Here is a 114838-nt window from a genome sequence, read left to right as displayed (position 1 = left end):
AAGGCCACGCCCACCGGCACCGAAGCGGCCAGCAGGATCGACATGTTCAGCGCCTCGCGCTCGATTTGCCGATCGGCTGTGGTGATGCGCAGATCACCGCGGGCCAGGGTGAAGCTGCGCCACGGCGCACCGTCAATCATCTGATCGTGAAAGCCCATTTTCTCGGCTTCCAGGGTTTGTTGCGGGTCGGTGTGACTGCGGGCGAGGATTTCGCCGCGCAACGAACTGACCTGGCAGGCCATGCCACCGGGGATATTCAGTTGTTCAGCGCTGAAATGCGTGCCCTCGCCCTTGCTCGGCAACGCCGGCAACTGCTCCATCAGGCCGGCGACCATGCGCGCCGATGCCACCAGCCGCTGGTCGAGGGAAAACATCATTTGGTTGCGCAGATCGCTGAGCATCCAGGCCGCCGCCAGGGCCCAGATCAGCGCAAAGGCGGCGCCGAGCGTCAGGCTCAGGCGCAAACGCAGGCTCATCACTTTTTCAATTCCTCTCCACCATCGGCCGGCCCCAGGCGATAACCCAGACCGCGCACGGTCTCGACAATGCCATTGCCGAGTTTGCGCCGCAGGTGATGGATATGCACGTTGAGGGCGTTGCTTTCCAGCTCATCGTTAAAACCATAAACGCTGTCTTTCAGTTGTTCGGTGGACAGTACCCGGCCACGGTTATGCAACAAGGCCTGCAACAGCGACTGTTCACGGCGCGAAAGGTCGACGGACTGACCGCCGAGCATGGTTTCGCGGCTGCTCGGGTCGTAGGTCAGACGGCCGTGTTCGATCAGATTGACGCTGCGCCCCGCCACTCGTCGCAACAAAGTGTGCAGGCGTGCGGCGAGTTCACGCAGGTCGAACGGCTTGAGCAGGTAATCGTCGGCGCCGGCCTGTAACCCGTCAACGCGGTCAGTGACCGCGTCCCGCGCCGTGAGAATCAGCACCGGAATCTCCAGGCCGCCGTGGCGCAACTGCTGCAACAGCTTCAGGCCGTCCTCATCGGGTAAGCCAAGGTCGAGCACCATAACGTCGAACTCAGCCACCTTGAGCATCGCCCGGGCCGCCGACGCGGTAGCGACGTGCTCCACCGTCAGGCCTTGGGCCGTGAGGCCGGCGACTATGCCGCTGGCGATCAGCTCATCGTCTTCGCAAACCAGTACGTGCATGGGCGCTCCAGGAATAAAAACGCGATTCAAGCAGTTGAGGATTAAGGCGCAATTATGGCAACTGCGGCGCCTGACGAACAGCGCAGCTTTCTGTCATCTTGATTACACGAGCCTGCTCGAACAACTTAGTTGCACAGCGAAACAAACAACTTTAAAAATTTTTATTATAAAAAGACTTACTACGATAAGCTTACTCCCGCAGAAAAACACGCAACACAAAAACTAACGATATAAAGACATGAAGACTTCATCCGACAAAAGAAAGAGTCCTCACTCAGCTGAAAGGAGTCAGCCCATGCCAAACTTCAACAACTTTGTCGCCACCGATTGGCGCGCCGGCAAAGACCGCATTTACTTTTTCTTTAAAGACACAAACACCTACACAAGATTTGATCTGGGGGATCATCGAGTCCCTGAGAGTTACCCTAGAGAAACCACGCAAGACTCATGGCCTGGCTTTCACCAATACGCCAAACACCTGCGATTCGGCTTCACCACCACAGACTTGAACAACAGTGACGGCTCCGACGATTTTACCTGGTTGTTTTATTACCACGGCGAAACCCCGATGGTCTGTAAATACGACCAGGATCAAGACAAGGCAGTAAACCACTATCGCGTTGAACGTTCGATATGGGCACCAATATTCCCTTATTTCGACCGCATTGTAGCGGGGACCTGGTGGCAACTTGGGGGCAAAAAGTTCCTGTTTCGTTTCCTTCTGAACGACGGACACTACCTCTCTTTTGACTATCTAAAAAATCGATTGATCCACGAAAAAATTACCGCCACCTCCATGCCAGGATTAGAGCCATTTAAACACCGCATCGTTACAGCCGCACAAAACGATAGAACGTTTGCCGACAGTTACTACTATATTTTTTTGGATAGAGGCCAATTTCTCATCTACAACATCCAGCAAAACTATCTGCATTCCGGCCCGCACGGGATGAATGACGAGGCTTGGCCAGGTTTGTTCCGCGACTGAGTCCCCGTGGAGGCGCGGTTAATCATCGGTTAATCGCCGCCTCCCATTGTGCACCTCACTTGCACAGGGATAAGGCTTACCCATGCGTCGACTGTTTCTGTTTTTTGTTCTCTTGATCTCGGGTGTGGCCCAGGCAGGGACCAATCCGTTCGATACCAAACCTGAATTCCTGCCGGTGGAAAAGGCCTTCGTCTTTACCTCCGAACGCCTTGAATCGGGTGAAACACAGCTTTATTGGCAGATTACCGATGGTTACTACCTTTATCAGAAACGCCTGAAATTCGAGGGTTTGCCCCCGGAGCAGCATCCGCCATTACCTGAAGGCGAAGCGCACAGTGATGAGTTCTTCGGCGAACAACAGGTTTATCGCCAAGGCCTGGAGCTGAAGATTCCGGCGGGTGCCACCGGTCAGATCAAGGTGGGATTCCAGGGGTGTGCCGATGCCGGTTTGTGTTATCCACCGCAAACCCAGGTCGTGGATCTGGGCGGCAGCGTCGCGGCCGCCGCAAACGAAGCACCGGACCAGGCCCTGGCCAGCGGCCTGCAACAACGGGCGCTGGGCTGGAGCTTGCTGGTGTTCTTTGGTCTGGGCCTGTTGCTGGCCTTCACCCCTTGCTCGTTGCCGATGCTGCCAATCCTGGCCGGGTTGATCGTCGGCAGTGGGGCCACGCCCAAACGCGGTTTCGCATTGGCCACCAGTTACGTGGTGAGCATGGCGCTGGTGTATGCGGCGATGGGCGTGCTGGCCGCGCTGCTTGGTGCGAACCTTCAGGCCCTGTTGCAGAACCCGTGGCTGCTGGGCAGCTTCGCGGCGATATTTGTCCTGCTGGCGTTGCCGATGTTCGGTTTCTTTGAGCTGCAATTGCCGGTGGCCGTGCGTGATCGGCTGGAAAATGTCTCGCGCAATCAACGCGGCGGCAGCCTGATCGGTGCCGGCGTGCTGGGGGCGTTGTCGGGGTTGCTGGTCGGCCCGTGCATGACCGCGCCATTGGCCGGCGCCCTGCTCTACATTGCGCAAAGCGGCAATGCGCTGCATGGCGGCCTGATTCTGTTCGCCATGGGGATCGGCATTGGTGTGCCGCTGTTGTTGCTGGTGACCGTCGGCAATCGATTTCTGCCCAAACCCGGCGCGTGGATGAACCTGCTTAAAGGCGTGTTCGGTTTCCTGTTCCTCGCCACTGCGCTGCTGATGTTGCGCCCGGTGCTGGATCAATCGCTGTGGATCGGTTTGTGCGGTGCCTTGCTGCTGATTGCCGCCTACAGCGCCTGGAAACAGTCGGAAGGGTTCGGCCGGGTCGCCCATCTGTTCGGCGCCAGTTCGCTGTTGCTCGGGATTTGGGGTGGTCTGCTGATGATCGGCGCCGCCGGTGGCGGTGATGATTTGCTCAAACCGTTGCAGGTCTACAGCGCCTCCGCTTCCGGCAACGCTGCTCGTCCGACCGGTCATGAGGCGTTCACGACCATCAATGACCCCGCCGCGCTGCAACGGGAACTGGACGCCGCCCAGGCCCAGGGCCAATGGGTGCTGCTGGACTACTACGCCGACTGGTGTGTGTCGTGCAAGGTCATGGAAAAACAGGTCTTCGGCAAAGCCAATGTGATGGAAGCGCTAAGTGATGTGCGCTTGCTACGGCTGGACGTGACCGCCGACAATGCCGCCAGCCGCGAACTGCTCGGCCGTTATAAAGTGCCGGGGCCACCGAGTTTTCTGTGGATCGGCGCAGACGGCCAGGAGCGCCGCAGCCAGCGCATCACCGGCGAGGTCGATGCCGACACCTTCCTGCAACGCTGGACCACCACCCGAGACGCCCGTTAATGCTGACCTTTACCCTCGGCACCTTTGCCATCGCGCTTAACCATTTGCTGCTGATCAGTGCCCTGGCGCTGGCGACGTTTGTCGGCTGGCGGGTGGCCAAGCGCGGCGGCGAAAACCCGGAATCAGCGCTGTTCAGCCTGTTTTTGCTGGGTATGCTGGCGGCGCGGGTCGGTTTCGTGGTCGCCTACTGGGCGCACTATCGCAACGATCCGTGGCAGATCATCGACCTGCGCGATGGCGGTTTTCTCGCCTGGCCCGGGGTGATTGTGCTGTTGCTCACCGCGCTGTTTCGCGGTTGGCGTCGACCGGGTTTGCGCCGCCCGCTGGGCTTCGGCGTGGCCAGCGGTCTGGCGTTCTGGCTGCTGGCGACCTTCTCCCTGAGTATTTACGAACAAGGCACGCGCCTGCCGGAAATCGCCCTGCGCAATGCCGCCGGCGAAACCGTGCAACTGGCGGACTACAAGGGTGGGCCGTTGGTCATCAATCTCTGGGCCACCTGGTGCCCGCCGTGCCGCCGGGAAATGCCGGTGCTGGAAAACGCCCAGCAACAGCGTCCGGACCTGACCTTCCTGTTCGTCAATCAGGCCGAAAGCATGCAAAGCGTCAGCACCTTCCTCGAAACCCAGGGCCTGAGCCTGACCAACGTGCTGTTCGACGGCAGCGGCCGATTGGGTCAGGCCGTGGGTTCCATGGCATTGCCGACTACGCTGTTCTATAGCCCCGACGGTCGATTGCTGGGCAGCCATTTGGGCGAACTCTCGGACGCCAGCCTGGCCCGCGCCCTGGAAAACTTCGACACACCCTCTCCTGCCGTACCGGCCACCTCTTCAAGGAAACTGCCATGCCCCGCCTCCGCCACCTGCTGACGCTGACCCTGGGCGCAGCGTTGCTGCACCTGCCGTCGGTGCAGGCCGCCGAAGAATTGCCTGAGGCGATCAAGAAGATCGAAGCCAAGGGCGCAAAAATCGTCGGTCAGTTCGACGCACCCGACGGTCTGCGCGGTTATGCCGCGCAATACCAGAGCCGCGGCATGGCGCTGTACCTGACTCCGGACGGCAAGCACGTGTTGCTCGGTAATTTGTACGACGCCGACGGCAATGACCTGAGCAGCGCGCCATTGCAGAAACTGGTTTATGCACCGATGGCCAAGGAAGTCTGGGGCAAGATGGAGGCCAGCAACTGGATCGGTGACGGCAAAAAGGATGCGCCGCGCGTCGTCTATCTGTTCAGCGATCCGAACTGCCCTTACTGCAACATGTTCTGGGAACAGGCGCGGCCATGGGTCAAGGCTGGCAAGGTACAGCTGCGGCACATCATGGTCGGGATCATTCGCGAAGACAGCCCGGGCAAATCCGCCGCGCTGCTGGCCGCCAAGGACCCGAGCAAGGCGCTGGAAGATCACGAAAAGTCAGGAAAGAGCAGCTCGCTGAAAGCCTTGAAAGACGTGCCGCCAGCGATTCAGGCGAAACTGGCGGCAAACATGCAACTGATGGAAGACCTGGAGCTGCAGGCCACCCCAGCGATTTTCTACATGGATGACAAGGGCGAGCTGCAACAACAGCAAGGCGCGCCTTCGCCGGACAAGTTGGTGAAGATTCTAGGGCCGAAGTGATCTCACCGGCCCCTTCGCGGGCAAGCCTCGCTCCTACAGGATCGTGTCGTTCGCGATTCTGTGATCGACACAATCCTGTAGGAGCGAGGCTTGCCCGCGAAGGCGTCCGAAAGATCGACTAATTTCTTTCAGCCAGAAACTTCAACAACGCCTCGGTCACAAACTGCGGATTCTCCAGATTGGAGATATGCCCCGCCTCCGGCACCAGCACGTACGAGCAACCGATCAACGCAGCCATTTCCTTCGTTTCCGACGGCGGCCGCGGTTTGTCCTGATCGCCACACATCACCAACGTCGTTTCAGGATTCAGCTCGCCCAGACGCGGCAACAGATCATCCCGACCAAACGTAATCCGCCCCATCGGCACAATGCTTTGACGCAGACGTTCGGACGGCAACGCAGCCAGTTTGGCGCGGAAATCCTGATACAGCGCCAACTGCGGATCGACCCCCGGACGGAAGAAAATCGGCACCACAATGTCGAGCAGCTGCGGCGCGATCACGCCAGTGTCTTCGATCTGCTTGAACAGCGAGAAATAGTATTGGCGAGTCGGTTCCGGCTCGACGCCGACGTAGGTGTCCATCAGCACCAGGCCGTTGATCCGCTGTGGCGCGGCCAGCGCCAGTCGCCCGCCCCACATGCCACCCACCGACAGACCGACCAGCGTGACACGATCAACGTCCAGATGATCGAGCAGCGCCAAGACCTGACGGGCGATGTCATCCAGCGATTGCGTGCCTTCGGGAAGTGGCCCGGATTCACCGTGACCCCACAGGTCCAGGGCAATAACTCGGTGGTGTTGCGACAACGCAGCAATCTGCGGCGCCCACATGGCCTGGTCCCACAGGTAGCTGCCAGCCAGCAGCACTGCCGGGCCGGTGCCTTGATCGATGTAGTGAAGGGCTTGTCCGTCAATCGTTACGAAGGGCATTGACTGTCTCCTTGGTGAAAACTGGAGTCGGGAGACTGTGCCGCCGGCGATCCGCAGTCAACCTTGTGGTACTTGCGGCGGCCCCTTCGCGGGCAAGCCTCGCTCCTACAGGGATGCGTGAAAACCTGTAGGAGCGAGGCTTGCCCGCGAAGGGGCCCGCGCAGACGCTAGAGAATTACAGCCCCTCCAACTCCGCCATCAGGTCATTCAGGCGATCCACCTTCTCCTCGGTGATGTCACTCGCCGCCAACCCGTCGATGTACTCAGCCAACTCCGCCACCGTGCTGCACTCGAACATCGCCCGCAACGGCACATCGCGCTGCAGGGCTTTTTGCACCCGCGAAGCGATTTGCGTTGCCAGCAACGAATGCCCGCCCAGCTCGAAGAAGTTGTCGCGCACGCCCACCTGTTCGACTTTCAGCACCTCAGCCCAGATATCCGCCAACGTCTGCTCCAGCTCATTGCGCGGCGCCTGATAGTCCTGGCTTTGCAACCGCCCGATCTCCAGCGCCGGCAGCGCCTTGCGATCGAGTTTGCCGTTGGCATTGAGCGGCATCCGGTCCAGCCACAACCAATGCAGTGGCACCATGTATTCCGGCAGTTCGGCGCGCAGGCGTTGCTTGATGCGCTCCAGGCATTCGGACGGGTTCAGCGCCGAGTCAGCCGCCACCAGATAGCCAACCAGATGCTTGCCGTTCACGCCTTCTTGCACGCCGACCGCCGCTTCACGCACTTGCGGTTGCTCATGCAGACGCGCTTCGATTTCACCCAGTTCGATGCGGTAACCGCGGATCTTCACTTGATGGTCGATACGCCCGACGTATTCCAGCACACCGTCACTGCGTCGACGGGCCAGGTCGCCGGTGCGATACAGACGATCCCCCGGCGCGCCGAACGGGTTCGGTACAAACACCTGAGCGGTGCGCAAAGGATCGCTGACATAACCGCGCCCGACCCCGGTGCCGGCGACACACAACTCGCCCACCGCACCCAACGGCACCAATTCCAGCGCGCCATCGAGCAGGTACAAACGGTTGTTGTCGGTTGGCGTACCGATCGGCAGGTAGCTGCCACGGGTCGAGGCCATGTCAACGCGGAAGAACGCCACATCGTCCGAGCATTCCGCCGGACCATAAGCGTTCACCAGCCCGATATCCGGATAACGCAGCAGCCACTGATGCGCCAGCTCCGGCGGCATTGCTTCGCCGGTCGGCAACATCCAGCGCAGGCCGTCGAGGCTCATGCGTTCATGGGCGAGCATGCCCTGAATCAGCGACGGCACGCTTTCCAGCACGGTAATGCCTTGGGTCGACACGTGCGCCAGCAACCCTTGCGGATCATGGGCGATGGTGTTCGGCACGATGTCCACCCGCGCCCCGAACAGCGGCGCGGCGAGGAACTGCCAGACCGAAATGTCGAAGCTTTGCGAAGCCGTCTGGGCGATCACGTCGGCATCGCTCAAATTCAAGTACGGCGCTTTGCTCAATTGGTTGTTGAGCATGCCGCGCTGCTCGACCATCACGCCTTTCGGCAAACCGGTGGAACCCGAGGTGTAGATCACGTAAGCGAGGTTGTCCGGGCCACTGTAAATACCCGGATTCGCCACCGAGACATCGCTCGCCTGCACCTCTTCCCAGACCAGCAACTTCGGCCGAATGGCGCAACTGAACTCTTCCAGCAGTGCGATGGCTTGCTCGCGGCAGGCCTGCGTGCAGACCAGCAACGGTGTGCGGCTCAGGTCGATGATCCGGCTCAGGCGCTGACTCGGCAGCCCCGGATCCAGCGGCAGATAACCCGCCCCCGCCTTAAAGCTGCCGATGATCATGCCGAGCAAATCGAGGTTACGTTCAGCCAACAACGCCACCGGTTGATCCAGCCCGACCCCGGCCGCGATCAACGCATGACCGAGACGGTTGCTGCGCTGGTTCAGCTCAACGTAACTGTGTTGCTGGTCCTGGCAACTGGCGGCAATGCGCTGCGGATGCTGAGCGACCTGCGCTTCGAACAACGCGGCATAACTTTGCTCCAGCGGGTAATCGTGCTCGCTCTGGTTGCAGCCATGGATCAGGAAATCCTGTTCTTCGGCGCCCAGCAGCGGCAGATCGGCCATGTCGCCATGGAAACCGTCGACCAGCGCCAGCAGCAACCGCTTGAACTCACCGAGCATGCGCTCGACGGTCGATTCATCGAAATAACGCTGGTCGTAAGACAGGTGCAACCCCAGGTCATCGCCCGGATAGCAGACCGCCGTCAGCGGGAAGTTGGTGTGGGTACGGCCCGAATCCGAGGTCGCGTTGAGGCTTTGCGCACGGTCCAGCACGGAGATTTCCACCGGTGCGTTTTCGAACACAAACAGGCTGTCGAACAGCGGCTGGCCTTTAGGTAGTTCGCTGTTTTCCTGGATGCTCACCAGCGGCAGGTATTCGTACTCGCGCAGTTGCATGTTGCTGTCGAGCAAACCGCTCAGCCACTGGCGCACGCTGCAACGTTGATCGTCTTCGGGCATTTTCACCCGCAGCGCAATGCTGTTGATGAACAGCCCGACGGTGCGCTGCATTTCCGGCATTTCCACCGGACGCCCGGCCACCGTGACGCCGAACAGCACATCACGATCACCGCTCAAACGCCGCAGCACCAAGGCCCACGCCGCTTGGGCGAAGGTGTTGATGGTCAGTTGATGCGCCTGCGCCAGTTCGCGCAGTTGCTCACCGTCACGGGCATCGAGGCGGGTGTAGCGGTCACCGACGACCATGCCGCCGCTTTCACCGGCATGTTCGCGCAGGAACGGTCGGTCGCTCGGGATCGGCGTGGTCCGCTCGAAACCTTGCAGGTTGGATTTCCACCACTGCCGCGCCTCAGCCAGGCTCTGGCGTTGCAGCCAGCCGATGTAGTCGCGATAACGCGGCGGTACGGCCAGTTGTGCCTCTCGACCTTCGCCGAGGGCGGTATAGATTTCGAAGAAATCGTTCATCAACAGCGAGCGGCACCAGGCATCGATGAGGATGTGGTGGTTGCTCATCATAAACCAGTAACGCGCCGCGCCGACCTTGATCAGGCGCAGGTGGAACGGTGCCTGATTGAGCAGATCGAACCCGGCTTCGCGCTCGCTTTTGAGCAGTGCTTGCAGTTTTGGCTCCTGCTCAGCTTCGGCAATCGCGGTCCAGTCGAGGACTTCAATCGGCGTGCTGCCGGGTTTGTGGATCACTTGCAGCATGTCTTCGCCGACGTTCCAGCAGAACGATGCGCGCAGGGCTTCGTGGCGGGCGATCACCGCTTGCCAGGCCTGGGCGAAACGCTGCGGATCGAGTTCGCTGTTGATGCGGTAGCGATCCTGCATGTAGTAGAGGCCGGTGCCCGGTTCCAGCAAGGTGTGCAGCAGCATGCCTTCCTGCATCGGGGTCAGCGGGTAGACGTCTTCGATGACCGCGGGCGGAATCGGCAGCGCGTCAAGCTGTGGCTGAGTCAGTTTGGCCAGCGGGAAGTCGGACGGCGTCAGGCCGCCGGCATCGTCCTGCAAGCAATGCTCGATCAGGCTTTGCAGTTCGCCCAGGAAAGCGTTCGCCAGGTCGGTGATGGCTTGCGGATCGTGGCGTTCGGCGCTGAACGTCCAGCGCAGCACCAGTTCACCGCCATAAACCTGGCTGTCGACGCTCAGCTCATTGGGCAGCGGCGCGTGCGGATCGTGGGCCGCGCCGACGGGCTCGTCCAGTGGACGGAACAACGCGTCCGCGCCGAAGCTCTGGTCGAATTGACCGAGGTAGTTGAAGGTGATCGGCGCCACCGGCAACGCGGCCAGGGTCTGACGACTCAGGTCATCAGCCAGATAACGCAGCACGCCATAACCCAGACCTTTGTGCGGCACGGCGCGCAGTTGTTCCTTGATCGCCTTGATCGAAGCGCCCTGCTCCGTCGTTGGAACCAACCGCAGCGGATAAGCGCTGGTGAACCAGCCGACGGTGCGGGTCAGGTCGATCTCGTCGAACAGGGTTTCGCGGCCATGGCCTTCGAGTTGAATCAACGCCGATTCCTGTCCGCTCCAGTTGCACAGCACCCGAGCCAACGCGGTCAGCAGCAGATCGTTGACCTGGGTGCGATAGGCGCTCGGGGCCTGTTGCAGCAACTGGCGGGTACGCTCGGCATCCAACCGCACGCTGACGGTTTGTGCATGACGATTCTGCTGGCCACCTTGCGGACGATCACACGGCAACTCAACGCTCGGCCCGGCCAGTTGCGACTGCCACCAGCTCAGTTCTTCACGCAGGGATTCGCTACCGGCATAGGCCTGCAAGCGTGCGGCCCAATCCTTGAACGCACTGGTTTTCGCCGGCAGTTTGACCGACTGCTGGGCGTCCAGTTGACGGTAAACGGTTTGCAGATCGTCCAGCAAAACACGCCACGAAACGCCGTCCACCACCAGGTGGTGAATGGCGATGAACAACCGTTGTTGGCCTTTGGGACCATCGACCAGCAGCACGCGCATCACCGGCCCGTGTTCGAGGTCGAGGCTGCGTTGGGCATCGGCAAACAGTGCGGTGCATTTGTCCATGGACGAGACCCGCACTTGCCACAGCACCGGCACGTCGGAAATCGCTTGATGCTCGGCGTGCCATTGCGCGTCGGTTTGGGTGAAGCGCAGACGCAACGCATCGTGCTGTTCGATCACCGCCAGCAGCGCTTGCTCTAGGCGATGGGGTTCCAGCACGACGGTCGGTTCCAGCATCAACGCCTGGTTCCAGTGCTGACGCTGGGGAATGTCGGTGTCGAAGAACCAGTGCTGAATCGGCGTCAGACGCGATTCGCCGGCGAGTAAGCCCTGCTCGGCAGCGACCTGCTCCGTGCGGGTCGCCACGGCAGCCAGGGTCTGCACGGTCTGGTGCTGGAACAGGTCACGCGGACTGAAATGAATGCCCTGCTGCCGCGCACGGCTGACCACCTGGATCGACAGGATCGAATCGCCGCCCAGTTCGAAGAAGTTGTCGTTGAGGCCCACTTGCTCAACGTTCAACACTTCGCACCAGATGCCGGCCAAGGTCAGTTCCAGCTCGTTGCTCGGCGCCACGTAGTGCTGACGGTTCAGTTCCGGGTCCGGTGCCGGCAACGCGCGGCGGTCGAGTTTGCCGTTGGCGGTCAGCGGCATGCTGGCCAGCAGGATCAGGTGCGTCGGCACCATGTAATCCGGCAACTGCGATTTGAGGTGAGTCTTCAGCGCTTCGCGCAGCGCCGCTTGTTGCGTCTCGTCCTGCTCGGCGACGTCGGTCACCAGATAGCCGACCAGTTGTTTGCCGCTCGGTGCGTCGAGGGCCAGCACCACGGCTTCGCGGATCGACTCATGCTCCAGCAGGCGGGTTTCGATTTCACCGAGTTCGATGCGGAAGCCGCGAATCTTCACTTGATGGTCGATGCGCCCGAGGTACTCCACCAGACCATCGGCACGCTGGCGCACAAGGTCGCCCGTGCGGTACAGACGCCCGCCATTGGCTGCGAACGGATCCGCCACAAACCGCTCGGCGGTCATGCCCGGACGCTGGTGATAACCCTGCGCCAGGCCGGCACCGCCGACGTACAACTCGCCGGTCGCGCCTTGCGGCACCAAGGCCAGGTCAGCGTCGAGAATGTACGCCACCCTCGCGCCGATCACGCTGCCGATCGGCACGCTGCCCAAGCCTTCTTCCAGTTGCTCAGGTGCCAGGCTCGCCAGCGGCATGACCACGGTTTCGGTCGGGCCATAGGCGTTGAAAAACAGGCTCGGTTTGAACGCCGCGCGAATTCGCGCCAGGTGTTCGCCGGTCAGAGCTTCGCCACCCGTGATGCACATGCGCACCGGCAGGGTTTCGCCCTGGGTCACCAACCACTGCGCCAATTGGCTGCCGTAGCTTGGGGTGAAGCCAAGGATGTTGATGGGGTGGCGACGGATCAGGCCGCAGATTTCTTCCGCGTCCCACTGACCCTGGGCGCGCAGAACAACCTGGGCACCACTCAACAACGGCACCAGCAAACGCTCGGTCGCGGCGTCGAAGTTGATTGAGTAGAAATGCAATTCGCAATCGTCCGGGCGCATGCCGAAACGCTCGATCACGGCGCGGCAATGCATGGCGATTTCGCCGTGGGACACCACCACGCCTTTCGGCTTGCCGGTTGAGCCCGAGGTGTAAATCAGGTACGCCTGATGCTGCGGCAGGCTGATAAATGGCAGTTCGGTGGCCGGGTAATTCGCCAGTGCGGCGGCGTCCTCTTCGAGGCACCAGCGAGCGACGGTTGCCGGCAAATCGCCGAGCGCGTCAAACATGGCCGCATCGCTGAGCAGCAGACCGATGCCGCTGTCTTCGATCATGTAATGCAGACGATCCAGCGGGTACTCCGGGTCCAGCGGCACATAGGCGCCGCCGGCCTTGAGGATCGCCAACAGGCCGATGACCATTTCCAGCGAACGCTCAAGCGCCAGGCCGACGCGAACCTGCGGGCCAACGCCGCGCTCACGGAGCATCCAGGCCAGGCGATTGGCGCGGCTGTCGAGTTCGGCGTAGCTCAGGGTTTGACCCGCAAACGTCAACGCCGGAGCCTCCTTGCGGACCAGTGCCTGCTCGCTGAACAGGTGATGAATGCACTGGTCGAGGCGATGCTCGCCCGGCTCGACGCCAAGGCTGTCCAGCAGCGTTTGCTGTTCCGTGGCTTCCAGCAACGGCAGTTCGCTGAGGCGCTGTTGCGGATCGCTCAGCAGCGCTTCCAGCAGATTGCGCCAGTGCCCGGCCATGCGCGCAATGCGTGGCTCATCGAACAAATCGGTGCTGTAAGTCAGGCAGCAACCCAGTCGGTGATCGAGGTCGGTGACTTCCAGGTTGAGGTCGAACTTGGTCGCGCGGGCATCGTTGGCCAGGTACTCGACGGTCATGCCGGCCAGGGTGCGGCTCTGCTGGAATTCCCAGCGCTGCACGTTGCACATCACCTGGAACAGCGGGTTGTAAGCGGCGCTGCGCGGTGGCTGCAACGCCTCCACCAGATGATCGAACGGCAGGTCTTGATGGGACTGGCCTTCGATCACGGTGTAGCGCACCTGCTCGAACAACTCGCCGACGGACATCTGCCCGTGGAGCTGGCAACGCAACACCTGGGTGTTGAGAAACGCACCGATCAGCCCTTCGCTTTCCGGGCGAATCCGGTTGGCCACCGGCGCACCGATGCGCAGGTCGGTCTGGCCGCTGTAGCGGTAAAGCAGCACGGCTAGCGCAGCGGTCATGGTCATGAACAGGGTCAGACCGTTTTGCGCATTGAAGGCGCGGACCCGTGCGGCGAGGTCATCGCTCAGGTCGAAACGGAACAGTTCGCCCTGATGGCTTTGCACCGGCGGACGCGGACGATCGGCAGGCAATTCCAGCAGCGGATGTTCGCGACCCAGTTGTGCGGTCCAGTAGTCGAGCTGGCGTTGACGCTCGCCGGACTCCAGCCACTGACGCTGCCAGACGCTGTAATCCAGGTACTGCACCGGCAGCGGTGCCAACGGCGATTCGCGGTCATCGACGAACGCTTCGTAAAGCGCGCTCAATTCACGGGCGAAAATGTCCATCGCCCAGCCTTCGGTGACGATGTGGTGCAGGGTCAGCACCAGGTAGTGTTCGTGCGTGGCGGTCTTGACCAGGCAGGCGCGCAGCAGCGGACCGGTTTCCAGATCGAACGGTTTATGCGCCTCGTCGTCAGCCAGTTGTTGCACGCACTGTTCACGACTGTCGGCGTCCAGCGCCGAGAAATCTTTCCAGTCCATGCGCATGCCGGTTTGCGCATGCACCCGTTGCTGGGCCACACCGTCGATGCTCGGGAACGTGGTGCGCAGGGTTTCGTGACGCATGATCAGCGCTTGCAGCGCCGCTTCGAAACGCCCGACATCCAGCACACCGCGCAGCCGCGCCATGCCGCCGACGTTGTAGGCCGGGCTGTCCGGCTCCATCTGCCAGAGGAACCACATGCGCTGCTGGGAATAGGACAGCGGCACCGGTTGGCTACGGTCGACTTTTTCTATCGGCGGTTGCTGGTTGGTGTTGCCGCTGGCCTGGATCAATTGCACCTGTTCGGCGAACGCCCCCAGTTCGCTGTTTTCGAACAGCGCTCGCAGCGGCAACTCGACGTCGCAGGCCTGACGGGTACGGGAGATGATTTGCGTGGCCAACAACGAATGACCGCCGAGGGCGAAGAAATCGTCGCGCAAGCCGATCTGTTTTTGGCCTAGCACTTCACGCCAGATGCCGGCGATTTGTTGCTCCAGTGCAGTGATTGGTTCGACGTGTTCGCGCACTTGCCACTGTGGTTCGGGCAAGGCGCGACGGTCGAGTTTGCCACTCGGACTCAGGGGCATTTCGTCCAGACGCATCAACTGCGCCGGGACCATGTATTCCGGCAACTCAGCCGCCAGTGCGGTTTTAAGGCGTGCGGTTTGCGTGTCTTCGGATTCGGTTGAGTCGGTGGCGGTGTAGTAACCGATCAACTGCCCACCGGCCGATGTCTCACGCACCAGCACCACGGCTTGGGCGACGCCATTCTGGGTCAGCAAACGGGCTTCGATTTCTTCCGGTTCAACGCGAAAGCCGCGCAGTTTGACCTGCTGATCGAGGCGACCGAGGTATTCGATCACGCCGTCAGCGGTCCAGCGTGCACGGTCGCCGGTGCGGTACAGACGCGCGCCCTGCTCGCCCAGTGGATCGACGACAAAGCGTTCGGCAGTCAGGGACGGACGACCGAGGTAACCCCGAGCCAGGCCAATACCGCTGATGCACAGTTCACCCGGCACACCGGCCGGCACCGGGTTGAGGTCGCTGTCGAGCACGCGACACACCACGTTGCCCAACGGACGGCCAATCGGTGAGCGCTCGCCATCGGCGGCGGTGCAGTGCCAATGGGTGACGTTGATTGCGGTTTCGGTCGGGCCGTAGCGGTTGTGCAGTTGTACGGCTGGCAGGTGTTCCAGCACGCGGTTGCGCAGTTCGGCGGGCAAGGCTTCGCCACCGGAGAAGACCCGGCGCAGGCTGGTGCATTCGGCTGTCAGCGGCTCATCAATGAACAATGAAAGCAGCGGCGGTACGAAGTGCAGCGTGGTCACGCCGTATTGCTGGACCAACTGCGCGATGCGATGCGGATCGCGATGCTCGCCGGGGCCGGCGATCAGCAAGCGTGCGCCAGTGATCAGCGGCCAGAAGCACTCCCACACCGACACGTCGAAACTGATCGGGGCTTTTTGCATCAGCACGTCGGTGTCGTTCAAACCGTAGGTGTTCTGCATCCATTCCAGCCGCTCGGCCAGCGCCGCATGGGTGATGCCGACGCCTTTCGGTTGACCGGTCGAACCCGAGGTGTAAATCACGTAGGCCAGGTTGTCGCCGTGCAGGTGCAGGCCCGGTGCCTGGCTTGGCCAGTTCTCCAGATGCAAGGCGTCCATGGCGATCACGCTGACGCCGTCGGTGGCCGGCAAGCGTTCGAGTAATCCGGTTTGGGTCAGCAGCAATTCGACGCCGCTGTCACTGAGCATGTAGGCCAGGCGCTCGGCCGGGTAATCCGGGTCCAGCGGCACGTAGGCGCCACCGGCCTTGATGATCGCCAGCAGGCCGATCAGCAACTGCGGCGAACGCTCCGCGGCGATGGCCACGCAAACGTCCGGACCGACGCCTTTGTCGCGCAGGTAATGGGCCAGGCGGTTGGCCTGGGTGTGCAGTTCAGCGAAATCGAGGCTGCCGCCGTCCCACTTCAGCGCGGTGCGTTCCGGGGTCAGGCGCGCTTGTTCGTTGAGCAGCTCCGGCAGCCATTGGCTGGCCGGTGTGCAGGGTGCGGCGCTCCAGGAAGTGTGTTGGCCGTTTTCGTCTGGGGTCAGCAGTTGCAGGTCGCCGATGGCGGTTGACGGCTGTACGCAAATGGCCCGCAGCAGGTTGCTGAAGTGCTCGGCAAGACGCTCGATGGTCGTCGCGTCGAACCTTTCGCTGGCATAGTCGAAGGACAGGCTCAGGCGACCTTTCTGGTCTTCTTCGCTGTGCAGTTGCAGGTCGAACTTGGCTTCGCGGCTGTGCCACGGCAGTTCTTCGGCGAGCAATCCAGGCAGACGGCGCAGTGCGCTCAAATCCCGTTGCTGGTGGTTGAACATCACCTGGAACAGGCCTTGCTCGCGAGCCTGCGGGAACGCTTCCAGCAATTGTTCGAAGGGCAGATCCTGATGCGCTTGTGCGCCGAGCGCGGCGTGACGGGTTTGCACCAGCAGCTCAACGAATGGCAGACGCGGGTCCACCTCGGCGCGCAGCACTTGGGTGTTGATGAAGAAGCCGATCAGCCCCTGGGTTTCCAGGCGCGGGCGGTTGGCATTCGGCACGCCGATGCGGATGTCGCGCTGGCCGCTGTAGCGGTGCAGCAGGCTTTGGAACGCGGCGAGCAACAGCATAAACGGCGTCGATTCCTGCGCCTGGGCGGTCTGGCGAATGGCGTCGCTCAAGGTCGCGTCCAGCTTTATGGAATGACGAGCAGCGCTGTAAATGTGCTGGGCCGAGCGTGGGTGATCGGTGGCCAGGTTCAGAGTTGGATGTTCCTCACCCAGCTGCGCTTTCCAGTAGGCCAGTTGGCGCTCGCCCTCCCCTTGCGCCAGCCATTGACGCTGCCAGCTGCCGTAGTCGGCGTAGTGCGTGAGCAATGCCGGCAGTGTCGCTGTTTGCCCTTGGGACGCCGCGGCGTACAGGCGCGAGAACTCGTCGATCAGTACGTTCAGCGACCAGCCATCGGCGATGATGTGGTGCATCGTCACCAACAGCTGATGGTCCTCATCGTCGAGGCGCACCAGCGTCACCCACAGCAGCGGGCCTTTCTCCAGATCGAACTGGGTACGGGCTTCGTCCTCACGGATTTGCAGTGCGCAAGTTTCACGCTCGGCGGTGGGCAGGTCGCTGATGTCGATCAATTGCAGGTTGAATTCGCTCGCCGCATCGACCTGTTGCAGTGCCACGCCGTCACGTTCGAAGAACCGCGTACGCAGGGATTCATGACGTTCGATCAATTGCTGGAAGCTGGCGCGCAAGGCGTCTTCGTCCAGCTCGCCGCGCAGGCGCAAGGCGCCGGGAATGTTGTAGGCGCTGCTCTGCGGGTCGAGCTGCCAAGTGATCCAGAGACGGTTTTGCGCCAGGGATTGCGGCATCGGTTCGTTGCGAGGCAGTGTGGTGATCGCGCCTTGGGCCAGGCCGCCGTCCTGTTGCAACTGAGCGACAGCGGCGGTGAACGCGCCAAGGGTTGGCGCTTCGAACAGCAGGCGCAGATTCAGCTCCAGACCGAGTGCTTCACGCAGGCGCGCGACCACTTGCGTGGCGGCGATGGAGTTGCCACCGAGCAGGAAGAAGTGATCGTCGGCGTTGACCTGTTTGACCTGCAGTTGCTCGCACCAGATCTGGCCGATCAGGGTTTGCAGCTCGGAACCTGATTCGGTTTGGGATTCGCCCTGAACGTCCGCCGACGGAAACAGCGCAAAGCTGTCGAGGCTACCGTCCGCCAGTCGATTTCGGCAGGCCGAGCGTTGCAGTTTGCCGCTGGAGGTCTTGGGTAACGCGCCCGGATTGAGCAACACCACCACGCTCGGCGCTTCCTGATACGCCTCGGCCACGGCTTGGCGAATGGCTTTGATCAGGGCGTCGGGAGGGAGGATTTTCTGCACGCTGCGGCTGATTTCCGCAGCGATGCCGATGCCTTCCTGACCGTCGATGTTGACGGCGAAAGCGGCGACGCGACCTTTGCGCACCACTTCCACTTCGCGTTCGACGGTCTGCTCGATGTCCTGCGGGTAAAGGTTGTGACCGCGCACGATCAGCATGTCTTTCAGGCGTCCGGTGATGAACAATTCACCGTCACGCATGAAACCCAGGTCTCCAGTGCGCAACCAGGTCCGGTCGTTGTGCTGGACGAAGGTCTTGGCGCTGGCCTCGGGGTTGCGCCAGTAGCCATGGGCGATGCTCGGCCCGGCGGCCCAGACTTCGCCGACCACGTTGTCGGCGAGTTCATTGAGCGCGACCGGATCGACAATCAGCACCGCGTGATCCGGCTGACTGATGCCGCAACTCATGATCGCGCTGCCAACGCCTGCCTCCGCACGGTTCTGGGCCAAGGCTTGATCGTCCACGCGCAGGTTGCCGATGCCCTGACCGCGCGGGGTTCCGGCGACGAACAAAGTGGCTTCGGCCAACCCGTAAGACGCCATGAAGCTGTCGGTGGTGAAACCGCACGCCGCGAATTTCTCGCCAAAGCGATCGAGGGTGTCGAGACGAATCGGTTCGGAGCCGGAATACGCCACGCGCCAGCCACTCAGGTCGAGGCGCTCCAGCGCTGATTCGCTGACGCGTTCGCTGCACAGGCGGTAGGCGAAATCCGGTCCGCCGCTGATGGTGCCGCCGTATTCGCTGATCGCTTCCAGCCAGCGCAACGGCCGACCAAGGAAATAGGCCGGCGACATCAACACGCACGGCACGCCGCTGAAAATCGGCTGCAACAGACCACCGATCAGGCCCATGTCGTGGTACAGCGGCAGCCAGCTGACGATCACATCATCCGGGTTCAGATCGATGCCGAAACCATGACGAATCAGCAGTTCGTTGGCCACCAGATTTCCGTGGCTGACTTGCACACCTTTGGGTAGCGCGGTGGAACCTGAGGTGTATTGCAGGAACGCGATGTGGTCGTCTGCCAGGTTCGGCTCGATCCAGCTGTCGGCCAAGGCACCGTCGAGGGTGTCGACGCAAAGCAGCGGCGGCGCACCTTCAATCTGCTGCAAGGCGTCGCGCAGGCCGGCGCTGGTCAGCAACAAGCGCGGCTCGGCGTCGCTGATGATCGACAGCAGACGTTCCTGGTGATGACGTTTAGCCGACTCGGGTGGATAGGCCGGCACCGCGATCACACCGGCATACAGGCAGCCAAAAAACGCCGCGACGTAATCCGGGCCACTGGGAAACAGCAGCACGGCGCGATCGCCGAATTCAGCCTCGGCCTGCAACGCACCAGCAATGGTTCGCGCCCGCAGATCCAGGTCGCGATAACTGAGGACCACAGCCTGATCCGGGGTTTCGGCGAGAAAACGCAAGGCCACCCGATCCGGCGTCAGGGCCGCGCGGCGCTGGAGGGCTTGGACCAGATTGCTTGGGAGTTCGAACGCGTCGGTCATGAGGTTTCCTGCCTGAATTCGGCTTGCAAATGGAATCGGTTTTCTTACGTCACGCCCATAGAAGGGCATGCAGGACGCGGTCTTCGCCGACTGCGCAAGGCATTGGGAATGCTGTTTTGGCCGGGATTTACCCGGCACCTTTCACCAATGAGAACGGATGACGTCTTGAAATAATTAGTCGGCAGGCTTGACCGCCAAGGGGTTTGGATGCCGCAAGCAGGTGCGGCAGCGTGTCGCAGTTCTCACTCCGCACCATCGCGATGCATTAATTCTCTTTCTCAATTGACAATCATTATCATTAAGAATAATTTGTCGCTCGATGTGTAGGCCGGCCCCCCTCGCCGTCCCACCAACCTATTGGCAGCAAGGTGATTTCCATGACGGAACAAGTATCCACAAGCAGGTGCGATTCACCGCTACTTCAGGCCTTTGTCGACAACCGACTGATTCTGGTCAAAATTGCAGCCCGCATTACCGGCTGCCGGTCGCGTGCTGAAGACGTGGTCCAGGATGCGTTTTTCCGACTGCAATCGGCGCCGCAAATCACGTCGTCCTTCAAGGCTCAGCTCAGTTATCTGTTCCAGATCGTGCGCAACCTGGCGATCGACCACTATCGCAAACAGGCGCTGGAGCAGAAGTATTCAGGGCCGGAAGAGGAAGGTCTGAACGTGGTGATTCAGGGCGCTTCGCCGGAAACCTCGCACATCAATTTCTCGACCCTGGAAAACATTGCCGATGCGCTGACGGAGCTGCCGAGCCGCACCCGTTACGCCTTCGAGATGTACCGCCTGCACGGTGTGCCGCAAAAGGACATCGCCAAGGAACTCGGCGTCTCACCGACCCTGGTCAACTTCATGATTCGCGATGCGCTGGTGCACTGCCGCAAGGTGTCTGGCAATCGTGCGGATACCTTTGCCCGCCGCTAAAAGCTTCGCGGGCAAGCCTCGCTCCTACTGGTTTGTCGCTGAATCACATTCAACCGCAAATCCTGTAGGAGCGAGGCTTGCCCGCGAAGACTGACTCAAGGTCGGTGCAAACCTTGAGCTGTCCCCATCAAGCCAACGCACACCGATCAAAAAACCGCTCACGCCCCAGCATCATCAACGCCGCGCGCTTGTGTGGGAAGTCGAACTCTTTCTCGCAGTGGTAACCCTGGTTTTGCATGTACCCGATCATCTTCGCGTTGTCGGCGCGAGGCTCGGCGACCACGCGCTGAGTGCGCGGGTCGTCGAGAAACAGGTAATGCGTCAGCGCCGATAACCAGCTCGCCACCTTGTGCGGGCCGCGGTGATTTTCTTCACCCACCAGCATGTGGATACCGCGGTCGTAATCGCCGGCGTCATAGAACGGCGCGATGCGATCTTCCTTGGCCCAATAGGCTTCGAAATAGGCAAACGGCTGATCATCGAAACAACCGATCAGCGTCACCGTGTGCGGGTCCGCCTCAAGCTTGCTCAGGTATTCACGGTGCTGTTCGAGGCTGCCCTCCTCCTGCCAGAAACTCGCCACCCGCGGGCTGTTCTGCCAGCGATTGAAACGCGCCAGGTCCAGGTCGATGTCCACCGTACGCAGGGAAATCCAGGCGCCAAGCCGCGCATCGAAGCGCCGATAGACTTCACCCCGTGGTTTTATCGGGCGCAGTGGATGACGCTTGCCGCCACTGATGACCATACGCGGGGGATAACTGGCGGCCAGCGACTCGCCCTGCCAAGGCTGAGGCAATTGCCAGAACATCGTGCGTTCGCAGCGGTATTGGCCAACGGTTTCAGTGGGAATTAGCAAACCGCTCGACAAGGCGTCGGTGGGCGATTGCTGAAGTTGGAAAATCACCTGCTGACACGCCGGATCACGGGCGAACAGCCAATAACAGGTCGCCCAGAGTGCCTGCCCTTCAAAGGTGTCGAAGCGCTTTTCTATCTGCACCTGCAACTCGGGTTTACGGGTCAGGCGTAGCTCGATCAGTGGCTGCCCTTCCAGGCTGAGGTGCAGGCGAGTCTGGGTTTCATCAGCTACAAGACGGCTTCCGTTGGGCAGGGCCAGGGCAGTCAGGTCATTCAGATTGGGCATGGGTCGGGCTCACGATAATCGTCGACAGTTCAACGATGTGACGTGAGCTGGGGCAAAAAATTTAAGCGAAGTCGCGAATGACGCGACCTGCGGTGCCCATCAGGGTTTGGGCACCGGCACCACCGCGATCTTGTACGGATCGAAAATCTTCAGCATCTGGCCATTGTCCCGCAACCCTTGCAGCAACTTGCCGAACGCTTCGCCACCGATGGGCGCGGCCGGACGCAGGATCGCGTAGTGGTGATAGACCTGATCGATGCTCTGGGACACCAGCAACTGATCAGCCACTTGCTCGTTGCGCAGCAGGTATTCGCTCAGGTAGGAGCGCGTCACCAGGGCAACGTCGGCCCGCCCGCGCAGCACCATCAGCAAGTTGCTGTCATGGGAATAGGTCAGCGTGGCGTTGTAGTTCTGCGCGAGGAATTTCGGGTCGGCATTGAAGTTGGCGAACTCATAGTGATAGCCGCTGAACAGGGCCAGACGCTTGCCGGTGAGGTCGGCAAAATAGCTTTGCTGGCGATCGGGCTCACGTTGCGCGACGAAAATCTCGGCGTCTTCAAGGCCCATGTCGACGCTGGTGTGGGGAATGTCCTTCCAGCCCCAGTCCGGGTTCTCGAAAATGGCCATATCGACCCGACCTTGCTTGAAATCACCGAACCTGCGGGGAATCGAAGTCGGCACCAGAACGAACTGATAGTCACTCTGCAATTGATTCAAGGCTTCGACCAATTGCGGCAACAGGCCCGTGTCGGCACCGGACTCGGGGCGCACGGTATAAGGCGGGAAATGTGCGGCACCGACCCGCACCAGTTGCGCAGCCTGGGATGGCAACACCCAGACTGCCACGAGCGACGCCAGCAAAAGCTGCGAGGCCGTCCTAATTGGCGAAGACATCAAAACAACCCACTCCCCAAAAAATACCCATCAATGCATTCAAGCTAGGCGGTTTCGGCCACTTAGCCAGTTTCCTGCAGACACATGACAACTTATTGCTTCTCTTCGAGCACAAGTATCAATGCCTCATCGGCCAGTTGATCGAGGCTCATGCTGCCGCCGGCACGAAACCAGGTGGTGGTCCAGGACAACGCGCCCGTGAGAAAACGGCGCGTGATGAACACATCGCCGCGGATAAAACCGGCCTCCTTGGCTTCACCCAGCACCTGCAGCCAAAGCGCTTCATAAATATCGCGCAGCGCCAGCACCTGCACCTGCCCGTCTTCGGACAGCGAACGCCATTCATACACCAACACCGCCATGGCCTCGCCGCTGCCGCCCATGATCGACTGCAATTCGCAGCGAATCAGCGCCAGCACCCGCTCGCGTACGTTGACGGCCTCGGCCAGAGCGGCGTGCATCAACGCCGTGTTGTAGCGAATGGTCTCCTCCATCACCGCCCGCAGGATCTCGTCCTTGCTTTTGAAGTGATGAAAGATGCTGCCCGACTGAATGCCCACGGCACCGGCCAGATCGCGCACGGTGGTGCGTTCATAACCTTTGTTGCGGAACAGGTGAGCCGCCACTTGCAGCAGTTTGCCGCGGGCGCTGTCAGGGTCGGTCAATTGGCCGTTGTCGACCAATTCGCGCATGACCCCCAGGGCTTTTTGCTCGTCCACCCGTTCTCTCCTACAGTCGATCAATCAGATGCGCCGCCCGCCGCTAAAACAGCGGGGTTGCGCGGGCAATTTAAGCTGGCGACGGCAACCAAGCAAGCGCTTGGGCAGAAGATATTTCAGCCGTTTACAAACCAAGCGCTTGCTTGGTAGTCTCGATGCACTTCTGTCGGAGGTGGTTATGGAATTGGCTGCGCCTAAAACAATTCGCATCGGATGCGCCAGCGCGTTCTGGGGCGACACCTCGACCGCCGCCGCGCAACTGGTGGAAGGTGGACGCCTGGACTACCTGGTCTTCGACTATTTGGCCGAGATCACGATGTCGATCATGGCCGGCGCACGGATGAAAGATCCGCAGGCGGGCTATGCGGGCGACTTCATCGAAGTCCTCAGCCCACTGCTGGGGCAACTCGCCGAACAAAAAATCCGCGTCATCAGCAACGCCGGCGGGGTCAATCCACAGGCCTGCGCCGCCGCGCTGCAAGCGGCCTGCGACAAGGCCGGGGTGGCGCTGAAGATCGCCGTGCTGCTGGGCGACGACCTGCAACCGCAGTTCAAACAGCTGAGCAGCCGCGGCCTCCATGAAATGTTCAGCGGCGCGCCGTTGCCACCGATGTGCGTCTCGACCAATGCCTACCTTGGCGCACCGGGCATTGTCGAAGCCCTTCGATTGGGTGCCGACATCGTCATTACCGGACGCGTCGTGGACAGCGCGGTGGTGAGTGCCGCGCTGGTGCATGAATTCGGCTGGCGGTGGCACGACTACGACAAACTGGCCCAGGCGGCATTGGCCGGGCACATCATCGAATGTGGAGCGCAGTGCACCGGCGGCAATTTCACCGATTGGCGCGACGTGCCTGATTACGAACACATTGGCTTCCCCATCGTTGAAGTCAGCGCCGACAGCCAGTTCATCGTCAGCAAACCCGAGGGCTCCGGCGGCCTGGTCACGCCACTGACCGTCGGCGAACAGATGCTCTATGAAATCGGCAACCCACAGGCCTATATGCTGCCTGACGTGGTCTGCGATTTCACCCAGGTCAAACTCGTGCAACAGGGTAAAAACGCGGTTCAGGTGCATGGCGCAAAAGGCCTGCCGCCGACCGATCAATACAAGGTCAGCGCCACGTATCCGGACGGTTTGCGCTGCACCGCCAGTTGCCTGATCGCGGGGATCGATGCGGTCGACAAGGCGCGTCGAGTCAGCGAGGCCATCATCAACAAGACCTCGGACATCTTCAGCCAGCGCGGCTGGGCGTCCTACAGCGAAGTGAACATCGAACTTCTGGGCAGCGAGGCCACGTACGGCCCCCACGGCCAACGTCAGGACAGCCGTGAAGTGGTGATCAAACTCGCGGTGCGTCATCCGAACAAACAGGCATTGATCGTGTTCTCCCGGGAAATCGCCCAGGCCGCCACCGGCATGGCGCCGGGGCTGACCGGGATTGTCGGGGGACGGCCGACGGTGTATCCGCTGATCCGGCTGTTCTCGTTCCTCATCGACAAAACCGCCTGCACGCTGGAAATTGAACTCCAGGGTCAGCGCCACCCGTGCGCCCTGCCCGCCGTCGATGTGCTCGACCCGGATGACTTGCCCGTACCGTTCGACCCGCCGCACCCCACAGGCCGCGCCGATGCCAGCGTGGCCCTGATCAAACTCGCCGTGGCCCGCTCCGGCGACAAGGGTAATCACAGCAACATCGGCGTCATGGCCCGTGAGCCCGAGTATCTGCCATGGATCGCCGAGGCCTTGACGCCCGAGGTGATGGTCGACTGGATGAGCCACGTCCTCGACCCGGTACACGGACGTGTCGAGCGTTGGTATTTGCCCGGCACTCACAGTTTCAATTTTCTCCTGGAGAACGCCCTCGGCGGCGGTGGCGTGGCCAGCCTGCGAATCGATCCGCAAGGCAAGGCCTTCGCCCAGCAGTTGCTGGACATCCAGATTCCGGTGCCCCAGCGCATCGCCGACCAGGTCAATTAGAGGACTGTCGCCATGGCGTACGATTCGATTTTCAAAGCCGATCTGTTTGCAGGCCAAAACATCATCGTCCCCGGTGGCGGCAGCGGCATCGGCCGCTGCACCGCCCATGAGCTGGCGGCGCTCGGTGCCCATGTGCTGCTGGTCGGGCGCAAGGCTGACAAGTTGAAAAGCGTGGCCGCCGAGATTGCCGAGGACGGAGGCAAGGCGGATTGGGCCACCTGCGATATTCGTGAAGAAGAAGCGGTCAAGCAGCTGGTCAGCGAGTTGATCCGCAAGCACGGCCCGATTCACGGGCTGGTCAACAATGCCGGCGGGCAATACCCGTCGCCGCTGGCCTCGATCACTCAGAAGGGTTTCGAAACCGTGATGCGCACCAACCTGGTGGGCGGTTTCCTGATAGCCCGGGAAGTGTTCAATCAGTCGATGAGCCAACACGGCGGCGCCATCGTCAACATGCTCGCCGACATGTGGGGCGGGATGCCCGGCATGGGTCACTCGGGCGCGGCGCGCTCGGGCATGGATAACCTCACGAAAACCGCTGCCTTCGAATGGGGCTATGCCGGGGTGCGGGTTAACGCGGTGGCGCCGGGCTGGGTGGCATCGAGCGGCATGGACACCTACGAAGGTGCGTTCAAAGCAGTGATTCCAACCTTGCGCGAACACGTGCCGCTCAAGCGCATCGGCACTGAATCCGAAGTCAGCGCGGCGATTGTTTTCCTGCTCAGTCCGGCAGCGGGGTTCGTCAGCGGCAGCACGTTGCGCATCGACGGTGCGGCGAGCCTTGGCGGTCGGGCGTGGCCGATTCACAAGGCGCAGAACAGCGAGTCGTACAACGGTTTCCATCGGGCGTATTTGCCCGACGTACTCAAGGACAAGGAGTAAGCCATGCCGGTGATCCAGTCACACGTGGACCCGTTCAGCGAACAGTTCGCCCAGAACCGCACGGCAATGCTGGTCGGCATCGAGCAAGTCCGTCAGCTCGAACAAAACCTGCTGAACAAGGCAGCCGAGGCCAAGCCCAGGTTCGACAAGCGCGGCCAGTTACTGCCCCGTGAACGCCTCAATCTACTGCTCGACCCCGGCGCGCCGTTCCTCGAACTGGCGAGCTTGGCCGGCTACAAACTGCACGACGACAAGGACGGCAGCTCGGCCGGTGGCGGTTTGATCGCCGGGATCGGCTACGTGTCCGGCGTGCGGGTGCTGGTGGTGGCGAACAACAGCGCGATCAAGGGCGGGACCATTTCCCCCAGCGGCCTGAAAAAGTCCCTGCGCCTGCAACAGATCGCCATGGAGAACAAACTGCCGGTGATCACCCTCGCCGAGAGCGGCGGCGCGAACCTCAATTACGCGGCAGAGATATTCGTCGAAGGCGCCCGCAGCTTTGCCAATCAGGCGCGGATGTCGGCCATGGGGCTGCCGCAGATCACCGTGGTTCACGGCTCGGCCACGGCGGGTGGGGCTTATCAGCCGGGGCTCTCGGATTACGTGGTGGTGGTTCGCGGCAAGGCTAAGCTGTTTCTGGCCGGCCCGCCGCTGCTCAAAGCCGCCACCGGTGAAGTCGCCACCGATGAAGAACTGGGCGGCGCCGAGATGCACGCGCAAACCGCCGGCACCGCCGAATACCTGGCCGAGAATGATGCCGATGGCGTGCGTCAGGTGCGCGAGATCATCAGCCTGCTGTCGTGGAATGCGCGGTTACCCGTAGCCCCCGCAAGGTATTGGGAAGAGCCGCTCTACCCGATCGACGAGTTGCTCGGGCTGATTCCCGACGATCCGAAAAAGCCCTATGACGTGCGCGAAATCATCGCGCGGATTGCCGACGGTTCGAGCTTCCTCGAATTCAAGGGTGAGTTCGATCAGCAGACCATTTGCGGCCACTTGCACATTCAGGGTCGCACCTGCGGATTCATCGGCAACAACGGCCCGATCACACCCAAGGGCGCGAGCAAAGCCGCGCAATTCATCCAACTATGTGACCAGAGCCGGACACCGCTGCTGTTTTTTCACAACACCACGGGGTTCATGGTCGGCACCGAATCGGAACAGCAAGGCGTGATCAAACACGGCGCGAAGATGATTCAAGCGGTGGCCAACGCCCGGGTGCCTAAACTGACCATCGTCGTCGGCGGCTCCTATGGCGCCGGCAACTACGCGATGTGCGGCCGCGGCCTCGACCCGCGTTTCATCTTCGCCTGGCCCAACAGCCGAACCGCTGTCATGGGGGGCGCCCAGGCCGGCAAGGTGCTGCGAATCGTCACCGAGGCCAAACAGCTCAAGGACGGTTTGGTGCCTGACCCGAAAATGCTCGACATGCTGGAACAGGTCACGGCGCAGAAACTCGACAGCCAGTCCACCGCGCTGTATGGCAGCGCCAGCCTGTGGGACGACGGGCTGATCGACCCCCGGGATACCCGGACCTTGCTCGGCTACTTGCTGGACATCTGTCACGAGGCCGACGTGCGGCCATTGCAAACCAATAGTTTTGGCGTCGCGAGATTTTGATTGATCGTTCCCACGCTCTGCGTGGGAATGCAGCCCGGGACGCTCCGCGTCCCAAAAGCGGACGCAGAGCGTCCAAAGAGGCGTTACCACGCAGAGCGTGGGAACGATCGGGTCCGTCAGGAGAACAATAAAAATGATCTTCACCCAGGAACACGAAGCACTGCGTCGCACGGTCCGCCAATTCGTCGATCACGAGATCAATCCTCATGTCGAGGAATGGGAAAAGGCCGGACGCTTCCCGATTCACGAGATCTTCCGCAAGGCCGGCGACCTCGGCCTGCTGGGGATTTCCAAACCGGAACAGTTTGGCGGCATGGGGCTCGATTACAGCTATTCGATCGTCGCCGCCGAAGAGTTCGGCACGACTCACTGCGGCGGGATCCCGATGTCCATCGGCGTGCAGACCGACATGTGCACGCCTGCTCTCGCCCGCTTCGGCTCCGATGAATTGCGCGAAGAATTCCTCCGTCCGGCGATTACCGGCGAACAGGTCGGCTGCATCGGCGTCTCCGAAGTCGGTGCCGGTTCCGACGTGGCCGGATTGAAAACCACCGCCCGCAAGGACGGCGACGACTACGTGATCAACGGCAGCAAAATGTGGATCACCAACTCGCCGAGCGCCGACTTCATCTGCCTGCTGGCCAACACCTCGGACGACAAACCGCACATCAACAAGTCGTTGATCATGGTGCCGATGAACACCCCGGGCATCAGCCTCAGTTCGCACCTGGACAAGCTCGGCATGCGCAGTTCGGAAACCGCCCAAGTGTTTTTCGACAACGTGCGCGTGCCGCAACGCAACCGCATCGGCCATGAAGGTGCGGGCTTCATGATGCAGATGCTGCAATTCCAGGAAGAACGTTTGTTCGGCGCGGCGAACATGATCAAGGGCCTGGAATATTGCGTCGACAGCACCATCGAGTACTGCAAGGAGCGCAAAACCTTTGGCAGCGCGCTGATCGACAACCAGGTCATTCACTTCCGCCTGGCCGAACTGCAAACCGAAATCGAATGCCTGCGGGCGCTGGTCTATCAGGCCACCGAGCAATACATCAAAGGTCAGGACGTCACGCGCCTGGCGTCGATGGCCAAACTCAAGGCCGGGCGCCTGGGCCGCGAAGTCAGCGACAGCTGCCTGCAATATTGGGGCGGCATGGGCTTCATGTGGGATAACCCGGTGGCCCGCGCTTACCGTGACGTGCGCCTGGTGTCGATCGGCGGCGGGGCCGACGAAATCATGCTGGGGATCATCTGCAAACTCATGGGCATCCTGCCGGGGAAAAAGAAATGAGCGCCCTGCCGATTTGCCAAACCTTGTTGTTGGAGTCGCATAACGGCGTGCTGCACATCACCCTCAATCGCCCGGAAAGCCGCAACGCCATGAGCTTGCAGATGGTCGCCGAACTACGCGCGGTGCTGGCAGCGGTGCGTGATGATCGAGCCATTCGGGCGCTGGTGATCGGCGGGGGCGGCGGGCATTTTTGTGCCGGCGGCGACATCAAGGACATGGCCAATGCCCGGGCTCAAGGCTCGCAGGCCTATCGCGACTTGAACCGAGCGTTCGGCGCACTGCTGCAAGAGGTGCAACACGCGCCACAAGTGGTGATCACGGTGCTGCAAGGCGCGGTGCTCGGCGGTGGATTGGGGCTGGCCTGCGTCAGCGATGTTGCGCTGGCTGATCACCTGGCGCAGTTCGGTCTGCCGGAAACCAGCCTCGGTCTGCTGCCCGCGCAGATCGCGCCGTTCGTGGTCCAGCGCATCGGCCTGACCCAGGCGCGCCGACTGGCACTGACGGCGGCGCGTTTCGATGGCACCCAGGCGCGGCGCATGGGGTTGGTGCATTTCGTCGAGCATGACGCGCAAGCCTTGGCCGAGCGCCTCGATGAAATCCTCGCCCATGTGTTGTGCTGCGCGCCGGGGGCGAATGCCACGACCAAAAAACTGTTGCTGGCGAGTGCGGGACAGCCGTCGGACGCCTTGCTGGATGAGGCGGCCGAATGGTTCAGCGAAGCGGTGACCGGGTCTGAAGGGGTCGAGGGGACGATGGCATTCGTGCAAAAGCGTAAACCGGGCTGGGCCCTTTAAAAGCTTCGCGGGCAAGCCTCGCTCCTACAGATATCACCGACTGTAGGAGCGAGGCTTGCCCGCGAAGAGGCCATCACTTTCACCGCATAACTTGAGAGAAGACCCAATGCCCGGACTCAGCAAAATCCTGATCGCCAACCGCGGCGAAATCGCCTGCCGCATCCAGCGCACTGCCCACGCCCTGGGCTACCGCACCGTTGCCGTATTCAGCGATGCCGACGCCGACGCCTTGCACGTCCAAATGGCCGATGAAGCCGTGAGCATCGGCCCGGCCCCGGTGCAGCAGTCCTACCTGAACATCCCGGCGATCATCGACGCCGCCCGGCGCAGCGGTGCCGACGCGATTCACCCCGGCTACGGATTCCTCTCGGAAAACGCCGAATTCGCCCTCGCCTGCCAAACAGCCGGCATCACTTTCATTGGCCCGAGCCCCGAAGCGATCGAGTTGATGGGCAGCAAACGGCTGTCGAAACTCGCCATGCTCGCGGCCGGCGTGCCGTGCATCAAAGGCTATCAAGGCGCCGAACAGGACGACGCGACCCTGAGCCGCGAAGCCGAGCGCATCGGCTACCCGCTGATGATCAAGGCCAGCGCCGGCGGTGGCGGACGGGGCATGCGTCTGGTGCACAGCGCTGGCGATTTGCTGGAACAGCTGCGAACCGCGCGCTCCGAAGCGCTGCACGGATTTGGCAGCGACGAACTGATCCTCGAACAAGCGCTGATCGATCCGCGCCATGTCGAGGTCCAGGTATTTGGTGACCAGCATGGCAACCTGATCTACCTCGGCGAACGCGACTGTTCGATCCAGCGCCGCCACCAGAAAGTCATCGAAGAAGCGCCCTGCCCGGTGATGACCACCGAGTTGCGTCAGGCCATGGGTGAAGCGGCGCTCAAGGCCGGTCGTGCGGTGAATTACGTGGGCGCTGGCACCGTGGAATTCCTGCTGGATACACGCGGGCAGTTCTACTTCCTCGAGATGAACACCCGCCTGCAAGTGGAACACCCGGTAACAGAACTGATCACCGGCCTCGATCTGGTGGCCTGGCAACTGCACGTCGCCGAGGGCCTGCCGCTGCCTTTAAAACAGGAAGAGGTGCAGCTCAACGGGCATGCCATGGAAGTGCGTTTGTACGCCGAAGATCCGGCTCAGGGCTTTTTGCCGCAAACCGGTCGAATCGAGGCGTGGGAACTTGCGTTGCAAGACGGTGTGCGGATCGATCATGGCTTGATCGAAGGCCAAAACATCAGTCCGTTCTACGATCCGCTGCTGGGCAAATTCATCGCCCATGGCGCGACCCGTGAAGAAGCCCGGCGCAAACTGTTGCGGGCAGTGCAGGACAACGTGCTGCTGGGCGTGCAAAGCAATCAGCGCTTGCTCGCCAGCCTGCTGCAACACCCGCAGTTCATCAGCGGCGAATTCAGCACAGGGTTCATCCCGAACTGTTTTGCCGACCATCCCTGCCTGCATCCATCAGTACCGAGCGACGAAGAACTGGCCATTGCAGCTGCGCTGTTCTATCACGCTTCGGCGCACGTTCATCCCGCCCCGCTGGCCGGTTGGCGAAACAACGCCAGCGTGCCCCTGCACTTTCAAATAGGCCTGGGGGATCAGGACTGGGGGGTGGAATTGAACGCAGCGCCTGACGCACCGTACCGGTTGTACGTCGGCAGCCGAACCCTCGAATTGAAGGTCATCCAGTGCGACGGGCACTGGGCAACACTGATGATTGACGGCATCCGCCAACGCCATGCCTACCGCCTCACGGCCGGGCAACTCTGGCTGTTCACCCGTCCCGGCAGCCTGCGACTGGTCGATCGCACCCAAGCGTTGGTCAGCAGCCAGGCCAGCGTCAGCTCCGGCACCCTCAAGGCACCCATGGACGGGGCGATCGTCGACGTGCTGGTCAGCGAGGGCAGCCCGGTCAGTAAAGGTCAGCTGCTGCTGGTGCTCGAAGCGATGAAAATGGAACACCCGCTCAAATCAGGAATCGACGGGGTGCTTAAACGCTTGCAGGTCCGGGTCGGCGATCAGGTGAAAAATCGTCAGATTTTGTTGGAGGTCGAATAAGCCGCTAGGCGGATCCGTCGGCTTTGGCTACGCTCAAGCCCTATCAGGACGCGGATACCAGGAACCCTGCGATGCCTCACTGGCTGGTGATCGATCTGGAAGCCACCACCGATGACGGTGGCTGGCCAGTAACGGAAATGGAAATCATCGAAATCGGTGCCACTCTGGTGGACCGAAAAGGACGCGAAGTGGATTATTTCCAGTGCTTCGTACGGCCATTGCTGCGGCCGCTGCTGACGCCGTTTTGCCGGGAACTGACGCACATCACACAAGCTAACGTCGACGCAGCGCAAACGCTGAGCGAGGTCTGGCCGTCATTCGAGCAATGGCTCGGGCGCCATCAATCGGTTCTGGAGGGCTGGGCCAGTTGGGGCGATTACGATCGCAAGCAACTGCTTCAGGAATGGCAGCGACTGCAACTGGACAGCGTTCTTGGTCGCGTGCCGCACATGAATCTCAAACAGCGCTTTGCCAAGGCCCTACGCCTGGAGCGCCCGCTGGGACTCAATGGGGCCCTGCAACTGGTGGGCATGCAGTTCAATGGCCAACAACATCGGGCACTGGAGGACGCGCGCAATACGGCGCGTTTGTTGCCACAGGTTTTCCCCCAGGAGAGGTGACGGCATTCGAGGCCTTGTGCATACTGGCCGGCCCTTTTTAGCCCTTTTCGAGGAATCGCCCATGTTTAAAGTCAACGAGTACTTCGACGGCACCGTCAAGTCGATCGCCTTTGGCACCGCTGAAGGTCCTGCGACCATTGGCGTCATGGCTCCGGGCGAATACGAATTCGGCACCAGCCAGCGCGAAATCATGCACGTGGTGACCGGCGCCCTGACCGTCAAACTGCCTGACAGCAGCGACTGGGAAACCTTCGCCGCCGGCAGCCAGTTCAACGTGCCGGCCAACAGCAAGTTCCAGCTGAAAGTGGCCGTCGACACCGCTTACCTGTGCGAATACCGCGGCTAAAACCCCGGGGTTTCACAGCGACAAAAAAATGCCCGCGTCCTTTTGGGACGCGGGCATTTTTCATTCAGTCTGTTTATTCCAGGATCGTCACCGGCATACCGACTTCAAGTTGGCCGTTGCTGTCATTGACCAGGTTCTGCCCGAACATCGCGCCGTCGGCCTCGGAACGGTACTTCTGCAACGTGGCCAGAGGTTCGCGATCATCGCTGCGCTGACCGGTTTGCGGGTCGATGGTGGTCAGGATGCAGCGCGAACAGGACTTGACCACGCGGAACTCGACATCGCCGATGCGAATGCGCTTCCAGCTGTCTTCGGCATACGCCTCGCTGCCCTCGATCACCAGGTTTGGTCGAAAGCGCAGCATTTCCAGCGGGCGTCCGACCTTTTGCGAGAGGTCCTCCAAGGATGCCTGCCCGATCAGCAGCAGCGGGAAGCCATCGGCGAAGGCCACCTGATCGTCGTCCTTGCCGTAGCCCGCTTGCGTGGTGCGCGCGCGATCCAGAGGAATTTGCACCAGTCGCGTCGGCTTTCCGATGAACTCACTGACCCAGGCGCCGGCCTCATCACCGGCATCGGGCACCCGCAGACTGTCTTTGAAGATCGTCACGCCGCGCAGTTCAGCGTCGCTGGCCGGCAAGGCAATATCGATCACTGAGCGCCCGGGAGCACTGAGGGTCAGGCCACCACCGGCATTCCACAGCGCCGACAACTGACTCATCTGCCCCACTGCGCGCTGGGTCAGGAAGCGCCCGCTGGCCTTGTCCACGAGCATCCAGCGTCGATCACCGTCCAGCCCCAGCTTGTCGAGGCTGACCTGTTGCAGGGTCTCGCCCATGCCGGATTTCAACGGATAACGGTAAAGCGCGCTCAGACGCAACATGGCCAGCTCCCTGGTGGGCAAAAAAAGCCACCCTATACGAGCTTGATCGCCGAATCAAAGGCTGAAAACCGATCTCTGCATGCCCGGTGGGAGCGGGCCTGTGTGGCGAGGGGATTTAGCGAAACGTCGCACCGCCCCGTTCGGCTGCGAAGCAGACGCAAAACCTGCACATGATTTCCAACTGATGCGCCGCGTAAACACACTTGGGGGCAGCTGTGCCGCCCAACGGGGATAAATCCCCTCGCCACACAAACCCGCTCCCACAAGGACTGCGTCGTTATCAGGCAGGCACTTCATCGAGCATCAGGCGCTGGCGCACCACGTCGACGAGTTTGTCCGGCTGGAACTTGGAGAGGAAGTTGTCGCAGCCGACCTTCTTGACCATCGAGTCGTTGAAGCTGCCCGACAGCGACGTGTGCAGCACCACGTACAAGCCGCGCAGACGCGGGTCATTACGGATTTCGGTGGTCAGGCGATAGCCGTCCATTTCCGGCATTTCCGCGTCGGTAAAGACCATCAGCAGTTTGTCGGTCATCGACACGCCCGTATCAGCCCAGGCCTTGAGCATGTTCAGCGCCTTCAAGCCGTCGCTGGCGATGTGCATCTTCACGCCCAACTGGCCCAGGGTGTCGCGCAATTGCGACAGGGCTACGTTGGAGTCGTCCACCAGCAGCACTTCACGACCGCGAGCGCGTTCCAGCACCGGGTCATCGAGTTTCTCGCGCGAGACCTTGGCGTTGTACGGCACGATTTCGGCCAGGACTTTTTCGACGTCGATGATTTCCACCAACTGATCGTCGACCTTGCTGATGGCGGTCAGGTAATGCTGGCGGCCGGCGCTGGTGGGCGGCGGCAGAATGGCTTCCCAGTTCATGTTGACGATGCGGTCCACGCCGCCCACCAGGAACGCCTGCACCGAACGGTTGTACTCGGTGACGATGATCGTACTGGTAGGGCTCGGCACCAGCGGACGCATGCCGATGGCTTGGGACAGGTCGATCACCGGCAACGTCTGCCCACGCAGGTTGACCACGCCGCAGACAAACGGATGGCGCTGAGGCATCAGGGTCAGCTTCGGCAGTTGCAACACTTCCTGCACTTTAAAGACGTTGATTGCGAACAATTGCCGACCGGCCAGCCGGAACATGAGAATTTCCAGGCGATTCTCACCCACCAGTTGTGTGCGTTGGTCTACCGTGTCGAGAATGCCGGCCATTAATGACTCCTGAGCTTGTACTGATGAATTCACTAAAGTGGGTTATCGGCTGTTTTTGCCAGATCTTGACCCTGAGACAAAATGCCACGATCGGGCATTGATGTCACATTAACATCATGCTTTACTGGCGCAGTAATTTCATCTGCTCCATCCCCTGCGGCGCGACCTCGGTTTGCACGTTAGGTTCCCCTGTGTAAGGGATTCCCCTAGTAACAATCAGGCCCAACCTGATATTCGCAATATCCAATAGCCATTAATGTGACGCCATTCTCATTGCATGAACGGAGTCAGGCTTTTGTGTGCGATCGCAGGTAAGTGGCCATCCACCCTCTCGAGTTCCCCAGCCTGCACCCAGGCCTGCCGGAGCGCGATCTCATGCCGGCACGGCAGCGTCGGGTCGCAGGACGTCTTCGTCGACACACACGACATCCCCTCATTTGACATGACGTTGTGGAGATAAGCATGCCGAACGACCCTAAACAGTGGGCTCAGCGCTTTCCGGAGTTCCTCGTCGAGGCAGAAACACTCCTGGCCAAATCGGAGGAGTGCCTTAGCCATCTGCAGTTGATCAGCAATGACAAGGACGCAATCGATTGCATGCTCAGCAGCCTCCTCAAATTGGCCAGCAAGGCCGATGCTCTGGCACTGGAAGCGGTATCCGAATTTTCGCTGCACATACACGGCTTGCTGAACCACGCCCAAAGTCACATGGAACTGCACGACCAGGCTCTGGGTGCGCTGAAGGACTGCTTCACGCTGATGGCCTGGCAACTCGAACTCATCGATCAAACCACCGGCCAACTCAGTCTGGATGACAGTGAACAGACTTCCCTGATCGAAGCTTTTGCTTTTCAGGTAGGACAAAGCCATTTTCAGTTACCGGTTAATTCCAAACCGTTCACGCTCGTTACCTATTCGGAGCGACAGGCTTAATTAGCCAGATAACAATGCCGTGTTGCGTATTCTTATTGCCATGATGCCGCTCATTAACTTGAGTGCGCTCATGTCGCAATTGAATATTTCATATCTGTCAACGACAGCTCGATACAAATAAACTACCCCTCCTTCGTAAACTTTTTCCATTGTGGAACTATCGTCCAGAGCTTTTAATTCCTGACCGAATAGACATATATAGCAGACGCGACCGACGGTATCTTAAGTGGTATTATGCCGACCATTAGTTGACGCCAATTAATGGCAAAGTGATTCCAGATGAGAGCGGCCCGAAAAGTTAAAGGCTGTAGTTTCAACCCTGGACTGCACTGCTTGAGACGAGTCACTACAGATTTTCAGACAGAGACCCGTCAACCACGATGGCCGGTCTGCCCGCAGCGAACATCCATTGGCTCCATCCGCTATGTACGCCAGTCTCAAGTCAATCACCCTATGGCCACCCTCCCAAAAAAACGCGCGGCGGTTCACGCTATTGCTGTGCACCAGTTCGGTACTTGGCAGCCTGCTGGTCTTCAGCCTGTCCGTTCCACTGCCGTTGAGCCTGCTGGTACTCAGTATTGCGGCGCTCGCCTGCGTCTGGGTGCAACATTTCCTGTCGCGCAAGTCGATAAAATTTCAGCCGCAAGAGCTGGCCGACCGCCTGCTGGAAGTACAGGAAAATGAACGCCATCGGCTCAGCCGAGAACTGCATGACGACATCGGCCAGTTGCTGACCGCTGCAAAACTTCAAAGTGAATGGCTCAAACGCCGGATGCCTGAAGACATGCAGGGCCAGTGCTCGGTGCTCTGCGACACACTGGACGAAACCCTGGCCAAAGTTCGTGATGTCTCTGCCATTCTCCATCCCAGGCAGTTGGCCAGTCTCGGGCTGGAAGCCAGTTTGCGTGCGCATCTGCTCAAGACCCTGGCCAATACCTCAGTGCACTGGAGCCTTGAATGCCATCAACGTTTGACCGGCATACCCGAAGAAATGGCGGTGGCCGCCTTTCGGATCACCCAGGAAGCGGTGACCAATATCCTGCGTCACGCCGAAGCGAACAACCTGTTGATCCGCCTGCAACGCATGCCCCAGGGTCTGGCGCTGTTAATCAGCGATGATGGCCTGGGGTTCGCGCCAGCAGCAGATCCCGGTCGAGAGGGACAGCGCGGGATGGCCGGGATGGTGGAACGGATCGATCAACTGGGCGGTACCCTGGCCGTGATCAGCGAGCCGGGCAAAGGCACTCAAATCGAAGCACTCTTTCCCTGGGCGCCCCGTGCGCTCGAACGGGCCAGTACGAATAAGGTTATGCATTGACTTGTAACTTACTTCTGGTGGATGACCACTCGCTTATCAGGGCAGGCGTGCGCGCTCTGGTGCTGGATATTCCTGGCTACGCGGTTATTGGTGAGGCCAATGACGGCTCGCAGTTACTCGAGATGGTCGAGAAGCTGTCGCCGGACATTGTGCTGCTGGATATCTCCATGAAGGAGACCGGTGGCCTTGAAGCCTTGCAACGACTCAAGCGGGTACGCCCGCAAAGCAAGGTGCTGATCCTGTCGATGCACACCGACCCCGCCCTCATCATGCAGGCGCTTGAGTCCGGTGCTCATGGCTATTTGCTCAAAGACACCACGGCCACCGAGCTGGAACATGCCCTGGATGCCTTGCGCAATAACGAACGCTACCTGAGCCCGGCCATTGCCCACACGGTCATCAACCAGGCGCTTATACGCAACCAGAAACTTCAGCCCGAGCCTGCGGACTCGCACAATCTGACGGCCCGTCAGCTGGAAATCCTGCGACTGATTGTTCGCGGCAAATCCACCCGGGAAATCGCCAATGGCCTGGGCCTCAGTATCAAAACCGTCGAGACCCACCGCTCGCAGATCATGAAGCGCTTGCAGATCTACGACGTGGCCGGCCTGGTACTGTTTGCCGTGCGCGAGCAAATCATCAGCCTGGACGACTAGCCGTATTCGAAGCACTCAGCAGCGGCGAGTTCTCCGGCAGATGCACGCGCAATGCCGCTGGACGCGCCGAAAACCTCAGGCTCTCGCCCTCAATGGGTTCGCCATCCAGATTAATGTAAAGGCCTTCCGAGACCTTGATCTCGACCCACGGCAGGCGAGCTCGCACAAACATGTTGTCGATGCCGAAGCCATCGGCCAGCAGCGTTTTCAACGTACCGACCAACTCCTGCGGCGCAGGCAAAATGCTGATATCCAGCAAACCATCGTCAGCCAGTGCCTCCGGGCACAGCACGTGACCGCCGCCAGCCTGCCGACCATTGCCGATCCCCAACGCCAATAGCTCACCGCTCCAATGAAAGTCCGGCCCCTGCAACTCGCCGTAGGCGGCATGCAACTCGCTGAAGCGCGATAAGCCGGTGAACAGATAGGCGGCGCCCCCGAGGACTTTTTTCAAGTCCTCCGACGTATTCGCCGTGACCTGGCTACCAAAACCGCCGGTGGCCATGTTCAGGAAGACCTGACCGCCAACCTCCCCCAGATCGATCGCGTGCGGGGCAGCGTCCAAAAGGTCCAGCGCCAGAGCGGGTTCCAGGGGCACACCGGCGGCGCGAGCAAAATCGTTCGCGGTGCCCAGCGGCATCAGCACCAGACTGGCCTGCGTCGAATGCGCTGCCATGGCATCGGCGATATCACGCAACGTGCCATCACCGCCTCCGGCAATCAGTTGCGTATAGCCTGCGTTCAGGGCTTCTTCCACCAGCCGCTGCGCATCACCCGCCTCCCAGGTCAGTCGGACCGCCAACTCCCAGCCCTGCTCGCGTTTAACGTCGACGGCGGTGCGGACCTCTTCGTTGAGTGCCTGCTTGCCGTGCAAAATCAACAGCGCCTTGCGCTCACTCATTGTTGTCGCTCCCATAATTGGAATCCGTATGGGAGATGTTGACCTCGCCAACCCCTATAAAAGTTGCAAGGAATTGAATTTTTTTGACGCGCGCAGTCTCTCGGTCCTACAGGGGGGGATATTTTCTTACAAGATGTGAGGAATCGGCTCAATTGACCTACCTTGGCGATTGGTACACCTTGGTGTCCGAGGTATCAGTCATCAACAGTAAATACACAGGGATGTGCAAGCAATGAGTAGACCCTCTTCAAGGGCCGCACGAAGCGCAATCATCGATAGTGTCGGCCAGCCAAAGGGCTTTAAAGCGAGGAGCGTTTTAGTCCATGCAAAGTCATGACATCAGGTTACCCCTCAGTCAGGTCGCGCCATTGCCAGAAAGTCGCGCCAATCATCAGGCTGAATTCAATAACAGCGCAAAGCCCGCCGGAGGAATTGATATGGAACCTCGCGTCATTGAACTCGAGACACACCTCAAATACATCCGAAGAGACATGGAAGAGGTCCGTGGCGATGTAAAATCCATCAAACACAGGTTGGCCTATTCAGCGGGAGGAACAGCCGTTGTCCTGGGGCTGCTGGGCTGGGTCGCCAACAGCCGCTTCGATCAGGTCGTGTCACTTCTGGCGCGTTAAACGCTAGCCCTGCACGCAAGTCCCGGAGCGATCAACCGGGCTTGCGTGGCAAGACTGTGGTCGTGATCAGCCCAGGACTTCGCTAAGCGGAATGAAGTTAACGTGATCGCCTTCGATCAACGTGCGGTCTTCCAGCACTTCAACCAGGCCATCAGCCCAGGCGGCACTGCGAAGCACCCCAGAGCTCTGGTTTTTGTAGATGATTGCCCGACCATTCTCCAGGCGCCCACGCAAATACTCTCGGCGATTTCCAGCCTTGGGCCAGTCGAACCCTGCCGGCACCTGAAACTTCAATGGTTCAACCTCTTTTACACCTTGGCGGCGCAAGAGATAGGGCCTGGCCAACAGGGCAAACGTAACCAGTGTCGACGCAGGGTTGCCGGGCAAACCAATCACAGGCACGCCGCGAAAATGACCGAACGTCAGCGGCTTGCCTGGTTTGATGGCGAGTTTCCACAGGGTCAACTCGCCCTCTTCGCGCAAGGCGATGCCCAGAAAATCGGCCTCCCCCACAGACACACCGCCGGTAGAAAGGATCAGGTCGACATCCTTCAACTCGCCAAGGCGGGCACGCGTGGTCGCTAAATCATCAGGAAGAATACCGGCATCGATCACCTCACAGCCCAAGCGCTGCAACCAACTGCACAGCAATACGCGATTGCTGTTGTAAATCTGTCCCGGCCCGAGGGTCTGCCCCGGCTCTATCAATTCATCCCCGGTGGACAGGACGGCAACACGAACCTTACGCACCACGTCCAGCTCAGCACATCCCAGCGAGGCGGACAGGCCTTGCTCGATAGGCCCAAGGCGCGTGCCCGCCGGCAAAACAAGCTCACCAACGGTGGTTTCCTGGCCTTGTGGCCGAATGTTTTGACCCGCAGCCATCGTCTCGTTAAAACGGACGAGCTCATCCTCCTGGACCTCGGTGTTCTCCTGCATCTCGACGCAATCGGCACCTGCCGGCACAGGCGCGCCGGTAAAGATCCGGGCACAGGTACCAGGCCTCAACGCTTCGGGTGCCTGACCGGCAAAAATCTTCTGACTGACCACCAACGGTTCTCCCGTCCAGTCAGCGATGCGCAAGGCATAGCCGTCCATGGCACTGTTCGGCCAGGGCGGCAGATCAAGCGTCGAGACGAGGTCGTCGGCCAGTATGCGACCTTGAACCTGCGCCAACGGCAAGCGCTCACGCTCACGTATCCTTGATGACTCAGCCATTTCCAGTAAACGCGCCAATGCCACCTCGACAGCCATCAGGCTGCCGGTTTTGCCGGGCTTACCCACGGGATTCACAAGGCTCGGCCTGTTTCAGGTGAGCGACGAAATTGCAGGGACGGTGCCGCGAATCCAGCTGTTCGGCGAGGATGCCATCCCAGCCAGTGCGCACAGCGTTGGTCGATCCCGGCAAACAGCAGACCAGCGTGCCATTGGCCAACCCCGCCAAGGCGCGAGACTGGACAGTCGAAGTGCCGATGTCCGCGACCGAAATCTGCCGGAACAGCTCTCCAAAACCGTCGACCTGCTTGTCCAGCAGGCAACTCACCGCTTCCGGCGTGCTATCGCGCCCCGTGAATCCTGTACCGCCGGTGATCAACACCACCTGCACGACATCATCGGCAATCCAGGTGGCGACTTGCGCGCGAATTTTGTAGAGGTCATCTTTAAGCAAAACCCGAGCGGCCAGGTAATGACCGGCATCGCTCAAGCGGTCGACGAAGACCTGTCCTGACGTATCGGTTTCCAGGGTGCGAGTATCGCTGACAGTCAACACCGCGATGTTGAGCGGCGCGAAAGGTACATCAGCCTTGGCTTTCATAGGCTCGTCCAGTTGTAGGATAAACAGCCCGGTGTTATATCACAGCGCCCCGTTTTTTCGCCGCCCCCATGGAGACTTGCCATGACCTCGACTACACATTTGCCGCCCTGCTCCATTCTGCTCCTGGCTGGAGGCCGAGGCCAACGCATGGGCGGTCAGGACAAGGGTTTGCTGGAATGGCATGGCGAGCCGCTGATTGCGCATCTGCATCGCAAGACCCGTGCGCTGAGCGACGACCTGATTATCTCCTGCAACAGGAACCTGGAAAAATACGCGCCTTACGCCGACCAGTTGGTCCATGACGACGAAGGTGACTTCCCGGGCCCCATGGCCGGCATTCGCGCTGGCCTCAAGGCCGCCCGCCATCCCTATCTGCTGGTGTTGCCGTGCGATGTGCCGCGCATCGACGCAGCCCTGCTTCACAGCATGCGCGACACCGCCCGCCAGCATCCGGCCAAACCGCTGATGCTGCGCCACAACGAACACTGGGAACCGCTGCTGTGCGTTATCCCCACGGCACTCTCGGCAGCGTTCGAAAGTGCCTGGAAAGACGGCGAACGCAGTCCGGGTCGCCTCATGCGCAAAATGGGTGCTACCGCCCTGCAATGCCCCGACAACGACCCTCGCTTGGCCAACCTCAACACGCCAGAGCTGTTAAGTGCACCCAACACTGTGTCAGACTGACACGAGAAGGAACTTGCGCGCGTTGTATACGTCTCAAGCTCAGTTACCAAAAGAATTCATTTTCGGAGACACACTCATGACTCAACGGACCCTCGCCACTTTCATGCTCGCACTGGGCCTCGCGACCCTCGCCGGTTGCGCCTCGCCTACAGTGATCACCTTGAATGACGGTCGCGAAATCCAGGCCGTCGACGCGCCAAAATACGATGAAGAATCGGGTTTCTACGAGTTCGAACAGCTGGACGGCAAACAAACCCGCATTAACAAGGATCAGGTTCGTACCGTTAAAGAGTTGTAATCTTTACGGCACCACCGGATACAGAAAAGCCCGCTTATCGCGGGCTTTTTCATGCCTGAAGCATTGTGATCACCATTGCAGGGTGATGGTGCTCTCGAATTCACGTTGCTGGCCAGTGACCGGGTCGACAAACCGCAAGCCCTGAGCCAGCAGCTTCAAGGGATTGGCATAGTCATCCTCGACATCCTTAAGCACCTGCGGGTAGAACGGGTCGTTGCAGATACTGGCGCCCAAAGCAGTCATGTGTACCCGCAGCTGATGTTTTTTGCCGGTCACCGGGTAAAGTCCATACCGCCAGAGATCGCCATTCTTCTCACGAACCTCGACTGCCGTCTCGGTGTTACTGACGCCCGGACCTTCCTGCATGCGAAAGAACGGCTCGCCATCGACCAGCCGACTTTTATGAACCAATGGAAAGGTCAGCTCAGGCAATGCACGGGCGATTGCTTCGTAGCGTTTTTCGATATTCCGTGTAGGAAATAATGATTGGTAAGCCGAGCGACTCTCGGGGTTCGCTGAAAACAACACCAGTCCCGCCGTATGCCTGTCAATGCGATGTAAAGGCACCAGATGCGGGTTATCCAGTCGACGGATAAGCCGTCGCAACAACGTCTGCTCTACGTATTCGCCAGCAGGCGTCACTGGCAGAAAATGCGGCTTGTCCGCCACCACCAGGTGTTCGTCGGCGTACAGGATCGACTCGACCACCGGGATCGGTTTTTCGTCCGGTACCTCACGGAAGTAATGAATCCGCAGGCCTTCCTTGTAACGCAGATCAAGAGCAATCGGTTGACCGTGCCCGTCAAGCACGCGACCGCGAGCAATTCTGTCCAGCCATTGTTCACGACCGATAGCGCTGAAGTGTTCGCACAGGCAATCGAGCACGGTCTGCCACGGCCCCGACGGCAAGTAGAGCGTGCTGGCCTGGTTGTGCGCAGCAGAAAAAGATGAAGTGGACATACGAACGCTCTGACCCTCAATACAGGGCAGCATTATCCAGCAGTGGCCGGAACGGACCTAGAGAAGAATCCTCACGCCGGTATCTGCGTGCGCGCCGCCGCCTCGGTGAACTCCTTGAGCCAGCGCAACACATCGACCGCTTCCCAGCGACCGGGATCATAAAGCGCATACAACAACCCCTGATAACCCACGACATCCAGCTGCCGGTGATAACCCGCGCGCTGGAACAACGCTTCGATTTCGGCAAAACAGGTATTGAAGTGCAATTTGTTGAAGGGTGTTTTTCCTTCCAGGACCAAACCATCTAGACGCAATTCGAGGACAGCTTCGCGCACCACATCCGCCGACATCCGGTTCACGCTGTTCTTCAATTGTTCGACATTGACCAAGGCTCATCCCTCTGACTTCCGGGATCGCTTGCCCAAACCCGAAACAGGTAAAAGCACGGCAGGCGATCAGAATAACTGTACAGGCATACAGTAACTCAATAATCAGCCTTTCGCCAATGCATGAAACGTGGCGCGCGACGGACGGGAGCGATGCCGACAGCGCAAGGGATCAGCGTAAGAACCCTACAACCTGATCGGCATCGAATGGCCAATCAAGCTCTGCGCCGTTATCAAAACGCTTCAGTACCGGAATACGTAAACCGTATTTTTCGACCCAGTCTTCGTTTTCTGCAATATCGACCAGTTCTACCAGCAAACCGTGCTCGACAAACTCCATCAGCATGGCTTCAGCGACTTCACAGAGATGGCAACCAAGGGTGCCCAAAAGCTGACATTCAGGAGGCATGACAACAAGACCAGACAAGTTAGGCGTTCATTCTAGGCCCGCCAGCAACCGCAGTCGAGCCAGTGCACCAGACGTTTGGGCAGCGGCCGATTTCAAAAGATTTCGGCAAACCCCTGACTCAAATCATTCATGCGCAATCTCATTTACGCGATGCTCGCGGCTATTTTGCCTCTACGCTTGAGTAGCCAGCCCCATCACCGGAGTTTTTAGTGTTTGCCAACCTCTTGATCATCCTCGCCTCCTCCCTGGTGGTGATTGCACTGTTCCAGCGCCTGCGTCTGCCACCGGTGCTGGGCTATCTGTGCGTAGGGCTGATGATCGGGCCGACGGCGTTCAACTGGGTGAATGAAAGCGAAGAGTTGCCAGACCTTGCAGAACTGGGTGTGGTGTTCCTGCTGTTCTCCCTTGGGCTGGAGTTTTCCCTGTCGAAAATGGTCGCGCTGCGTCGAGTGGTGTTTGGCCTTGGCAGCCTGCAAGTGTTGGTGTCCGGGCTATTGATGGGGGCATTGCTGATCCTGTTCGGCATGTCGACGACGCCTGCTCTGTTACTCGGAGCCGGCCTGTCGCTGTCGTCCACCGCCATTGTCAGCAAGGAGCTGGGCAGCCTCGGCGAGATCTTCAGCAGTCACGGTCAGAACGCCATTGCCGTGCTGCTGTTCCAGGATGTGGTGGCGGTGTTGCTGTTGACCCTGGTGCCAGTGTTCGCCGGCAACAGCGATCAGGCCTGGTATTGGGCATTGCCGATAACGTTGGGCAAAACCTTGGTGCTGTTCGTCGGTCTGCTAATGGCCAGTCGCTGGGGGCTGCCGCGGCTGTTCCACGAGGTCGCTGCCGCCCGCTCTGCGGAGCTGTTCGTGCTGCTGGCGCTGGTCATCGTATTATTGACAGCGTGGCTGACTCACCTACTCGGCCTCTCCCCTGCCTTGGGCGCATTTCTCGCCGGCATGCTGCTGGGGGAAAGTCACTATCGGCATCAGATCGAGGCGGACATCCGCCCGTTCCGCGACATCTTGCTCGGGTTGTTTTTCGTCAGCATCGGCATGCTGATCGACTTGCAGCTGTTTGCCAGCCACGGCCTGCTGATCCTCGGCCTGACGCTTGGGTTACTGCTAATCAAGGGCGCAGTGGTCGCGTTGTTGGTCAAATGGCGCGGCAGCGACGGCGAAACCGCCTGGCGCAGCGGCCTGGCATTGGCTCAGGGTGGCGAGTTCTGCTTTGCGCTGATGGCACTGATGCAGCAAAACAAAATGATGCCCGCCGACTTCGGAGGCCTTCTACTGGCCGCGACATTCTGCTCAATGCTGGTTACCCCCTTGCTGCTACGCGCGGCGCCCCACCTTGCGACACGCCTGCATCGCAACCCCAACGAAGAAGTCAAACTGGCAGAAATCAGCGCGCTCAACGCCGATTTGCACAACCACGTCGTGATCTGTGGCTACGGTCGCGTGGGGCAGTCCATCGGCCGAGCGCTGCGTAATGCGCTGCAACCTTACCTTGCACTGGACACCGATCCGGTGCGTGTCCAGGAAGCCGCCGTCGGTGAAACCTGTGTGCATTACGGCGACTCGCGGCGCGGTGAACTGCTGCTGGCGGTAGGGCTGGCGCGCGCCAGGCTGCTGGTGATTGCGGTCGACCAGACCGACATCGCACTACAGATTCTCCAGCAGGCGCGCCGATTGAACTCAACCGTTCCGATTCTGGTACGCACCCGGGACGACAGCCAGTTGGCCGAGTTGAAAGCGGCCGGCGCCAGCGAAGTCGTTCCCGAACTGCTGGAGTCGAGCCTGATGCTCGCCTCCCACGCACTGATCATGCTGGGCCTGCCCGCGCATCAGGTACAGGAGCGGGCCGACCAGATACGGCATGACCGCTATCGTCTGCTGCACGGCTTTTATCCTGGGAGCGACGATGAAGAAAAGTGAGTCAGTCCTGGCTCACGGCGCCGATCTTGTGCACCGACAAGTCAGCGCCGTAATACTCCTCTTCCTGGCTCAGGCGCAGACCATGCAACGCCTTGATCACGCCATACACCACAAAACCGCCGAGCAGCGCCACGATCACCCCCAACGAGGTGCCGATCAATTGGCTGATCAGGCTCACCCCGCCCAAACCACCCAATGCGCTCTGGCCGAAGATGCCGCAGGCGATCCCCCCCCAGACACCGCACAAACCATGCAACGGCCAGACACCCAGCACATCGTCGATGCGCCATTTGACCTGAGCCGCGGTGAAGCACCAGACAAACAATGTCCCGGCGATCACACCCGTGATCAGCGCGCCCACCGGGTGCATCAGGTCGGAACCGGCACAGATTGCCACCAACCCGGCCAGTGGGCCGTTATGCAGAAACCCCGGGTCATTGCGCCCGACAATCAGCGCCGCCACGGTGCCGCCGACCATGGCCATCAGCGAGTTCACCGCCACCAATCCGCTGACGCCTTGCAGCGTTTGTGCGCTCATGACGTTGAAGCCGAACCAGCCAACGATCAGGATCCACGAACCCAATGCCAGGAAGGGAATGCTTGATGGTGCGAACGCCACCAGTCGCCCTTCGCGATAGCGCCCTTGCCTTGGCCCGAGCAACAACACCGCCGCGAGCGCCAGCCATCCGCCCATGGCGTGCACCACGACGGAGCCCGCGAAGTCATGGAAGCTGGCGCCAAAACGCTCCAGCAACCAGGCTTGCAGTCCGAAGTTGCCGTTCCAGATCATGCCTTCAAAGAAAGGGTAAATGAACGCGACGATCAGCGCCGTCGCACACAACTGCGGGACGAATCTGGCGCGCTCGGCAATGCCTCCGGATATGATCGCGGGAATCGCCGCAGCAAAGGTCAGCAGAAAGAAAAACTTCACCAGCCCGTAGCCGTGATCGGCGTTGATTACCGCCGCCGGTTGCATGAAGGTGACCCCGTAGGAAATCCAATAGCCTATAAAGAAGTAGGCCAGGGTCGAAATCGCGAAGTCGCTGAGGATCTTCGACAAGGCGTTGACCTGGTTCTTTTGTCGAACCGTACCGACTTCAAGAAAGGCGAAACCGGCGTGCATGGCCAGAACCATGACTGCACCGATAAGGATGAACAACGTATTGGAGCTATGGACCAGACTGTCCACAGCGCTTTGCAGATTTTCCATGGAGTTGGCAGACCTGAAGGCTAAAAAAAGCACCAAAGAGGTTCGCGTATCCCGTTTACGCACCAAGTTGCGGCCCATCAGGATCAACGCGTTGATACCGATGAACCGCTTTGGCGCACAAAGCCGGAACCTTCACGCGAGTTATGATTGTTTGAATCAGGATTTTCCTGAAATCATGCCCGGCAACAGCGCAACGGCGCGGGCTGATGCACCATGACATAGCAAAAGTTGTACCAGTCATTTGTACTGAACCTTCACACACGGCTCATACTCGAACGCTTCAGAAGCCACTTACGGAGATCACCAATGGCCAGCATCAAAGCAAAGACTGCTCAAGAAATCCTGATGAACGATTTTCAGACATTGGTCAGCGACACTGAACGGTTGCTGGAACACACCGCGACCTTGGCTGGCGATCAGGCCGATGAGCTGCGCAGCCAGATTCACGAAAGTCTGCTGCGCGCCCGCGAAACCTTGAAGCTGACCGAAGATTCACTGCGCGAACGCGGCCAGGCCGCCGTGACCGCTGCGGAAGATTATGTTCAGACCAATCCGTGGCAATCGGTCGGGATCGCGGCGGGCGTCGGCTTTCTGATTGGCCTGCTGGCTACTCGGCGCTGATATGTCTATCGGTGAATCCAGCTCGTCCGCGACGGGCACAAGCTCTTCATCGCGGCGCCTGGGTGCCGCTTTTCTTGGACTGTTGCACAGCCATGTCGAACTGTTCGGCATCGAGTTGCAGGAACAAAAAGCGCGCACTGTAAGCCTGTTGCTGTTTGCAGGCCTGGCGCTGGTCTTTGCCTTGCTGTTGCTGGTGGGATTGTCGACGCTGGTGCTGATCCTGTTTTGGGACACCTATCGTCTGCCAGCGATTATCGGGCTCTGCGTGTTCTACACCCTGGCTGCAATATTCTGTGCCATGCGCCTGAAGGCGGCGATTTTCGATGAGTCCTCGCCCTTCCACGGCACCCTGGAAGAATTGGCCAACGATAGGGAGCGCCTGCTGCCATGAGCCTGCCTGTACTGCCCCATAACAGCTCGCGCACCGAAATGCGCAAGGCACTGATACGCCTGCGCATGGAAATGCATCGCCAGGAAATTCGTCACGAATCCGCGCAACTGTTGCAACCCTTGCAGCGGGTACGCGGGATGACGCAAAACCTGCACGATGGCTTCGGCATCAAGCACGCCCCGCTCTGGGGCATGGCGGCCGTGACGCTGCTCGGTTTTCTGACCGGAAAAGGCGCCAAGAGCGGCGGTCCCAGCAGCCTGACTCGGCTGGTTCGCCTGGGTACAACGCTGGGGCCTTTGATCAAACTGGTCATGCAGGGTTCTTCGCGCAAAGACTGAAGAGCCTCTATCTGGCTGCATTCTTGCAATACCACCGGGATTAACCTCTTTATCGAGAGGTTCAATCCTGTGTGCCTACCCGGTGAGCAGGTTAATCCAAAAACAAGACCTTACTAAGGAGGCCTCGTGATCGACGGGCAACCGCTCGCCTGCTTTCAGCCATTTATCGATACTGCCACGGGTCGTATCGCGGGGGTAGAAGCGCTGGGTCGACTGCGTCAGGCAGACGGTCAACTGGCCTCGGTGGGGCCGCTGTTCGCCGACCCGCGAACGCCCGCCGTCGCCCTTCGTCGTCTTGATCGCCAGATTCGCGACAACGCCCTGAGCCGTCTGCATGAAGTGCCTTCGGACTGGTTTCTGAGCCTGAACATATCGCCACGCTGGATCAACCGCTTACGGCCGGACCAAGCGCTGCCGAGCCTCAAGCAATTGAGCCGGCACAACGTCGACCCGCAACGCATCGTTTTCGAGATCACCGAACTGAGAGGCAACATCCAGCGTCTGGCCGACGTCGCCGCACGCTATCGACAGGCTGGGGCACGGATCGCCATCGATGATTTCGGTGCCGGTTACTCGCAACTTGATCGTGTGCTGGCCCTGCAACCTGACATCCTCAAGCTCGATATGCGACTGTTCCAGGCCGCGGCATTGGGCGGCCCCAGTAGCGACGTGGTGAAGGCTCTGGCGCAAATGGCCGAGAAAACCGGTTGCTGGATCATCGCCGAAGGGGTGGAAACCGACGCTCAACTCAATTTCGCCCTGGAGTGCGGCTCACGTTACGTACAGGGATTTCTGTTCGCTCGGGCGCAGGTGGACTTCTTTGCCACCGACGCCTTTGTCGAGCGTTTCGCGCAACTGCGCCAGCGTTATGTTCAGCAGAAACTCGGCGAACGCGGTCGACTGATGACCATGCGCCAGCAACTCTGCGAACTGATGATCATCCTGCAAGCCTGGGCCCTGGCCCGTGCGCCGCTAAGCGCCTTGCCACACCTGCAGGCGTTTCCCTGGCTGTTGCGTTTCTATCAGTGCGACCGTCACGGCACCCAGTTGACGCCCAATCTGGAATGGCGCAACAACGGCTGGGAGGCCGATAACCGCTACCTGGGCCATAACTGGTCGTGGCGACCGTACTTTTATCACTTGCTGGCCGAGGGCTGGGAAGAGCGGCGCCTGACACTGTCCACGACCTACCGCGATGCCACCAGCAATCAGTATTGCCTCACCGCAGGGCAATTTTTCGACAACGGCGAGCGACTGCTGCTCATCGACATCGATGCCGCCGGGCTCTAGTTCCGCTTGCAGGCGCAGGCACGAACCCGGAAGCTAGAGGCTCAGTCACCTGACGGAGAGTCCAGCCTTGGATTGGCAAACCCTGCTTACCCGCGAACGCCTCGGAAAGCCTCTGCACAGCCCGGAAGAACTCGGCCGCAGCCCTTTTCACAAAGACCACGACCGCATCATTTTCTCGGGTGCTTTCCGCCGCCTCGGGCGCAAGACTCAGGTTCATCCGGTGTCCAGCAATGATCACATCCATACGCGCCTGACCCACTCGCTGGAAGTCAGCTGCGTGGGTCGGTCGTTGGGCATGCGCGTCGGTGAGACCATTCGTAGCGCCCTGCCCGATTGGTGCGAACCGAGCGACCTGGGGATGGTGGTGCAATCGGCTTGCCTGGCCCATGACATCGGCAACCCACCCTTCGGGCATTCCGGCGAAGACGCGATCCGTCACTGGTTCCAGCAAGCCGCCGGCCGTGGCTGGCTGGACGCCATGATCGAAGTCGAACGCAATGACTTCCTGAATTTCGAAGGCAACGCCCAAGGCTTCCGGGTGCTCACACAGCTTGAGTACCATCAGTTCGACGGCGGCACCCGACTGACCTACGCCACGCTGGGCACCTATTTGAAATACCCGTGGACGGCAAAGCACGCCGATTCATTGGGCTACAAGAAACACAAGTTCGGCTGCTATCAGAGCGAACTCCCGCTACTGGAGCAGATCGCTCTTAAACTCGGCCTGCCGCAACTGGAGGACCAGCGCTGGGCGCGCCATCCGCTGGTGTACCTGATGGAGGCCGCGGACGATATCTGTTACGCGCTGATCGATCTGGAAGACGGCCTGGAAATGGAGTTGCTGGAGTACGCCGAAGTCGAGTCTTTGCTGCTTGATCTTGTGGGCGATGATCTTCCGGAAACCTATCGCCAACTAGGCCCACTGGATTCGCGCCGGCGCAAACTGGCGATCCTCCGGGGCAAGGCCATCGAACACCTGACTAATGCCGCCGCCCGGGCTTTCGTCGAGCAACAGGACTCGCTGCTGGCTGGCACACTGCCAGGCGATCTGGTGGAGCACATGCATGGTCCGGCCAAACGCTGTGTCCTGAATGCCAAAGACATGGCGCGCAAAAAGATCTTCCAGGACAAGCGCAAGACGCTGCACGAAATCGGTGCTTACACCACTCTCGAGATCCTGCTCAATGCGTTCTGCGGCGCGGCACTGGAACAACACAATGGTCGAACACCGTCCTTCAAGAGCCGCCGCATTCTCGACCTGCTGGGCAACAATGCACCCGACCCTCACGGTCCTTTGCACACCTCGTTCCTGAGAATGATCGACTTCATCGCCGGCATGACCGACAGCTACGCCAGTCAAATGGCACTGGAAATGACCGGTCGTTCAAGCCACGGATGAGCATCTATCGATCAGCCGCATCGGGGACTCTCGAACGGCTGATCGATTTTTTGCGCATTTTTCATTCAATCGCAGCGTCAACAGAATCGCCCTACACCTTGTGCAGAGCCGACTGATCGATTGAACGGTCTGATCGCGAAATAATCACGCTCCCTCTGCACCACAGATGAAGCATGAAAAACTCTATGTTGAAAAACGATTGGCGCATCTTGCTGGTGGAAGACCATCCCTTTCAGCTCAGGGCGACTCAATACCTGCTGGAGAGTTACGGCTTCACCCAACTCACCGCAACAGACAGCGCCGAAGCCGCCTTGCAACAAATGCTCAAGGCGTCGCAGCCCTTCGACATCCTTCTGTGCGATCAATGCCTGCCAGACCTTCCCGGACTTGATTTGATCGAATTCGCCAGCCAGCGGGGAATGATCAGGCAGGCAATACTGCTGAGCAGCCTGACGTCCATTGAACTGGACGGTCTTGAAAGAATGGCCGGCGAACACGGATTGCCTTTGTTGGGCTACTTGATCAAACCCCTGAAACAATCAGACTTTAGAAACTTATTGACCTTGGCCTCATTATAAAAACACAGCAACAATCACACACTAAAAACACACATTTAAAACACAAGTAAAACACTATAAACCAACCTCTCCGACGAGCCGGACACACATACAACACTTTCACCGTTCCTCATGCAAAACCTAGTTGATCCGTAGTCCGATTCTTCTTCCCCTGTAGGAATTGTCCTAGTTTGCCACTACAGGCCCGTCAGTTCATGCCCCTCTCAACTATCTGAGCTAAGGTGCCCGCTTTATTTGAGCGCGTATGGGATTTGATTATGAACTCCGTTTTTATTGTCGACGATCACCCTGTCATCCGTCTTGCCGTCCGAATGTTGCTCGAACATGAGGGTTACAAAGTCGTCGGCGAAACTGATAATGGGGTCGACGCCATGCAGATGGTTCGTGAATGCATGCCCGACCTGGTCATTCTCGACATCAGCATCCCCAAACTGGATGGCCTGGAAGTTCTCTCCCGTTTCAACGCAATGAGTACCCCCCTCAAAACACTGGTGTTGACTGCCCAGTGCCCGACACTTTTCGGTATTCGCTGCATGCAATCTGGCGCATCAGGTTATGTATGCAAACAGGAAGACCTGAGTGAACTGGTGAGCGCAATCAAGGCAGTACTTTCAGGTTACAACTATTTCCCCAGCCAGGCCTTGAATCCTGTTCGTGCCGATGATGAGCGATACGCCGATCTGGAGTTATTCAAGTCAGTCAACGACCGGGAGTTGATGGTATTGCAACTTTTCGCCCAGGGCCGGACTAACAAGGAAATTGCCAAGGGCATGTTTCTGAGCAACAAGACTGTCAGCACCTATAAAAAACGCCTCATGCAAAAACTCAAAGCCAAGTCACTCGTTGAACTCATTGATATGGCAAAACGCAACGCGTTAGTGTGAGAGACAGGATGCCCAGTCGTATAAAGGATTATCTGATACTGCTGACCGCGGGTTTATGCCTGAGCACCTCAGTGCACGCGGCACAGACTGCGAGTGAGCATTACACCCTGCTCAGTCGTTCAATGACCGGACACATGGAAGTCCAGCTGGATAAATCGCAACAACAATGGCTTAACAACAAGCGTGAACTGATTCTGGGCACCTCTGCCCCCGACTATCCTCCTTTCGACCTGACCATCAGTGGCCACGACTATGAAGGCTTCACCGCTGATTACGCGGGCATCCTGGGCAAGGCCACCGGTTTGCCAGTCAAGGTCCAGCGCTACCCTTCCCGGGGAGACGCGATCGAGGCATTGGAAAAAGGCGAGGTCGACATGCTCGGTAGCGCCAATGGTTTTGAAGCCCGCAATGCCGACATTGTACTGTCCACACCCTATGCCGTGGATCAACCGGTTCTGGTGACGCGAGAAGGAGAAACCAGATCCCTGAGCGATGGCCTCGCCGGGCTGCGGCTGAGCATGGTGTATCACTATTTACCGCTGGACGAAGTCAAGGCCCTGTACCCGAAAGCGATCATCACTTCCTACCCCTCCTACCAGAATGCAATCAATGCGGTGGCTTTCGACCAGGCCGATGTTTTTCTTGGCGACACCATTTCCACCCATTACATGATCAACAAGGGGTATCTGAACAACATCCGCATGGCCAACTTCGGTAAACACGAAGCCCACGGTTTTAGCTTTGCCGTGCATAGGGACAACCCGGATCTGCTCGGGATCATAAACGCAATCCTCAAAGCGACCCCTGGCAGTGAGCGAGAAAACATTGCCAAACGCTGGAGTGCGGGCAGTGACATGCTTCTCACCGATCAAAAACTGCAACTCACCGACCGCGAAGAACGCTGGCTGGCGCAACATCCAGTCGTCCGGGTCGTGGTCAACGAGGCATTGGCACCGCTGACTTTTTTCGACAGCAACGGCAACTTTCGGGGCGTCTCCGCCGACTTGCTCGAGCTGATCAGATTGCGCACCGGTTTGCGCTTCGAAATCCATCGCAGCCGCAACGATGACGAGATGATCGAGCAGGTCAACAGCCATCAGGCGGACCTGATCGCCGCTCTGCTCCCAAGCGCGCAACGTGAAACGATGCTGAGTTTCAGCCGCCCTTATCTGGAAAACTCCGTTGTCCTGCTGACGCGCAAAGCGGCTGGCAGCCCGTCAAACCTGACGCAGCTTAAGGACCAGCGCCTGGCCATCGCCCAAGGCAATCCGATAGTGGATTACCTGCGCCGCGAGTTCCCGCGAATCCATCTGATCGAAACGCCGGACACCTTCAGTGCCGTGGAACTGCTCGCCGAAGGTCAGGCTGAAGGTGCAGTGAGCTCATTGGTGATCGCCAACTATTTCATCTCATCGCGAATTTTCGAGCACACACTCCAAATCAGCACCACCATCGGCACCCGGCAAGCCGCGTTCTCCCTGGCAACCGGACGCGACGCCAAAGAGCTGGGCTCGATCCTCGACAAGGCACTGCTGAGCATCGCGCCGGAAGAGCTGGGCATTATCAACAGCCGCTGGCGCGGCTACTCGTCCGCCTCGCAAAGTACCTGGCGCAACTATCACCGGGTGTTCTATCAGATCGTGCTCGGTATCGGCGTGCTGCTGCTAATTTCCGTGACCTGGAATGCTTACATGCGTCGCCAAATCAATCAGCGGCTGGCCGCCGAACTCGCCCTGAACGACCAACTCGAATTCATGCGATCGCTGGTCAACGGAACACCTCATCCCATCTACGTGCGTGATCGCCAGGGTTTGCTGCAAAGCTGCAACGACAGTTACCTGGAGACCTTCTGCGCCAGACGCGAAGACGTGATGGGCAAAAACGTCATGCAGGGCAGCATGAGCAACTCATTTGAAGCGCACAAATATCAGGCCGATTACCAACGCGTCGTGGCCGAAGGGACGCCGTTGATTCTCGACCGGCCATTGCATATCGGAGACCGCACGCTGACGATTTATCACTGGATACTTCCCTACCGGGACTCCAGCGGTGAAGTACAAGGCATTATTGGCGGCTGGATCGACATCAGCGAGCGCCGACAACTGCTCGATGACCTGCGTGCCGCGAAAGAGCGTGCTGATGAAGCCAACCGCGCCAAAAGCACCTTCCTGGCGACGATGAGTCATGAAATCCGCACCCCGATGAACGCAATCATCGGCATGCTCGAACTGACCCTCAAGCGTATCGATCACAGCCATCCGGATCGCCCGGCCATTGACGTGGCCTACCACTCGGCGAAAGACCTGCTGAACCTGATCGGGGACATTCTTGATATTGCGCGAATTGAATCCGGGCGCCTGAGTCTAAGCCCGGAACGTGTCAACCTGAGAGAAACCGTGGCATCAGTGGTGCGGATCTTCGACGGACTGGCCCGCCAGAAAAATCTTGGCCTGCGGCTGGACTTCAACCCTGCCGAACCACCCACCGATGTAATGCTGGACCCGATGCGCTTCAAGCAGGTGCTGTCCAACCTGGTGAGCAACGCCATCAAGTTCACCGAACAGGGTCAGGTCCGGATTGTGGTCGAGCTGCATCCGACCGACGAACCCGAGCGGATGTTGCTGCAGCTGCAGGTTCAGGACAGCGGGATCGGGATCAGTGAACAGGATCAACAGCGTTTGTTCGAGCCTTTTGCCCAGGCCGACAATGCCGGGCACTCCGTCAGAGGCGGCGCGGGACTGGGACTGGTGATCAGCCGCAGTCTGTGCGAGATGATGGGCGGCAACCTGCAATTGAGCAGCCAGGCCGGTAGCGGCACTCAGGTTCAGGTCTCGCTGAACCTTGCAACGCTGCCACCCGAGCGGGTGACGAAAACTGCCGAACCGCCTATCCATACAACCGTGGCTGTGCTGAACGTCCTGGTGGTCGACGACCATCCCGCCAATCGCTTGCTCATGTGCCAGCAACTGGAGTTCCTGGGGCATCGCTCCAGCGTCGCAACGGATGGCGAAGCAGGGTTGAAAGCCTGGAAGGACGAGGTGTTCGATCTGGTGATTGTCGATTGCAACATGCCGATCATGGATGGATACGAGCTGGCTCGCACCATTCGCCAACACGAACAGCAAACCCAGTGCCGGCCTTGTACCGTGCTGGGGTTCACCGCCAATGCACAGCCGGAAGAAATCCAACGCTGCAAAGACGCGGGAATGGACGACTGCCTGTTCAAACCCCTCAGCCTGACTTCCTTGAGTCAATGGGTTGGAGGCGTTGCGCCAATGGTCCGCGCCCCGGCTTTCAGCCTTGCAGGGCTGCATCTGTTAACGGGTGGCAGCCCGACACTGGACCAGCGATTGTTGTCCGAACTGCTGAACAGCAATCGTCTGGACCGGCAAGAATTACTGGCGTTGTCCCCCTCGGAGGACCGGCAGTCATTCATCGATGTTGCCCACAAAATCAAGGGTGCTGCGCGAATCGTCCAGGCCTGCCGATTGATCGACAGCTGTGAGGCGCTCGAAAATGCCTGTCACGAAGTGTTCCACCCTGACGAAGTCGCCAATTGCACCAAGGCCATGGAGCGCGCCATGCTCGAACTGGAGCAGGCATTGCAACAACAAATAGGCCACAACGACAAAAGCAGAATAATGGAGCCTTAACTATGCTTGGACGCTGAGCAGTGTGTTAACCATCATGGAGAGACCCGCAATGCCCAGCCCACTGCGCCCGGATCAACGCCGGTTCCCCCTGCACATCCATATCAGTGTGATGTTCACCTTCCTGTTATTGCTGACCGGCGTGGTGCTGGGCATTTTCAATTACGGCCAAACCACGCAGATCATTCTGTCCAGCAGTGAAAAGCTCTTCAACCGCATCGAGCAGGATGTCCGCCTGGACCTGCAAGGCACCTACGAACCGATTCGCCATCTGCTCAGCCTCCTAGCAGACTACCCGGCGACCCGGGCACCGAATCTGGAGCAGCGACTGGCGTTGCTTCAACCCTTCAGTCAATCGCTCAAGGACAACCCCAACCTGGCATCGTTGTACCTGGGCTACGGCAACGGCGACTTTTTCATGGTTCGCCCCCTGCGGACCACAGCCCTGAGAACCGCAATGAAAGCCCCGGACACGGCGGCGTTTCAAGTCTGGAGCATCGAGCACAACGGCAGCAGTGGTCAGATCCGCTCCCAATCCCTGTTTTTTGATCAGTCCCTGACACTCATCCGCCGTCAGGACAATCCCGACGAAACCTACGATCCCCGTACCCGCGCCTGGTTCACCAGTGCGCGGGTTGACGTGGACCAGATCACCACCGAGCCCTATGTTTTTTTCTCCACTCACAACGTCGGTACCACCCTGGCCCGGCGCAGTGGTGAGAATGCGGTAATCGGCGCCGACCTGACACTGGCGGAATTGTCGGCCACCTTGGCCAAACATGTGGTGACGCCCCATACCGAAATCGTGCTGTTCGATGCCCAAGGCAACGCGATCGCCTACCCCGACAGCAGCAAGCTGATCATCGACGACCAGACCGCTCGCCTGAACAAGGCGGCCGACCTGAGCCCCGGCCTCGGCGCCCTGCTCACCCATCCTCCCGCCGGCAATCGTCTGGACGCTGCCGGTCGTCAATGGATCGTGGCGCGCAGCAGCATGACGGAGGGCGGACCCCAGGGCCTGCATTTGGCGTTGCTGGTGCCAGAGGACGAATTGCTCGCCGATGCCTACCGCATGCGTTGGCAAGGCGCGCTGATTACCCTGGCGACATTGCTGCTGTGCCTGCCCGTGGGATGGTTGACCTCAAGAGTCCTGGTCAAGCCGCTGCGCACGCTGGTGCAGGAAGCTGACGCGATTCGCAGTTTCAACTTCAACTTTCCGCTCAGTCGGCGCTCGCCGGTGCTCGAAGTTGATCAACTGAGCGTGTCGATGGCGCGGATGAAGGACACCCTGGGCAGTTTTTTCCAGATCACCGATAGCCTGAGCGCCGAGACGCGCTTCGCGCCGTTGCTGCAGCGGGTGTTGTTTGAAACCGTGAAGATCGGCCAGGCCCAGGCCGGTCTGATTTACCTGCGCGAACGTGACAGCGATCGCATGGAGCCCCAAGGCCTGGTCATCAATGGCACGTCACAGGCATTGCCGTCGTTCGGTGTTCAAGGACACGAACTCCAGGACCCGCAGAGTCCTCAGTGGTTGCAGCAGTTGTCGAACGCCGACAATGTCGTCACCAATCTGGGTTTCGAACAGGCGGGGGATTTGCAGAAAGTAATGCTCGCGCTGGAATGCCCCAGGGTTCATCTGATCGGTATCCGGTTACACAATCGGCACAACGAAACCGTGGGCCTGCTGATCCTGCTATTGGCCGACAGTGGCACACAAAGCGACCTGGAAAAACTTCGCCCGGACCGCATCGCGTTTCTCCAGGCTGTTTCCGGCGCGGCCGCCGTGAGCATTGAGAGCCAGCGCCTGCAAGCCAGGCAGAAACAACTGCTGGACGCCTTCATTCAACTGCTGGCCGGTGCGATCGATGCCAAGAGCCCCTACACCGGCGGTCACTGCCAGCGAGTGCCGGAGCTGACCCTGATGCTTGCCCAGGCCGCTGCCGCCAGTCAGGCTCCGGCCTTCAGCGACTACCAACCCACCGAAGACGAGTGGGAAGCACTGCACATTGCGGCCTGGCTGCACGACTGCGGAAAGGTCACGACGCCTGAATACGTGGTCGATAAAGCCACCAAGCTTGAGACCCTGAACGACCGCATACATGAAATCCGCACCCGTTTCGAAGTCCTCAAGCGCGATGCCTGGATCAACTATTGGCAGGCCATCGCCCTGGGCGGTGACGAGCAGCACCTGGCCGAATTGCGCAATGCCAACCTGGCCGGGCTGGATGATGATTTCGCCTTCGTCGCCCGCTGCAATCTGGGCGCAGAGGCCATGGCCGAGGCCGATCTGCAACGTCTGCGCAGCATTGCCATGCGCAACTGGACCCGAACCCTGGACGATCGACTCGGCGTGTCCTGGGAAGAAAACCGCCGCCAGGCACAAACCCCGGCGCCGACCTTGCCAGTCAGCGAGCCGCTGTTGGCGGATAAGCCCGAGCACTTGTTCGAACGCGCCGAAAGCGAGCTGATCCCGGAAGACAACCCCTGGGGTTTCAAGCTCGATGTACCACACTACAAGTACAACCGGGGCGAACTCTACAACCTGAGCATCGCCCGTGGCACGCTGACCCGCGAGGAGCGTTACATCATCAATCACCACATGGTGCAGACGATCCTGATGCTCAGCCACCTGCCCTTCCCTGGCCACCTCAACAACGTCGCGGAAATCGCCGGCGGCCATCACGAGAAAATGGACGGCACCGGTTATCCCAAACAGTTGAAACGCGAAGAAATGAGCCTGCCGGCAAGGATGATGGCGATTGCCGATATTTTCGAGGCGCTGACCGCCGCCGATCGCCCCTACAAGAAGGCTAAAACCTTGAGTGAAGCGCTGGGCATCATGGCCACCATGTGCCGTGACGCCCATATCGATCCGGAGTTGTTCAGCCTGTTCATCAACGCCGGAATCTATTTGCAGTACGCCGACCGATTCCTTGATCCACGACAGATCGATGCAGTAGACCCGTCAAGCCTGCTGGCCAAGGCCGGCTTGAGGACGTGATCAGCAATCGGTCAGACGCAGGAAAATCGCCGCCAGTTGCTCGATACCGGCCTGATCGTCAGCGGTAAACCGCGCCAGGCTCGGACTGTCGAGGTCCAGCACGCCGATCAGGCGGCCGTCCTTGACCAGCGGCACAACCAGCTCACTGTTCGATGCGCTGTCGCAAGCAATGTGCCCGGGGAACGCGTGAACGTCTTCGACAAGCTGGGTCTGCAAGGTTGCCGCCGCCGTCCCACACACGCCGCGACCGAACGGAATGCGTACGCAGGCGATTTGCCCCTGAAACGGGCCGAGCACCAGTTCTTCGTTGCGATTGAGGTAGAAACCGGCCCAGTTCAGGTCGTCGAGCTGGCTGTACAGGAACGCCGAAAACTGTGCGGCGTTGGCAATGAAGTCACGCTCGTCCGCCAGTAACGACTCCAACTGAGCCCATAACATGCCGTAACCGTCCAGGCCTTGGCCGCTCTTCTGTAAATCGATCATGCTTTGTTCTCCAACAGCTTCAGCCCCACCCAATAGCGGGCAAATTGATACGCGCAGCGTCCATTGCGATTGCCTCGGCCGGTAGCCCAGCGCACGGCGAGGATGTCCAGCTCTTCATTACGCTGCCACTCAAGGCCGGATTTTTCGGCCAATTGACCGATCCAGTGCTCGACGACGTCAAGGAAGTGCTCTTGAGTAAACGGATAGAACGACAGCCACAACCCAAAACGGTCCGACAGCGCGATCTTGTCTTCCACCGCCTCGCTGGGATGCAGTTCGCCGTCGACCCTTTTCCAGTTTTCGTTATCGCTTTCCTTCTCCGGCACCAAGTGGCGACGGTTGGAGGTGGCGTAGAGCAAAACGTTATCCGGCGCCTGTTCCAGAGAACCGTCGAGCACGCTCTTGAGCACGCGATAGTCGCCTTCGCCCGATTCAAACGACAGGTCATCGCAGAACAGCACGAAACGCTGAGGCAGCCTGGCGATCTGTTCGACCACGCGCGGCAGGTCCGCCAAGTGATCGCGCTCGATCTCGATCAGCCGCAGGCCGGCCTTGCCATGCTCGGACAGCAAGGCGCGCACCAGCGACGACTTGCCGGTGCCGCGCGAGCCCCAGAGCAGTGCGTGGTTGGCGGGCATGCCATCGAGGAACTGCTGGGTATTGCGCCCCAGTTGCTCCACTTGTCGGTCGACCCCGATCAGGTCGGTCAACCGCGTGTCGAGGCTGACATGCAGCGGCAGCAGAAAACCGCTGCGGCCCTCGCGTTGCCAGCGCGCAGCCAGGCATTGCGTCCAGTCGATGGCTTGCCGATGTGCAGGCAAGAGCGGCTCGATACGGGCCAAGACGGCATCGGCGCGTTCAAGAAAAGCATTCAATCGGGAATCCACGTCTTCTCCTCGGGCACGTTCACAGTGATGATGGCATTACAGCGACGAAACACAGCGTTCGGTATCCGGTTCATCCCTTGTTGCACAAGGGCTCGCGAGAACATCGGTATCCATGCATGATCGACTATGCTTGAGCAGCGAAGGGAAACGGAAGTGGTTCAACACCCCATGGATATCAAATTCACCCACCGGCTGTCATACAAGCAAGCCAGGTTGACTGTGCTGGTCGGTTTTATTCTGGGCACGCTGCTCAGTCTGCTGCAAATCGGCATCGATTATGCCAGCGAAGATGCCTCCATCAACCGCGAAATACTGTCTTTGCTGGAAATCAGCCATAACCCTGCATCCCGCATCGCCTACAACATCGACGCCGAACTCGCTCAGGAACTGACGATGGGCCTGTTGCGCTCACCGGCGATCGTCGGCGGGCAACTGACTGACAACAACGGTACCGTTCTGGCCAGCGTCAAACGTCCGACCCAGCAAAACAATTACCGGATGATCAGCGACTTCCTGTTCGGCGCAAACCGCCAGTTTGAAGACCGCCTCTACCTCGACCACTTGCCGGACGAATCCCTCGGGACCTTGCGACTGGAGGTCGATACCTACGCCTACGGCAGCCGCTTCCTGCGCCGGGCCGAGGTGACGCTGCTCAACGGCTTCGCTCGCAGCCTGCTCCTGACCGGCATCCTGTTGGCGCTTTTCTACGTGATGCTGACGAAACCGCTGGTACGGGTTATCCGCGAACTCAGCGGACGCGATCCGCGCAGCGCGGAACCGACCTGGCTGGAATACCCGAACGGGCATAAAAACGATGAAATCGGTGTACTGGTCAAAGTTGCCAACCAGCAATTCGAGAACATCGCCACCGAAATCCAGCAGCGACGCAACGCCGAAAACCGCCTGACCGACTACCTCGGGCAACTGGAAAATATCGTCTCGGCGCGCACCGCGGAGCTCAAGGCGATCAACGCCCGACTCAGCCAATCCAACCAGGAACTGGAAGTCGCGCGCAGCACCGCCCTCGATATGGCCGAAGCACGCTCGGTGTTCCTGGCCAATATGAGCCATGAAATCCGCACGCCGCTCAACGGCCTGCTGGGCATGATCGCGCTCTCGCTGGACGGCCCGCTCAATGCCGAACAACAGCAACAGCTGTCTATCGCCCACGACTCGGGCAAAGTGCTGGTGGAGCTGCTCAACGATATTCTCGACCTGTCGAAATTCGATGCCGGCCAGCTTGAACTCGAACACATTCCGTTCGACCTTGGGTCGCTGATCGAGGACACCGCCAACCTGCTGTCGCAGAACGCCGCTCCCAGCGTCGAGTTGACTTGCCTGATCGATCCGCACTTTCCTGCGCTGGTGCTGGGGGACCCGACCCGCGTCCGGCAGATCGTCAGCAACCTGTTGTCCAACGCCCTCAAGTTCACCCGTTTCGGTCGGGTCGACGTGCGTCTTTCAACGTTTGAAGATGGCGTCAGAATCGAAGTCTGCGACACCGGTATCGGGATTGCCCAGGATGCTCAGGTCAAAATCTTCCAGCCCTTCACACAGGCCGGTGCCGGCATTACCCGACAATTTGGCGGCACCGGGTTGGGTCTGGCGCTGACCTATAACCTCTGCGAAGCCATGCAGGGGCGCCTGACCATCAGCTCGGAAGCAGGTTTCGGCAGCCAGTTCTGCGCCGACCTGCCGTTACCCTCCCACACCCGGGCCATGCCCCCGCAGCCTTTACCGGGCAAGGTTATCGCGATCACTGCGGCGAACAGTGGCTTGGCGGAGCTATTGAAAAACCTGTTGCCCGGCTGGGGCCTGGACTACCAACAACGCTCCATCGATGACTCGTTTATCGGCCTCGACCCGGATGTGCTGATCACTGACTGTCCCGAATGCCTGTTTGGCCTGCGCCCGACCCTCGACGCCCCTATTCTGCTGGTGACCGCCTACGGCAGCTTCATGCCCAGCGCAGAAGCGAGTGCTCTGGCGCCCCTGCAACAACAGGCACGACCTCTGGCGCGCAATGCGCTTTACCAGACATTGCGTCGGGTGCTGCAACCAGAAAGCAACTTGATCAACGGTGCCCGGGTCGAAGCCCTTACCCCCCAACGGCGCGGACGCGTCCTGCTGGTCGAGGACAACCCGGTCAATCAGTTGGTGGCCAAGGGCATGCTCGGTAAACTCGGTTGCGAGGTGATCGTCGCCGCTCACGGTGCCGAAGCCCTGGATCAGCTCGAGCACAGCGAATTCGATCTGGTGCTGATGGATTGCAATATGCCGGTGATGGATGGCTATGAAGCCAGTCGGCAAATCCGCCGCAGCGGGCGTTGGCCCCAATTGCCCATCGTTGCCTTGACCGCCAACGCCATGTCCGAGGAACGCGAACGCTGCCGTGTGGCGGGCATGAGCGACTACCTGGCCAAGCCCTTTCGTCGTGAAGAACTGGCCGCCTTGCTCGACCTGTGGATACCGACTACGACAGCGCTTTGATTTGCCCCAACAGGTGATCCAGACCGTCGCGCAGATCATTCAGGCGATCCAGATCGACGCCGCTGTCGCACAACAACCGGGCCTTGAGCGGCCCGACCTGATCACGCAAAACCTTGCCGGTGGGCGAAAGACTCAGGTGCACTTCTCGCTCGTCGCGCGCCGATCGCTGGCGCTGCACCAGTTGCAACTGCTCAAGACGCTTGAGCAACGGCGTCAGGGTGCCGGAATCCAGCGCCAGGCGTTCACCCAGTGCCTTGACCGTCGGCTGTTCCGGCGCCGCCTCCTGCCATTCCCACAACACCAGCATCGCCAGGTATTGCGGATAGGTCAGGCCAAGTTGATCCAGCATCGGCTTGTAGGCGCGGATCACCGCCCGAGAAGCGGCGTACAGCTTAAAGCACAGCTGGCTGTCGAGCTTCAGGGAATCGACTGACAAGGTGTTCATTTGAGCAGGGCTTCGATCTCGCGGCTCAGGTCCTGCGGCTTGGTCGCCGGAGCGAAACGCTTGACCAACTGGCCGTCCTTGCCGATCAGGAACTTGGTGAAGTTCCATTTGATGCCTTGGGAACCCAGCACGCCCGGTGCACGTTTTTTCAACTGCACGAACAGCGGATGCGCGCCGGCACCGTTGACATCAATCTTCTTGAACAGCGGGAAGCTGACACCGAAGTTCAACTCGCAGAACTCGGAAATCGCCCCTTCGTTACCCGGCTCCTGCTTGCCGAACTGATTGCAGGGAAAGCCTAGCACCACCAGGCCTTGATCCTTGTAGGTCTGCCACAACGCTTCGAGGCCTTTGTACTGCGGGGTGAAACCGCATTTGCTGGCGGTGTTGACCACCAGCACGGCTTTACCGGCGAAATCGGCGAGAGTCTTTTGTTCACCTTTGATGGTGGTCACCGGGATGGTCAGCAGGTTGTCGCTCATGGCTTGGGCTCGATATATAGGAACAAGCACCAAACATAGCGAGCAATTGAATTGTGTGCAATTTAAATTATTAAACGCTGAACATCTGTAGGAGCGAAGCTTGCTCGCGAAGGCGTCTTAACATTCAACACTCCTGTTGACTGACCCGACGCCTTCGCTCCTACAGGGCTCGCGTCAGGCGCGTGGCACCAGGTCCAGGCACACCGAGTTGATGCAATAGCGCAGACCGGTCGGCGGCGGGCCATCCGGGAACACGTGACCGAGATGCGCCTCGCACTTGGCGCAGACCACTTCGGTGCGGATCATGCCATGGCTGACGTCACGGATCTCGACCATCGCACTGTCGCCAATCGGCGCGTAGAAGCTCGGCCAGCCGCAGCCAGAGTCGAACTTGGTCTTGGAGTCGAACAGCGGCTCGCTGCAGCAGATGCAGTGGTAAACGCCGTCAGTCTTGGTGTCGTTGTATTTGCCGGAGAACGGCCGTTCGGTGCCCTTGAGACGGCAAACGTTGTACTGCTCTGGATCGAGCATCGCCTTCCATTCTTCCAGGGTTTTTTCCAACTTTTCCATCGTCACACCTCAGCAGCTGAAAAAGCCCGATCTGTACCTTTTCCACGGATCGGGCGGCACGTATGATTGCGCCTCGTCAAACGCCAGTCTGGCAGCCAGACCACGCGCATTCAAACGGATTTATGGGTGCTGCCTCTCAAGGCGTCAGGCCTGTGTGAATACGCAGGATTCCCAGTACGGTAGTTCATACGCCGCCTGGATCGTTCATTTTCGGGAACACATCGCCATGCAGGTCAGCAAATCGAACAAGCTCGCCAACGTCTGCTACGACATTCGCGGCCCAGTGCTCAAGCACGCCAAGCGCCTGGAAGAGGAAGGTCATCGCATCCTCAAGCTGAACATCGGCAACCCGGCGCCTTTTGGTTTCGAAGCACCGGACGAAATCCTTCAGGATGTGATCCGCAACCTGCCGACCGCTCAGGGCTATAGCGACTCCAAAGGCCTGTTCAGTGCGCGCAAGGCCGTCATGCAGTACTACCAGCAAAAGCAGGTGGAAGGCGTCGGTATTGAAGACATCTACCTGGGCAACGGCGTTTCCGAGCTGATCGTGATGTCGATGCAGGCATTGCTGAACAATGGTGACGAAGTGCTGGTGCCAGCCCCTGACTATCCGCTGTGGACCGCTGCCGTGAGCCTGTCCGGCGGCAACCCGGTGCATTACCTGTGCGACGAGCAGGCCAACTGGTGGCCGGATCTGGCCGACATCAAGGCCAAGATCACCCCGAACACCAAGGCCCTGGTGATCATCAACCCGAACAACCCGACCGGCGCGGTGTACTCGAAAGAGGTGCTGCTGGGCATGCTGGAACTGGCTCGCCAGCACAATCTGGTGGTGTTCTCCGACGAGATCTACGACAAGATCCTGTACGACGACGCGGTGCACATCTGCACCGCGTCCCTGGCGCCGGACCTGCTGTGCCTGACCTTCAACGGTTTGTCCAAGTCCTATCGCGTTGCCGGTTTCCGTTCCGGCTGGATCGCCATTTCCGGCCCGAAACACCACGCCCAGAGCTATATTGAAGGCATCGACATGCTGGCCAACATGCGCCTGTGTGCCAACGTTCCGAGCCAACACGCGATCCAGACCGCACTCGGCGGTTATCAAAGCATCAATGACCTGGTGTTGCCGCAAGGTCGCTTGCTCGAACAGCGCAATCGCACTTGGGAATTGCTCAACGATATTCCGGGCGTGAGCTGCGTCAAGCCGATGGGCGCGCTGTATGCGTTCCCGCGGATCGACCCGAAAGTCTGCCCGATCCACAACGACGAGAAGTTCGTGCTCGACCTGCTGCTCTCCGAGAAGCTGCTGGTGGTACAAGGCACGGCCTTCAACTGGCCTTGGCCGGATCACTTCCGCGTCGTGACATTGCCACGGGTGGATGACCTGGACATGGCCATCGGCCGGATCGGCAACTTCCTCAAATCCTACCGCCAGTAACTGAACTTCACCGTGCGACGCGTGCATTTGTCGCACGGTGATTAATTCAGCAACATATCTTTGCGCCCCGCCAGACATCACTGCGCCTATCGCTGATTGATGCCCTACTTCGTGGCCGCGCCTAACAACCACGGGGCCTGCGACGCGAATTGACTGTCAAACGCTTCCGGCATCCCCGTCGGAAATGCCCTTCAAGCAGCTAGACTGTTGCCGTAGGACACAGTTTGAAATAGTCACTCGGTTGAATAGCCCGGTGCAGCACCTTATATACCCCGCAGTACGCTACATCTTTAGCATGAGGAGATTTGTACAACCATGATGCGCATCCTGCTGTTTTTGGCCACTAACCTGGCGGTCGTGCTGATTGCCAGCATCACCCTGAGCCTTTTCGGCTTCAACGGGTTCATGGCGGCCAACGGGGTTGATCTCAACCTCAATCAGCTGCTGATTTTCTGTGCGGTCTTTGGTTTCGCCGGTTCGCTGTTCTCGCTGTTCATCTCCAAGTGGATGGCGAAGATGAGCACCAGCACCCAAATCATCAGCCAGCCGCGCACACGTCACGAGCAGTGGCTGCTGCAAACCGTTGAGCAACTGTCCCGCGAAGCCGGGATCAAGATGCCCGAAGTCGGGATTTTCCCCGCCTACGAGGCCAACGCGTTCGCCACGGGCTGGAACAAGAACGACGCACTGGTCGCGGTCAGCCAGGGCTTGCTCGAGCGTTTCTCGCCGGATGAAGTGAAAGCCGTTCTTGCCCACGAAATCGGCCACGTGGCCAATGGCGACATGGTCACCCTGGCATTGATCCAAGGCGTGGTGAACACCTTCGTGATGTTCTTCGCGCGGATCATCGGCAACTTTGTCGACAAGGTGATCTTCAAGAACGAAGAAGGCCAGGGCATCGCCTACTACGTGGCGACCATCTTCGCTGAACTGGTCCTGGGTATCCTGGCCAGCTCCATCGTCATGTGGTTCTCGCGCAAACGTGAGTTCCGCGCAGACGAAGCCGGTGCACGCCTGGCAGGTACCAGTGCAATGATTGGCGCCTTGCAACGCCTTCGTGCCGAACAGGGCCTGCCGGTGCACATGCCGGATACGCTGAATGCCTTTGGCATCAACGGTGGCATCAAACAAGGGTTCGCTCGCATGTTCATGAGCCACCCGCCACTGGAAGAGCGTATTGACGCATTGCGTCGTCGGGGCTGAGAGGTTCCGCACTAAAAGAAAAGGCCCGCAGTGAATGCGGGCCTTTTTTTGTGGCCTGATTGATGCGGTGTTCTTTCGGCCCTCATCGCGAGCAAGCTCCCACAGGTCACCGAGTGATCCGAATGGACTGGGCATACTGTGGGAGCGAGCCTGCTCGCGATGGGGCCAGCAAAATCAACACACCTTAATGGCTGGAAACCCGATAAACCCGCTCTTCAAGCCGCGTGACACCACTCTCGACAAACTTCCAGCTATCGCCCAGCACGTCCTGGTCTTCCAGAACCTTCAGTTCCCAGGTCGCCCCGAACAGCCGTTGCACTTCGTCATCCAGCACGGCAAACGGCGGGCCGTCCTTCTGCGCCTGCTCGTAATCCAGGGTAATCAAAAGCCCCAGCGAATCCTTCGGCAGAATCCGCTTCAGATGCTCAGCGTATTGCTCACGCATCGTCGGCGGCAAGGCGATCAACGCCGCGCGGTCGTACAGCGCGCTGCAATCGGCGACATCGCCGGCAGTCAACGCGAAGAAATCACCACACCAGACCTCAATCGAACCCGCCCGGTAGACCGTGAAAGGGCCCTGGTCGCTGACATCCGGGTCAAATTGATGCTCGTGGAAAAAGTCTTCCACCGCCTTTTCCGACAATTCGACGCCCAATACCTCATGACCGCATTTCGCCAGCCACAGCAGGTCCAGGCTTTTCCCACATAGCGGCACCAGTACGCGCGCGCCCTCCTCCAGGCCCAGCTGCGGCCAGTACCGTTGCAGATATGGATTCACTTCCGGCAGGTGAAAGCCGATCTGATTCGACGTCCACCGCTTGTGCCAAAACTCCGGCTGCATAATTAATCCCGAAAATTCGATCAAAAGACCCTAAAACTTATATTAGATTTAGATCAATGATCTGACTGAAGATGCTGCCATCTTACCCCTCAGGAGCTCATTCATGTTCCCCAGCCTGTACATATCCCACGGTTCGCCCATGTTGGCACTGGAACCGGGCGCCAGCGGACCCGCCCTGGCTCGCCTGGCCGCAGAATTGCCGAAACCGAAAGCCATTGTGATTGTGTCTGCGCACTGGGAAAGTAACGAGCTGCTGGTCAGCGGCAATCCCCGGCCTGAAACCTGGCATGACTTCGGCGGCTTTCCCAAGGCCCTGTTCGAGGTGCAATACCCGGCGCCGGGCGATCCACTGCTGGCGGCAGAGGTCGTGGAGTTGTTGAAGGCCGATGGCCTGCCTTCGCGCATTGATGCCAAGCGGCCGTTCGATCATGGGGTCTGGGTGCCATTGTCATTGATGTATCCGCAGGCCGACATCCCGGTGGTGCAAGTCTCGCTGCCCACCCGTGGCGGCCCCGCCCTGCAAACCCGGGTCGGCCATGCTCTGGCCAGCCTGCGCGAACACAGCGTGTTGTTGATCGGTTCTGGCAGCATCACCCACAACCTGCGAGAACTGGACTGGCACGCCGGTCCGGAAAGCGTTGAACCGTGGGCCAGGACGTTTCGCGACTGGATGATTGAAAAACTCGCGGCCAACGATGAAGCCGCGCTGCACGATTATCGTCAGCAGGCGCCGAACGCTGTGCGCAACCATCCCAGCGATGAGCATTTGCTGCCGTTGTACTTTGCTCGCGGGGCTGGGGGTGAGTTCAGCGTTGCCCATCAAGGGTTCACCATGGGGGCGCTGGGGATGGACATCTACCGTTTCGGCTGACCGGTAGACCGAGTCGCTCCCATCGTCGGAACGCCGACCGGAGCCGGCTCGCTCCCACAGTAGATCGTCAGTGAACACAATATCTGTGTATTACAGAGATCCCCTGTGGGAGCGAGCCGGCTCCGGGCGGCGTTCCGACGATGGGGCCCACTAGGTCTCCAGCCCATGCACAAACAGCAGGCCAAAAAAATCCCCGAACCAGTCGGGGATTTTTTATGTTCGATCAATCAGCCCGAGAGCGGATCAATCTTCGCGATAGCGACGCAGCTTCAACTGCTTACCAGCAACGCGAGTGTCCTTCAGCTTGGTCAGCAGACGCTCCAGACCATCTTCCGGCAGCTCAACGAGGCTGAAGCTGTCACGCACCTGGATGCGACCGATTGCTTCGCGAGCCAGACCACCCTCGTTGAGGATAGCGCCCAGCAGGTTCTTGGCAGCGATACCATCACGCGCACCCAGCGCGGTACGGCAACGAGCACGACCTTCGGCCAATGCAACCGGAGCACGACGCTCGCGATCACCACGGTCCGGACGATCACCGGTACGCTCTGGACGATCGCCACGCGGTGCGTTGTTCGGCACCAGTGGACGTTCTTTCTCGATCGCGGCCAGGGTCAGCGCCTGAGCGTTGGTCGCCTTGCGCAGCAGAGCAGCGGCCAGTGCACGCGGGGTGCAACCGATGTCGGCAGTCAGGCGATCCAGCAGATCACCGTGAGTCGATTCAGCATCAGCCACCAGCGGCGACAGGCTGTTGGTCAGTTTCTTGATGCGGGCATCGAGAACAGCCTGAGCGTCCGGCAGGCGAACTTCGGCAACTTTCTGACCGGTTACACGCTCGATCACTTGCAGCATGCGGCGCTCACGCGGAGTCACCAGCAACAGCGCACGACCTTCGCGACCGGCACGGCCAGTACGGCCGATACGGTGAACGTAGGACTCTGGATCGTACGGCATGTCAACGTTGAACACGTGAGTGATACGCGGAACGTCCAGACCACGAGCAGCAACGTCGGTCGCCACAACGATGTCCAGACGGCCATCCTTGAGGGATTCGATCACGCGCTCACGTTGGTTCTGAGCAATGTCACCGTTCAGCGCAGCGGCTTTGTAGCCTTTAGCTTCCAGGGCACTGGCCAGGTCCAGGGTCGCTTGCTTGGTGCGCACGAACATGATCAGGGCATCGAAGTCTTCAACTTCCAGCAGGCTCAATACAGCCGAGGTCTTCTGGTCAGCGTGAACCAACAGGTGAGCCTGTTCGATCGCGGTAACGGTCTGAGTCTTGGTCTGGATCTTCACGTGTTGCGGATCGCGCAGATGGCGTTCGGCAATGGCACGGATCGACTGCGGCAAGGTAGCCGAGAACAATACGGTCTGACGGGTTGGAGGCAGAGCCTTGAAGATAACTTCGAGGTCGTCCATGAAACCCAGCTTGAGCATTTCGTCCGCTTCGTCGAGAACCAGGTGGTTCACGGTCGACAGGACTTTTTCGTCACGACGCAGGTGGTCGCACAGACGGCCCGGCGTGGCGACAACGATCTGTGCGCCATTACGGATTGCTTTCAGTTGTGGACCCATAGGGGCGCCGCCGTAAACGGCCACAACGGTAACGCCCGGCATTTGCTTGGCGTAGGTTTCGAAAGCGGTTGCTACTTGCAGCGCCAACTCACGGGTTGGCGCCAGGATCAGGGCTTGCGGCTCGCGCTTAGCAGGATCGATGCGATGCAGGATCGGCAGGGCGAACGCGGCGGTTTTACCCGTACCGGTTTGCGCCTGACCAATCATGTCGTGACCGGCCATGATGATCGGGATCGATTGATGCTGAATAGCCGAAGGCTCTTCGTAGCCAGTCGCGATGACGGCTGCAAGAATATTCGGATTAAGATTAAAAGCGGCGAAGCCGCCGGTTTCCTGGGTCATGGGTCTGCCTCTAAGTGCATCCGCAAAGACCCATGCTCCAAAGCTGCGCATGCCGTGTAAGACTCAAGAGTCGCCCTGGCTGCTTTGTCGGCGGGGATTTGCGAAAACGAATGAATGAAAAAGATTCGTCAAGGGAGAGTCCGCTGTGCGGACGTGCAGCCGAAGCTGACTTCGGGAAATTGCGCTACCTAAACGCGGCCCGGTTAAAGGCCGGCGCGCACTATACCGGAATTCGCCCAAAAAGGGAGCATTATTTGTCGGAAAACTGACGTATACACCGTTGTGTCACAGGCTTTGCGGATAATCGTGCAACAGTCTATTTTTCAAAGGCCCGGCCCTGCTGGCGATGGCGCTAAAACGGTTCATCCTTGTGACGCAGACCTTCGGTCTGGCACACCCTTCCCGCCCGAGGAAATGCTCCATGAATCAGCCCGGCTCCACTCGTGTCACCCGTGAAAAACACGGCCATGTCCTGATGATCGGCCTGGATCGGGTGGCCAAGCGCAACGCCTTCGATCTCGACCTGCTCAACGAGCTGAGCCTGGCCTACGGCGAGTTCGAGGCCGACAGCGAGGCGCGGGTGGCGGTGGTGTTTGCACATGGTGAACATTTCACCGCCGGGCTCGACCTGATCAATGCCAGCGCGGCCCTGGCCGAAGGCTGGCAGGCACCGCCCGGCGGTTGCGATCCGTGGGGCGTGTTTGCCGGCCCCCGGGTGAGCAAACCGGTGATTGTCGCCGCGCAAGGCTACTGCCTGACCATCGGCATCGAGCTGATGCTGGCCGCCGACATCAACCTCTGCGCCAGCAACACCCGGTTTGCCCAGAAGGAAGTGCAGCGCGGGATCTTCCCCTTCGGTGGCGCGACGTTGCGTCTGCATCAAGTCGCCGGCTGGGGCAACGCCATGCGCTGGCTGCTGACCGGCGATGAATTCGATGCTCACGAAGCCTTGCACTTGGGGTTGGTGCAGGAGGTCATGGCCAGCGAGGATCTGCTGCCACGGGCCATTGAGTTGGCTGAGCGGATTGCCCGGCAGGCGCCGCTGGGGGTTCAAGCGACGTTGATGTCTGCGAGGCAGGCACGTTATGAAGGGGAAACAGCCGCGGCGCTGGGGTTGCCGCCGCTGGTGAAGAAGTTGCTGGCGAGTGAGGATGCCAGGGAGGGTGTGCGGTCGATGATCGAGAAGCGGCCGGGAATCTTCAAAGGGATCTAAGTGATGTATCGGCTGTAAGGGCCTCTTCGCGGGCAAGCCTCGCTCCTACGGGATCACGCAAGCCCTGTAGGAGCGAGGCTTGCCCGCGAAGAGGCCCGAAAGAGCAACGACTTATGTCGCCGGGCGGATGGCCTTGATCAACGACTGCAACGAATACCCCAAACGTGGCGCCAGCCCTTCGGCCCGGGCGTTCAAGCCATCCATGTCCAGCTCCTGATCCAGCTCCGAAGGCACGATCAGAATCACATTGCCCTCCTTCACCGGCAGTTCCCAGTAGTGCCGGTGATAGAGCCCGCGAAACAACGCCGCGCCCAACGGCTTGCCGTCGTCGGTGGCCCATTGATTGATCACCAGCCAGCCGCCCGGATTCAGGCGTTTCTGACAGTCTTCCAGAAAACGCCAGGCCAGATGCCCGACACCCGGACCGACATCGGTGTAGAGGTCGACGAAAATCAGGTCCGCCGGTTCAGCGGTATCGAGCAACTCCAGCGCATCGCCAACGCGGATATACAGCCGCGGATCGTCATCCAGCCCAAGGTATTCGATGGCCAGACGCGGTACGTCGGGGCGCAGCTCGATGGCTTCGACATCTTCAAGCGGCAGAAACTTGAGGCACGCCTGGGTCAGCGTCCCGGCGCCGAGGCCGAGAAACAGAGCGCTTTCCGGCTGTTCGTGGCACAGCGCGCCAATCAGCATCGCCCGGGTGTAATCGTACTCGAGCCAGCTCGGGTCAGCGGTGAACACGCAGCTCTGCTCGATGGCATCACCGAATTCGAGAAAACGGTAATCGGCCACCTCCAGCACGCGAATCACGCCGAACTCATCCTGTACCTCGGCGAGCAGATGCTCGACGCGCTCCTCAGTCATTTCGTCTCCTGATCGTCGCCCAGCCCGGCAACGCAACAAACCGCAACATGAAGCGGCAAAGGCGCGATTGTCCGCGAAGCAACGGGAACAGGTCACGCACTAATTTGCTGATAACATGAACGTCCGAGCGTAAAACAACCGAGACCGTGATGAGCCAACCCTGGAGCCCTGACAGCTGGCGCGCCCTGCCGATCCAGCAACAACCCCACTACCCCGACGCGGCGCATTTGCTGCAGGTCGAGCAAACCCTGGCGAGCTATCCGCCCCTGGTGTTTGCCGGTGAGGCCCGGGAGTTGCGCCGTCAGTTTGCCCAGGTCACCCAGGGCCGCGCGTTTCTGTTGCAAGGGGGCGACTGCGCCGAAAGCTTCGCCGAGTTCTCCGCCGCAAAAATTCGCGACACCTTTAAAGTCTTGCTGCAAATGGCAATCGTCATGACCTTCGCCGCAGGCTGCCCGGTGGTCAAGGTCGGGCGCATGGCCGGCCAGTTCGCCAAGCCTCGCTCGGCCAACGATGAAACCATCGATGGCGTGACCCTGCCCGCCTACCGTGGGGACATCGTCAACGGTATCGGCTTCGACGAAAAAAGCCGCGTGCCGGACCCGGAACGTCTGCTGCAGTCCTATCACCAGTCCACCGCCACCCTGAACCTGCTGCGTGCTTTCGCCCAAGGCGGTTTTGCCGACCTGCATCAGGTGCACAAGTGGAACCTGGATTTCATCGCCAACTCGGCACTGGCCGAGAAATACAGCCACCTGGCCGATCGCATCGATGAAACCCTGGCCTTCATGCGCGCCTGCGGCATGGACACTTCGCCACAACTGCGCGAAACCAGTTTCTTCACCGCCCACGAAGCGTTGCTGCTCAATTACGAAGAAGCCTTCGTGCGCCGCGACAGCCTGACCAACGATTACTACGATTGCTCGGCGCACATGCTGTGGATCGGCGACCGCACCCGTCAGCTCGACGGCGCTCACGTCGAATTCCTGCGCGGCGTGAATAACCCGATCGGGGTCAAGGTCGGCCCGAGCATGAACCCCGAAGACCTGATTCGCCTGATCGACGTGCTCAACCCGGACAACGACCCGGGCCGCTTGAACCTGATTGCGCGGATGGGTGCGAACAAAGTCGGCGATCACTTGCCGGCGTTGATCCGCGCAGTGCAGCGTGAAGGCAAGCAGGTGCTCTGGAGTTCGGACCCGATGCACGGCAACACCATCAAGGCCAGCAGCGGTTACAAGACCCGCGACTTCGCGCAGATCCTCGGTGAGGTGAAGCAGTTCTTCCAGGTTCACGAAGCGGAAGGCAGTTACGCTGGCGGTATCCACATCGAGATGACCGGGCAGAACGTGACCGAATGCATTGGTGGCGCGCGGCCGATTACTGAAGACGGGTTGTCGGATCGATATCACACCCATTGCGACCCGCGGATGAATGCTGATCAGTCGCTGGAATTGGCGTTTCTAATTGCCGAGACGTTGAAGCAAGTCCGCCGTTAAATCGCGTTAAGCCCTTCGCGGGCAAGCCTCGCTCCTACAGGATCTTTGTCGCTCATAAAAACTGTAGGAGCGAGGCTTGCCCGCGAAGGCGTCAGGTTAATCACCACCGATCTGTGCCAATGCCACCCGCAACCGCGCCGCACTCGCCCGCGGGCAGTTCAACTGAACCTGCCCCAGCCCCAGCCAATTGGCCATCTGCCGCAGGTTGACCGCCAACGCCAGCATCCCCGCCTCGTCCAGACCCGGTTCCTCTTCATGCACGGCGTGCACCGCCAACCGGCCCAACGCTCGCTCGGCGCGCAGATCAACTCGTGCAGCAATCCGTTCATTGTGCAAAAACGGCAGCACGTAATAGCCGTAGACCCGCTTGTCCTGCGGCGTGTAGATCTCCAGTCGGTAACGGAAATCGAACAGCCGCTCGGTGCGGCTGCGCTCCCAGATCAACGAATCAAACGGGGATAGCAAGGCACTGGCCTCGACCTTGCGCGGCACTTTCGGCTCGGGCAAGCAATAGGCCGGTTGCCGCCAGCTCTGAACCTCGCAGGCCAGCAACTCACCCGCCTCTACCAGCTCCGCAAGACGCGGCCGACTGTCTGCCGGACTCAGGCGAAAATAATCACGCAGATCCTTTTCCGTGCCGACACCCAATGCCGTCGCGGCATGCAGCAACAGCCCGCGCTGGGCCTCGGCCTCATTGAGCAAAGGTTGTTGCAGAACCGCTGAAGGAATTACCCGTTCCGGCAGATCGTAAAGCCGTTCGAATCCACGGCGGCCGGCGACCGTCACTTCACCGGCGGCGAACAACCATTCCAGCGCATGTTTTTCAGCGCTCCAGTCCCACCATGGCCCTGCCCGTTCCTGACGGGTCGACAAGCTTCCGGCCCCCAGTGCGCCGAGTTCCTGAACCGAGGCCAGCACCCGGCGAATCGTGTCCTGCTGCTCGCGACCAAAACGCGCCAGTTGCTGATAGATGTCTTCGCCGCGAGTCGCACGCAGCATGCGCCAACGCATCAAGGGGTACATCGACATGGGGAGTAACGAAGCTTCATGGCCCCAGTATTCGAACAACGTGCGTCGTCGGCCCTGACTCCAGGCAGCCTGATCGAGCAAATCGGAGGAGTAATTGCCGAGGCGGGAAAACAAGGGAAGGTAGTGCGAACGCACCAACGCATTGACCGAATCGATCTGCAGAATGCCCAGCCGTTCGATCAGCCGGTTGAGCTGAACCGGTTTGATCGCCGCTGGCGGTTGCCGCCCGTTGAACCCTTGGGCGGCCAGCGCCAGACGTCGAGCCTGTTTGAGGGTAAAGGACACTGTTGCGGGCATGAGCATCTCCTTGTCTGCTCGCAACCTACCTCACCATAGAGGGGTTTGTGTAGCAATGGCCTCATCATTTATGCATCGGATCGTCCCAGAACGGCCTGACCGATTCATGTTCCACATCGGCACGACTTACGCCGATGTCTTTCAGTGCTTCGTCGCTCAAGCTTGCCAGCAACTCACGTTCACGGTGAAGTTCGTACCAGCGACTAAACTTGTGCAGCAGATCGGATACCGCGTGGATTGAGAATTTTTCTTCCGCTATATGTTCGTTATGACCTTTCATCTTGTTGCCCTCCTTTAGGGATGGCTCAAGTCTCGCCTCAGAGCTAAGATCAATCCAACGAATGTTTCTGATGGTAACCATCTCGGAGATTGATGGATGTCGGCGTACCCAAGTATCGATACTGATGTGCTGCGCACCTTCGTCGCCATTGCCGACCAGGGCGGGTTTACCCGTGCCGGTGAAATGGTCAATCGCACGCAGTCAGCGGTGAGCATGCAGATGAAGCGTCTGGAAGAAGACGTGTTGCAGCGCCAGCTGTTCGAGCGTGATGGACGCCAGGTCAAGTTGACCGCCGAAGGCCAGGTATTGCTGGGTTACGCGCGTCGCATCCTCAAACTCCACAGCGAAGTCTTCAATACACTGCGCGAGCCGCACATGGTCGGCACCGTGCGCATCGGCACGCCCGATGATTACGTCATGCGTTTCCTGCCGGGGATCCTGTCGCGCTTCGCCAAGTTCTACCCGCTGATCCAGATCGAGGTTCATTGCGAATCAACCAAGCAACTGTTGCAGCGCCAGGACCTGGACTTGTCCATCGTCACACGTGAACCCGGCACTGAAATCGGTCAGTTGCTGCGCAAGGAGCGCTTCGTCTGGGCCGAAGCACAATGCTACAGCGCCCACGAGCAGACGCCGTTGCCACTGGCGATGTTCAACAGTGACTGTTTCTGCCGGCTGTGGGCATGCAATGCGCTGGACGCCATGGGTCGCGATTACCGCATTGCCTACAACAGTTCGAGCCTGTCGGCGCTGATGGCCGTGGTCAGTGCAGGCCTCGCGGTGACCGCGCAACTGGAAAGTCTGATCACACCGGACATGCGCATCCTCGGCGCCGCCGAAGACCTGCCGCTATTGCCGGAAGCCAGCATCATGCTGGTGCGCAACCTGCACAACCCGTCACCGATTACCGAGTGCCTGGCCGAGCACATCGTCGAAGGCTTCAAACTTTAAACGCGAGCATCACCGCACACAGCACCAGGAAACCGCAGAACAACCCGCGCAATAGCCGCTCCGGCATGGCGTGGGCAATCTTCACGCCCCAGCTGATGCTCATCAATCCGCCGACGGCCAACGGCAACCCGATCATCCAGTCCACCTGATGATGCACCGCGTAAGTCACCAGCGTGACACCGGTGCTGGGCAGCGCCAGCGCCAGGGATAAACCCTGGGCCACGACCTGGGTGGTGCCGAACACGCTGGTCAACACCGGCGTCGCCACCACCGCACCGCCAACCCCAAACAGCCCGCCCATGGTGCCGGATGCCGCACCGAGTACACCCAACCACGGCCAGGAATAACGCATTTGTGCAGAAACAGGAGCGTTAGCGGTGAACATGCGCACAAGGTTGTAGGCCGACAGGGCAATCAGGAATGCGACAAACCCTACGCGCATGGTTTGCGCGTCGATGCCTACTGCCCAGATCGAGCCAATCCAGGCGAAACAGAAACCCATCGCGGCCAATGGCAGGGCATGGCGCATTTCGATGCGGATGCGCTGGTGATAACGCCACAGCGCCAGCATCACATTGGGCACCACCATGACCAGCGCCGTACCTTGGGCAATTTGCTGATCGAGACCGAACAGCACACCGAGCAACGGAATCGCGATCAATCCACCGCCAATGCCGAATATCCCGCCGAGCGTTCCCAGGGCTGCGCCAAAGGCCAGATACATCACGAACTCAATCACAGGCGATTTTCCTTTTGTCAGGCCATTCATCCTACGCAGTCGAGGCTGGCGGGGAAACGCACAGCAACGCACAATGGTTGTGCCAACTTCGCACAAGCACCGACAAATCATGAACCCCAATCAATTGACCGATCAGCTCGGCCTGTTCCTTGATGTGCTGGAAACCGGGAGCTTTTCCGCCGCGTCCCGTCGGCATCCGCTGACACCTTCGGCCGTGGCGCGGCGTATCGACAGCCTCGAGAATGCGGTCGGCAGCCAACTGTTCATTCGCAGCACCCACGCGGTGCGCGCGACTCCCGCCGGCCTGGCGTTTGCCGAACGGGCGCGAAGGATCGTGGCGGAATTGCGCCTGGCCCGCGCCGAAGCGGTGTCCTTGAGCAGCGCGCCGGAAGGCTTGATCCGGATTGATGCACCAGCGGCGTTCGGCCGACGCCATCTGGCGCCGGTGATTGCCGACTTCCTGATGCTCTACCCCGGCCTAGACGTGCAATTGCATTTGATCGACAGTTTCGTCGACATGCAGGGGCTGAACCTCGGCAAGGTCGATCTGGTGCTGCGCGCTGGGCAAATGGCCGACACCCGGCTGGTGGCCACGCCGCTGGCGAGTATGGTGCGTATTGCCTGCGCCAGCCCTGAGTACCTGAAACGTCGCGGCGTCCCGACCGAGCCGGAACAATTGTTCGAACACGACGGCCTCGACTGGGATGGCCTGGCCCCACCCTTCGCCTGGCGCTTTGAGCGTGACGGCCACATGCACCTGCATCGCCCTGCGCGAATCCGCATGAGTGCCAACAATGCCGAGGCGCTGGTCTGCGGTGCGCTGGCCGGATTGGGCATCGCGCATTTGCCGACCTGGCTGGCCAGCGAATACCTGTTACGCGGCGAGCTGCTGCCACTGTTTTGCGATAAAGGCCTGCCGCCCACGGAGACCACCGGCATCTATGCGCTGCGCCTGTCGCAACAACCCAATTCCCGCAGCCGTTTGTTGCTGGAATACCTGAAAACCCGCTTCAGCCCCATTCCGCCGTGGGATCTGGCCCTGCAAAACACGCTGGTCCATCACTAGCCGAGAATTATCTGGCGCATTAAAGATTCGCCCACTAGATTCATCAAGATCACTGATCAAGGCTTTGAAATGAACACCGACCGCGACACCCCGGATAACTGCGATGACCTGCTGCTGGACAATCAGGCTTGCTTCGCCCTGCATTCCACCTCGCTGCTGATGACCAAGGTGTACAAGCCGCTGCTGCAAGCGCTGGGCCTGACCTATCCGCAGTATCTGGCGATGATGGTGCTGTGGGAGCGGGATGGTTTGACTGTAGGCGAAATCAGCACGCGACTGCTGACAGACCCCGGCTCACTGACACCTTTGCTCAAACGGCTGGAGGTCGAAGGACTGCTCAGTCGTACCCGTAGCCGTGAAGATGAACGGGTGGTGATTGTCGAGCTGACCGAACAGGGTCGTGCCTTGCGGGACAAGGCGCGGGGCGTGCCGCAGTGCATCCTCGGCGCCAGCGGCATGACACTTGAACGATTGCAGAAACTGCAAGCGGAGCTGCAAGTGTTGCGCAGCAACCTGCAAGACAGCCTCTAATCCTCAAACCACTAAAACCCCTGTGGGAGCGGGCTTGCTCGCGAAAGCGGTGCTTCATTCGACATTAGTGTTGACTGACACACTGCTTTCGCGAGCAAGCCCGCTCCCACATTTGCTTTGCAGTGTCCCTGCCGACCTGGCCAACTTAAAAAAGTTTTTCCGCTGAAAATCCTGCCGCGACCGCTCTAACTCAACACATCCAACCAACGCCCATGCTTAAACCAAAACTTTTTCTAAAATTTATCTTGCGCACTAAATATTAGCGCGATACATTCATTTCGCACTTACTTAGCGCGCAAACATTTAGCGCAAAACACCAAAATCCAAACGAGGCTCACACCATGCAAACTCTCTACACCGCAATCGCAACCTCCACTGGCGGCCGTGACGGTCGTGCGGTTTCCAGTGACAACATCCTCGACGTCAAACTCGCTACCCCGAAAGAACTCGGTGGTGCCGGCGGTGCTGCGACCAACCCTGAGCAACTGTTCGCCGCCGGCTACTCGGCCTGCTTCATCGGCGCGCTGAAATTCGTCGCCAGCCAGACCAAGCGCAGCATCCCGAACGACGCGTCGATCACTGCCCATGTCGGCATCGGCCAGATCCCTGGCGGTTTCGGCCTGGATATCGACTTGCACATCATCCTGCCGGGTCTTGAACAAGCCGACGCGCAAAGCCTGGTCGAGGCTGCCCACCAGGTCTGCCCGTACTCGAACGCTACCCGTGGCAACGTCGATGTGCGCCTGCACGTTACCGTCTAACCGCTGACCACCAAGTCCGAACAGGAAATGAACATGAACACTTTCAGCAAAGTCTTGACCGGTACCCTTCTCGCTTTGTCCATCAGCAACGCGTTTGCAAGCGATGGGGTTGAACACAACACCCAGGCCTTCCTCGACGTTCTGAATGCGGGCACCGGCAAACCGATGGAACAACTCACTCCCAAGGAAGCCCGCGCGGTGCTGGTGGGTGCGCAAGCCTCGGTGAAACTGACACTGCCAAAAGCCGATGTCAGCGAGAAAACCATTCAAGTCGACGGCCAACCGCTCAGCCTGACCATCGTCCGGCCGGCCGGGGTGAAAGGCGAGCTGCCGGTGTTCATGTTCTTCCACGGCGGTGGCTGGGTGCTGGGGGACTACCCGACCCACGAACGCCTGGTTCGCGACTTGGTGACGGGGTCGGGAGCGGCGGCGGTGTTCGTCAATTACACCCCGTCGCCGGAAGCGCATTACCCGGTTGCGATCAACCAGGCTTACGCTGCAACCAAATGGGTGGCCGAGCACGGTAAAGAGATCAACGTCGACGGCAAACGTCTGGCCGTGGCCGGCAACAGTGTCGGTGGCAACATGGCGGCCGTGGTTGCGCTGATGGCCAAGGACAGGGGCACCCCGGCGATCAAGTTCCAGGTGCTGCTGTGGCCAGTGACGGATGCCAGCTTCGAAACCGCGTCCTACAACCAGTTTGCCGAGGGGCACTTCCTCACCAGAAACATGATGAAGTGGTTCTGGGACAACTACACCACGGACGCCAAACAGCGTAACGAGATCTACGCCTCACCGCTGCGGGCAACCACCGCGCAACTGAAGGGCTTGCCTCCTGCGCTGGTGCAGACGGCCGGTGCCGACGTGTTGCGCGATGAAGGCGAAGCCTATGCCCGTAAACTCGACGAGGCGGGTGTGCCGGTCACGTCGGTTCGCTACAACGGCCTGATTCACGATTATGGTTTGCTGAATGTGGTGAGCCAGGTGCCGGCGGTGCGTTCGGCGATGCTACAAGCCTCCGAAGAACTGAAGCAACACCTGAAATAACGACACCTTGTAGGAGCGAGGCTTGCCCGCGAAGGCGTTGTGTCAGTCGACATTAATGCTGAATGACAAACCGCCTTCGCGGGCAAGCCTCGCTCCTACGGAAGACTGCGTGTTTCTGACAGGCACAAAAAAGCCCGACTCAATGGTCGGGCTTTTTCATTCCTGAAGCTGTGCTTATTTAGCACGGCCTTTGTAGGAACCGCCTTCGCGGGTGTCGATTTCGATGCGGTCACCGATTTCGATGAAGTCAGCAACTTGCAGCTCAGTGCCGTTGCTCAGCTTGGCAGGCTTCATCACCTTGCCGGAAGTGTCGCCGCGAGCCGAACCTTCGGTGTAGTCAACTACGCGCACGATGGTGGTCGGCAGTTCTACGGAAACCAGACGCTCTTCGAAGAAGATCGCTTCACAAACATCGGTCATGCCTTCTTCAACGAAAGGCAGAACGGCTTCGATGTCTTCAGCGTTCAGCTCGTACATGGTGTAGTCGGTGGTGTCCATGAACGTGTAGGTGTCGCCGCTGATGAAGGACAGGGTCGCTTCTTTGCGGTCGAGGATTACGTCGTCCAGTTTGTCGTCGGCGCTGTAAACGATCTCGGTCTTGTAACCGGTCAGCAGGTTTTTCAGCTTGGTCTTCATGATCGCGCTGTTACGACCGGATTTGGTGAATTCAGCTTTCTGAACCAGCCAAGGATCGTTTTCGAGACGGATCACGGTACCGGGTTTCAGTTCTTTACCAGTTTTCATTGCGAATATCCGAATTTGGATGGGATTTACAAAAATCTAGGCCGCGTATCATATCCAATTTACATAAAACTGTACCAGCGCTGCGGCAAGATCGGCCTGCAAGGCCTGTTCCAGACACCACTTCTCGGCGTGTTTTTGCAGCTCCGGCCAGTGTTTACGGGTTGCCAGCCAGTGGTCAGACATATTTTGACCTGCATTCCACGCACGCCAAAGACCGCTGATCGCCTCGCTGGCAGGCTCGGACAGGCCTTTGGTGTATAGAGTCAGGAAGGCGTCGAGCTTGTCCAGGTGGATGTCTTCGTCCTGCTGATAAATGTGCCAGAGCAGCGGCCGCCCTGCCCATTGCGCGCGAATGAAGGAATCTTCGCCGCGCACGGCGTTGAAATCGCAGCACCAAAGCAGGTGGTCGTATTGATCCTGTCGGACGAACGGCAGCACTTGCACGGTCAACTCGCCGCGCACGTGCACCGCACCGGCCGCCAGCTGATCGACACCGAGCCAGCGTTCGACATCCCCAAGAATCCGCCCTTCGGGCACCAGCAGATATGTGGGTATCGAATCAGCGGCCATCACCTCCAGCCAACTGGCCAATCCGGCATTTTCGTAGGCAAACAACGAAATCAGCTGTGCGTTCGGTGCGCGATCAATCCCCAGGCCTTGCAGGAATTCTCTCTGCGCCTCGGGGTTCTGCTGAAACTGCCGGCGACGTTCAAGCAATCCGCTTTCACGCAGCAAGCCACCCGTGCCTTTCTGAAACCCCGGAAAGAAGAAGTACTTCTGCACGCTCTTGTACTTTACCGACGGCAAACCGTGACAGCCGATCACCCAGTCTTCGGCGCTCAGGTAGTCAAGGTTCATCCACAGTGGCGGCTTTTCCCGCGAGGCCATGGCCTCCATGTAGGCGCTCGGCAACTGGCAGGCGAACGCGGCAATCACTACATCGGCGGCTTCAGTGGGTTGCCATTCGGTCGGCCACTGACGCACCTCGACACCCTGCTGCCATTGCTGCGCGGCGCTGATGTCGATGTCAGGGCAGATGCGTTCGAAGGCCCGCAGGTCATCGACCCACAAGCGCACCGCCACGGCATGTTCGGCCACCAGCTGTCGGGCCAGGCGCCAAGTCACACCGATGTCGCCAAAGTTGTCGACCACGGTGCAAAAAATATCCCAGCGCCAGCGGTTTTTCACTTCAGGCATTTCAGGCATTCCAGGCTCCCGTTGGCAAAGGCGCCGATTGTCCGCATAAATTACCTCGCGCAGAAGAGCCGACGGCGATTAATCTTCGTGCGACAATCGCCATTCGCCCGCGACCACCCGCCAGGAGGCAGCCATGCCCTACCGTCCCAACCCGCGCCGTCCGTTGCCGATTCAGCTCAATGCGCTGCAGTTGACCGGCAGCATTGCACTCGGTCTGTGGCTTGGATTCCTCGCGATCGCGCTGACCTGCTGGCTCGCCTCGCGCCTGCTGTTCAGCGAGCAACTCGCGCCCGTCGCCGCCGCTGTAGAGCAACTGGCCAAGCCGCCGGTGGTGGTGCAACCGGTGCCGGACATCCCGCCGCAGAGCCCGCTGTTCGAACAGTACGAAGATAACCTGCGCAAGAACGAGCAGCAGCAACGAATGGATCAGGCCCGCAGCACCCGCCGCAATCTGTCCAATCCGAAATGCCAGTTCTGGCTGCAACAGGACGCGACCGCGCCGAGCGAAAAAAGCCGCGCCAACGTCCTGCAATTCTGCGACTGACCATGAAGCTCTCTATGCACAAGCCAGCCGTCCACCAATTGATTATCGACAAGCTTCGGATCGATCTCGACATCGCCGAGCGTGCCGCGCAAACCGCTTACGAAACCGCGACCCACGAAGAAAACATCGCCGAAAACAAGTACGACACACTGGGCCTGGAAGCGTCTTATCTGGCGGCTGGACAAGCCAGACGTGTGGAAGAAATCCGTCATTCACTCACGCTTTGCCAGAACCTGACCTTGCGTCCTTATGACGAACAACGCGGAATCGAAGTCGGCGCCCTGCTCGGTCTGGAAGACGAAAAGGGTCGTGAGCAATGGCTGTTTTTGGCCCCGGACGCGGCAGGATTGAAAGTCGATATGGTGGGGCAAATGATCACCGTCATCACCCCTCGTTCACCGCTGGGCAAAAGCCTGCTGGGCAAGTTCGAAGGGGACGAGGTGGAGATTCTGGTGGCGGGTGCTCGGCAACAGTTTGCTGTTACCGAGGTGGTCTAAAGGAGATTAATGAACTGGCAGTTCGACGCCGTCGAACAGCTCTTCCAGTTCCTGCTTGTTGTGGCACTGAATGGCCTTGGCCATGACTTCGCGGGTCAGGTGCGGGGCGAACTTCTCGATGAAGTCGCACATGAAGCCACGCAGGAAGGTGCCACGGCGGAAACCGATTTTGGTGATGCTGGATTCGAACAAGTCGCTGGCATCAAGCATGACCAGGTCGCTGTCGAGTTTGGCGTCGACGGCCATTTTCGCCACGATGCCTACGCCCAGACCCAGGCGAACATAAGTCTTGATCACGTCAGCGTCGGCGGCGGTGAACACCACTTTCGGCGTCAGGCCACGATGGCTGAAGGCTTCATCGAGCTTCGAACGGCCGGTGAAACCGAACACGTACGTCACGATCGGGTATTCGGCCAGGGCTTCCAGGGTCAGCTTCGACAGCTTGGTCAGCGGGTGGCCCTGAGGCACGACCACGCAGCGGTTCCAGCGGTAGCAGGGCATCATCACCAGGTCGCCGAACAGTTCCAGCGCTTCGGTAGCAATGGCGAAATCGACGGTGCCGTCAGCGGCCATTTCGGCGATTTGCATTGGCGAACCCTGGTGCATGTGCAGCGCAACGTCCGGGTACTGCTTGATGAAATTGCTGATCACCGGCGGCAATGCATAACGGGCCTGAGTGTGCGTGGTGGCGATCGACAGGGTGCCTTTCTTCTCGTTGGAGAATTCCTGGGCGATCTGCTTGATGCTTTCAACCTTGCGCAGGATCTCGCCGGCGGTGGTGATGATGCGCTCGCCGGCCGGGGTGACGCGGGTCAGGTGCTTGCCGCTGCGAGCAAAAACCTCGACGCCGAGTTCGTCTTCCAGCAGACGGATTTGCTTACTGATACCCGGTTGCGAGGTGTACAAGCTTTGGGCTGTAGCGGAAACGTTGAGGTCGTGGTGCGCCACTTCCCAGATGTAGCGCAGTTGTTGAAGCTTCATATGAATCCCTCAAAGCAGGTAGACGCCACGGGCATCAGCGACGGTATATAACTATATTAATGGTTTGAAGAATAAATCTAGAACTTTTTTGTCAAACTGCCACTATTCATGTTCTGGTGTCCTGCGAGGCAGGACACTACCGATCGCCTTGGCGACGACGTTCCACCAGCGGCACCAGATAGACTGGGACCCGTGCCAACTGCAACACCCGCGCTGCGGTCCGGCCCAAAGGCGTTTCCGCGCCAGCACCATGGCTATGACTACCTACGATCAACAAATCCACAGAGAGTTTCTGCGCCTGGTCGAGAATCACCTGCGACGGGTCACCCTGCAGCACCCGCACCGCTTGAATCCGCTCCAGGTCCTGCTCCCCTTCATCCCCCAACTCTTCACGAAAGCTGTCGAGCACCCGCTGCTCGATACTGGCAATCACCTTACTCAGGCCCTGACTGTGAAACTCGCTCAAGGCCTGCTCATCGAGGTAACTCTGCAGCACGGATTCAGCAAACAACCCCATGGGCTCAACCGCGTGCACCACATACAAATCGGCATTGAATGTCCGCGCCAACGCCAGGGCATGCTGCATCACCAACGGTGCATACAGGCCGAGGTCAGTGGCATACAGCATCGAACGAATCATATGACCTCCTCGCGTGCCAACATGGCGGAGATTTGATTCAGCTTAGCAGTGCCTTGGCGAGTACGACGCTCGGCGTAACGCGTTGAACGGCGGGCTTAAACTTTTTGTTCGTTGCTTATGCCGTGAGGCACGTGACCGGTGGCGACCACTTCCCGTGCCAACTCGCAATGGCCGGCCTGATCGTCAAAAAACACGTCGGCGGCAAACGCTTCGAGAAATGCCGATTTGGTCAGCCCGCCAAGAAACAGCGACTCGTCCAGACGAATGTCCCATTCGCGCAACGTACGAATCACCCGTTCATGGGCCGGCGCCGACCGAGCCGTCACCAGGGCGGTGCGGATCGGGCAGGCATCATCGGGAAACTCGCGTTGCAACAAATTGAGCGCGGCGAGAAAGCCTTTGAACGGCCCACCGCGCAAGGGCTCTCGGGCCGATTCCCGTTCGCGGGCCTGAAACGCTTCCAGACCACCGGACTGATAGATCCGCTCCGATTCGTCGGAAAACAGCACCGCATCACCGTCGAAGGCGATGCGCAGTTCATCACTGGCCGCACGGCTGGCACCGCCCGACAGAATGGTCGCTGCGGCGAACCCGGCATCCAGCGCGCTGCGCACGTCTTCGGCATGGGTGGAGAGAAACAGGTCGCAACCAAAGGCCTTGAGGTACGGATAAGGGCTGCGTCCGCCAACAAACGCCGCACGGGAAATCGCCAGGCCGTAATGATCAATCGAGTTGAACACCCTCAGGCCGGTGTCGGCGCTGTTGCGCGACACCAGGATCACCTCGACCCGGGCCCGACCGAGGCTGGCGTTCAGATTGAGGAGTTTTTCCACCAACGGAAACGCATCACCGGGTTCGAGGATTTCGTCTTCGTGTTCAATCTGATATTGCCGGTAGGCCTCGACGCCGCTCGACAGATAGACCTTGTGACTTTCGCTCAGGTCGAACAGTGCCCGCGACGAAATCGCCAGCACCAGTTTGTCGTCGATAGTCTTTGCCATGCCCTTCCCCCTCAGATTGATCGACTCACGTGTTGCGTCGATCGATAAAACTCAAGCTGCGATACAAGGCTTCGATTCGCGGCAATTCGCACCCCGCCGCCTTGGCCGCCGCCAGAGGTCGCGCGTAAATTGCCTGCAATTCCAGCGGTCGTTTGTGCAGGAAATCGTGGTACATGCTCGGCCAATAGTCGGGCATTTTCTCAGTCACCTTGAACAAATGGTCGGCATACCCGGCCGGTATATCGTGACCACAGGCGACTGCCCCCTGAACCACTTCGGCCATCAGCGCCTGGATCAGTTCCCGGCTGTCGGCATCGGCCATCAACGGCGTGGTGCTGGCCCCAAGCAGAACCGACAGACCGTTGTAAGGGATATTCCAGACCAGTTTTTGCCAGCGTGCCTGGTGCAGGTTCGGCATGGCCTGGGAGTCGATGCCGGCGCTGCGGAACAGCCCGGCGCCCTCCTCGACAATCGTCATTCGCGCCTGCTCATCGGCTGCGGGACCGCTGTGGTAGCCGACATTCACCGCACCGAGCGCTTGATGAGTGATGACGCCAGGCCCTGCGCGATGGACGCAGATAAAACACAACCCGCCAAGCAAGTGCAGCGAATCGGGAAGCAACTCGCGCAAGCTGTCTTCGACGTCCAGGCCATTTTGCAACAGCAGGACGTTGGCATTCGGTGCAGCAGCTTGAATGATGGCTGGCGCCAGGTCTGCGTTGCTGGTGGTTTTTGCGCCGACCAGCAACCAGTCGCAGGCCGGCATGTCTTCAGCGCACGAATAGGCCTGGACCGGATTCAATGTCAGTGCGCCATGGGCCGCACTGTCGACTTGCAACCCGTGTTCGGCGACGGCTGCAAACTCACTGCGTAACAAGAAGTGCACATCGAAACCGGCACGCGCCAGCATCACCCCGTAGAACCCGCCGATTGCGCCGGTTCCGATAATACCGATTGTCGGTTTGGCAACTGCCCCCATCATGGCAACTCCTCTGCATATCGACTGAGCGCCTGGCGCACGGCTTCATTAAGCCCGGCGCTGGTCAGGCACGACTGTACTGGCCCGAAGAACTCGCCGTCGCGCACCAAAAACAGCGCCGGCAAATGAAAAACCTGATAACGCTCGACCACCCCGCCATTGCCCCCGGCATCGATCCAGCACAGCCGCTCGATTGCAAGATCAAGTCTTGGCAATTGCTCACGGGCAAAACGGCAACTGGTGCAGCCCACGCTGGTGAAAATCACCAGCGACACACCGCTCATCTCCAGCAGCCGTTGGTCGGTGTCGAAATCAGTCAGTTCCAATTCGACCACTATACTGGGGGAACAATGTCAAATGGCCGACACATGGAGTCTGTGCTCATGGGACGTTTTCTTCCTCACCCTGACGATGTGCCCGTCGAATTAACGTTGCTCAAGCATGAGTGCATTTCGCGGCAACGGCTGCACACTATCAGCCTCGGCGGCATGGCTTGCAATTACCACCGCGCCTGGCGCCACGGTACGGCGCTGGAAGTGCGCATGCCAACCCTGAATCCCGATTTGCGCTATCTGGGCTATGTGGCCTGGTGCCTGCGACGCAAGCGCGGCTATCTGGTGGGCATTGCCTTCGTCGACGAACAGATGCTGTTCAGCGCGCGAATGGGCGAGCAGGTTTGCCAGATCGAACGTTATTGCCGCCTGCGTGACGCACACGAAGACCTGCAGGATATTCAGGCCCTGGCCCTCGACTGGGTCCAGGAGCATGCCGACGAGTTCTCTAACGACACGGTTCGCAAGGCATTTGCACAGCCTGCGCTGGGTTAGGCGGCGTTCTCAATTAGTGAGAATGCCCCCGAAACCGCTGTCTGCCCATTGTCGAGCAGGCGCGTAACGCGCTAAGGTTCGGCTCCCCGACGCGCTTAATTTGCTGTGCTCCGCCGCGCGGGTTCGCTGGCGGCCGGCACCCGTGACCTGACGAGTAAACGATGGCTGATTTACCGATCAACGACCTAAACGTCGCCTCCAACGAGACCCTGATCACTCCCGATCAGCTCAAGCGTGATATCCCTCTGAGCGACGCTGCCCTGCGCACCGTCACCAAGGGTCGCGAAGTCATTCGCAACATTCTTGATGGCACCGACCACCGCCTGTTCGTCGTGATCGGGCCTTGCTCGATCCACGACATCAAGGCTGCCCACGAATACGCCGAGCGCCTGAAGGTACTCGCAGCGGAAGTGTCCGATACCCTGTATCTGGTCATGCGTGTGTATTTCGAGAAGCCACGCACCACCGTCGGCTGGAAAGGCTTGATCAACGACCCGTACCTGGATGACTCCTTCAAGATTCAGGACGGTCTGCACATCGGTCGTCAGTTGCTGCTGGACCTGGCCGAGATGGGCCTGCCTACCGCCACTGAAGCCCTTGACCCGATCTCCCCGCAATACTTGCAGGACCTGATCAGTTGGTCCGCCATCGGCGCGCGCACCACCGAATCCCAGACTCACCGCGAAATGGCTTCCGGCCTGTCTTCGGCTGTCGGCTTCAAGAACGGCACCGATGGCGGCCTGACGGTTGCGATCAACGCCCTGCAGTCGGTTTCCAGCCCGCACCGCTTCCTGGGTATCAACCAGGAAGGTGGCGTGTCGATCGTCACCACCAAGGGCAACGCCTACGGTCACGTCGTACTGCGCGGCGGCAATGGCAAGCCGAACTATGATTCGGTCAGCGTCGCGCTCTGCGAGCAAGCGCTGAACAAGGCGAAAATCAAACCGAACATCATGGTCGATTGCAGCCACGCCAACTCCAACAAAGACCCGGCCCTGCAACCGCTGGTGATGGAAAACGTCGCCAACCAGATCCTCGAAGGCAACCAGTCGATCATCGGCCTGATGGTCGAAAGTCACCTGAACTGGGGCTGCCAGGCCATTCCGAAAGACCTCGCCGACCTGCAATACGGCGTGTCGATCACCGATGCCTGCATCGATTGGACCGCGACTGAAAACACCTTGCGCAGCATGCACGCCAAGCTCACGGATGTGCTGCCGAAACGCGCTCGCACCTGATCACTTTTCGCCGCACACAAAAACGCCGGGCTAAACCCGGCGTTTTTTGTGTTCGTATTTTGAGGTTACTGGCTCAGCTTGGCGGCATGCCGCTGGTGACGCTCCATGTAGCGCTCCACGTAGGAACACGAAGGAATGACGGTGTAGCCCATTTCCTCGGCGTACTCCAGCGCCTTCTCGGTCAAGGCTGCCGCGATGCCGCGACCACGCAACGCGTTGGGCACGAAGGTGCGATAGATATCCAGGGTCTGTTTCCCCAGATCCATATAAGTCAGGTAGGCACGATGACCGTCCACACTGGTCTCGAACTGATGACCAGCCTGGTCATGGTGGATGGACAACGCCTCGCTCATCACTACTCCTCGCGGGTCTTGAATTCTGACCCCTACCTTACCGATGTTTTTCCGGCGAAGGAACATCTACGCCACCCCGTGCCTGAATGGACACCGAGAAGAGCTGCACCGATCTCGCACAACCTGGCACGTATCAAATAGTAGGCACCATTGGCAGAAATGCTCAAGGTACGCTCGTCATCGCGCGCAGGTGGCGGGTGCTGCTCCGGGTTACGCAGGGACGGCTCGACCGAAGATATCCGCGGGTCGATAGCCTGATCATTGCCGGATGTTGAGACTTAAGACGAACGCGCGCTTTTAAAGTCACCATCAAGATGGTTAAAGATTATGAGAGCCACGGCGCAAAATCCGAACAAAAGTATGGACGAATCCATGTAGACAGACTTTAGCCAAGATTGAGAAAAACAGCGCTGAGTGCACGGAACTTTTTTCGCCGGCTCGCTCAGCTCGGGCCTCCCAGCTGGATATTTTTTAAACAATGCAGTTAAAAGTTGCTCGAAAAAGAATCAACGCCTACAATTTTTTTTGCTTCTTGCTACACGTCAGTTTACTTACTAGAAGTAATGGGTAGTATGTACGCCGGCTATTTCCTCACTCTGAGGAGACAGCTACTTAATAGAAAGTCCTTGAAGGGGAACACGATGAACAACGTTCTGAAATTCTCTGCTCTGGCTCTGGCCGCAGTTCTGGCTACCGGTTGCAGCAGCGTATCGAAAGAAACCGAAGCACGTCTGACTGCTACTGAAGACGCAGCAGCTCGCTCCCAGGCTCGTGCAGACGAAGCTTACCGTAAAGCTGATGAAGCTCTGGCTGCTGCTCAAAAAGCACAACAGACTGCTGACGAAGCTAACGAGCGTGCTCTGCGCATGCTGGACAAAGCTAGCCGCAAGTAATAATCCTTCGGGATTGTTATCAAGCCGACCCATTTATGGGTCGGCTTTTTTATTGCCTGATGTTTCCTCTCGGCAACAAAAAACCCGCCGACGCGGCCTGCGTCGGCGGGTTCTTTTCAAGGGTTACTGCAGCGGGTCGATCGGCGCACTCGTCACCATCGGTGCCGAGGAGTTCGGCACTCCGATCTCCACCGGCAGGCCATCTTCCGCGGCAACCACGTCGCGGACCACATCCCAATTCATGCGCAGGTTATTGGTGATGTCCTCACGCTTGAGCATCGCGTTGATCACCGCGGTGTGTTTGTCGACCACAGAAGGGTTGCCCTTGTCGTCCAGCGGTGTGTGCGCTTCCAGATAGACCTTGCCACCACTGACGCCGAATTTGTACGGATCGCTGAGAATGCGTACCGACGTACCGACCGGCACCATGCCCGCCATTTCCAGCACGTTGTTGTTGAACATGCGGAAGCAGCCGTGGCTGGTGCGCATGCCGATGCCGAACTTCTTGTTCGAACCGTGGATCAGGTAGCCCGGCGTGCCCAGGGTGAACTTGAACGGCCCTAGCGGGTTATCCGGGCCTGCCGGCACGACGTTCGGCAGCGGATCGCCATCAGCGGCGTGCTCGGCCTTGATCGACGCTGGAGGAGTCCAGGTCGGGTTCGGCGTCTTGGCGATGATGCTGGTATGGGCAATCGGCGAGCCCCAGCCTTCACGACCGATACCCAGCGGGAAGGTGTAGACCACGTTCCGGCCTTTCGGGAAGTAGTAAAGGCGGTATTCAGCCAGGTTGATGACGATGCCTTCACGCGGGCCCGGCGGCAGGATAAAGCGCGTCGGCAGGACGATCTCGGTACCAGCGCCCGGCAACCACGGATCCACGCCCGGGTTGGCCGCGACCATTTCCGTGTAGCCCAGATCGTAGGTGGTGCCAAGGTCGGCGAAGGTGTCTTCGTACTTGGCCTTGATCACTTGCACCTGACCGATGATGTCTTCACCGGGTGGTGGCAGGGGCAGCTCCAATGCGGCTACGGGGCCCGCCACACAAAGGGCGGCAAGAGACAGGCAGCGGGTGACGGCAGGAAAACGCGGCAACATCCGGAAAATCCTTCGCATGATCGACAAGGGTATAAAAACGCGATTGTACACCGGAGTCTGGAATTTCGGGGAGTTGGCCGATAGCAAGCTATCTTTGATGCTCTATAGCTCGAACCGCAACTCTGGCCAGATCGGCGAGGTGCCGCGTTTTTGCGATTCCAGGATGGCCCGGCACAGCGAACACAGGCGCTGGTCCTGGAACACCCGGCGGTCGACACTCGACCAGCGCGGTTGCGCGGGCAGCAGACTGCCGCACAAGGTTCGATCGGCCGAGCCGCCCAGCTCCAGCTGACGAGTCACCAGATGCACCCGCACTTCCTGGCAGGCGAACAGATCCAGCTGTTCGTCAGGCTCGATCAGTTGGTAGGCAAAAAGGGACCAGGCAGGACGTGGCATCGGGGGCTCCAAATCGGGGGCGCCACCTTAGCCGAAACACCGCCGCTAGAAAAGCGTCAAAGCAGCGGTTTCAGTGTCGGCCAGACATTTTCCAGCAACTTGTCCTGAGCCCCGACAGCCGGGTGCAAGCCGTCGGCTTGCATCAAGTCCGGATGACCGCCCACGCCGTCGAGAAAAAACGGCACCAACGGGATCTTTTTCTCGTTGGCCAGCGTGCTGTAGACCTTCGCAAAGGCCTCGGTATAACGAACGCCGTAGTTGGGTGGCAATTGCATGCCGAGCAGCAGCACCTTGGCGCCACTGGCGCGGGAGCTGTCGATCATCGCCGCAAGGTTTTGTTGCAATTGCGTTGGCAGCAATCCGCGCAGGCCATCGTTGCCGCCCAACTCGAGGATTACCAACTCAGGCTTATGCTCTGCAAGCAGCGCGGGCAGGCGCGCCTGGCCTCCGGCGCTGGTGTCGCCGCTGATGGAGGCGTTCACCACCTTATCGTCGAAACCTTCGCGCTTGAGCCGTTGTTCAAGCAACGAGACCCACCCCAAGCGGGTATCCAGGCCGAAACCGGCGCTGATACTATCGCCAACGATCAGGACAGTACCCGCCGCTGCGTTCTGGGCCATGCACATCAAGGCCAGGCCAGCACTCAAAAACCACACTCGCATCGGATTCTCCATGGGCGCAAGCATTCTCACCGCGAAGAACCTCAGCAAAGTGGTTCCCAGCGCGGAAGGTGAACTGACTATCCTGCACGAACTCAGCCTGGAACTGAACAAGGGCGACAGCCTGGCGATTGTCGGCGCCTCCGGTTCCGGTAAATCCACCCTCCTGGGCCTGCTCGCCGGCCTCGATCTGCCGAGCAGCGGCGACGTCACCCTCGCAGGGCAAGCCCTGAGCAACCTCGACGAAGACCAGCGCGCGCGCATCCGGGCCGAGCATGTCGGTTTTGTGTTCCAGTCCTTTCAGCTGCTCGACAGCCTCAACGCCCTGGAAAACGTCATGCTGCCGCTGGAACTTGATGGCCGCAAAGACGCCCGTGAACGTGCCACTCAATTGCTCCAGCGCGTTGGCCTGGGCCAGCGCCTGACTCACTCACCGCGCCAGCTCTCCGGTGGCGAGCAGCAGCGCGTGGCGATTGCCCGGGCGTTTGCCGCCGAACCCGATGTGCTGTTCGCCGACGAACCCACCGGCAACCTCGACAGCCATACCGGCGAGCGCATCAGTGACCTGTTGTTTGAACTCAATCAGGAACGCGGCACGACCCTGGTGCTGGTGACCCACGACGAACGTCTGGCACATCGCTGCCGGCGCCTGATCCGCCTTGAAGCCGGCCTGCTGGTCGCCCCTCTGGAGCCTTGATGGCACGCCTGCCGCTGTTGCGCCTGTTCAGTCTTGCCATCCGCCAACTCCTGCGCGACGCCCGTGCCGGCGAACTGCGTGTGCTGTTTTTTGCCCTGGTGGTCGCCGTCGCGGCGAGCACCGCCATCGGTTACTTCGGTGCCCGCCTGAACGGCGCCATGATGCTGCGCGCCACCGAGTTTCTCGGCGCCGACCTGCTGCTTGAAGGCAGCTCTCCCGCGCGGCCCGAACAGATCAAAAGCGGCACGGAGCTGGGACTCGAACACGCTCAAGTGGTGGAGTTCTCCAGTGTCATCGCCACCGACAACGGCATTCAGCTGTCCAGCATCAAAGCAGCCGACGAAGTGTATCCGCTGCGTGGCGAACTGAAGAGCGCCCCGGCCCCTTTCGCCCCGGAGGAGTCCGGTGGCGGACCGAAACCCGGCGAAGCCTGGGTCGAAGCGCGGCTGTTGACCGCGCTCGATTTGAAGATCGGCGACAGCATCGATGTCGGCCTGCGCTCCCTGAAACTGGCGCGAGTCCTGACCTACGAACCGGACCGTGCCGGCAATTTCTACAGCCTCACGCCACGCGTGCTGATCAACCTCAGCGACCTCGCCGCGACCGGCGTGGTGCAACCCGGCAGTCGGGTCAGTTACCGCGAACTCTGGCGCGGCAAAGCCGAAGCGCTGGAAACCTATCGTCAACTGATCAAACCCGGCCTGGCCGCCAACCAGCGCATACAGGATGCACGCGACGGCAACCGGCAGATTGGCGGTGCGCTGGGCAAGGCCGAGCGTTACTTGAACATGGCCAGTCTGGTGGCGGTTCTACTGTCCGGCGTGGCCGTGGCGCTGTCGGCGACGCGCTTCGCCACCCGCCGCTTCGATGCCAGTGCCTTGTTGCGCTGCCTGGGCTTGTCGCGCCGGGAAACCATGGTGCTGTTCAGTTTGCAGCTGACGGTACTCGGCCTGCTCGCCAGCCTCGGTGGCGCCCTCCTCGGCTGGCTCGCACAGCTTGGATTGTTCGCTTTGCTGCATGATTTGTTGCCGACCGATGTGCCACCGGGAGGGTTGTTTCCAGCCATTGCCGGGATCGGCACCGGGCTGGTGGCATTAGCCGGTTTTGCCCTGCCGCCACTGGCTGCACTCGGTCGAGTACCACCGTTACGGGTTCTGCGTCGGGACATGCTGCCGATTCCTTCCAGCACCTGGATGGTCTACGGCGCCGCCTTGGGCGCCCTCGGCCTGATCATGTGGCGCCTGAGCCTCGATCTGGTATTGACCTTCGCCCTGCTCGGCGGCGGCGTGATTGCGGCGCTGATCCTCGGTGGCCTGCTGTTGCTCTTGCTCAAAAGCCTGCGTCGGATGCTGGCACGCGCTTCGTTGCCGTGGCGCCTTGGGCTGGGCCAACTGCTGCGTCATCCTCTCGCGGCAGCGGGACAAGCCCTGGCCTTCGGTCTGATCCTGTTGTCCATGGCGCTGATCGCATTGCTGCGCGGCGAGTTGCTGGATACCTGGCAAAACCAATTGCCGAAAAACGCGCCAAACTATTTCGCCCTGAACATCTTGCCCGCCGACAAACAGGCCTTCACCGATCGCCTGATCGAACTGTCAGCCCAATCGGCGCCACTGTACCCGGTAGTGCCCGGACGCTTGATCAGCATCAACGGCGAGCCGGTGCAGGAAATCGTCAGCAAGGATTCAGCGGGTGATCGGGCCATCCAGCGCGACCTGAGCCTGACCTGGGCGGCGGATCTGCCGACCGGCAACAAACTCACGGCGGGCAACTGGTGGAGCGAACAGCCACACGACGACGTTCCTGGCGTGTCGGTGGAAGGCAAGGTTGCCGAAAGCTTGAAGCTCAAGCTCGGCGATCACATGGTGTTTACCGTTGGCGGGGCCAATCGCGAAGCGAAAGTCACCAGCCTGCGGGAGATCAATTGGGACAACTTCCAACCGAACTTCTTCATGATCTTCCAGCCCGGCACGTTGAAGGATTTGCCGGCGACCTACCTGACCAGTTTCTATCTGGCGGCCGGTCACGATCAGCAGATTGTCGACCTGTCCCGGGCCTTCCCGGCGGTGACCATTCTGCAAGTCGAAGCCTTGCTGGAGCAGCTACGCAGCATCCTCGCCCAGGTCACCCTGGCGGTGGAATATGTGCTGCTGTTTGTATTGGCCGCGGGAATGGCGGTGTTGTTCTCGGGCTTGCAGGCGACCCTCGATGAGCGCATTCGCCAAGGCGCGCTGTTGCGCGCTCTGGGGGCCGAACGGCAGTTACTGGTCAAGGCACGGCGAATCGAGTTCGGTTTGCTCGGCGCGGTCAGCGGGCTGTTGGCGGCGCTGGGTTCGGAACTGGTGAGCCTGGTGCTTTACCGCTATGCCTTCGACCTGCCGTGGCATCCGCACCCGTGGCTGTTGGTGTTGCCGTTGATTGGCGCGGTGCTGATTGGCGGCGCCGGCGTGTTCGGTACCCGTCGCGCGTTGAACGCCAGCCCCCTGACAGTGTTGCGCGAGGGTTGATAGACTCAAGGCCTTTCCTTCACAAGAAGTTGCCATGAGCCGTTATCGCCCTCCCCGCACCGCTGGCACCGCGCTGATCACCCCCGAAGGTGAAGCGCGGATGCGGGCCGAGTTTCATGAGCTCTGGCATGTCCGTCGGCCTCAGGTGACGCAATCGGTCAGCGAGGCGGCGGCACAGGGTGATCGCTCGGAAAACGCCGAATACACCTACGGCAAAAAGATGCTGCGCGAGATCGACAGTCGCGTGCGCTTTCTCACCAAGCGGCTCGAAGCACTGAAGGTTGTCAGCGAGAAGCCCAGCGACCCGAACAAGGTCTACTTCGGCGCCTGGGTCACCATCGAAGATGAAGACGGCAAAGAGTCACGCTACCGCATCGTCGGGCCGGATGAGCTGGACTTGAAACTGGGCCTGATCAGCATCGACTCGCCGCTCGCCCGCGCCCTCATCGGCAAGGCGCTGGACGCCGAGGTTCGGGTCCAGACACCGACCGGTGAGCAGTGCGTGTACATCGTGGCGATCGAGTATCTCTAAAGCTTCAGCGGCGCGTAATCAAACCTTGCCGGGCAACCCGGGTCAGTTGCCTGATCACTTCTGGCGCCTCTTCGACGCTGGGCGATTGAATGACGGCCAGATCAAAACTGTCGCTGGCAAATCGCGCCAGCGATTCACCGTCTTCGACAAACTGGATCAGGAACGCCGCGGGCCCGCCAGTACGACGTGGCCAGCCATCGAGATAACGCAAGAGCGTCGGCTGATGTTTTCCGCCAAGCAGGATTTTTGGATTGCGCTGGGTGAGGTGTGCCGTGATCGGCGCGGGGCGTACAACGGGGCTTAGTGCATTCATTGTGTCGTGTCTCTGCCTCAAAAGTCTGCATGGCAGGTGAGAGGCAACACCGAACCAGCGCTTTAGCGGTATTTCGAAGCCTGTTTCAAGCTTCTATCGGTAACTGGATGAGTCACCTGGCGCCCCGCAAGTAGCTGTTTAAATCGGCGCATGAGCAGCATCCTAGAGAAGCTGACCGGACAGTGTCAAGAATGACGCGCAACAAAAAAGGCCCGCGCAATGCGGGCCTTTTCGTTGAGCCAGAGCGGTCAGTCAGCGATCGCGCGGTCTACCGACAGTTTGCCGGCACCCTCGATCAGTACAGCGATGCTGCCGCCGAGCAAGGCCAGGGCGAATTCATAACCGTTGTTGGACATGAACAGACCGTGGCTGATGTGCACAGTGAAAATGGCGACCAGCGAAAGGAAGGCCAGACCCAGTGCTGCCGGACGTACCAGCAGACCGATGATCAGGGCCAGACCGCCGAAGAACTCAGTACCACCGGACAGGATCGCCATCAGGTGACCCGGTGCCAGGCCCAGGCTTTCCATGTACTGCGCGGTGCCAGCAATGCCGTAACCACCGAACATGCCGAAGAGTTTCTGCGCACCGTGAGCGGCGAAGATGATGCCGACGAAGATCCGCAGAACGGTCAAGCCGTAGCCAGCGCGGGTAAACAGTACCTTATTGATCAGTGTGCTCATGCTGTGTCATCCATTATGATTGTGTGTTGGTTGGCCGCTATATTAATCGATAAACCTAATGTTAAAAGCGCAATTTTTGCGACATAACAATCAGTTATGTCGATTACTTACGTGAGGCAACTTTCTGCCCCTGGGGCTCCAACGACTCCCTTTCACGATCGAACGCCAGGTAATACTTGTTCACGCTATTAACATAGCTGACGGCGCCCATTCCCACCTGCTCCATGGCAATGCGTTCGACCTGGAAGAACCACTGATTGGGATTCAAGCCGCGCCGCCGGGCTTCGGCGCGCATGCCCTGCACCCGTTCCGGCCCCATGTTGTAAGCCGCCAGCACGAACGCCATGCGCTCGCGCTCATTGAGTTTGGGGCTGGCGAAGAATTTGCGACGGATCATCGCCAGGTACTTGGCACCGGCCTGAACATTGGCGTCGAGGTTTTGAATGTTGCTGACCCCAACACGCTGGGCCGCGGACGGGGTGATCTGCATCAGCCCGGTGGGGCCACTACCGCTGCGGGCATTGGGTTGCAGCGCTGATTCCTTGAAAGCCAGCGCCGCCAGGTTCAGCCAGTCCATGCCTTGGGCATCAGCGTGCTTTTGCAGCACCGGGCGAAGTTTTTCCAGACGCTGCCGGTCAGCTTTGGTCAATGGATAGTGCACTTGATACAGACGTCGATAGATACGCAGGAACGCCGCATCCTGATCCGACGGTTTCTTGTAGGTCGTCAGGAAGCGATCAATGCTCGCGCGCAGCATCGAGGCGTCACGGCGCACGAACCAGTATTCCTCGCCCGGCTCGCTGATCAGCACCTGCTTGTCGAAGCGCAACTTGGGCAGGATCTTGCCCCAGCGCTCGGCTATCGGTTGCTCGACAATGGTCAGGTGAAAAATCCCGCCCTGGACCATTTCCAGCACATCCTCGACGGCAAGACTGGGGTCGACCCATTCGATTTTCACCGGTGCCAGTTTGTGCAGGGCGAGCTTTGAATTGATCTGACTGACCGCGTCCCCGGCGGCACTGCCGGTGGGCAGCGCCAGGGTTTTGCCCGAGAGTTGTTCGACTCGGGTGTAACGGCGCTCACCTTTGATCCCCACCAGCACCAACGGGATGTTGCTGGCAATCGGTTCGCTGCTGCTGACGGCGTGGCCCGGTTGCAAATCGAGCAGCTCACCCGGCGCAACCAGGTCACCTTCCCCGCGTTGCAAGGCACCGAGCAGTTGATCCTTGGCTTTGGGAATGATCTTGAGGGTGATTTCCTGACCGTCACGGGCGTGACCGTTGAGGTACTGCTCGAAGGCGCGCAGGCGGTGGTATTCGACACCGATGGCCTGGCCCTGGACTTCCCCGGAGCTGTTGCGGCTCTGGTTGACCAGCACCCGCAACACACGACTGCTGCGAATCTCCGTCAGGTCACGGACCTTGGCCGCCGGCACGGCTTGCAGCGGGCCGGCCAGACGCGCAACCGCCGGCATCGGCAGCAGCAACGAACAGCACAGCAAAAGCAACATCGAGGGACGTGTCATCCACTCTCCGGAAAGAATACTGGGCCGACCTCACGAATTTTCATGAAATCGAACGACAGAAACAGAGCGCCTTGAGCGCTGACAAAGTGCGAAAGACTGGCACAGTGATGGCACCTTGGCCACCCCGGCGTGTCTCGCGGCATCAAGAGACAGCTTTAACTCGTTGTAGTTCTTGGCTTTTCTTCTAAATCTACAGCTCTGATATGCTTTCCGGCCTTTGGTCCGAGGTAGCACCATGCAACTCATCGATATCGGCGTCAACCTGACCAACCCCAGTTTTGCGGATAAGCACCAGGCCGTACTCGATCGCGCGTATGCCGCGGGGGTCTGCCAACTGGTCCTGACCGGCACCAGTGTCGAGGGCAGCGAACAGGCACTGGAACTGTGCCGACAATTGGACGAATCGGCTCAGCGGCTGTTTGCCACCGCAGGCATTCACCCTCATTCAGCCAGCGACTGGAACGGCGACAGCGCCCAGCGCCTGCGCAGTTTGCTCAAGGAGCCCAACGTGGTGGCCGTGGGTGAATGCGGGCTGGATTTCAATCGCGATTTCTCGCCGCGCCCACAGCAGGAAAAAGTCCTCGAAGAACACCTGGCGATGGCGGTCGACCTGCAATTGCCGGTGTTCCTCCACGAGCGCGATGCCAGCCAGCGACTGCTGGAAATCCTCCGTGATTACCGTGATCAGCTGCCGGCCGCAGTGGTGCATTGCTTCACCGGGGAAAAGAAGGCGCTGTTCAGTTACCTCGATCTGGATTTGCACATCGGCATCACTGGCTGGATCTGCGACGAGCGCCGGGGCACCCATCTGCATCCGCTGGTGAAGGAGATCAAACGCGGGCGTCTGATGCTGGAGAGCGATGCGCCGTATCTGCTGCCGCGCAGCTTGCGACCCAAGCCGAAGAACGGTCGCAACGAGCCGGCGTATTTGACGGAAGTGCTGCGGGAAGTGGCGTTGCATCGGGGTGAGACGGAAGAGGATCTGGCTGCCCACACCACTTCCTGTGCACGTGCGTTCTACGGCCTGCCCTCAATCCCCCAGTAACCACGAATCCCCCTGTAGGAGCGAGCCTGCTCGCGATAGCGCCCTGTCAGTCACCAATGTTGGATGTGCCGACGCTATCGCGAGCAGGTTCGCTCCTACAGGGATTTTTGGTGATCATTGATCCACATCAAGTCCGGAATCCCTGCATAGCAGCACAATGCTGGCACCTTGCCAAAGCTGTTTCCGCTATCAGAGAAGACCTCCATGGGTGCCTGGCTTAGCAACATCTCGCTGAAATACAAATTCTGGGCGGTCAATGCAGTCGCCTTCATCACCACGCTCATGCTGGTGTTGTACGCCGTGCAGCTCGAGCAACAGGCCCGCAGCCATGCCTCTCAAGCAGCGGCTCAGGCTCAGGCACGCTTGCTCAATGCCTGGCCTGCCGGGCAACCGCTACCAAAGGCCGATAATCTGCTGACCTTCAGTCGCGGGCAGGCGCCGTTGCTGAACGAGCAGCCGGTGCTGGAACTGGTCGATGCCAATGGCTGGGTCGAGATCAACGTCATGCCGCCGTTCGGCGACAACCCGTTGATGGGCGCCGAGGTGTTCTCTCGCCCCGACGGTCAGCAGCTCGCGGTAGTCGCCCACGGCCCGAGCCTGAGCCAGGTGTTCGGCGAACGCTTCGCCAACTACGCGGTGGCGGTGTTCATCTTGATGCTGGCGATGCTGGGCGCTTCGCAGTTGTTGATCCGCTTCCTGCTGAGTCAACTCAACACCTTGAAAGACGTGATGCTCCACGTCGAGAAAACCGGCGACCTGTCAGCCCGTGTGCCGCTGGCCTGCAAGGACGAAGTCGGGCAGATGGCCAATGCCTTCAATGCGATGCAGGCCGGTTACCAGCGAGTGGTCAACACCGTCGCCAGCACCGCCCGGCAATTGGATGTCGGCGCGGCGCGACTGGCCTCGAGCATGAACGAGGTGCGTCATGGCATGCTCGGCCAGCAAAGCGAAACAGATCAAGCCGCCACGGCGATCAACGAAATGACCGCCACCGTCTATCACATCGCCCAGCACGCCGGCGCGACCCGCGACCTCTCGCAAACCGCGGACACCTTGGCCGGCAGCGGGCAGGAAGTGGTCAGTCGGGTGCAGAAATCCATCGCTGGGTTGTCCAGCGGCGTGCAGCAGACGGCGGAGATGATCCAGCGCCTCGCCGAGGACAGTCAGAAAATCAACGGCGTGGTCGGCGTGATTCACAGCATTGCCGAGCAGACCAATCTGCTGGCGCTGAACGCAGCAATTGAAGCGGCCCGGGCCGGCGAAATGGGGCGCGGCTTTGCGGTTGTCGCCGATGAAGTGCGCAACCTGGCCAAGCGTGTCCAGACGTCCACTGACGAGATCACCATCATGGTGTCCGCTCTGCAGGCCGGGACCCGGGACGCTGTGGACTTCATGCAGGAAAGTTCGTTCAAGGCCGACGACTGCGTGCAACAGGCCCAGGAGGCTGGCGTCGCGTTGGCGCAAATCACCAGCGCGGTGGCGCAAATGCGCGAAAGCAATACACAGATTGCGGTGGCGGCCGAGCAGCAGAGTCAGGTCGCGGAAGAGATGAACCGGGCGGTGGTGAGTATTCGGGATGTGACCGAGAATACCGTGCAGCAGACGGTGGATTCGGCGACTACCAGTAATGAACTGGCGGCGTTGGCCGGGGAATTGAACAAGGCTATAGGGCAGCTCAAGCTTTGAGGGCCCCTTCGCGGGCAAGTCGGATCGCCCGCTCGCTCCTACGGAAGCTGCGTACGAACTGTAGGAGGGAGCGGTGCGGCGATCCGACTTGCCCGCGAAGGCGTCAGCCTGGCCAACATCAATCCTGACCATCACCGCTATCACTTCGATAGCCAACCTCGATTCGCCGCCCGCTCTTGCCCCGCCTATTCTTCAATCATGTGTTCAACATGGATCGAGGATTAGCATCATGGGCAAACGTCACCCCAACCTTCCCGCCTGGCAATGGCGCGTCTACCCTGGCAATCACCAGCACCCGACCAATCTGGTGTTGCACCTGATTGCCGTGCCGCTGTTCATCGTGGCGTTTCTGCTGATTGTTTCCGGGGTGTTCGGCCTGAATTTCGCGAACTTCGCCATCGGTGTCATTGGCGTGATCGCCGCACTGGGCTTGCAACGCCACGGCCATAGCCTGTAGGCGCAAGCCTCCGAGCCGTTCAGCGATCGCAAAGATGAGCTGTCGCGCTTGGTCGTCGAGCAGTTCCTGACCTTCCAACGGTTCTTCTTGAGCGGCGGCTGGTGGCGCGCCTGGCGTGAGCGCCACCGTCGTCACTGATCAGGCGAAAATCGTTACCGTCTGCCGGCTCATGGCGATCAACTGACCGTCCGCGCTCCACAGTTTCGCGGCCGCATGGCCGTAGCCGTCGGCGCCATGCTCGATTTCAACCAGGTACTTGCACCAATCCAGCGTGCTCAGCTCAAGCACCGGCTGAACAAATTCGATGGTCCAGGTCAGCGTGCTGCCCATCGCCGGTTTGTTCAGGTGCGGCAACAAGGCCGGTGGCCAGGCGTCCACCAGCGCCAGAATATGCGACTCACTGACCGCCTCTTCCTTCACATCCCCACGCAAACGCACCCAGCCACCCATCTCGCGGGACTTATTGCCGGTGAACGGCAGACCGCCGACACTCCAGCGCATCGCCAGATGCTGCATGAATTCCGGGAGTACGCCTTTGATGTACGGCAGTTCCTGACAGTCGTCCCAGTGTTTCATTTCAGGTGCAGGCTCGGCCGCGACCGCGACTTCGGAAGGTCGGGACGCGCCGAAGCTGCCCTGGATCAGCGTCACCACTTGCCCCTTCTGCATTGCCCGGCCCAGCACCTGACTGACGGCTTTGCCTTCGCGCAACACATCGACCTCAAAACTGACCGGCACTTCGGGTTCGACCGGTCCGACAAAGGTGATCGCCAAGGAACGCACCGGTCGATCCGCCGGGACTTTTGCACGCATGGCTTCGTATTGCAACGCGGCCACCAGGCCACCGAAACTGGCACGTCCTTGAGCCCATCCGGCCGGGATAGACAGCTCCAGTGGCTGGCTGCGGACAGCGTCGAGCAGATCGGAAAAGCGCATGGAAACCTCGGTGCGGAAAAAGGATGTAGGGATCTTAACCAGCCAGGGAGACTGGCACAGCGCTTATTCCGGCCAAATAGGCTGACAGATAGGCCGCGTTGAACATCGATTCCAAATTCAACAGAGATCCACTGTGGGAGCGGGCTTGCTCGCGAAGAGGGTCTGACAGTCAACATTTGCGTTGAATCTCAGACCCTCTTCGCGAGCAAGCCCGCTCCCACATTTTGATTTGTGTTGTTTTCAGGATTTGAAGCAGGCGTTGCTGAGTTTGTCGAGGACGCGGTCGGCGCGGCCTTCGGCCTTGGCCATGGTGGTTTTCCAGACCGCGACGCAAGGCTGCAAATCGGCTTCCTGTTCGGCCCTGGCCAGCCATTGCCAACAGTCGTGCCAGTCGCCCAGCGCACCTTGCGCAGACTTCAAACGCGGCATCGCCGCTTCGGGCAAGCGATCAAGTTCGGGATAGGCTTCGATGCCATAGCGCACGCGTTTGATCAGCAGACGCAAGCGATGGCGATCATGGGCAGGATCGTGCAGGGCCTTATCGAGCTTCTTCCATTGTTTGGCGAGGCGTTTTTCGATGCGTTTGCGCAAGCCCTTGAGCAAGCCCTGACGCTGGGAGGCGCGCAGAAAACGCGGAAAGGCGTCGAGGATCATCAACAACTGCGTCACCTCGGGGCTTATCGCCACCGCCGGATAAGCCGCGGCCATCTGCGCCATGCGCCGTTGCGCCGCTTCCGGTTGATCGTGCTGGAGCAAGTACGCCGCCAGCACCTCGCGATCACGCATGGGCGTGGTCAGCTCGCCAACCCGGGACGCCGCCGCTTCCAGCTGCTCGACGCCGGGAAGCCCACGCAAAGGCCGCAACAGGCTGCGCAAACGGCGAACCGTAGTGCGCAGGTCGTGCAAAGCCTCCGGGTCAGTGCGCGCACTCAGGCGTGCCTGGCAGGCCAGCAGGCGAACCTCCATACCCAGTACTTGAGCCACCAACCGATCAACCAAGGCAGGCATTTTTTGCTCCCTGAAATGAATTCCCCCAAGCCTAGATCATGCCTCAACGGCCGGCGCGTGACTCACGAATATAGAAGCGCGCCTTCTCGGCCTTCTTGGTGCAGCCTTCGAAGCCTTCGAATTGCTGTTGGGTCTTGGCCGCCGTCAACAGCGACAAGGCCTTGGAGTAGCTGACGGTGCCGGCAAAACCCTCGGCCTTGGCCAGGTCCAGTTCATGCCACGCGGCATCGAGCCCGCCACCGCAACTGTCACGATAAGCGGTTTTGCCGGCACAACCGGCGAGTGCCAGGGCAATCAAAGGCACACAGATCCAGGCTTTCATCAATCACACCTCAAAAATAGGTAAACAGTCCTGCAGGTAAGACGGTCTGGCACGTGAAAAGTGCCTTGGCCCCACCGCGCAAACTTCAAGCGCTCACGAGAATACCCATGTCCGCCATGGAGTGTCGAAAAAACGACGCTCTCGGCCCGCCGAGCGACCTTGGCGATTGAAGCGCGCCCCTTGATGGGTGCATTGTTGAACCTTGTCAGACGAGGGCGATTCATGAAAAAGCGTGTCGCGCTGGTGTTGGGCTCGGGTGGAGCCCGGGGTTATGCCCATATCGGTGTCATTGAAGAAATCGAACGTCGCGGCTACGACATCGCCTGCATCGCGGGATGCTCGATGGGCGCCGTGGTCGGCGGGATCTACGCCGCCGGCAAACTCGACGATTATCGGGACTGGATCGAAAGCCTGGACTACCTCGACGTCTTGCGTCTGGTGGACGTCAGTTTTCGCCTGGGCGCGATTCGCGGAGAGAAGGTGTTCGGACAGATCCGCAAGATCGTCGGCGAGATCAACATCGAAGACCTGCGCATCCCTTACACGGCGGTGGCCACCGACCTGACCAACCAGCAGGAAATCTGGTTCCAGGAAGGCTGCCTGCACCAGGCCATGCGGGCCTCGGCAGCGATTCCCAGCCTGTTCACGCCAGTGATGCAGGGCAATCGCATGCTGGTGGACGGCGGCATCCTCAACCCTTTACCGATCGTGCCCGTGGTATCGAGTCACTGCGACCTGATCATCGCGGTCAACCTCAACTCCACCAACCAGCGCCATTATCAACTGCCGGTGATTCAGCGTCCGGCGGCGTTCAAGACCCGGTTCGACAGCCTGATCAACTCGCTGGGTTCAAAAATGCCGTTCCGGCGCAAGCAGGCGGAGCAATTGCTGCTGTTGGAGAAGGAAGCGTTGATGGCGGAAGCGGCCGACATCAACCCCTGGATCGAATCCGCCGAACCCGAAGCCCAGCAACCGGCGGCCGCCCCCGAACGCGAACGCGAAGGCGCGCCGAAGTCCGCCACCGGTTCTTTCATCATCGACAACGTGGGGCCGGCGTCTTTGCTGGACCTGATCAACCAGAGTTTCGAGGTGATGCAGACGTCATTGGCGCAGTACAAGATCGCCGGGTATCCGCCGGATATCCTGATCAACGTGCCGAAACGGGTGTGCCGGTTTTTCGAGTTTTACAAGGCGCCGGAGTTGATCGCGCTGGGGCGGGAGATTGCGCGGGATACGCTGGATCGGTATGAGAGCGAGCGGGATTCCTGAAGTTCTCGAGTGAATCTGAGGGCCTCTTCGCGGGCAAGCCTCGCTCCTACAGGATTTGAGTCGCTCACAAAGCCTGCGAACGACTCAAATCCTGTAGGAGCGAGGCTTGCCCGCGAAGACATAGGCCGGACAACAAAGGCCTAGAGACTAACCTCACTCAACAACCGATACCCTACCCCAGCCTCGGTGACAATAAACCGAGGCTGAGTCGGATCATCCGCCAGCTTCTGCCGCAAATGCCCCACCACAATTCGCAGATAATGACTGTCCTCGGTATGCGTCGGCCCCCAAATATCTTTCAGCAACTGCTGCTGCGTGATCACCCGCCCGGGATGCCGCGCCAGTTGCGCCAGCACCGCATACTCCTTGCGAGTCAACGCGACTTCGGTGCCTTCGAGCAGCACCCGGCGATAGGCCAGATCCACGGTCAACGGGCCAAATGTCAGCGCCGCTTGTTGAGCTTCGCCAACCGGCGCCTGTCGCAACAAGGCCCGCACCCGGGCAAGGAACTCCTGAATGCCGAACGGCTTGGTCACGTAGTCGTTGGCACCGCCATCGAGCGCTTCAACCTTCTGGCCTTCGCTGGCACGCACCGAGAGCACCAGCACCGGCACCGTCGACCACTCGCGAAACTCGCGCAGCACTTGCTGGCCGTCCATGTCCGGCAGGCCGAGGTCAAGCACCAGCAAGTCGGGTTTGTTCAACGCCGCCTGGGCCAGGCCTTCGTTGCCGGTGCCGGCCTCCAGCACTTTGTAGCCTTGGGAGGCGAGGCTGATGCGCAGGAACTTGCGAATCTGCGGTTCGTCGTCGATGACCAAAATGGTCGAGGTCTGGCTCATGGTTTCCGGTCGCGGCATGGAGATGTCCAAAGGGTATCAGGCTTCACGTTCAACGCTCACTTTCAGCTCTCATTTTCAATGTCTGGTTGCTCCTGCAAGGGCAAGTGCAACGTGATGCAGGTGCCGCGCCCTTCAATGCCGTCTGCGACGCTGATCCGACCGCCATGCGCGCCGACCATGCCCTGACAAATCGCCAGTCCCAGCCCAGTGCCCTGCCCGCCCCGATCACCGCGCGCGGCGGTATAGAACATGTCGAAAATCTTCGCCCGCTCCTCCTCCGGAATCCCTGGTCCCTCATCGCACACCGAGAAAAACAGCTCACGGTCATCGGCTCCGGCGCGTAATTGTAGACGACCGTGAGGCGGCGAAAAACGCGCGGCGTTTTCCAGCACGTTGACCAGTGCCTGCTCGATCAGCGCGGCATGCACGTACAGCAGCGGTAATTCGGGCGGCACTTCGGTGCTGACTTGCAACGGCGCCAGTACCGCGCGCAGGCGGTTGAGTGAACTGCCGACGATGTCGGCCGGCGACACCCAATCCCGCGCCAGCTTCAAAGCGCCGTGACCGAGGCGCGTCATGTCCAGCAGGTTTTGTATGTAGCGGTCGAGGCGCTCGGCCTCATCGCGGGTGCCTTCGAGCAGTTCAAGGCGATCCTCCAGCGGGATGGCTTCACCGAGGGCCAGCAGGCTGTCGATGCTGCCGCGCATGGCGGTCAGCGGCGTGCGTAAATCGTGGGACACGGACGCCAGCAAGGCACTGCGCAACTGCTCGGTTTCGCCATGCAGGCGCGCCGCTTCGAGGTCTTCGGCCAGTTGCGCACGCGCCAATGCTTGAGCCAGCGGCTGACTCAATGCCGTCAACAAACGCCGACGCTGGCCGCTCAAGGTCTGGCCTTCTTTAGCACACACACCGAGCAGCGCCAATGGTCCGTCTTCTACTGAAAGCGGCCACCACCACCAGCGCCCGAACGGCAGCGTGCCAGTGCCCGCGCCTGCCGGTTGATCGTGTTGCCAGGCCCAATCGGCGGCGGCTCGCTCGGCTTCGGAAAACTCCAGCGGGCCACCGGCCTCGACTTTCCAGCCACCCTGGCCGTCGTGGTTGAGCAGGCACAATTGCAGATCGCTCCAACCATTGAGATGCTGGGCTGCGGCGCTGACCACGGCCTGGCGGTCAGTGGCGGCGGTGAGTTTGCGCGACAGGTCGAGCAGTTCGGTGGTCTCTTCCTGGGTGTCGCGCAATGCCTGCAATTGCCGCCGTTGCCGCGCCGCGAGGTTACCGGTGAGGGCGGCCATCAGCAGGAAGAACAGCAAGGTCAACACATCTTCTTCGCGCTGGATGCGGAAGGAGAAGGTCGGTGGGATGAACAGAAAGTCATAAGTCAGAAACGACAGCGCCGCACAGGCCAGCGCCGGGCCTAGGCTGCTGCGCACCGCCACCAGCAACACGGCGGCGAGGAACACCAGCGAGATATTCGGCAGCGGCAAAACGCTCGCCACTGCCCAGGCCAAAGCACTGGCCAAAACCGTAGCCACCAGGGCCAGCGCGTAATCGAACCACACCAGCGACTGCGTTGATCGCTGTCGTGGCTGGTGCTGTTCGTGATCGCTGTCGAGGACGTTGATTTCCAGCCCGCGCGCATTGCGCAGCAGGCGAGACGCCAGACCACCGCCGAATAGTCGACGATGCCATCGCTGCCGGGACTGACCGACCAATACCAGACTGGCGCGGCGCTCGGCGGCGTGCTGGATCAGCGTCTTGGCGACTTCGCCAGCGCGCAATAAAACCACTTCGCCGCCGAGGCGCTCCGCCAGTTGCTGAGCACTTTGCAGGCGCAGGCGCGATTGCTCGTCGCGCACGCTCCCGTTGTCCACGTGCACCAGGCTCCACGGCAGATGCCGCCGCTGGGCAACGCGGCTGGCGTGACGCACCAGGCGTTCGGCCTGAGCATCGCCATCGACGCCGACCAGCAAACGACCGCGCACGGCCGGTGCCGCTTGACCGAGCTGCCGATAACCCTGGGCCAGGTCATTGTCGACTTGAGCCGCAGCAGTCTGCATCGCCAGTTCGCGCAGGGCGGTGAGGTTGGTCTGGGTGAAGAAGGCATCGATGGCCGCCCGTGCCTGCTCCGGCACGTAGACTTTGCCGTCGCGCAGACGCTCAAGCAGTTCGCGGGGCGGCAGGTCGATCAGCAGCAGTTCGTAGGCCTCTTGCAGCACCCAGTCCGGCAGGGTTTCGCGAACCTGCACGCCGGTGATTCCGCGCACTTGATCGTTGAGGCTTTCGAGGTGCTGGACGTTGACCGTGGTGAACACGTCGATGCCGGCGGACAGTAATTCCTGGATGTCTTGCCAGCGTTTGGCGTGGCGGCTGCCGGGGGCGTTGCTGTGGGCCAGCTCGTCCACCAGCACCAGTTTCGGTTGGGCGGCGAGCAGGCCGTCGAGGTCCATTTCTTCGAGCATCACGCCACGGTATTCCGAGCGCACCAAAGGCTGTTGCGGCAAGCCGCCGAGCAGCGCTTCGGTTTCGGCGCGGCCGTGGGTTTCGACCACGCCGGCGATGACTTTCACGCCCTGGCGCAATTGGGTGTGGGCTGCTTGCAGCATGGCGTAGGTCTTGCCGACACCGGGCGCGGCGCCGAGGAAAACCTTGAGCCGGCCACGGCCATCGCGGGGCAGGTCTGCTAACAGCGCGTCGGCGCGGCCGGAGTCACTCATGCTTGAAGCTCACTTTATTCAGATGTTGATGTGGTGATTGTTCTGTCGCCATCGCTAGCAGGCTAGCTCCACATTAGATTTGTGGACACTGAAGATCCCCTGTGGGAGCTAGCCTGCTAGCGATTGGCAGCACCACCGAACTAAAGGTTTTCCAACGCCGCATTCAGTGCCAACACATTAACCACCGGCGGGCCCACCAATGGCTGCTCGATATGCGCATCCATCAATTGCTGGAGGGTCGCCACCGGCAGATTACGCGCCGCCGCAACACGCGCCAGTTGATAGGCAATCGCGGCCGGTGGCAAGTGCGGATCGAGGCCGCTGCCGGAGGTGGTGAGCATGGCCAACGGCACAGGCCCCTGACCTGGCACCAACAGTTTACTGGCATCGTCAATCACGCGAGTCGCGAGCGCCGGGTTGCTCGGCGAAAGGTTGCTGGCGCCGCTCGACACCGTGGCAAACGCACCGGCGGAGGGCCGTGGGTGGAACCAGGCATCACCGACAAAATCCTGGGCAATCAGCGACGAGCCACGGACCTTGCCGTCGGCGTCGCGCATCAGGCTGCCATTGGCTTGATCCGGGAACGCGACCTGAGCGACGCCGGTGACGACCAAGGGGTAAGCGACGCCGGTGATCAGGGTCATCAGCACAAGCAGGCTCAGGGCCGGACGTATCATTGTGGACATTTCAAAATCCTCGAATTCGGTGAAAAAAACACATGCATTCAGGCCGCCACCAACCCTGTGGCTAGGGGATTTATCCCCGTTGGGCTGCGCAGCAGCCCCAAACACCTGCGACCTCATTTCTTCCAATACAGCGCATTTATTGGGTTGGCGACTGCTTCGCAGTCGAACGGGGATGAATCCCCTCGCCACAGAGCCTGCGCCACCCGATAGATCGTCAAACCAGATGCAACGCGGTCAACAGCATGTCGATCGCCTTGATCCCCACAAACGGCACCAGAATCCCGCCCAATCCGTAGATCAGCAGGTTGCGTCGCAACAACGCCGCCGCACTGGCCGCCTGCACTCGCACACCACGCAGCGCCAGCGGAATCAGCACCACGATGATCAAGGCGTTGAACACGATCGCCGACAGAATCGCGCTCTGCGGACTGCTCAAGTGCATGACGTTCAGCACACCCAATTGCGGGTAAATCGAGGCAAACAACGCCGGCAGGATGGCGAAGTACTTGGCCACGTCGTTGGCGATGGAAAACGTCGTCAACGCACCACGGGTCACCAGCAATTCTTTACCGATTTGCACCACGTCCAGCAGCTTGGTCGGGTCGCTGTCGAGGTCGACCATGTTCGCCGCCTCGCGAGCCGCTTGCGTGCCGTCGTTCATCGCCATGCCGACGTCAGCCTGGGCCAGGGCCGGGGCGTCGTTGGCGCCGTCACCGCACATGGCGACCAGGCGACCGTCGTTCTGTTCGTGACGAATGCGCGCCAGTTTCTTCTCTGGCGTGGCTTCGGCCAGCACGTCATCGACACCCGCTTCGGCGGCAATGGCGGCAGCGGTCAGCGGGTTGTCACCGGTCACCATGACCGTGCGGATCCCCAGTTTGCGCAGCTCGGCGAAACGCTCGCGGATGCCGGGCTTGACCACGTCCTTGAGGTGGATCGCGCCGAGCAATTTACCCTCGGCGCAGACCAGCAATGGCGTGCCGCCGCTCTGGGCGATCTTGTCGATTTCCCGGGACAGGGCCGGGGCCAGATCGGCGCGTTTCAGGCCAACGAAAGCCAGCAACGAATCGACCGCACCTTTGCGATATACACGGCCTTGATAGTCGACACCGGACAAACGGGTTTCGGCGCTGAACGGCACAGCGGTCAACAGGTCAGCGGAGGGCTCAGGTTGCGGATGCATCCCGCGCAGGTATTCGACGATGGACTTGCCTTCGGCGGTGTCATCGGCCAGCGAAGCGAACAACGCACCTTCAGCAAGCTCCTTCGCGGTCACGCCGGGCGCTGCATAAACAGCGGTGCAGCGACGGTTACCGAAGGTGATGGTGCCGGTCTTGTCCAGCAGCAGGACGTGAACGTCCCCCGCCGCTTCCACGGCGCGACCGGATTTGGCAATGACGTTCAGGCGCACCAGACGGTCCATCCCGGCGATACCGATGGCGGACAGCAAACCGCCAATGGTGGTCGGAATCAGCGTGACCAATAACGCCACCAGGAACACTAGCGGCAAGCTGCCGTTAGCGAAGTGGGCGAACGGTTGCAGGGTCACGACCACCAGCAGGAAGATCAGGGTCAAGCCGATCAGCAGGATGTCGAGCGCGACCTCGTTCGGGGTTTTCTGGCGCTTGGCGCCTTCGACCAGGGCGATCATGCGGTCCAGTGTCGACTCGCCGGGATTGGCGGTGATGCGCACCAGCAGCCAGTCGGATACCAGGCGGGTGTTGCCGGTGACGGCCGAACGGTCGCCCCCGGACTCACGAATCACCGGCGCGGATTCACCGGTAATCGCCGCTTCGTTGACGGCGGCGATACCTTCGATGACCTCGCCGTCACCGGGGATCATTTCCCCGGCTTCAACGCGCACCACATCGCCTTTGCGCAGAATGGTCGCCGGCACCACTTGAAAGGTACCGTTGCTGGTTTTGCGGCGGGCGCTCAAGCCTTCGCTGCCGGCCTTGAGGCTGTCGGCGCGGGCCTTGCCGCGACCTTCGGCCAGGGCTTCGGCGAAGTTGGCGAAGAGCACGGTGAACCACAACCACAGTGCGATTTGCGCGGCGACGAAGGTTGGCACGGCGCTGTCGGGAATGAAGCACAGCACGGTGGTCAGGACGGCGGTCAGTTCGACCACCAGCATCACCGGCGCACGCTGCAATTGCCGTGGGTCGAGCTTGACGAAGGCTTGCACCAGCGCCGGGCGCCAGAGGGCCGAGATCGCGGTTTTCGGTTGTTCCGGCGCCTTGGCGGCGACGGTTTTGCTTACAGGCATATTCATGATGGATTCCTTAGAAGCCCATACTCAAATGTTCAGCAATAGGACCCAGAGCCAGCGTTGGCAGGAAGGTCAAACCGCCCACCAGCAAAATGGTCACGGTCAGCAGGGTCACGAACAGCGGGCCGTGCGTCGGGAAGCTGTTCTGACCGATCGGTGCGGTTTTCTTCATCGCCAGGCTGCCGGCCAACGCCAGTACCGGGAGGATGTAACCGAAGCGACCGATCAACATGCCAAGACCGAGCATCAGGTTGTGGAACGCCGTGTTGGCACCGAAGCCGCCGAACGCCGAACCGTTGTTGGCACTGGCCGAGGTGTAGTTGTAGAGCAACTGACTGAAACCATGGGCGCCGGGGTTACTCACCGAGGCCACTGGACCGGGCAGGCTCGCAGCAATCGCACCGAGCACCAACACGCCGACCGGCATCACCAGCAAGGTCACCACCAGCAACTGGACTTCCCTGGCCTGCAGTTTCTTGCCGAGGTATTCCGGCGTGCGACCGATCATCAGGCCGGCGAGGAACACCGCGATCAACACGTTGAGCAACATGCCGTAGAGCCCGGCACCGACGCCACCGAAGATCACTTCGCCGACCATCATGTTGACCAGCGCGACCATGCCGCTCAGCGGGTTGAGGCTGTCGTGCATGCCGTTGACCGAACCGTTGGACGCCGCGGTAGTCGTCACCGACCACAGCACCGTGGCGGTGGTGCCGAACCGTGCTTCCTTGCCTTCCAGCGGCGCGGTCTGTTCGACGGCGATGTTGTTCAGGGTCGGGTTCGGTTGGTATTCGGCCCACAGCGAAGTCGCGCCGCCGATCAGGAACAGCGCCAGCATGCAGGCGATGATCGCGCGGCTCTGACGCAGGTCTTTCACGTAGTGGCCAAAGGTGAAAACCAGGGCGACCGGGATCAGGATGATCGAAGTCATCTCGAACAGGTTGCTCCACGCCGTCGGGTTCTCGAACGGGTGCGCCGAGTTGACGCCGAAGAAACCACCGCCGTTGGTGCCCAGTTGCTTGATCGCAATCTGACTGGCGGCCGGGCCAAGCGGGATCACCTGATCGACGCCTTGCATCGTCACGGCATTCACGTACTGCGCGAAGGTTTGCGGTACGCCCTGCCAGACCAAATACAGCGCCAGCAGCAGGCACAGCGGCAACAAACCGTAGAGGGTGGCGCGGGTCATGTCGACCCAGAAGTTGCCGAGGGTTTTGCTCGACTTGCGGCCGATCCCGCGACACAGGGCAACCAACACGGCGAGGCCGGTGGCGGCGCTGACAAAGTTCTGCACGGTGAGGCCGACCATCTGACTCAGGTAGCTCAGGGTCGCTTCGCCACTGTAAGACTGCCAGTTGGTATTGGTCATAAAGCTGACGGCAGTATTGAACGCTTGCGTCCACTCTTGACCCGGCAGGTTCTGCGGGTTCAGTGGCAAGTGGTCCTGGAACAACAGGATCACGAACAACAGCAAGAAGCCCGCAAGGTTGAAGGCGAGCAAGGCCAGGGTGTATTTCTGCCAGCTCTGTTCGGCCTGCGGATCAACGCCGGCCACCCGATAACAGCCACGCTCCACAGGTCCCAGGATCGGTGTCAGCCAGGTGCGCTGACCTTCCATTACCTTGTAGTAGAACCGCCCGAGGAACGGTGCCGGGATCAGCACCAAGGCAAAGAAGGCCAGGATCAGCCAATAATCATAACTGTGCATAGCCGCCCCTAGTTCCGGTCCGCGCGCAACAGCGCAACCAACAGATAAATGAACAGCCCCACTGCGAGTAGCAGTGACACCCCGTCCAGAACGCTCATGGAAGTTCTCCGTGTTACGGCGTATTGCCGCGTGTGGAGTGATTGTCGGCAGGGAGGCTGTAAAGGAGCGAGATCGAGGGGGCTGGCTGGGCATAAAGAAAGAGTAAAGAGTGGGTTTACGCTGTAATTACAGCGGCGATTTTGCTGTGTGTCGAGGGTGTAATTAGTTTTGTGTAAACGGTCATTTGGCAGGAGACTGCCTACCCCAAGGAAATCCAATGACCGAGTCAAAACCCAAGCGAGCCAAACGAGTCAAGCCTGATCCTGAGCTGGTTAAAC

102 protein-coding genes and 1 pseudogene (1 of these 103 cut by a window edge) are annotated in these 114838 nt (G+C 60.0%); 53 read left to right on the top strand and 50 right to left on the bottom strand.

Translation table 11 applies throughout. The annotated features are described in order from the left end of the window. Together EYC95_RS09355 and EYC95_RS09350 are read right to left on the bottom strand one after the other, a co-directional pair. Positions 1–479: the 5' portion of an ATP-binding protein gene (locus tag EYC95_RS09355; protein WP_131060094.1), read on the bottom strand. It extends 847 nt beyond the left edge of the window; the window shows 479 of its 1326 coding nt (coding positions 1–479); the start codon lies at positions 477–479; the stop codon falls past the left edge of the window. Next, positions 476–1159, bottom strand: coding sequence for a response regulator (locus EYC95_RS09350; RefSeq protein ID WP_131060093.1), 684 nt, complete (start codon positions 1157–1159; stop codon positions 476–478). The genes EYC95_RS09355 and EYC95_RS09350 overlap by 4 nt, the downstream gene beginning before the upstream one ends. A gap of 295 nt (positions 1160–1454) precedes the next feature. On the opposite strand from EYC95_RS09350, the gene EYC95_RS09345 reads away from it, so the two are divergent. The 4 genes from EYC95_RS09345 to dsbG all read left to right on the top strand — a co-directional run bounded on the left by EYC95_RS09345 (position 1455) and on the right by dsbG (position 5575). Continuing rightward, positions 1455–2147, top strand: coding sequence for a hypothetical protein (locus EYC95_RS09345; RefSeq protein WP_131060092.1), 693 nt, complete (start codon positions 1455–1457; stop codon positions 2145–2147). 82 nt (positions 2148–2229) lie between these two features. Next, positions 2230–3963 (top strand): protein-disulfide reductase DsbD, encoded by a 1734-nt coding sequence (gene dsbD / locus EYC95_RS09340; RefSeq protein WP_131060091.1) that lies wholly within the window; start codon positions 2230–2232, stop codon positions 3961–3963. Beyond that, entirely contained in the window at positions 3963–4829 is an 867-nt protein-coding gene (locus EYC95_RS09335) for a TlpA disulfide reductase family protein (RefSeq protein ID WP_131060090.1), read from the top strand. The genes dsbD and EYC95_RS09335 overlap by 1 nt, the downstream gene beginning before the upstream one ends. Further along, the gene (dsbG, locus tag EYC95_RS09330; RefSeq protein ID WP_131060089.1) at positions 4805–5575 is read left to right on the top strand and encodes a thiol:disulfide interchange protein DsbG; all 771 of its coding nucleotides are present in this window, start codon (positions 4805–4807) and stop codon (positions 5573–5575) included. Before EYC95_RS09335 ends, dsbG begins: the two co-directional genes overlap by 25 nt. A gap of 118 nt (positions 5576–5693) precedes the next feature. Here dsbG and EYC95_RS09325 read toward each other — a convergent pair whose 3' ends face one another. Together EYC95_RS09325 and EYC95_RS09320 are read right to left on the bottom strand one after the other, a co-directional pair. Further along, entirely contained in the window at positions 5694–6506 is an 813-nt protein-coding gene (locus EYC95_RS09325; RefSeq protein ID WP_131060088.1) for an alpha/beta fold hydrolase, read from the bottom strand. Between the two features lie 175 nt (positions 6507–6681). Beyond that, positions 6682–19665 carry a non-ribosomal peptide synthetase gene (locus tag EYC95_RS09320; RefSeq protein WP_131060087.1) on the bottom strand — a complete coding sequence of 4328 codons (12984 nt, stop codon included), beginning with the start codon at positions 19663–19665 and terminating at the stop codon, positions 6682–6684. Between the two features lie 377 nt (positions 19666–20042). Between EYC95_RS09320 and EYC95_RS09315 the strand changes: the two genes are divergently transcribed. Beyond that, positions 20043–20591, top strand: a complete 549-nt coding sequence (locus tag EYC95_RS09315) for an RNA polymerase factor sigma-70 (protein ID WP_131060086.1) — start codon at positions 20043–20045, stop codon at positions 20589–20591. 127 nt (positions 20592–20718) lie between these two features. Here the strand turns inward: EYC95_RS09315 and EYC95_RS09310 are convergent, their stop codons facing one another. The 3 genes from EYC95_RS09310 to EYC95_RS09300 all read right to left on the bottom strand — a co-directional run bounded on the left by EYC95_RS09310 (position 20719) and on the right by EYC95_RS09300 (position 23345). After that, positions 20719–21732: a GNAT family N-acetyltransferase gene (locus EYC95_RS09310; protein ID WP_131060085.1), complete on the bottom strand. Its 1014-nt coding sequence runs from the start codon at positions 21730–21732 to the stop codon at positions 20719–20721. Between the two features lie 99 nt (positions 21733–21831). Next, on the bottom strand, positions 21832–22626 hold the full coding sequence (locus tag EYC95_RS09305) for an ABC transporter substrate-binding protein (RefSeq protein ID WP_178083829.1): 795 nt from the start codon (positions 22624–22626) through the stop codon (positions 21832–21834). 92 nt (positions 22627–22718) lie between these two features. Next, a complete protein-coding gene (locus EYC95_RS09300; protein WP_131060083.1) occupies positions 22719–23345 on the bottom strand; it encodes a TetR/AcrR family transcriptional regulator in 627 nt (208 codons plus the stop codon). Positions 23346–23523: 178 nt separating this feature from the next. On the opposite strand from EYC95_RS09300, the gene EYC95_RS09295 reads away from it, so the two are divergent. The 8 genes from EYC95_RS09295 to EYC95_RS09260 all read left to right on the top strand — a co-directional run bounded on the left by EYC95_RS09295 (position 23524) and on the right by EYC95_RS09260 (position 32947). Then, entirely contained in the window at positions 23524–25326 is a 1803-nt protein-coding gene (locus EYC95_RS09295; protein ID WP_131060082.1) for an acyclic terpene utilization AtuA family protein, read from the top strand. Positions 25327–25338: 12 nt separating this feature from the next. Continuing rightward, a complete protein-coding gene (locus EYC95_RS09290) occupies positions 25339–26208 on the top strand; it encodes an SDR family oxidoreductase (protein ID WP_131060081.1) in 870 nt (289 codons plus the stop codon). Positions 26209–26211: 3 nt separating this feature from the next. Continuing rightward, on the top strand, positions 26212–27828 hold the full coding sequence (gene atuC / locus EYC95_RS09285) for a geranyl-CoA carboxylase subunit beta (protein WP_131060080.1): 1617 nt from the start codon (positions 26212–26214) through the stop codon (positions 27826–27828). Positions 27829–27961: 133 nt separating this feature from the next. Further along, on the top strand, positions 27962–29119 hold the full coding sequence (gene atuD, locus EYC95_RS09280) for a citronellyl-CoA dehydrogenase (protein ID WP_131060079.1): 1158 nt from the start codon (positions 27962–27964) through the stop codon (positions 29117–29119). Then, entirely contained in the window at positions 29116–29913 is a 798-nt protein-coding gene (locus EYC95_RS09275; RefSeq protein ID WP_131060078.1) for an enoyl-CoA hydratase-related protein, read from the top strand. Before atuD ends, EYC95_RS09275 begins: the two co-directional genes overlap by 4 nt. 106 nt (positions 29914–30019) lie before the next feature. Next, complete coding sequence (locus EYC95_RS09270; protein WP_131060077.1) at positions 30020–31981, top strand: acetyl/propionyl/methylcrotonyl-CoA carboxylase subunit alpha; 1962 nt, start codon at positions 30020–30022, stop codon at positions 31979–31981. A 71-nt stretch (positions 31982–32052) separates the two neighbouring features. After that, a complete protein-coding gene (locus tag EYC95_RS09265) occupies positions 32053–32601 on the top strand; it encodes an exonuclease domain-containing protein (protein WP_131060076.1) in 549 nt (182 codons plus the stop codon). A 61-nt stretch (positions 32602–32662) separates the two neighbouring features. Continuing rightward, positions 32663–32947, top strand: a complete 285-nt coding sequence (locus EYC95_RS09260; RefSeq protein ID WP_054614024.1) for a pyrimidine/purine nucleoside phosphorylase — start codon at positions 32663–32665, stop codon at positions 32945–32947. A 73-nt stretch (positions 32948–33020) separates the two neighbouring features. Here the strand turns inward: EYC95_RS09260 and EYC95_RS09255 are convergent, their stop codons facing one another. Further along, entirely contained in the window at positions 33021–33827 is an 807-nt protein-coding gene (locus tag EYC95_RS09255; protein WP_131060075.1) for an MOSC domain-containing protein, read from the bottom strand. 280 nt (positions 33828–34107) lie between these two features. Continuing rightward, on the bottom strand, positions 34108–35043 hold the full coding sequence (locus EYC95_RS09250) for a chemotaxis protein CheV (protein ID WP_131060074.1): 936 nt from the start codon (positions 35041–35043) through the stop codon (positions 34108–34110). 462 nt (positions 35044–35505) lie between these two features. Between EYC95_RS09250 and EYC95_RS09245 the strand changes: the two genes are divergently transcribed. The 3 genes from EYC95_RS09245 to EYC95_RS09235 all read left to right on the top strand — a co-directional run bounded on the left by EYC95_RS09245 (position 35506) and on the right by EYC95_RS09235 (position 37950). Beyond that, on the top strand, positions 35506–35976 hold the full coding sequence (locus EYC95_RS09245) for a hypothetical protein (protein ID WP_131060073.1): 471 nt from the start codon (positions 35506–35508) through the stop codon (positions 35974–35976). A 424-nt stretch (positions 35977–36400) separates the two neighbouring features. Next, the gene (locus EYC95_RS09240; protein WP_131060127.1) at positions 36401–37294 is read left to right on the top strand and encodes a sensor histidine kinase; all 894 of its coding nucleotides are present in this window, start codon (positions 36401–36403) and stop codon (positions 37292–37294) included. Further along, a complete protein-coding gene (locus EYC95_RS09235) occupies positions 37291–37950 on the top strand; it encodes a response regulator transcription factor (RefSeq protein WP_131060072.1) in 660 nt (219 codons plus the stop codon). The genes EYC95_RS09240 and EYC95_RS09235 overlap by 4 nt, the downstream gene beginning before the upstream one ends. On the opposite strand, the gene yegS is transcribed toward EYC95_RS09235, so the two are convergent. After that, entirely contained in the window at positions 37934–38851 is a 918-nt protein-coding gene (yegS, locus tag EYC95_RS09230) for a lipid kinase YegS (RefSeq protein ID WP_131060071.1), read from the bottom strand. The two genes, EYC95_RS09235 and yegS, sit on opposite strands and share 17 nt — an antisense overlap. Positions 38852–39174: 323 nt before the next feature. Between yegS and EYC95_RS09225 the strand changes: the two genes are divergently transcribed. Beyond that, positions 39175–39483, top strand: coding sequence for a hypothetical protein (locus EYC95_RS09225; protein ID WP_131060070.1), 309 nt, complete (start codon positions 39175–39177; stop codon positions 39481–39483). Between the two features lie 66 nt (positions 39484–39549). Here the strand turns inward: EYC95_RS09225 and glp are convergent, their stop codons facing one another. After that, complete coding sequence (gene glp, locus EYC95_RS09220) at positions 39550–40776, bottom strand: gephyrin-like molybdotransferase Glp (RefSeq protein ID WP_131060069.1); 1227 nt, start codon at positions 40774–40776, stop codon at positions 39550–39552. Further along, the gene (gene moaB, locus EYC95_RS09215; protein WP_131060068.1) at positions 40760–41299 is read right to left on the bottom strand and encodes a molybdenum cofactor biosynthesis protein B; all 540 of its coding nucleotides are present in this window, start codon (positions 41297–41299) and stop codon (positions 40760–40762) included. The genes glp and moaB overlap by 17 nt, the downstream gene beginning before the upstream one ends. Positions 41300–41380: 81 nt before the next feature. On the opposite strand from moaB, the gene mobA reads away from it, so the two are divergent. Beyond that, complete coding sequence (gene mobA, locus EYC95_RS09210) at positions 41381–41983, top strand: molybdenum cofactor guanylyltransferase MobA (protein WP_131060067.1); 603 nt, start codon at positions 41381–41383, stop codon at positions 41981–41983. A 76-nt stretch (positions 41984–42059) separates the two neighbouring features. After that, the gene (locus EYC95_RS09205; protein ID WP_131060066.1) at positions 42060–42281 is read left to right on the top strand and encodes a YgdI/YgdR family lipoprotein; all 222 of its coding nucleotides are present in this window, start codon (positions 42060–42062) and stop codon (positions 42279–42281) included. Between the two features lie 69 nt (positions 42282–42350). Here EYC95_RS09205 and EYC95_RS09200 read toward each other — a convergent pair whose 3' ends face one another. The 3 genes from EYC95_RS09200 to EYC95_RS09190 form a co-directional block, all read right to left on the bottom strand. Then, a complete protein-coding gene (locus EYC95_RS09200; protein WP_131060065.1) occupies positions 42351–43241 on the bottom strand; it encodes a pseudouridine synthase in 891 nt (296 codons plus the stop codon). A 71-nt stretch (positions 43242–43312) separates the two neighbouring features. Further along, complete coding sequence (locus EYC95_RS09195) at positions 43313–43630, bottom strand: transcriptional regulator (protein WP_131060064.1); 318 nt, start codon at positions 43628–43630, stop codon at positions 43313–43315. A 169-nt stretch (positions 43631–43799) separates the two neighbouring features. Further along, complete coding sequence (locus EYC95_RS09190) at positions 43800–44036, bottom strand: glutaredoxin family protein (RefSeq protein ID WP_131060126.1); 237 nt, start codon at positions 44034–44036, stop codon at positions 43800–43802. Positions 44037–44245: 209 nt separating this feature from the next. On the opposite strand from EYC95_RS09190, the gene EYC95_RS09185 reads away from it, so the two are divergent. Beyond that, entirely contained in the window at positions 44246–45958 is a 1713-nt protein-coding gene (locus EYC95_RS09185) for a monovalent cation:proton antiporter-2 (CPA2) family protein (protein WP_131060063.1), read from the top strand. 1 nt (position 45959) lies between these two features. On the opposite strand, the gene EYC95_RS09180 is transcribed toward EYC95_RS09185, so the two are convergent. Beyond that, complete coding sequence (locus EYC95_RS09180; protein ID WP_131060062.1) at positions 45960–47168, bottom strand: ammonium transporter; 1209 nt, start codon at positions 47166–47168, stop codon at positions 45960–45962. Here EYC95_RS09180 and EYC95_RS09175 point away from each other — a divergent pair. From EYC95_RS09175 to EYC95_RS31010, 10 genes are all read left to right on the top strand, one after another. After that, positions 47167–47385 carry a hypothetical protein gene (locus EYC95_RS09175; RefSeq protein ID WP_131060061.1) on the top strand — a complete coding sequence of 73 codons (219 nt, stop codon included), beginning with the start codon at positions 47167–47169 and terminating at the stop codon, positions 47383–47385. The two genes, EYC95_RS09180 and EYC95_RS09175, sit on opposite strands and share 2 nt — an antisense overlap. An 89-nt stretch (positions 47386–47474) precedes the next feature. Beyond that, positions 47475–47789: a YqjD family protein gene (locus EYC95_RS09170; RefSeq protein ID WP_090186370.1), complete on the top strand. Its 315-nt coding sequence runs from the start codon at positions 47475–47477 to the stop codon at positions 47787–47789. A gap of 1 nt (position 47790) precedes the next feature. Further along, positions 47791–48180 (top strand): phage holin family protein, encoded by a 390-nt coding sequence (locus EYC95_RS09165; RefSeq protein WP_094468343.1) that lies wholly within the window; start codon positions 47791–47793, stop codon positions 48178–48180. After that, the gene (locus tag EYC95_RS09160; RefSeq protein ID WP_131060060.1) at positions 48177–48518 is read left to right on the top strand and encodes a hypothetical protein; all 342 of its coding nucleotides are present in this window, start codon (positions 48177–48179) and stop codon (positions 48516–48518) included. The genes EYC95_RS09165 and EYC95_RS09160 overlap by 4 nt, the downstream gene beginning before the upstream one ends. A 126-nt stretch (positions 48519–48644) precedes the next feature. Then, entirely contained in the window at positions 48645–49808 is a 1164-nt protein-coding gene (locus EYC95_RS09155) for an EAL domain-containing protein (RefSeq protein WP_131060059.1), read from the top strand. Between the two features lie 67 nt (positions 49809–49875). Next, the gene (locus EYC95_RS09150) at positions 49876–51207 is read left to right on the top strand and encodes a deoxyguanosinetriphosphate triphosphohydrolase (RefSeq protein WP_131060058.1); all 1332 of its coding nucleotides are present in this window, start codon (positions 49876–49878) and stop codon (positions 51205–51207) included. 185 nt (positions 51208–51392) lie between these two features. Next, positions 51393–51785 (top strand): response regulator, encoded by a 393-nt coding sequence (locus tag EYC95_RS09145; protein WP_131060125.1) that lies wholly within the window; start codon positions 51393–51395, stop codon positions 51783–51785. 257 nt (positions 51786–52042) lie between these two features. Further along, positions 52043–52669: a response regulator transcription factor gene (locus EYC95_RS09140; protein WP_094468347.1), complete on the top strand. Its 627-nt coding sequence runs from the start codon at positions 52043–52045 to the stop codon at positions 52667–52669. An 8-nt stretch (positions 52670–52677) separates the two neighbouring features. Beyond that, positions 52678–56322, top strand: coding sequence for a transporter substrate-binding domain-containing protein (locus EYC95_RS09135; protein WP_131060057.1), 3645 nt, complete (start codon positions 52678–52680; stop codon positions 56320–56322). Between the two features lie 1429 nt (positions 56323–57751). Beyond that, positions 57752–59320: an HD-GYP domain-containing protein gene (locus EYC95_RS31010; protein WP_371928414.1), complete on the top strand. Its 1569-nt coding sequence runs from the start codon at positions 57752–57754 to the stop codon at positions 59318–59320. Here the strand turns inward: EYC95_RS31010 and EYC95_RS09125 are convergent, their stop codons facing one another. Then, positions 59321–59803, bottom strand: coding sequence for a GAF domain-containing protein (locus EYC95_RS09125; RefSeq protein ID WP_094468350.1), 483 nt, complete (start codon positions 59801–59803; stop codon positions 59321–59323). Beyond that, positions 59800–60690 carry an ATP-binding protein gene (locus tag EYC95_RS09120; RefSeq protein WP_131060055.1) on the bottom strand — a complete coding sequence of 297 codons (891 nt, stop codon included), beginning with the start codon at positions 60688–60690 and terminating at the stop codon, positions 59800–59802. Before EYC95_RS09120 ends, EYC95_RS09125 begins: the two co-directional genes overlap by 4 nt. 168 nt (positions 60691–60858) lie before the next feature. Between EYC95_RS09120 and EYC95_RS09115 the strand changes: the two genes are divergently transcribed. Next, the gene (locus tag EYC95_RS09115; protein ID WP_131060054.1) at positions 60859–63180 is read left to right on the top strand and encodes a response regulator; all 2322 of its coding nucleotides are present in this window, start codon (positions 60859–60861) and stop codon (positions 63178–63180) included. Here the strand turns inward: EYC95_RS09115 and EYC95_RS09110 are convergent. The 3 genes from EYC95_RS09110 to msrB all read right to left on the bottom strand — a co-directional run bounded on the left by EYC95_RS09110 (position 63164) and on the right by msrB (position 64677). Next, a complete protein-coding gene (locus tag EYC95_RS09110; RefSeq protein ID WP_131060053.1) occupies positions 63164–63625 on the bottom strand; it encodes a MarR family winged helix-turn-helix transcriptional regulator in 462 nt (153 codons plus the stop codon). The two genes, EYC95_RS09115 and EYC95_RS09110, sit on opposite strands and share 17 nt — an antisense overlap. Continuing rightward, positions 63622–64107 (bottom strand): glutathione peroxidase, encoded by a 486-nt coding sequence (locus tag EYC95_RS09105; RefSeq protein ID WP_131060052.1) that lies wholly within the window; start codon positions 64105–64107, stop codon positions 63622–63624. Before EYC95_RS09105 ends, EYC95_RS09110 begins: the two co-directional genes overlap by 4 nt. Positions 64108–64281: 174 nt before the next feature. After that, the gene (gene msrB / locus EYC95_RS09100; RefSeq protein ID WP_131060051.1) at positions 64282–64677 is read right to left on the bottom strand and encodes a peptide-methionine (R)-S-oxide reductase MsrB; all 396 of its coding nucleotides are present in this window, start codon (positions 64675–64677) and stop codon (positions 64282–64284) included. A 226-nt stretch (positions 64678–64903) separates the two neighbouring features. Between msrB and EYC95_RS09095 the strand changes: the two genes are divergently transcribed. Then, complete coding sequence (locus tag EYC95_RS09095) at positions 64904–66115, top strand: pyridoxal phosphate-dependent aminotransferase (protein ID WP_008030363.1); 1212 nt, start codon at positions 64904–64906, stop codon at positions 66113–66115. 315 nt (positions 66116–66430) lie between these two features. Further along, on the top strand, positions 66431–67318 hold the full coding sequence (gene htpX / locus EYC95_RS09090; RefSeq protein ID WP_059403635.1) for a protease HtpX: 888 nt from the start codon (positions 66431–66433) through the stop codon (positions 67316–67318). 184 nt (positions 67319–67502) lie between these two features. Here htpX and EYC95_RS09085 read toward each other — a convergent pair whose 3' ends face one another. After that, positions 67503–68159, bottom strand: a complete 657-nt coding sequence (locus EYC95_RS09085; protein WP_131060050.1) for a thiopurine S-methyltransferase — start codon at positions 68157–68159, stop codon at positions 67503–67505. Between the two features lie 103 nt (positions 68160–68262). Between EYC95_RS09085 and EYC95_RS09080 the strand changes: the two genes are divergently transcribed. Beyond that, entirely contained in the window at positions 68263–69030 is a 768-nt protein-coding gene (locus EYC95_RS09080; RefSeq protein ID WP_131060049.1) for a class III extradiol ring-cleavage dioxygenase, read from the top strand. Between the two features lie 243 nt (positions 69031–69273). On the opposite strand, the gene EYC95_RS09075 is transcribed toward EYC95_RS09080, so the two are convergent. Further along, a complete protein-coding gene (locus tag EYC95_RS09075; protein WP_131060048.1) occupies positions 69274–70947 on the bottom strand; it encodes a DEAD/DEAH box helicase in 1674 nt (557 codons plus the stop codon). 421 nt (positions 70948–71368) lie between these two features. On the opposite strand from EYC95_RS09075, the gene EYC95_RS09065 reads away from it, so the two are divergent. After that, positions 71369–72160 carry a crotonase/enoyl-CoA hydratase family protein gene (locus EYC95_RS09065; protein ID WP_131060047.1) on the top strand — a complete coding sequence of 264 codons (792 nt, stop codon included), beginning with the start codon at positions 71369–71371 and terminating at the stop codon, positions 72158–72160. A gap of 111 nt (positions 72161–72271) precedes the next feature. On the opposite strand, the gene EYC95_RS09060 is transcribed toward EYC95_RS09065, so the two are convergent. Continuing rightward, a complete protein-coding gene (locus tag EYC95_RS09060; protein ID WP_131060046.1) occupies positions 72272–73027 on the bottom strand; it encodes a spermidine synthase in 756 nt (251 codons plus the stop codon). A 149-nt stretch (positions 73028–73176) separates the two neighbouring features. On the opposite strand from EYC95_RS09060, the gene EYC95_RS09055 reads away from it, so the two are divergent. Then, positions 73177–74523, top strand: coding sequence for a class II 3-deoxy-7-phosphoheptulonate synthase (locus EYC95_RS09055; protein WP_131060045.1), 1347 nt, complete (start codon positions 73177–73179; stop codon positions 74521–74523). A 96-nt stretch (positions 74524–74619) separates the two neighbouring features. On the opposite strand, the gene EYC95_RS09050 is transcribed toward EYC95_RS09055, so the two are convergent. Together EYC95_RS09050 and EYC95_RS09045 are read right to left on the bottom strand one after the other, a co-directional pair. Then, on the bottom strand, positions 74620–75849 hold the full coding sequence (locus EYC95_RS09050; RefSeq protein ID WP_131060044.1) for a winged helix-turn-helix domain-containing protein: 1230 nt from the start codon (positions 75847–75849) through the stop codon (positions 74620–74622). A gap of 64 nt (positions 75850–75913) precedes the next feature. Continuing rightward, positions 75914–76129: a DUF1127 domain-containing protein gene (locus EYC95_RS09045; protein WP_131060043.1), complete on the bottom strand. Its 216-nt coding sequence runs from the start codon at positions 76127–76129 to the stop codon at positions 75914–75916. Positions 76130–76225: 96 nt separating this feature from the next. Between EYC95_RS09045 and EYC95_RS09040 the strand changes: the two genes are divergently transcribed. After that, a complete protein-coding gene (locus tag EYC95_RS09040) occupies positions 76226–77080 on the top strand; it encodes a LysR substrate-binding domain-containing protein (protein ID WP_131060042.1) in 855 nt (284 codons plus the stop codon). On the opposite strand, the gene EYC95_RS09035 is transcribed toward EYC95_RS09040, so the two are convergent. Next, positions 77070–77804, bottom strand: coding sequence for a sulfite exporter TauE/SafE family protein (locus EYC95_RS09035; RefSeq protein WP_371928413.1), 735 nt, complete (start codon positions 77802–77804; stop codon positions 77070–77072). The two genes, EYC95_RS09040 and EYC95_RS09035, sit on opposite strands and share 11 nt — an antisense overlap. Before the next feature lie 124 nt (positions 77805–77928). On the opposite strand from EYC95_RS09035, the gene EYC95_RS09030 reads away from it, so the two are divergent. From EYC95_RS09030 to EYC95_RS09015, 4 genes are all read left to right on the top strand, one after another. Then, complete coding sequence (locus EYC95_RS09030) at positions 77929–78885, top strand: LysR family transcriptional regulator (RefSeq protein WP_131060040.1); 957 nt, start codon at positions 77929–77931, stop codon at positions 78883–78885. 69 nt (positions 78886–78954) lie between these two features. Beyond that, a complete protein-coding gene (locus EYC95_RS09025; protein WP_131060039.1) occupies positions 78955–79416 on the top strand; it encodes a MarR family winged helix-turn-helix transcriptional regulator in 462 nt (153 codons plus the stop codon). 341 nt (positions 79417–79757) lie between these two features. Beyond that, the gene (locus tag EYC95_RS09020; RefSeq protein WP_131060038.1) at positions 79758–80177 is read left to right on the top strand and encodes an organic hydroperoxide resistance protein; all 420 of its coding nucleotides are present in this window, start codon (positions 79758–79760) and stop codon (positions 80175–80177) included. Between the two features lie 33 nt (positions 80178–80210). Beyond that, entirely contained in the window at positions 80211–81224 is a 1014-nt protein-coding gene (locus EYC95_RS09015; protein ID WP_131060037.1) for an alpha/beta hydrolase, read from the top strand. 174 nt (positions 81225–81398) lie between these two features. Here EYC95_RS09015 and EYC95_RS09010 read toward each other — a convergent pair whose 3' ends face one another. After that, entirely contained in the window at positions 81399–81968 is a 570-nt protein-coding gene (locus EYC95_RS09010) for an elongation factor P (protein WP_032626910.1), read from the bottom strand. A gap of 48 nt (positions 81969–82016) precedes the next feature. Further along, positions 82017–83174, bottom strand: coding sequence for an elongation factor P maturation arginine rhamnosyltransferase EarP (gene earP, locus EYC95_RS09005; RefSeq protein ID WP_131060036.1), 1158 nt, complete (start codon positions 83172–83174; stop codon positions 82017–82019). 124 nt (positions 83175–83298) lie between these two features. Here earP and EYC95_RS09000 point away from each other — a divergent pair, with 124 nt between their 5' ends. Together EYC95_RS09000 and EYC95_RS08995 are read left to right on the top strand one after the other, a co-directional pair. Then, on the top strand, positions 83299–83709 hold the full coding sequence (locus EYC95_RS09000) for a hypothetical protein (RefSeq protein WP_131060035.1): 411 nt from the start codon (positions 83299–83301) through the stop codon (positions 83707–83709). Between the two features lie 14 nt (positions 83710–83723). Further along, positions 83724–84206: a GreA/GreB family elongation factor gene (locus EYC95_RS08995; RefSeq protein WP_131060034.1), complete on the top strand. Its 483-nt coding sequence runs from the start codon at positions 83724–83726 to the stop codon at positions 84204–84206. 6 nt (positions 84207–84212) lie between these two features. On the opposite strand, the gene cysB is transcribed toward EYC95_RS08995, so the two are convergent. From cysB to EYC95_RS08970, 5 genes are all read right to left on the bottom strand, one after another. Beyond that, positions 84213–85187 carry an HTH-type transcriptional regulator CysB gene (gene cysB / locus EYC95_RS08990; protein ID WP_008148549.1) on the bottom strand — a complete coding sequence of 325 codons (975 nt, stop codon included), beginning with the start codon at positions 85185–85187 and terminating at the stop codon, positions 84213–84215. 136 nt (positions 85188–85323) lie between these two features. Further along, a complete protein-coding gene (locus EYC95_RS08985) occupies positions 85324–85827 on the bottom strand; it encodes a universal stress protein (RefSeq protein ID WP_131060033.1) in 504 nt (167 codons plus the stop codon). 95 nt (positions 85828–85922) lie between these two features. Then, positions 85923–86828, bottom strand: a complete 906-nt coding sequence (locus EYC95_RS08980) for a 5'-nucleotidase (RefSeq protein WP_131060032.1) — start codon at positions 86826–86828, stop codon at positions 85923–85925. Between the two features lie 25 nt (positions 86829–86853). Then, positions 86854–87810, bottom strand: a complete 957-nt coding sequence (locus EYC95_RS08975; protein ID WP_131060031.1) for a putative 2-dehydropantoate 2-reductase — start codon at positions 87808–87810, stop codon at positions 86854–86856. Beyond that, complete coding sequence (locus EYC95_RS08970; RefSeq protein ID WP_131060030.1) at positions 87807–88142, bottom strand: thioredoxin; 336 nt, start codon at positions 88140–88142, stop codon at positions 87807–87809. Before EYC95_RS08970 ends, EYC95_RS08975 begins: the two co-directional genes overlap by 4 nt. Positions 88143–88190: 48 nt before the next feature. Here EYC95_RS08970 and EYC95_RS08965 point away from each other — a divergent pair, with 48 nt between their 5' ends. Then, on the top strand, positions 88191–88634 hold the full coding sequence (locus EYC95_RS08965) for a PilZ domain-containing protein (protein WP_131060029.1): 444 nt from the start codon (positions 88191–88193) through the stop codon (positions 88632–88634). Positions 88635–88795: 161 nt separating this feature from the next. Further along, the gene (locus tag EYC95_RS08960; RefSeq protein ID WP_131060028.1) at positions 88796–89872 is read left to right on the top strand and encodes a 3-deoxy-7-phosphoheptulonate synthase; all 1077 of its coding nucleotides are present in this window, start codon (positions 88796–88798) and stop codon (positions 89870–89872) included. Positions 89873–89937: 65 nt separating this feature from the next. Here the strand turns inward: EYC95_RS08960 and EYC95_RS08955 are convergent, their stop codons facing one another. Next, the gene (locus EYC95_RS08955) at positions 89938–90225 is read right to left on the bottom strand and encodes a GNAT family N-acetyltransferase (protein ID WP_010461341.1); all 288 of its coding nucleotides are present in this window, start codon (positions 90223–90225) and stop codon (positions 89938–89940) included. Between the two features lie 641 nt (positions 90226–90866). Here EYC95_RS08955 and oprI point away from each other — a divergent pair. After that, entirely contained in the window at positions 90867–91118 is a 252-nt protein-coding gene (gene oprI / locus EYC95_RS08950) for an outer membrane lipoprotei OprI (protein WP_002553018.1), read from the top strand. 123 nt (positions 91119–91241) lie between these two features. On the opposite strand, the gene EYC95_RS08945 is transcribed toward oprI, so the two are convergent. The 3 genes from EYC95_RS08945 to EYC95_RS08935 form a co-directional block, all read right to left on the bottom strand. Then, a complete protein-coding gene (locus tag EYC95_RS08945; RefSeq protein WP_131060027.1) occupies positions 91242–92213 on the bottom strand; it encodes a L,D-transpeptidase family protein in 972 nt (323 codons plus the stop codon). Between the two features lie 102 nt (positions 92214–92315). After that, a complete protein-coding gene (locus EYC95_RS08940; RefSeq protein ID WP_003226812.1) occupies positions 92316–92609 on the bottom strand; it encodes a hypothetical protein in 294 nt (97 codons plus the stop codon). Between the two features lie 56 nt (positions 92610–92665). Beyond that, positions 92666–93271 (bottom strand): arylesterase, encoded by a 606-nt coding sequence (locus tag EYC95_RS08935; protein ID WP_131060026.1) that lies wholly within the window; start codon positions 93269–93271, stop codon positions 92666–92668. A 10-nt stretch (positions 93272–93281) separates the two neighbouring features. Here EYC95_RS08935 and EYC95_RS08930 point away from each other — a divergent pair, with 10 nt between their 5' ends. The 3 genes from EYC95_RS08930 to greB are packed head-to-tail and all read left to right on the top strand — an operon-like array spanning position 93282 to position 97001. Beyond that, positions 93282–93965, top strand: a complete 684-nt coding sequence (locus EYC95_RS08930) for an ABC transporter ATP-binding protein (RefSeq protein ID WP_131060025.1) — start codon at positions 93282–93284, stop codon at positions 93963–93965. After that, on the top strand, positions 93965–96469 hold the full coding sequence (locus EYC95_RS08925) for an ABC transporter permease (RefSeq protein ID WP_131060024.1): 2505 nt from the start codon (positions 93965–93967) through the stop codon (positions 96467–96469). The genes EYC95_RS08930 and EYC95_RS08925 overlap by 1 nt, the downstream gene beginning before the upstream one ends. Before the next feature lie 34 nt (positions 96470–96503). Beyond that, complete coding sequence (greB, locus tag EYC95_RS08920) at positions 96504–97001, top strand: transcription elongation factor GreB (RefSeq protein WP_033057207.1); 498 nt, start codon at positions 96504–96506, stop codon at positions 96999–97001. Between the two features lie 4 nt (positions 97002–97005). Here greB and EYC95_RS08915 read toward each other — a convergent pair whose 3' ends face one another. From EYC95_RS08915 to EYC95_RS08905, 3 genes are all read right to left on the bottom strand, one after another. After that, positions 97006–97314 (bottom strand): hypothetical protein, encoded by a 309-nt coding sequence (locus tag EYC95_RS08915; protein ID WP_010461613.1) that lies wholly within the window; start codon positions 97312–97314, stop codon positions 97006–97008. 248 nt (positions 97315–97562) lie between these two features. Further along, positions 97563–97997, bottom strand: coding sequence for a DoxX family protein (locus EYC95_RS08910; RefSeq protein WP_131060023.1), 435 nt, complete (start codon positions 97995–97997; stop codon positions 97563–97565). Between the two features lie 103 nt (positions 97998–98100). Beyond that, positions 98101–99522, bottom strand: a complete 1422-nt coding sequence (locus tag EYC95_RS08905) for a transglycosylase SLT domain-containing protein (RefSeq protein WP_131060022.1) — start codon at positions 99520–99522, stop codon at positions 98101–98103. A 235-nt stretch (positions 99523–99757) separates the two neighbouring features. Here EYC95_RS08905 and EYC95_RS08900 point away from each other — a divergent pair, with 235 nt between their 5' ends. From EYC95_RS08900 to EYC95_RS08890, 3 genes and pseudogenes are all read left to right on the top strand, one after another. Beyond that, on the top strand, positions 99758–100567 hold the full coding sequence (locus tag EYC95_RS08900) for a TatD family hydrolase (RefSeq protein ID WP_131060021.1): 810 nt from the start codon (positions 99758–99760) through the stop codon (positions 100565–100567). A 204-nt stretch (positions 100568–100771) separates the two neighbouring features. Then, positions 100772–102253 carry a methyl-accepting chemotaxis protein gene (locus EYC95_RS08895; RefSeq protein WP_131060020.1) on the top strand — a complete coding sequence of 494 codons (1482 nt, stop codon included), beginning with the start codon at positions 100772–100774 and terminating at the stop codon, positions 102251–102253. Between the two features lie 229 nt (positions 102254–102482). After that, positions 102483–102848 (top strand): annotated as a pseudogene (locus EYC95_RS08890) (terminase). Here EYC95_RS08890 and EYC95_RS08885 read toward each other — a convergent pair. The 3 genes from EYC95_RS08885 to EYC95_RS08875 form a co-directional block, all read right to left on the bottom strand. Then, positions 102849–103646 carry an acyl-CoA thioesterase II gene (locus tag EYC95_RS08885; RefSeq protein ID WP_131060019.1) on the bottom strand — a complete coding sequence of 266 codons (798 nt, stop codon included), beginning with the start codon at positions 103644–103646 and terminating at the stop codon, positions 102849–102851. A gap of 240 nt (positions 103647–103886) precedes the next feature. Further along, on the bottom strand, positions 103887–104654 hold the full coding sequence (locus EYC95_RS08880; RefSeq protein WP_131060018.1) for a CHAD domain-containing protein: 768 nt from the start codon (positions 104652–104654) through the stop codon (positions 103887–103889). A 43-nt stretch (positions 104655–104697) separates the two neighbouring features. After that, a complete protein-coding gene (locus EYC95_RS08875; RefSeq protein ID WP_131060017.1) occupies positions 104698–104976 on the bottom strand; it encodes a hypothetical protein in 279 nt (92 codons plus the stop codon). Between the two features lie 222 nt (positions 104977–105198). Here EYC95_RS08875 and EYC95_RS08870 point away from each other — a divergent pair, with 222 nt between their 5' ends. Continuing rightward, positions 105199–106245 carry a patatin-like phospholipase family protein gene (locus tag EYC95_RS08870; RefSeq protein WP_131060016.1) on the top strand — a complete coding sequence of 349 codons (1047 nt, stop codon included), beginning with the start codon at positions 105199–105201 and terminating at the stop codon, positions 106243–106245. A 140-nt stretch (positions 106246–106385) separates the two neighbouring features. Here the strand turns inward: EYC95_RS08870 and EYC95_RS08865 are convergent, their stop codons facing one another. The 6 genes from EYC95_RS08865 to kdpF form a co-directional block, all read right to left on the bottom strand. Next, positions 106386–107084 carry a response regulator gene (locus tag EYC95_RS08865; protein ID WP_131060124.1) on the bottom strand — a complete coding sequence of 233 codons (699 nt, stop codon included), beginning with the start codon at positions 107082–107084 and terminating at the stop codon, positions 106386–106388. Between the two features lie 62 nt (positions 107085–107146). Further along, positions 107147–109798: a sensor histidine kinase KdpD gene (locus EYC95_RS08860; RefSeq protein ID WP_131060015.1), complete on the bottom strand. Its 2652-nt coding sequence runs from the start codon at positions 109796–109798 to the stop codon at positions 107147–107149. 140 nt (positions 109799–109938) lie between these two features. Next, on the bottom strand, positions 109939–110484 hold the full coding sequence (gene kdpC / locus EYC95_RS08855; protein WP_131060014.1) for a potassium-transporting ATPase subunit KdpC: 546 nt from the start codon (positions 110482–110484) through the stop codon (positions 109939–109941). A 214-nt stretch (positions 110485–110698) separates the two neighbouring features. After that, the gene (gene kdpB, locus EYC95_RS08850; RefSeq protein ID WP_131060013.1) at positions 110699–112756 is read right to left on the bottom strand and encodes a potassium-transporting ATPase subunit KdpB; all 2058 of its coding nucleotides are present in this window, start codon (positions 112754–112756) and stop codon (positions 110699–110701) included. 10 nt (positions 112757–112766) lie between these two features. After that, positions 112767–114461, bottom strand: a complete 1695-nt coding sequence (gene kdpA, locus EYC95_RS08845; RefSeq protein ID WP_131060012.1) for a potassium-transporting ATPase subunit KdpA — start codon at positions 114459–114461, stop codon at positions 112767–112769. 8 nt (positions 114462–114469) lie between these two features. Further along, positions 114470–114559 carry a K(+)-transporting ATPase subunit F gene (gene kdpF / locus EYC95_RS08840; RefSeq protein WP_007899818.1) on the bottom strand — a complete coding sequence of 30 codons (90 nt, stop codon included), beginning with the start codon at positions 114557–114559 and terminating at the stop codon, positions 114470–114472. Positions 114560–114838: the final 279 nt, after the last annotated feature.

The organism is Pseudomonas sp. BGI-2 (assembly GCF_004310295.1).
GTDB lineage: Bacteria > Pseudomonadota > Gammaproteobacteria > Pseudomonadales > Pseudomonadaceae > Aquipseudomonas.
Note: the sequence above shows the minus strand (reverse complement) of the source record. Positions and strands in the feature narration are given on the sequence as shown.

What these genes read in the sequence shown, in the direction of transcription:
- EYC95_RS09165 (WP_094468343.1), top strand. Translation starts at nt 47,791, where the DNA reads ATGTCTATCGGTGAATCCAGCTCGTCCGCGACGGGCACAAGCTCTTCA.
- EYC95_RS08935 (WP_131060026.1), bottom strand. Translation starts at nt 93,271, where the DNA reads ATGCGAGTGTGGTTTTTGAGTGCTGGCCTGGCCTTGATGTGCATGGCC.
- EYC95_RS08910 (WP_131060023.1), bottom strand. Translation starts at nt 97,997, where the DNA reads ATGAGCACACTGATCAATAAGGTACTGTTTACCCGCGCTGGCTACGGC.
- EYC95_RS09180 (WP_131060062.1), bottom strand. Translation starts at nt 47,168, where the DNA reads ATGGAAAATCTGCAAAGCGCTGTGGACAGTCTGGTCCATAGCTCCAAT.
- EYC95_RS09295 (WP_131060082.1), top strand. Translation starts at nt 23,524, where the DNA reads ATGGAATTGGCTGCGCCTAAAACAATTCGCATCGGATGCGCCAGCGCG.
- EYC95_RS09335 (WP_131060090.1), top strand. Translation starts at nt 3,963, where the DNA reads ATGCTGACCTTTACCCTCGGCACCTTTGCCATCGCGCTTAACCATTTG.
- EYC95_RS09255 (WP_131060075.1), bottom strand. Translation starts at nt 33,827, where the DNA reads ATGTTGCGTCTGAGCGCGCTTTACCGTTATCCGTTGAAATCCGGCATG.
- EYC95_RS09075 (WP_131060048.1), bottom strand. Translation starts at nt 70,947, where the DNA reads ATGACCCAGGAAACCGGCGGCTTCGCCGCTTTTAATCTTAATCCGAAT.
- yegS (WP_131060071.1), bottom strand. Translation starts at nt 38,851, where the DNA reads ATGAGTGAGCGCAAGGCGCTGTTGATTTTGCACGGCAAGCAGGCACTC.
- EYC95_RS08905 (WP_131060022.1), bottom strand. Translation starts at nt 99,522, where the DNA reads ATGACACGTCCCTCGATGTTGCTTTTGCTGTGCTGTTCGTTGCTGCTG.
- EYC95_RS08895 (WP_131060020.1), top strand. Translation starts at nt 100,772, where the DNA reads ATGGGTGCCTGGCTTAGCAACATCTCGCTGAAATACAAATTCTGGGCG.
- EYC95_RS09035 (WP_371928413.1), bottom strand. Translation starts at nt 77,804, where the DNA reads ATGTATCTGGCCTTTGGCGCAGCCCTGGGAACGCTCGGCGGGATATTC.
- EYC95_RS08875 (WP_131060017.1), bottom strand. Translation starts at nt 104,976, where the DNA reads ATGAAAGCCTGGATCTGTGTGCCTTTGATTGCCCTGGCACTCGCCGGT.
- EYC95_RS09110 (WP_131060053.1), bottom strand. Translation starts at nt 63,625, where the DNA reads ATGAACACCTTGTCAGTCGATTCCCTGAAGCTCGACAGCCAGCTGTGC.
- EYC95_RS08915 (WP_010461613.1), bottom strand. Translation starts at nt 97,314, where the DNA reads ATGAATGCACTAAGCCCCGTTGTACGCCCCGCGCCGATCACGGCACAC.
- EYC95_RS09140 (WP_094468347.1), top strand. Translation starts at nt 52,043, where the DNA reads ATGAACTCCGTTTTTATTGTCGACGATCACCCTGTCATCCGTCTTGCC.
- EYC95_RS09160 (WP_131060060.1), top strand. Translation starts at nt 48,177, where the DNA reads ATGAGCCTGCCTGTACTGCCCCATAACAGCTCGCGCACCGAAATGCGC.
- msrB (WP_131060051.1), bottom strand. Translation starts at nt 64,677, where the DNA reads ATGGAAAAGTTGGAAAAAACCCTGGAAGAATGGAAGGCGATGCTCGAT.
- EYC95_RS09135 (WP_131060057.1), top strand. Translation starts at nt 52,678, where the DNA reads ATGCCCAGTCGTATAAAGGATTATCTGATACTGCTGACCGCGGGTTTA.
- EYC95_RS09190 (WP_131060126.1), bottom strand. Translation starts at nt 44,036, where the DNA reads ATGCCTCCTGAATGTCAGCTTTTGGGCACCCTTGGTTGCCATCTCTGT.
- EYC95_RS08870 (WP_131060016.1), top strand. Translation starts at nt 105,199, where the DNA reads ATGAAAAAGCGTGTCGCGCTGGTGTTGGGCTCGGGTGGAGCCCGGGGT.
- EYC95_RS09200 (WP_131060065.1), bottom strand. Translation starts at nt 43,241, where the DNA reads ATGTCCACTTCATCTTTTTCTGCTGCGCACAACCAGGCCAGCACGCTC.
- EYC95_RS08985 (WP_131060033.1), bottom strand. Translation starts at nt 85,827, where the DNA reads ATGATTCGTTCGATGCTGTATGCCACTGACCTCGGCCTGTATGCACCG.
- EYC95_RS08980 (WP_131060032.1), bottom strand. Translation starts at nt 86,828, where the DNA reads ATGGCAAAGACTATCGACGACAAACTGGTGCTGGCGATTTCGTCGCGG.
- EYC95_RS09030 (WP_131060040.1), top strand. Translation starts at nt 77,929, where the DNA reads ATGAACCCCAATCAATTGACCGATCAGCTCGGCCTGTTCCTTGATGTG.
- EYC95_RS08940 (WP_003226812.1), bottom strand. Translation starts at nt 92,609, where the DNA reads ATGCCACGTCCTGCCTGGTCCCTTTTTGCCTACCAACTGATCGAGCCT.
- EYC95_RS08995 (WP_131060034.1), top strand. Translation starts at nt 83,724, where the DNA reads ATGCACAAGCCAGCCGTCCACCAATTGATTATCGACAAGCTTCGGATC.
- moaB (WP_131060068.1), bottom strand. Translation starts at nt 41,299, where the DNA reads ATGAAAGCCAAGGCTGATGTACCTTTCGCGCCGCTCAACATCGCGGTG.
- greB (WP_033057207.1), top strand. Translation starts at nt 96,504, where the DNA reads ATGAGCCGTTATCGCCCTCCCCGCACCGCTGGCACCGCGCTGATCACC.
- EYC95_RS09320 (WP_131060087.1), bottom strand. Translation starts at nt 19,665, where the DNA reads ATGACCGACGCGTTCGAACTCCCAAGCAATCTGGTCCAAGCCCTCCAG.
- EYC95_RS09245 (WP_131060073.1), top strand. Translation starts at nt 35,506, where the DNA reads ATGCCGAACGACCCTAAACAGTGGGCTCAGCGCTTTCCGGAGTTCCTC.
- oprI (WP_002553018.1), top strand. Translation starts at nt 90,867, where the DNA reads ATGAACAACGTTCTGAAATTCTCTGCTCTGGCTCTGGCCGCAGTTCTG.
- EYC95_RS09055 (WP_131060045.1), top strand. Translation starts at nt 73,177, where the DNA reads ATGAGCCAACCCTGGAGCCCTGACAGCTGGCGCGCCCTGCCGATCCAG.
- EYC95_RS09025 (WP_131060039.1), top strand. Translation starts at nt 78,955, where the DNA reads ATGAACACCGACCGCGACACCCCGGATAACTGCGATGACCTGCTGCTG.
- EYC95_RS09350 (WP_131060093.1), bottom strand. Translation starts at nt 1,159, where the DNA reads ATGCACGTACTGGTTTGCGAAGACGATGAGCTGATCGCCAGCGGCATA.
- EYC95_RS09045 (WP_131060043.1), bottom strand. Translation starts at nt 76,129, where the DNA reads ATGAAAGGTCATAACGAACATATAGCGGAAGAAAAATTCTCAATCCAC.
- dsbD (WP_131060091.1), top strand. Translation starts at nt 2,230, where the DNA reads ATGCGTCGACTGTTTCTGTTTTTTGTTCTCTTGATCTCGGGTGTGGCC.
- EYC95_RS09060 (WP_131060046.1), bottom strand. Translation starts at nt 73,027, where the DNA reads ATGACTGAGGAGCGCGTCGAGCATCTGCTCGCCGAGGTACAGGATGAG.
- EYC95_RS31010 (WP_371928414.1), top strand. Translation starts at nt 57,752, where the DNA reads ATGGAGCCCCAAGGCCTGGTCATCAATGGCACGTCACAGGCATTGCCG.
- EYC95_RS09000 (WP_131060035.1), top strand. Translation starts at nt 83,299, where the DNA reads ATGCCCTACCGTCCCAACCCGCGCCGTCCGTTGCCGATTCAGCTCAAT.
- EYC95_RS08955 (WP_010461341.1), bottom strand. Translation starts at nt 90,225, where the DNA reads ATGAGCGAGGCGTTGTCCATCCACCATGACCAGGCTGGTCATCAGTTC.
- EYC95_RS09270 (WP_131060077.1), top strand. Translation starts at nt 30,020, where the DNA reads ATGCCCGGACTCAGCAAAATCCTGATCGCCAACCGCGGCGAAATCGCC.
- EYC95_RS09260 (WP_054614024.1), top strand. Translation starts at nt 32,663, where the DNA reads ATGTTTAAAGTCAACGAGTACTTCGACGGCACCGTCAAGTCGATCGCC.
- EYC95_RS09290 (WP_131060081.1), top strand. Translation starts at nt 25,339, where the DNA reads ATGGCGTACGATTCGATTTTCAAAGCCGATCTGTTTGCAGGCCAAAAC.
- EYC95_RS09170 (WP_090186370.1), top strand. Translation starts at nt 47,475, where the DNA reads ATGGCCAGCATCAAAGCAAAGACTGCTCAAGAAATCCTGATGAACGAT.
- EYC95_RS09345 (WP_131060092.1), top strand. Translation starts at nt 1,455, where the DNA reads ATGCCAAACTTCAACAACTTTGTCGCCACCGATTGGCGCGCCGGCAAA.
- EYC95_RS09050 (WP_131060044.1), bottom strand. Translation starts at nt 75,849, where the DNA reads ATGCCCGCAACAGTGTCCTTTACCCTCAAACAGGCTCGACGTCTGGCG.
- kdpA (WP_131060012.1), bottom strand. Translation starts at nt 114,461, where the DNA reads ATGCACAGTTATGATTATTGGCTGATCCTGGCCTTCTTTGCCTTGGTG.
- EYC95_RS09010 (WP_032626910.1), bottom strand. Translation starts at nt 81,968, where the DNA reads ATGAAAACTGGTAAAGAACTGAAACCCGGTACCGTGATCCGTCTCGAA.
- EYC95_RS09225 (WP_131060070.1), top strand. Translation starts at nt 39,175, where the DNA reads ATGCAAAGTCATGACATCAGGTTACCCCTCAGTCAGGTCGCGCCATTG.
- cysB (WP_008148549.1), bottom strand. Translation starts at nt 85,187, where the DNA reads ATGAAGCTTCAACAACTGCGCTACATCTGGGAAGTGGCGCACCACGAC.
- EYC95_RS08860 (WP_131060015.1), bottom strand. Translation starts at nt 109,798, where the DNA reads ATGAGTGACTCCGGCCGCGCCGACGCGCTGTTAGCAGACCTGCCCCGC.
- EYC95_RS09065 (WP_131060047.1), top strand. Translation starts at nt 71,369, where the DNA reads ATGAATCAGCCCGGCTCCACTCGTGTCACCCGTGAAAAACACGGCCAT.
- EYC95_RS09145 (WP_131060125.1), top strand. Translation starts at nt 51,393, where the DNA reads ATGTTGAAAAACGATTGGCGCATCTTGCTGGTGGAAGACCATCCCTTT.
- EYC95_RS09020 (WP_131060038.1), top strand. Translation starts at nt 79,758, where the DNA reads ATGCAAACTCTCTACACCGCAATCGCAACCTCCACTGGCGGCCGTGAC.
- EYC95_RS08960 (WP_131060028.1), top strand. Translation starts at nt 88,796, where the DNA reads ATGGCTGATTTACCGATCAACGACCTAAACGTCGCCTCCAACGAGACC.
- EYC95_RS09265 (WP_131060076.1), top strand. Translation starts at nt 32,053, where the DNA reads ATGCCTCACTGGCTGGTGATCGATCTGGAAGCCACCACCGATGACGGT.
- EYC95_RS09305 (WP_178083829.1), bottom strand. Translation starts at nt 22,626, where the DNA reads ATGTCTTCGCCAATTAGGACGGCCTCGCAGCTTTTGCTGGCGTCGCTC.
- EYC95_RS09085 (WP_131060050.1), bottom strand. Translation starts at nt 68,159, where the DNA reads ATGCAGCCGGAGTTTTGGCACAAGCGGTGGACGTCGAATCAGATCGGC.
- EYC95_RS08885 (WP_131060019.1), bottom strand. Translation starts at nt 103,646, where the DNA reads ATGCGCTTTTCCGATCTGCTCGACGCTGTCCGCAGCCAGCCACTGGAG.
- EYC95_RS08975 (WP_131060031.1), bottom strand. Translation starts at nt 87,810, where the DNA reads ATGATGGGGGCAGTTGCCAAACCGACAATCGGTATTATCGGAACCGGC.
- htpX (WP_059403635.1), top strand. Translation starts at nt 66,431, where the DNA reads ATGATGCGCATCCTGCTGTTTTTGGCCACTAACCTGGCGGTCGTGCTG.
- EYC95_RS09250 (WP_131060074.1), bottom strand. Translation starts at nt 35,043, where the DNA reads ATGGCCGGCATTCTCGACACGGTAGACCAACGCACACAACTGGTGGGT.
- kdpC (WP_131060014.1), bottom strand. Translation starts at nt 110,484, where the DNA reads ATGTCCACAATGATACGTCCGGCCCTGAGCCTGCTTGTGCTGATGACC.
- mobA (WP_131060067.1), top strand. Translation starts at nt 41,381, where the DNA reads ATGACCTCGACTACACATTTGCCGCCCTGCTCCATTCTGCTCCTGGCT.
- EYC95_RS09240 (WP_131060127.1), top strand. Translation starts at nt 36,401, where the DNA reads ATGTACGCCAGTCTCAAGTCAATCACCCTATGGCCACCCTCCCAAAAA.
- EYC95_RS09105 (WP_131060052.1), bottom strand. Translation starts at nt 64,107, where the DNA reads ATGAGCGACAACCTGCTGACCATCCCGGTGACCACCATCAAAGGTGAA.
- EYC95_RS08945 (WP_131060027.1), bottom strand. Translation starts at nt 92,213, where the DNA reads ATGTTGCCGCGTTTTCCTGCCGTCACCCGCTGCCTGTCTCTTGCCGCC.
- EYC95_RS09125 (WP_094468350.1), bottom strand. Translation starts at nt 59,803, where the DNA reads ATGATCGATTTACAGAAGAGCGGCCAAGGCCTGGACGGTTACGGCATG.
- atuC (WP_131060080.1), top strand. Translation starts at nt 26,212, where the DNA reads ATGCCGGTGATCCAGTCACACGTGGACCCGTTCAGCGAACAGTTCGCC.
- EYC95_RS08930 (WP_131060025.1), top strand. Translation starts at nt 93,282, where the DNA reads ATGGGCGCAAGCATTCTCACCGCGAAGAACCTCAGCAAAGTGGTTCCC.
- kdpB (WP_131060013.1), bottom strand. Translation starts at nt 112,756, where the DNA reads ATGAATATGCCTGTAAGCAAAACCGTCGCCGCCAAGGCGCCGGAACAA.
- EYC95_RS08880 (WP_131060018.1), bottom strand. Translation starts at nt 104,654, where the DNA reads ATGCCTGCCTTGGTTGATCGGTTGGTGGCTCAAGTACTGGGTATGGAG.
- EYC95_RS08900 (WP_131060021.1), top strand. Translation starts at nt 99,758, where the DNA reads ATGCAACTCATCGATATCGGCGTCAACCTGACCAACCCCAGTTTTGCG.
- EYC95_RS09205 (WP_131060066.1), top strand. Translation starts at nt 42,060, where the DNA reads ATGACTCAACGGACCCTCGCCACTTTCATGCTCGCACTGGGCCTCGCG.
- dsbG (WP_131060089.1), top strand. Translation starts at nt 4,805, where the DNA reads ATGCCCCGCCTCCGCCACCTGCTGACGCTGACCCTGGGCGCAGCGTTG.
- EYC95_RS09325 (WP_131060088.1), bottom strand. Translation starts at nt 6,506, where the DNA reads ATGCCCTTCGTAACGATTGACGGACAAGCCCTTCACTACATCGATCAA.
- EYC95_RS09015 (WP_131060037.1), top strand. Translation starts at nt 80,211, where the DNA reads ATGAACACTTTCAGCAAAGTCTTGACCGGTACCCTTCTCGCTTTGTCC.
- EYC95_RS09040 (WP_131060042.1), top strand. Translation starts at nt 76,226, where the DNA reads ATGTCGGCGTACCCAAGTATCGATACTGATGTGCTGCGCACCTTCGTC.
- EYC95_RS09095 (WP_008030363.1), top strand. Translation starts at nt 64,904, where the DNA reads ATGCAGGTCAGCAAATCGAACAAGCTCGCCAACGTCTGCTACGACATT.
- earP (WP_131060036.1), bottom strand. Translation starts at nt 83,174, where the DNA reads ATGCCTGAAATGCCTGAAGTGAAAAACCGCTGGCGCTGGGATATTTTT.
- EYC95_RS08865 (WP_131060124.1), bottom strand. Translation starts at nt 107,084, where the DNA reads ATGAGCCAGACCTCGACCATTTTGGTCATCGACGACGAACCGCAGATT.
- EYC95_RS09315 (WP_131060086.1), top strand. Translation starts at nt 20,043, where the DNA reads ATGACGGAACAAGTATCCACAAGCAGGTGCGATTCACCGCTACTTCAG.
- EYC95_RS08965 (WP_131060029.1), top strand. Translation starts at nt 88,191, where the DNA reads ATGGGACGTTTTCTTCCTCACCCTGACGATGTGCCCGTCGAATTAACG.
- EYC95_RS09310 (WP_131060085.1), bottom strand. Translation starts at nt 21,732, where the DNA reads ATGCCCAATCTGAATGACCTGACTGCCCTGGCCCTGCCCAACGGAAGC.
- kdpF (WP_007899818.1), bottom strand. Translation starts at nt 114,559, where the DNA reads ATGAGCGTTCTGGACGGGGTGTCACTGCTACTCGCAGTGGGGCTGTTC.
- EYC95_RS09275 (WP_131060078.1), top strand. Translation starts at nt 29,116, where the DNA reads ATGAGCGCCCTGCCGATTTGCCAAACCTTGTTGTTGGAGTCGCATAAC.
- EYC95_RS09115 (WP_131060054.1), top strand. Translation starts at nt 60,859, where the DNA reads ATGGATATCAAATTCACCCACCGGCTGTCATACAAGCAAGCCAGGTTG.
- atuD (WP_131060079.1), top strand. Translation starts at nt 27,962, where the DNA reads ATGATCTTCACCCAGGAACACGAAGCACTGCGTCGCACGGTCCGCCAA.
- EYC95_RS08925 (WP_131060024.1), top strand. Translation starts at nt 93,965, where the DNA reads ATGGCACGCCTGCCGCTGTTGCGCCTGTTCAGTCTTGCCATCCGCCAA.
- EYC95_RS09175 (WP_131060061.1), top strand. Translation starts at nt 47,167, where the DNA reads ATGGAGTTGGCAGACCTGAAGGCTAAAAAAAGCACCAAAGAGGTTCGC.
- EYC95_RS09080 (WP_131060049.1), top strand. Translation starts at nt 68,263, where the DNA reads ATGTTCCCCAGCCTGTACATATCCCACGGTTCGCCCATGTTGGCACTG.